Raw genomic sequence first — 115,343 nt, 5'->3', positions numbered from 1 at the left:
GTGAAGACGGCTACGCGCCGAATACCTCATCCCTGTACGTGAATGCCGTGCGCGGGGTGATGAATGAAGCCTGGCGCATGAGCCTGATCAGCCAGGAACATCTCCTGAAAATGCGTACGGTCAAGGCCACGCCCGGCACGCGCCTGGGCCAGGGCCGCAATCTGCGGCGCACGTTGATACGGGAAATGATGGAAGTCTGCGCCGCCGACCCTCGCCCCCAAGGCCTGCGTGATGCAGCGGTCATCGGCATCCTGTATGGCTCGGGCATGCGCAAGTCCGAGTCGGTCAACCTCGACCTGGCGCAGATCAACTTCGATGAACGCAGCTTGCGGGTAATCGGCAAGGGCAACAAGGAGCTGGTCAAGTATGCACCGGACTGGGCTTTCGCCAAGTTGCAGGCCTGGTTGGCGTTCAGGCGCGAACAGCTCAAGGAAGGCGAGCAGGACGACAGCTTCCTGTTCAACCGCATACGAAGGGGCAGCCATATCACCCGCGAACGTATCACCAAGCACGCGATTTACTACATCGCGCGCCAACGGGGTGAGCAGGTCGGGGTGAAGATCATGCCCCACGATTTTCGCCGCTCGTTCATCACGCGGGTGATCGAGGAGCATGACCTGTCGATTGCACAAAAGCTGGCGCATCACACCAATATCCAGACCACCGCCAGTTATGACGTGCGTGACGACAACGAGCGGCGGCGGGCGGTGGACCGGTTCGATTTATAGGCGATCAGCGCGATATTACTAGGCCCTGTAGGAGCGAGCTTGCTCGCGAAGAGCTCACAGGCACCGCATTTATCCAGAATGCACGCGTTACCGTTGACGTTTTTCGCGAGCAAGCTCGCTCCTACAAAAGGCAAGTACGCTTAATTGATCGGTGGGTTTAGAGAATGGGTTTGCCACCGGTGACCGCATAACGCGAACCCGAGATGTAGCTGGCCTCGTCCGATGCCAGCAGCACATAAATCGGCGACACTTCCACCGGTTGGCCGGGGCGGCCCAGTGGGGTTTCGCTGCCGAAGTTCTGCACGTCTTCATCAGTCATGGTCGCCACGATCAACGGCGTCCAGATCGGGCCGGGCGCGACGCTGTTGACGCGGATGCCCTTGCTGCCGAGTAATTGCGCCAAGCCGCCGGTGAAGTTGGCGATTGCGCCCTTGGTGGCGGCATAAGCCAGCAGGGTCGGCTTAGGCATGTCGGAGTTGACCGAGCTGGTGTTGATGATCGAACTGCCGGCTTTCATATGGGGCAGGGCAGCCTTGCAGATGCGAAACATCGCAGTGATGTTGATATCGAAGGTCTTGACCCATTCCTCATCCTCGATCTCTTCGAGCGTCTCGTGGGTCATCTGGAACGCAGCGTTATTCACCAGCACGTCGATGCGCCCAAACTGTTCTACGGTCTTGTCGACCAGCGCCTGGCAGGTGGCTTTTTGCGCGATATCGCCGGGCAGCAAAAGGCACTGGCGGCCTGCTTCCTCAACCCAGCGCGCGGTTTCCTTGGCGTCTTCGTGTTCGTCCAGGTAGGCGATGGCGACGTCAGCGCCTTCACGGGCAAAGGCGATGGCCACCGCACGGCCGATGCCGCTGTCGGCACCGGTGATCAAGGCGATTTTGTTGGCCAACCGGCCGGAGCCCTTGTAACTCTGTTCCCCGCAGTCCGGGTACGGGTCCATTTTGCGCTGGGTACCGGGCACGTTTTGCGCTTGAGGGGCGAAGGGCGGGCGAGGGTAGTCAGTCATTTCCAATCTCCATAGGTTTCGAGCGGTGCTATGGGATTAGTAGTTTCATGGCCGGCGATAGTTGTAATGGATGCCGGCCAGGCCCGACGAGCGGTATCGCTCAGCCGTGGGGTGGGGCGCTCGCCAGGTGCACCGGCAGGCGGCGCAAGGTCCACAGCGTGGTGAGCATCGCCGCGAGCGCACACAGCGCGATACCGATGAGCATCGGCGCCGGTGTGTGGTCGGCAAACACTCCGACCAGGGTCATGGACACGGCAGCGGTGATCATCTGGATCGCGCCCAACAGGGCGGAGGCAGATCCCGCCACAGCACCATGATCTTCCAGGGATAACACGCCCGCCGCCGGCAACAACAGGCCGAGGAAACCGAAGCCGATAAACAGCAACGCCATCATCAAGGCCAGGCTGTCGACCCACAGCGTGGTCGCGGCCAGCAGCACCATCACGGCGGCTACGGCGACCACCGACCAACGAATCAGTGGCGCCAGGCCGAAGCGCGCGCTCAAGCGTGCAGTGAGTTGGCTCATGGCAAAAAACGACGCGGCGTTCAGGGCGAAACACAGGCTGAACTGGGTAGGCGTGAGGCCGAAGTATTCGATATACACGAAGGGCGCACTGCCGATAAACACGAAGAACGTCGCCAGCCCGAACCCGCACACCACCGACAAACCGATGAAGACCGGGTCACGCAGCAGTGCGCCGTAGCTGCTGAACGCCGTGCCCAAGGTCTTGCCCAGCCGGCGCTCGGCGGGATGGGTTTCGGGCAGCTGCACAATTGTCATCACCAGGCACAGCACGGCCACCACCGCGAGCACGGCGAACACTTCGCGCCAACTCCACAACGAAATCACCAGGCTGCCGGCCAGCGGCGCGAGAATCGGCGACACACTCATCACCAGCATCAGCAAGGCCATCAACCGCGCGGCTTCATGGCCGGTGTACAGGTCACGCACGATCGCCCGGGGAATGACCATCCCGGCACAGGCGCCGAAGGCCTGCACGGCACGAAAGCCGATCAGCACTTCAATGGTGGGCGCCAGCGCGCAGCCGACGCTGCCCACCGCAAAGATCAGCAGACCGGCGTAAATCGGCGGCTTGCGCCCGAACACATCGCTGATCGGGCCGTAGAACAGCTGGCACACCCCAATGACCATGAAGAACACCGTGAGGCTCATCTGTACCGCCGCCGGCGAGGCGTGCAGGCTGGCGCCCAGGGTAGGCAGGGCGGGCAGGTAGATGTCGATGGCGAACGGGCCGACGGCGGTGATCAACCCCAGCAGTAACGCAAGGTGGGCAATACTTCGGGACATGGGCGGTTTCCGGCAGCGCAAAAGCCGATCAGCTTAAGGGATCCGCGCAGATCCGCAAACTTAGGCTTCACTAACAGGGATTGATGCCGATAACGGTAAGAACGTTGCTTCGACGGTTGGGTATGGGGATGTCAGCATGACGATCAAATTACGCTTGATGCTGTTGATTGCGACCGGGTTGCTCACGGCTCTGGTCATGAGCCTGGCCGGCTACCTGGGGAATGTTCGGATGAGCGAAGCCGTACAGGATAGCGAGGTGAGCATGACGGTCCTGCGCAACCATATGGAAGCCGACATGATGCACGACGCACTGCGTGCCGACGTGCTGTCTGCCATGCTCGTGGGGTTGGGCAAAAGCACCAGCAGCAAGGACGAGGTCAACACCTCGTTGAAGGAACACGCCGAGCATTTCCGTCAGGTACTGGGGGACAACCTCAAGTTGCCGCTGGATGCCACGATCAAGACCGGCCTGGAAAAAATCAGACCCAGCCTGGACACCTATATCAGTGCCGGCGAGCGCATCGTCGCGCTGGCACTGGAGAATCCTGAGGCCGCTCGCGGGGAACTGGACACCTTCAACAAGGCGTTTTCCCAGCTGGAAGATCAAATGGCCGCATTGAGCGAGCTGATCGAAAGTCATACCCAGCAGACCAGCGCCAGTACGCGGCAGACCATCAGCCACGCCAATTTGACCTTGGGCGCGGTACTGATCGCGAGCCTGCTGTTGCTCCTGGCTCAGGGCCGCTGGGTCATCTTGAGCATCATGGGGCCACTGCAGACCGCCAGCCGCATTGCTGCGAGTATCGCTCGTGGCAACTTGAGCGAGCCGATCGTCGAACCCAAGCGCAAGGACGAAGCCAGCTCATTGATCCGCAACCTCGCCATCATGCAGCGAGATCTACGCGGCATGATCGAGGTGGTGCGCAGCAATGCCCACGGCGTCAATGGCATGAGCGAACGCTTGAGCCAGGGCTGCCATGACGTCGCCGGCAGCAGCCAGCAGCAAAGTGCGGCCGCCAGCACCATGGCGGCCGCGGCCAGTGAAATGACCGCCAGTATCGAGGAAATCACCCGGCATGCCGGACGCGCCCTGGACATGGCCAACCAGGCCGAAGCCCTGGCCAAGGACGGCGGCCGGGTGATCCATCAGGTGGTGAAGGATATGGATGGCATTGCCCGCTCAGCGCAGCAATCGGCCCAGGTCATTCGTACGCTGGACAAGGAGTCCGAGGCGATCTTCAGCATTATCCAAGTGATCAAGGGCATCGCGGACCAAACCAACCTGTTGGCCCTTAACGCCGCGATTGAAGCCGCCCGCGCCGGCGAACAGGGACGCGGCTTTGCGGTGGTCGCCGATGAAGTGCGCAGCCTGGCGGGCCGCACCAGCGCCTCGACCCAGGAAATTGCCAGCATGGTCGGGCGTATCCAGCAGAACACCCGGGAAGCGGTGACCAGCATGGAGGAGGGCGTCACCCAAGTGGATAAAGGCATGGCGGTGACTGCCGAGGTGGAGCGAGCGATCCGCGATATTCTGCAAGCCACCCTGAATACCACCGAGTTGGTGAACGACATCTCGCGCACCATCGGTGAACAGAGTTTGGCCAGCAACGAAATCTCCCACCAGGTGGAGATGATTGCGGGGATGTCGGAAAACAACAGCCGCATCATCGGCGAAACCGCCTCGACCACCGATGAACTGGCCGGGTTGGCCGGCAAGTTGTCGCAATCCGTGGATCGCTTCAGCCTGTAACACCGCACAGACCTGATACACGCTTTATGGACCGGCCCCCTGTGGGTCGGTTTTTTTTGCCCGGTCCACCGGCCCACCCGCAGGGCTCGTTGACCGGGTACCGCAAAAAAAGATTGAATATTCACACCTAATGTTATTTAAATAACAAAACAAGAGCGCCACGACCTGCCTGGTCGTGGTGCAACAAGGTGGAATAGCAATGAGCAAGATCGCAGTCATCGGCAGCAATATGGTGGATTTGATCACCTACATCGACCGCATGCCGGCCCAGGGCGAAACCCTGGAAGCGCCTGGTTTTGCCCTCGGGTGTGACGGCAAGGGGGCGAACCAGGCGGTGGCGGCCGCCAAGCTTGGGGCGCAGGTGCTGATGTTGAGCAAGGTCGGCGACGACATGTTTGCCGACAACACCCTGGCCAACTTCCAACGTTTTGGTATCGACACCCGTCATGTGCAGCGGGTGCCTGGGGTTTCCAGCGGTGTCGCGCCGATTTTTGTGCGGGCCGACTCCCACAACAGCATTCTGATCGTCAAAGGCGCCAATGCGCATTTGTTGCCGGCGGACATCGACGCGGCGGCCGCCGACCTGCGCGAGTGCACCCTGATCGTGCTGCAGTTGGAGATCAATCTGGAGACGGTCTACTACGCCATCGAATTTGCGCACCGGCACGGCATCGCGGTGCTGCTCAACCCGGCACCGGCCCTGGCCGGCCTGAGCGGGGAGCACCTGGCACAGCTGGATTTCCTGATCCCCAACGAATCGGAACTGGCGTTGATCAGCGGCCAGGTCGTGGACTCGCCGGACGCCGCCCAGCGCGCCGCGCGCACGCTGGTGGCCAGCGGCATTCGCCACGTGATCGTCACCCTCGGTGAACACGGTGCGTTGTACGTGGGAGAGGAGGGCGAATTCCGGGTGCCGGGCCGAAAGGTCGTGGCACGGGACACCACGGGCGCCGGCGATGCCTTTATCGGTTGCTTCATCCAGCACTGGAGCCGCGACGGCGGTATCCGGCAGGCCATGGAACAGGCCGTGGCGTATTCCGCCTGCTCGGTCATGGCCCTGGGCACCCAGACGTCATACCCCGACAGCGAGGCGTTCGCTCGTTTCCAGCAACAGCCGTAACCCCCAAACCAGCCCGGAGAACAATAATGAACAAACCTGCGCTGCAACAGACACCCGATGGTTTCTACCTGAACCGCACGCCCTGGTTCGCCTTTATCCTGCTGTGCAGCATCTTTGCGCTGTGGGCGGCGGCGGCAAGCATGAATGACGTGCTGATCGCACACTTCAAGAAAGCGTTTTTGCTCAGTGATTTCCAGACCGCCTTTGTGCAGTCGGCGTTTTACCTGGGCTATTTTTTCGTGGCGATTCCGGCGGCAATGGTGGTGCGCCGCTTCAGCTACAAGAGCACGATCCTGATCGGGTTGCTGCTGTACATGTTCGGCTGCCTGCTGTTTTTCCCGGCGGCGTCGACGGCCAAGTACGGCATGTTCCTGCTGGCGCTGTTTGTGATTGCGGCCGGCCTGTCGTTCCTGGAAACCGCCTGCAACACCTACTCGACCCTGATGGGGCCACGGGAAACCGGGACGCGGCGCTTGAACATCTCGCAGACGTTCCACCCCTTCGGTGCGATGGCCGGGGTGTACGTCGGCAGCTTCGTGATGTTCAAGGACACCGACGCGACCACGGAACAACTGGCCCGGATGAGCGCCTCCGAGGCTGCCGTGCAGCAGTTGCAGATGATCCAGTCCACGCTGTTGCCCTACAAGTGGATGATCGCCGTGCTGGTGCTGATGTTTATCCTGGTCGCGATCACTCGGTTCCCTGCCTGCAAGGGCAATAAGCCGGCTGACAGCAGGCCTGGCAGCCTGCGCCACAGCCTGGGCCGGCTGTGGCGTAACCCGCGCTTTACCTTTGGCGTATTGGCGCAGTTTCTCTACGTGGGCGCCCAGGTCGGCGTGTGGAGTTTTACCATTCGCCTGGCGATGCAAATGGGCGGAATGAATGAACGCAGCGCCTCATGGTTTTTGCTGACCACCTTTGCCGCCTACTTTGTCGGCAAGATGATCGCCAACCTGTTGATGCGCCGCCTGCATCCGGCCAAGGTCCTGGCGATCTACGGTGTGCTGTGCATTGTGCTGCTGGCCTACACCATTCTGGTGCCGAATATTTCGGCGGTGTACGCAGCGGTCGGCGTGAGTATTTTCCTCGGCCCGTGCTGGCCGACCATTTACGGCCTGACCATCGATGGCCTGGGTGAAGACACCGGCGTCGGCGGTTCATTGCTGGTGATGAGCATCGTCGGCGGCGGGGTGATTCCGATCTTCCAGGGCCTGTTGTCCGATGCCAGCGGCGGCAATATGCAGCTGGCCTACAGCGTGCCGTTGCTGTGCTTTATCGTGATCGTGATGTACGCGGTCAAGTGCATGCGCCAACCCGGCACGTTACCGTCGAGCGCTGTTGCGGCGGTGGCCTCATGAATACGCGGATTGCGCTGTATCCAGCGGTGTTTGCCGAGCAGGAGAGAATCCTGTTGCAGTCCGAGGATTTCAAGGTCAGTGCCTGGATCTATCCGTCCGGCGTGCTGGCCGTGAGCCTGGAGAACAGTCGTGGACGCCTGGTGCTGCTGCCTTATCAAGGGCAGATGATCTGGTCGGCGGTGTTCGACGGCTGTGACCTGACCATGAGCAACCTGTTCGAGCAACCCCGGCCCAGCCCGACGGTCATCGATACCTACGGCTGCTTCATGTTTCACAGTGGCCTGCTGCGCAACGGTTGCCCGGCGCCGGATGACACCCACGCCTTGCACGGCGAAATGCCTTGCGCCCCGATGGACTCGGCCTGGCTGGAAATCGGCGAGGGCTTTGTGCGCCTGGGCGGTTGCTATCAATACGCCAAGGGCTTCGGCGATCGCTACCGGGCGTGCCCCAGCGTGACCCTGCGCGCCGATTCGGCGGTGTTCGATATTGACATGGACGTGACCAACCTGGCCGGCAAGCCTATGGAACTGATGTACATGGCCCATATGAACTATGCGTATGTGGCCGGCGCGCGGTTTGTCGAGCCGTTGGGCATGCAGCACCTGCGCCTGCGCACCAGCATTCCGGACCACGTCAAGCCGACGCCGGATTGGAGCGCCTACATGGCGCAACTGGCCGAGCAACCTACGCAATTGGTGTGTCTGGATAAGCCGGCGTTGTACGACCCTGAAATCGTGTTTTTCTTCGACGGCGTCGGCACAGACGCCACCGGCCTGGCCCACTTCCTGCTGGATCATCCCGATGGCGCGGCGTTCTACACCCGCTATCGCCCCGAACAATTCGCCCACGCCGCACGCTGGATCCTGCACGCGCCGGATCAGCAAGTGGCGGCGTTCGTGCTGCCATCGACGTGCGAACCCGAGGGCTATAACGCCGAGAAAGCCAAAGGCCACGTGCGTCTGCTGGCGGCGGGAGCCAGCGCTTCGTTCAGTGTCACCACCGGCTACCTGAGCGCGCAGGAACGCCAGCGCTTGCTGGGTTAAACCAGCAATTGCGCGCCGTGGGCCTGGATGGCGTCCTTGTAGCTGCGGGGGATTTTCTTGTCGCTGACCACGTACTGAAAGTCTTGCAGGGCAGCGAAGTGAGCGGTGCGCACCGTGTCGAACTTGCTGAAGTCGGCGAGCAACACACGTTGCTGGGCCTGGCGCATGACCTTTTGCTTGACCTCGACTTCATTGAAGTTGAAGCACGTCACGCCGAATGCCTGGCTGACGCCGGCGGCCGTCACGAAGGCCCAGGTCAGGCGCACGCTGTCGAGGATGCTGCTTTCGGCACTGTTTTCAAACACCTGGTTCTTGCGATGGAAGGTGCCGCCGCACAACACGATGTGGCAGTTGGGCTTGTTATGCAGCTTGAGCAGCACGTTCAACGAGCTGCACACCGCCGTGAACTCCAAGTCGTCGGGGATGAAGTCGATCACAAACGGCGAGGTGGTACCGCAGTCGAAAAACACCGTGTCACCGGGCTGGATCAGGCGCGCGGCGAGTTTGCCGATGCGGCGCTTTTCCTCGACGTGGCGGGTGTCCTGCTCGGCAACCCGGTAATCGCTGACCTCGCTGCCGACCCGGGTGATGTAGCCACCCAGCAGGCGCAGGTGATCACTGAAGTGGTTGAGATCGCGGCGCAGGGTCATCTCCGAAACCTCCAGCAGCGCCGCCATTTCCCTCAGGTGAATGGCGTTCTGGTCCTGCAAGGCTTGTTGGATAAGCTTGAGTCGCTCGGCTTTTCTACTGTCCACGAGTATTCCAAGGCTTGATTGTTTGTGTTAGATAAGTAACATTTAATGTTATTATTATAACGCATTAGTGTGGGTGCTGTGACAAGCGGCACACGACCATTCGAAACATACAGGCAAGGGCACGTTAAATGAACACTCTTCAACCCGCAGCATTGGCCAAGTACATCGATCACACCTTGCTGGCGCCCGACGCCTCCCGCGAGCAGATTCGCACTTTGTGCGAGGAAGCCCGGGAGCACGGTTTTTATTCGGTGTGCCTGAACTCAGGGCAGGTGCCTTACGCCGCTTCCTGCCTGGCCGACGACAGCGTGGTGATTTGTGCCGTGGTGGGCTTTCCCCTGGGCGCCGGCCTGAGTGACACCAAGGCCTTCGAAGCCGAACGGGCGATTGCCGCCGGGGCAGGGGAGATCGACATGGTGCTCAATATCGGCTGGTTGAAGGACGGTTTGCTGGACGCAGTGCGCGAAGACATTGCCTTGGTCCACAAGGCCTGCGGCGCCGTGCCGTTGAAGGTCATCCTGGAAACCTGCCTGCTGGACGACGAAGAGAAAGTCCAGGCCTGCGAAATCTGCCGGGACCTGGGTGTGGCGTTCGTCAAGACCTCCACGGGGTTCAGCCGAAGCGGTGCCACCGCCGAAGACGTGGCCCTGATGCGTAAAACCGTGGGCGCCGCGGTTGGGGTCAAGGCGTCCGGTGGTGTGCGCGATTATCCGACGGCACTGAAAATGATTGAAGCCGGGGCGACGCGCTTGGGCAGCAGTTCGGGGATTGCGATTGTCGGCGGGGCGATGACGGCGGCCAGTGGTTACTGAGTTTCGGGCCGGCGCCTGGCAGCCTGTAGGGAAATCCCTACAGGCTGCGCAAATCATTAGAGCACTATCCGGATTTCTTCATGGCTCTTTGCTATATGTCACGCTAGAGTGATTGGAAGATTCAATGAAGTCTTGATTTCTCCGGCCTCGGCCGAGGCCGCAGGACACTTCATACCTGTGGAGTGCACCATGAAAGTTCTAATCGCCGATGATTCATCCATGTCCCGCAAGATGGTCTTGCGTTCCCTGCCGGAATCACTGACCGAAGATGTTCGCCAGGCCTGTAATGGCGCCGAGGTGATGGAGGCCTACCACGCCGGGCAGGTCGATCTGCTTTTTCTCGACCTCACCATGCCTGTCATGGACGGCTTCCAGACCCTGGAGGCACTCAAGCGCGAAGACGCCAACGTGGTCGTCGTGGTGATCAGTGCAGACATCCAACCCCTGGCCAGGCAACGGGTATTCGACCTGGGCGCTGCTGCCTTTGTAGCCAAGCCGGTTACGGCTGAAGCTGTAGTCAATGCCTTGCACGTCATAGGAGTGCTTTGATGGAAACCTTGGCCGCACTCACCGAAGACCAACGTGATGCCCTGCAGGAACTGATGAACATCGCCATGGGACAGGCGGCCGAGCGACTGGCGCTGCTGACCGATACCATGGTGACGCTTTCGGTTCCCTTTATTCACCCGCTGATCCGGGAACAGAATCACCTGTTGATTCCGGAGCATCTGCGTCGGAGCTTCATGATCGTCACCCGCCAGTCTTTTCTGGGTGAGCTACGCGGCGAAGTGTTCGTGTGCTTTGGCTCCAAGGGGGCCGATGAACTGGCCGAACTGCTGGGCTACAAGGGCAGCGGCCTGGAGCAGCAGCACGAGTTGATGCTTGATGTCACCAACATCCTGACCGGCGCCTGCATCAGTGGCCTGGCACGGCAGGTGGCGACACAGGTGAGTTATGACGCACCGTCCATTCTCGTCCACACCGAACATGGGGCGAATGCACTGGATGAATTGAACCTGAATGAACACCTGGCGATGGTGCTGGAAATCCGTTTCGAGGTTCAGGCTCATCAGTTCTCCTGCGACTTGTTGATCTGCATCACTGAACGTACGGCAGGCGTTGTCGTTCGGGCCATCGATCGTTTGCTGGACGAACTTTGAAGGGATCTCTTCATGACAGACATCAAGGCAATTTCCCGGGAAACCCTTGAGTCGATGCTCAAGGCCATCAACATGGGCGTATTGCTGGTCGACCAGGACTGCAAGGTGCTGTTCTCTAACCATTTCATGTCCATCAACAGTGGCCGCAGCGCGGAAGAACTGGTCGGCCGTACGTTGTTCGAAGCCTTTCCGGAGCTGCCGGAGGCCTGGACCCGGCAGAAGATCAACAGCGTCATCACCCTGCAAAACTTTGCGTTCACGTCATGGCAGCAGCGGCCGCACCTGTTCAATTTCGAGAGTACTCGGCCCATCAGTGGCATGGTCCGGCACATGTATCAGAACTGCACCTTCTTCCCGGTGCAAGACGCCGATGGCAGCAATCTTGGCGTGGGCCTGGCCATCAGTGACACGACCGATACCGCTGCCCGTCAACTTGAGCTGACGCACCTTAACAAGTTGCTGGAAGAAGAGAAGGGCGCCCAGGCGCTGCTGATCGCGCGGCTCGAAGACGCACAGGCGCAGTTGCTGCAGTCCGAGAAAATGGCGGCGATAGGGCAACTTGCTGCAGGCGTGGCCCACGAGATCAATAACCCGATCGGGTTTGTCGGCTCCAACGTCAACAGCCTGCGTCGTTACCTGGTGGACATCTTCGCGCTGCTCGAAGCCCATGAGCAGGCGACCGACGACAGGCATGCCAGCGCTCATCCCGAGCTTGCGGTGATGCGGGACAAGATGGATTACACCTTCATGCGCCAGGACATCGACGACCTGCTGGCCGAGTCGGTCGACGGCCTTGACCGGGTCACACGCATCGTCAAGGACCTGCGCGAGTTCTCCCACGTCGACAGTTACGAATGGCAGTTGGCCGACCTGCACAAGGGGCTCGACAGTACCCTCAACGTTATCTGGAACGAGATCAAGTTCAAGGCTCAGGTGATCAAGTGCTACGGCGATGTCGAGCCCATCGAATGCATGGGTTCACAGATCAACCAGGTCTTCCTGAACTTGCTCATCAATGCAAGCCATGCCGTGGGCGCCGACGGCGAAATCACCATCAGCAGCGGCAGGGAGGACGGTGGAGTCTTCGTCGAAATCGCCGACAACGGCCATGGCATTCCCCTTGAAATCCAGAACCGGATATTCGAACCGTTCTTCACAACCAAGCCGGTGGGCATGGGGTCGGGCCTTGGCCTGTCGTTGTCGTACAGCATCATGGTCAAGCACCATGGACGCCTCACCGTCGACAGTGAGCCGGGCAGGGGGAGTCGCTTCCGCGTCTGGTTACCCTTACGCCAGCCGGTAATTGAGGCTGTCTCTACCTGCGCCGTTGAAGGACGCTGATCATGGATACGTTGCCTTCCTGCGAAAAACGACACACCGTCATGCTGGTGGATGATGAGGAAAGTATCCTCAACAGCCTTCGGCGCCTGCTGCGCGCAAAGCCTTACGACTTGCTGCTGGCCACGAGCGGGGCCCAGGCGCTGAGCCTTTTCGAACAACACGCGGTCGACCTGATCGTCTGCGACGCGCGCATGCCGTTCATGGACGGGCCGACCTTGCTGCGCGAGGTGCATAGGCGCGATCCGCACTGCGTGAATATCCTGCTGACCGGCTACGCCGATATGAGCATGATCACGCAGGCAATCAACGATGGGTATGTGTTCCGTTACATCAGCAAGCCCTGGAATGATGAAGAGCTCAAGCTCAGTCTCGATCAGGCTCTGGAAATGAAGAGTGCTCGTTGAGCGTAACCCGGCGAATTCGTCGCCAAGCCTATAACTCAACTAAATAGTCATTTAGTTGAGTTGGCTATCGGGGCAGGGCTCAGGCCTGGGCGAGGGCGCTGATACGCCGTTCGCTGATGCGTTCGACGGTGTCCATATGTTCGGTGCCCCACACGCACAACGCGCCCAGCGCAGTGGCCAGTGACTGCCCGAAGGGTGTCAGGGAATACTCGACCTTGGGCGGGATCTCCTGGAAGTCGATCCGCGCGATGATTTCGTCGCGTTCCAATTCCTTGAGTTGCTGGATCAACACCTTGTCGGTCACGCCGCCAATCGCACGCCTTAACTCGCCATACCGATGAACATGTCGCGCCAGGTTATACAGGACCAGCGGTTTCCATTTGCCGCCAATCACCGCCAGGGCAGCCTCGAGCCCGCAATTGAAGGTGTTGTTCGCCATGTGATGGGTGCTCCAAAGGGGTACTTACTAAAAGGTGCATACTATTCAAAAGAATAGTCTGGATCTAGAGTTGGGCCTCAACATTCTTCGGAGTTAACCATGAGCAGGCTCGACGGGAAAATTGCAGTGATCACCGGTGGCAACAGTGGTATTGGCCTGGCAACCGCCATTCGCTTTGCAGCGGAAGGTGCACAGGTGGTGATTGTGGGACGCAGGCAGGAAGAACTGGACAAGGCGCTGGGCCTGATCGGGCCTACAGCGATAGCCATTCAAGGGGATATCTCGAGGCTGGACGACCTGGAGCGCATTTTCACCCACATCAAAAGCGTCAAAGGTCGCGTTGACGTGCTGTTCGCCAATGCAGGCCTGGGGGATTTCCAGCCGCTCGGGTCGATCACCGAAGAGTCGTTCGATCGCACGTTCGGCATCAACGTCAAAGGCACACTGTTCACCGTGCAAACAGCGCTGCCACTGATGCACGCCGGCGGTTCGGTGATCCTCACAGGTTCGACCACCGGCACCATGGGCACACCGGCATTCAGCGTGTACAGCGCCACGAAAGCCGCATTGCGTAATTTCGCCAGGAGCTGGGCACTGGATTTGAAAGGCAGCGGTATTCGCGTCAACGTACTTTCACCGGGACCAATCTCGACACCGGGCCTGGACCTGGCGCTTTCAAGTACCGGCCAGAAGGATGCAATCATTGACGACATGACGGCGCAGTTGCCACTGGGCCGTATCGGCCAACCGGAAGAAATTGCGGCGGCGGCATTGTTCCTGGCGTCGGACGACAGCAGTTTCATGACCGGCAGCGAAATGTTTGTGGATGGAGGGTTCGCTCAGGTTTGAACCAGAGAGGGGCTTTGCCTGTTGGAATCTGACGGGCACTGCCCTCATTACGTAACATCGTATTACGCATAATGTATATTATGTTAAATCATATGTCAGGCTCAGCCACTTTCAGCTCTCGTCGCCTACTTATGAACATACTTCTCAGTGAATCAAGATTCATGGGGTGTGTTCCCGGAACGCTTACGTACTCGGCACCGTGAATCCGGCTTCACGTCGCGGACTTCACCCTTAATTTCATGCAGCCACTGGATGTAACTCAGGTATCGCCATGATAGCGCTCGAAGCGTTTAAGGGAGAAAGACGAGAGATCCAAGTCGGTCGAACCGCGTATGCACCACTGTGCAAACGCCTCGCCCAACGCGGCGGAATGTTTGAAGCCGTGACCGGAACAGGCGGACACCACCAAGGTGTGCTGCCACGACGGATGCTCATCGATAATGAAATGGCGATCCGGCGTCACGGTGTAGGCGCAGACAGCAGACTTGACCACGTTCGAGGTAACACCGACGATGCGGCCGCGCACCTGGTGCTCATACATGTCCCGCTCTTCCGCCGACGAGACCGTACGATCCATTGTGTGCGGCAATGAAGTAGTGTGGTATTGCGCGGTGGCGATTTTCAGGCTGCCCTCGCCGTGTAATGCGGGAAAGCCGTAGTTGATTTTGTCGTCGCCACGGCCGTGAGTGAGGATAAACGTCGGTGAGTGATCCACCCACTCGGCGCCCTCCTCCAGCCCGAACCAGAACAGCTTCTGCCGGTAGACGCTGAGCAGGCTGTCAAACGGCTCGCCCAGCAAACTGCCGCTCCAGTTGCCGGCGCTAATCACAAGCTTGTTTGCAAAGAGCGTGCGCAGATTCGTAGTGACATGGACTCCCTGCTCATTCGAGCTAATCCCTGTGACGGTTTCGCCTTTGTAGAGGATTGCTCCGTGTTGCTCGGCCAACTTGAGCTGCACATCAATGCAACGTTCAGGACGTACAAAACCTCCACCTGGCTCGAAATAGCCGATGGCAGTGTCGTGGACGTTGGCAAATTGTGGAAAGCGCTGGCGAATCTGTTCGGCGGATAAAACGTCGTGCTCGATGCCATAGGCCTGTGCTAGGCCGATGGTGCGCAATGTGAAGTCGGTTTTATCGTTGGGGTCAAACTCGGGACTCGAAGTCAGAACCAATAGACCCGACTGTTCGAACAGCGGCTCCCCTGACAATTGCTCAAGCTCACGCCAGATGCGGTGGGAATTGCGCACAATGGGAACGTACTGCGCGCCCTCACCCACCGAAAGCCGGGTAATACGCGTATCGCCATGGCTGGAGCCCAGGTTGTGAGGTGGGTGATGGCGGTCGATACCCACAACATTCGCACCCGCCTTCGCCAACTGATACACCGTAGCGGCCCCCATGGCCCCCAACCCCAATACCACTACATCACACCGCTCGGACATCAACGCTCACCTGTCAAAAAGAAGCCAGTTGAAAGTGAAACCGGTTAAGAATCAACGACTAAAAGAGCATATGCATATTATCAACCGAGCATCACCGGCCGCTCTGTTGCTGCAATACTAGGCAGTGCTGAGTCCAAACACGCGCCTCTCCCGGCAACACAGGAGAGGCCGCCTGCCTGCATACCGCTGAGCTATCAGAGGAATAGAAAAAACAACATCATAATGATGGCACTGTCTGATACCGTGCACATAAACACAGCCACTCCGAGGATTGTCATGGGCGCAGGCGCTCCTATTCCGCCGAATGAAATTGAACGGCTTAAAGAGGTCGCGAAATTTTGTCCAGCTGACAGCGAGTACGATACTGTCTTCGATAAAATCGTCGAGATGGCTTCTGCTTACTTCAACGCACCCATAGCGCTGATCTCGATCGTCGATGAGCATCAGCAATGGTTCAAGGCGCGCGTAGGGCTTAAAGAGACGCAGACACCACGAGAAGTGTCCTTCTGCGCTTACTCGACGCTGGATAACGCCCCGCTGGAGGTATTGGACGCGACGCTTGATCCCCGTTTTAAAGACAATTCCCTGGTAACGGGGCCTCCGTATATTCGTTATTACACGGGCACCCCACTGATTACCGAAGAGGGTTTTACGCTGGGAAGCCTGTGCATCATTGATACAGTCTCACGCGCCGCTATGAGTGAGCGTGATAGTGCGATGCTCAGCGGTTTTGCTGAACTGGTGATGATGCGCATCCACAGCATGCGCGCTCGAAACTTCGTCGACCAACCCACAGGGTTATTTAATCGACTCCGGTTTGAGGAGGATATACGCCAAGCGCTCAAGACCCACAGCGCGTGCCAAGCGTATGCGGTTGACATCATCTCGCCAAAGTTCCTCAACGATATCGTGAAGGCGCTGGGTTACAGCTTTGCCACGGACTTGGTCCTGGCAATCAAAGCGCGCCTACAAAAGCTATTACCGCCACAGTGTCTACTTTATAAAATTAGCCCGACGCGGTTTGGTTTTCTCCTTGAGGAGGATCAAACGGCCGAGCACATTTGTGAAAACATCCTCAAGGACTTCAAAAAGCCTGTCGAATGCCACGCCATCCCCATACTCATGCAAGTCGGGATTGGCGTCCTGCCTATTCATAGCTCAGGTCTCCAGCAAGACTGGCTTCGCCTGGTGGTCAGCGCTGCGGATGAGGCGCGTGACCGCAGGCTGGGATGGTCGCGCTATGAACCCCATTTTGATGCGGCTCAACAACGCGCGTTCATGTTGTTGAGTTCGTTGCCGGAGGCGGTCAGCGCCGACAAACAGTTCAGCCTGGTGTACCAGCCAAAAATCAAACTGCCCTCAGGATGGTGTCATTCAGTAGAAGCACTATTGCGTTGGACACATCCTTTACTGGGGCCCATCAGCCCTGCTGAATTCATACCCTTGGCTGAAAAAACCGCACTCATACCCTCTGTTGGATTGTGGGTGCTCAACGCAATCATCCGGCAAGCGGTTATTTGGAAAGCGCAAGGTGTGCGCCTGCGGATAGCGATGAACATTACCGTCAGCGATCTTGAAAGCGCCGAATTCGTCGACGCGATGATCCATGAGATTCAACAGCACGGCCTGGACCCCGCTGGCTTTGAACTTGAGTTTACCGAAAGCATGCTCATGACCAACCCTGAAGAAGTCATCCGGCAACTGGAGCGTGTCCGTAAGTTTGGCGTAGAGGTTGCTGTTGATGACTTTGGCACCGGCTACAGCAACTGGGCTTATTTGAAGGAGCTCCCGGCTAATACCGTCAAGCTTGACCAATCTCTGATCAGCGGGCTGGGCAGCAATCAAAATGACAAGCAACTGGTTAAAACCCTGATCGGACTGGCTAAGGGGCTCGGCTACCAGGTGGTTGCAGAAGGCGTAGAAAATCAAGAAATCCTGGACCTGTTAATACAGTGGGGATGTTCCGAAGCACAGGGTTATTTGATAGCCAAGCCTATGAGCGCCGAGGCATTAGAAGCCTGGATAGCACAAGGAGTCGATGGAGGTCGGGGCCCGTAGAATGACTGCCGGGGACGCGCAAGCAAGGACTCTATAGATCGCGGAGATCACCTGCATCGTTGCGTCTTCGATCGTTCCTTCATTACGACATACAACCCAACCCTGATCTGCAATCGCTCGCTCGAATGCCTGGGTACACGCGCTATGTTCTTCCAGCTTATGGATCACCGTGCTGCTCAGCCCACGCCGTCGCGCAGCTGCCCTCGCCCATGAAATCTCAGGGGCGGTGACAATCCCGACATGCAGGTCTGGCACTCGCACGTTTCGATCAATGTTCAATTGCAGGATCTCTGCAAACGGAATTATCCGGCGAAACGCGGCATCCGACGGGTACCAGCGATCGATCAGGATGATGCTGCCTGGTGGCTGTTTAGCCAGCACCTGCCGGGAAATCCAGGCACGGCTGTCAGCAAAGCGTTCACACACCCGCAGCTCCAGCTCCCGGGAGGGACTTCTGACGAGCTGGTTAACAAGCGCCATTGTTCCCTCCCGGTAGGGATCGCTTTTTCTCTCGCAAAGCCGGATTACTTTTTTGTTGTCTGCCCTCAGTGCTTTCGTAACGGCCTCCAACAGCGTGGTTTTGCCGGTGCCCTTGGGCCCATCCAGAGAAACAAACAGCGGACGATTCATTCTTCACTTAACAATTGATATACCGTTTTTTTGCCCTGTCCGGACGCTGGAACCGCTCAGTGCGACTACGCGAAGGCCCTTATGAACAGAAAGTGATGAACACTCTACCCTTGTTTCGGCTCACGGGTCCCAAATCCACGCTGACAACCGCTGATGAGCATCGGTTATCGCCCATCAGTCATGCGTGAGTGAGGTACCAGCGCCAGTCCTGCTCCCCGACCTCAGCGTTGAAGTGACGGAACTCGCGCCATTTGATCGCCAGATACACCTTTAGGAATTCGGCGCCCAGCGCCTCGCGTGCCCACGTTGAATCCTGCAAGGCCTGCAACGCGGTCAGCCAGTCGGTGGGCAGGAAATCCGCTGCCTGTTCATACCCATTTCCCTCGATCGCGGCACCAGGATCGCTTTGATGGGTGATACCGAGGTGAATCCCCGCCAGTAATGCGGCGGCGGCAAGATACGGGTTGGCGTCGGCCCCGCAAATGCGGTGTTCGATATGTCGACTTAGTGCAGGGCCGCCGGGCACGCGGAACGACACCGTACGATTGTTGACGCCCCAACTTTTGGCCAACGGCGCGTAACTGCCGGTCTGGAACCGGCGATATGAATTGGCATGGGGGCAAAATATCGCCAGTGAGTCAAACAAGGTCGCCATCATCCCGCCAATTGAGTGACGCAACAGTGGCGTACCCTGTGGGTCTTCGCTCGCATACAGGTTGTTACCCTCCTCGTCGGCCAGGCTGACGTGCAAATGCATGCCACTCCCGGCCTGGTCACTGAACGGCTTGGCCATGAAGCACGCTTGTAGCCCATGTTTGTTGGCGACACCTTTGACCAGGCGTTTGTAGCGTACGCCTTCATCAATAGCCTGGAGTGCGTCGAAACGATGTTCCAGGGTCAACTCGACTTGGCCTGGAGCGTACTCGGAGATGGCTGTGCGTACGGGCAGCCCTTGTAGCGCGCACGCAGCGTAGAGGTCATCAAGAAAAGGTTGCAGCTGTTCTAACTCGTATAGGCCATAAACCTGCGGTGCCTGGGGACGGACGCCGTTGGTCTGCAGCGCTGGCTGCGGCCGACCGTTGGCATCGCGTTGCTGGTCCAGCAAGTAAAACTCCAGTTCAACGGCCATTACCGGATGGAAACCATCGGCTTTGAGTCGGTCAATGGCATGCACCAGTACGTGTCGCGGGTCGGCCGGTGCGGCAGGAATACCTTGGGTCGGGTGCATGCTCACCTGCACCTGACCGGTGGGGTTGGTGCGCCAGGGTTGCAGGGTCAGGCTTCCCGCCAAGGGGTATGTCCAACAATCGGCATCGGCGACATCCCAGACCAGGCCTGTGTCTTCGACGTCTTCACCCTGCACGGTCAAGGCGAGAATGGAGCTTGGCAGCGGCCGACCGTTTGCGTAGATCGCAAGCAGTTCGTCGCGATGCAGCAGCTTTCCTCGCGGAACACCATTCGCGTCAATAAGGAACAACTCGATGCTCAGCACTTCAGGGTGGGCGGCCAGATAATCTTCGGCCTCTTTTTTATCAGCAAATTGCATATCAAACCTCTCGGCGCTTATTCAAGCGACTGGACAGTATTCAAGAACAATGGAACTTATGAAGAGATAACCCGCGCTCCAGGTAGGGCAAGCAGCGTGGTCAGCGCGTTATCCAACTCACCGATCAGCCTGTCGACATCCCCTTCACTTGTTTGCGGACAGCACAGGGTCATGTTGTGAAAAGGCGTGATCAGGATCCCGCGATTGATCAGATAGAGGTGCAGCGCCATTTGAAGGCTGTCATGAAAAGCCGCCTCGGCTTGCGCACCTGTTCTTGGCGGTGTGGCACAGAATTGAAATTCACAACGAGCCCCCAACTCGGTTACCGACCAGTTCAATTGGTGCCGCTTGAACAACGCTCGAAATCCCTGGGCCAGTCTTGAGGCCAGGGGCAACATGTGCTGGTACGCAGACTCGGTCATGACCTCTTCGAGACTGACGCGCATGCAGCGCATCGCCAGTGCGTTGGCGGACAAGGTGGTGCCCATGCCACTGTGGCCATGCCCGCCGCTCTCTTCGCTGATGCTTTTCTGCGCATCGTGCATGGCCAACGCAACGTGCTCGGTCATGCCAAAGACTGCGCAAGGCACGCCACCGGCGATGGGTTTCCCCACTACGAAAAAGTCGGGCTTCAAATCCCATTGGCGCGTGCATCCACCGATGCCGGTAGAAATAGTGTGGGTCTCATCAATGACCAACAGGCTGCCGTATTTTCGCGTCAGCTCGCGGCACTGTTGCATGAACCCCGGATCGGGCAGGACCATGCCTATATTGGTCATCGCCGGCTCGCACATCAGCGCGCACACGTCGCCCTGAGCTAAAGCAGCCTCCAGTGCAGCAACATCGTTGAAGGGAATGGATCGACTGTATTGGGTCAAGTCGTAGGCTTGCCCCACCAGGCCCGAACGGTGCACGGTCTTGCCCTCTCGGTACCGGACCATCACGTCATCCACGGTGCCGTGATAAGAGCCGTCGAACACCAGTAGAACATTGCGCTGGGTGATAGCGCGCGCCCAGCGCAGCACATAACGATTGGCGTCGGTAGCGTTGGCGGTAACTTGCCAATAAGGCAGCTCAAACCGCTGGGCCAGCAACTCTGCGCAGACCACCGCATCTTCGCCGGGCAGCATCGTGGTCAAGCCATTGTTCGCCTGCTCGGCTATGGCGCGGGCGATAGGATCAGGTGAATGGCCAAACATCGTGCCGGTGTCGCCGAGGCAAAAGTCTATGTAGTCATGACCGTCGACGTCGGTGAAGCGGGCACCTTTGGCACGCTGGACAAAGAGCGGCGAAGGCATCGACCAATCGCTCATCCAGTGCATGGGCACACCGTTGAACAGCGCCGCCTTGGCACGCTTGGCCAGCGCCATCGACGTTGGGTTGTTTTCTATAAACCGGGCACGCTCGGCTGCGGTAAAGGCAGCAATCGCTGATTCACAAACTCCACTGTTCGACATGATTAGAACCCTTTATTAAGTATCACATTAGTTAAACTTCATCGCCGTATAGATAAGCCACACTCCATCATTCTCCAGGTGCAGCATCAGCTCCCGAATATTGGGTGAAGATCGCTCCGCAAACTTATAACGTGGGCGTTGGCTTTAACTATTTACAGTGCCGGCTGACATATAGCCTTGATATACCGCGCAGATATTCATTCAAACGTCATTAACCGGAGTGAGGGGCTTTATTCTCGACCAGGCAATTACCGCCATCGACCACGATAACTTCACCGGTGATGTAACTGGATTCTGGAGACGCCAGAAATGCAACCGCCGCCGCCACCTCGTGGGGACTGCCCGCCCGCCCGATCGGGGTAAAGCGCCCCGCCTCTGCTTCAACCGGCGTGGTTGAGCCCGTGGTGATCCATCCGGGCGCCACGCTGTTGACGGTAATCCCGTGCTTGGCGACTTCAAGTGCCAGTCCCATGTTCATGCCCACCATCGCGGCTTTGGCAGCGCTATAAGCGGCTTCGCCCGGATTGCTCCCGCGGGTGCCCGTGGTGGAACTGATATTGACAATGCGCCCGTAATTTCGCGCCCTCATACCGGGCAAAACAGCCCGCGTCAGAAGAAAAGCGGTGGTTAAGTTTCTGGCCAGTGAAAGATTCCACTCATGCAGTTCCATGCTCGCCAATTCCGAGAAAACCTCAGGGCTGCCTTGCATGGCCATGCCGGCATTATTCACCAGAATATCGACCCGTCCCCAGACCGACACCGCCCAGAGGCCGAATTCACGCACCTGACGTTCATCGGTGAGGTCAACTGCCCTGCCCTCAACTTCAAACCCTTCTGCGAGCAGCTCTTTAACGCGTTCCTCGATGCGGCGGCTACTGGCGGTGATGATCAATCTCGCACCCGCTGCACCTAGCCTGCGAGCGATCGCCATGCCAATACCCGCTTCACTGCCGGCACCACTGACAAGTGCCACGTGCCCCCTCAAATCAGTATTTAACATGGTGTTCCCCACGTACTTAATTTGGAATAGAAGTGGAAATTAGGCTAATAAATCTGATAAATAAAGACGATCATCATCAGAAAATCTGACAACTGCCATGGCGTTCACCAGTGAGTCACTGAAAGTTTTCCTTGCGGTTGTCGACAGCGGCTCCTTCTCTGCCGCCGCACGCAAATTGGGGCGGGTACCCTCGGCCATCAACATGGCGGTGTCGCAGCTTGAAGCCGAGCTGGATTTATTGCTTTTTGACCGATCAACCCGCAAAGCCATTCCTACGGCAGCCGCCAAAGCACTTGAGCCCCAGGCACGACAGGTCGCCAGCCAGTTAAACCTGCTGGACGCCCATGCGCTCCAGCTTCATCAGGGGTTGGAGGAGCGCTTGGTCCTTGCGATGGCGCCGGAGTTGCAGACAGGCGTATGGAATCGTCCGCTGTCCATTATCGCCAGGGAGTTTCCCACGCTTGAAATCGAGATTCGCTCCGCGTCCCATCCGGAGGCGATGCGCATGCTCCATGAAGGGCGTGTGCAATTGACCCTTGGATTTGAACGACCAGGGCTTGACGAGCGGGAGACGTTTCTTGAAGCGGGGAGCCAATTGTTGGTAGCCGTTGCCTCTCCGGATCATCCTGCGGCAGCCGGCAAGAAAAGCCCCTTGAGTGAAGAGCAACTGGTCAACGTCCGGCAGATCATCGTGGCTACTGGAGGGCCTACAGACTCTGATCCACGTGTTGTGCTGTCACGGCGGATTTGGCACAGCGACAATTACCTGGCAACGCTGGATCTGGTCCAGCAAGGATTGGGCTGGGCTTATCTTCCACAGCCGTTGGTACAACCTCTGATCAGTTCGGGCGCATTGACGGAGGTGGTGTTTGACAACATGCCGAGTCAGATGCGGCTATGGGTCGATATCATCTGGGTAAAGAACCGTCCCCTGGGGCTGGCAGCGAGTCGCTACCTGAGCCTGATGCGCAAGATTGTCGAGGACGAGCCGCGGCGTGTTTGAGAAAAAAACCAGCCGTATGGCTCATTGAGGCCACTGTTCAAGCAGTATCGAGACGAATTTTTCCGCCGCCGGCGAAAGCGATGCTCCCCGGCGGTAAACCAGGCCCAAGGAGCGGTTCACAACCGGCTCGATCAACGGGACGCTGACCAAGGTTGGATGATCTTCAGCCGGCATGGCCAGGCTCGGCATCGCCGAAACCCCCAGGCCGGCCTCCACCAGGCCCAGCGAAGTCGAGAGGTGCTGGACCTCGTAGAACCATTGCGGCCGCCAACTCAGGCCAGACAGCGCGTGATCGAGCAACATGCGGTTGCCGCTCAGGCGCCCTACCCCGATCAGGCGGTAATCGCTCAATTCGGACCAGGTGACCGAACTGCGTCCAGCCAACTCATGATCACGCCTGCACGCCAATACGAAAGGCTCGCTGACCAGGGGCACGAACTCAATGTCTGGATGCTGCCCACTCATCATGTTGATCCCGAAGTCGGCCTCCCCCCGCAGCACCGCTTCAAGCCCCTCATTGGCGCTCAAGTCCAGCAGGCGGATGCGGATTTTTGGGTAGCGCTCGTTGTACAGGCGAATAACTGATGGCAGGAAATAGAAAGCCGCAGTAGGGATACACGCCAGGGTTACCCGGCCAATCTGGCGTTCGGCCAGCTCACGGATATTGAGAATCGACTCATCGAAGTCATCCAGCAACCGACGTGCCTTTGGAAGAAAGTCACGACCGACACTCGTGAGGCTGACCTTACGCGTGGTGCGATCCAGCAACGAGGTGCCCAACCCCTCTTCCAGTTTTTTAATTCGGCGACTGAGTGCCGGTTGAGACAGGTGCAAGGCATCGGCTGCTTCGTGAAAACTGCCAAGTTCAGCGATTTTCACGAAGGATCGAATGTCATTCAGCTCATATTCCATGTCTTATCTCACCCGCACAAGGCGTCAAAAGGAAACTCAGCGTAAATTTATCATTCGCAAAACGCAATAATCTCTTCAATCTTTGCATTTGAAACATTTTTTAAAGCTTGAGACTCTTGCTCCAAGAACATCAATTACACCGATTGATCAACAAGAGTCAGTATCATGCAAAGAATTCCCTGTGTGCTGATGCGCGGCGGCACCTCGAAAGGTCCGGTTTTTCTCGACTGGGATTTGCCCGCCGCCGTTGAGGCCCGTGACGAACTGCTGCTCAACCTGATGGGCTCCGGTCATGAACTGGAGATCGACGGCATCGGCGGTGGCAGCCCGCAAACCAGCAAGGTTGCGATTGTCAGCCCTTCGCTGCACCCGGATGCGGACGTTGATTACCTGTTCGTTCAAGTGATGGTTTCACAACGCAGGGTCGACAGCGCACCCAACTGCGGCAACATGCTGTGCGCGGTGGGCCCGTTCGCCGTCGAGCAGGGTCTGGTCAAAGGCACCCCGGAGCGCACCCGTGTGCGCATTCGCAACCTAAATACCGGCACCTTTATTCACTCCGACGTGTACACGCCGGATGGCAAAGTCAGTTACGAGGGCGATACCGCCATTGATGGCGTGCCCGGTACGGCGGCACCGGTGCAACTGACGTTCCTCGACGCAGCCGGCAGCAAGACAGGCAAGCTCTTTCCCACCGGTAACACGCAGGACGTGATCGATGGCATTGCGGTGACCTGTATCGACATGGCAATGCCCATGGTGCTTGTCGAAGCCAGCCAACTGGGCAAGCGTGGCGATGAGAGCCCGGCGGAACTGGACGCCGATAAGGAATTCCTGCGACGCCTTGAGACGCTGCGGCTTCAGGCCGGGCTGGCCATGGGCCTGGGCGATGTCAGCGACAAAGTGATTCCCAAGCCGGTACTGGTTTCGCCCGCGAAAGCGGGGGGCACGCTCCAGGTTCGTTACTTCATGCCGCACAACTGCCACCGCGCGCTCGCCATTACGGGCTCGATTGGTTTGGCCACTGCGTGTGTGATCGAAGGCAGCATCGTCGCGCAGATGCTCGGCGGGATCAGTACGCCGCGCCTAGAAGCGGTGCGTATCGAACACCCGAGCGGCGGGATTGATGTCGTATTGTCCTACACCGGCGTCAACGGTGAGACAATTCAGGCTTCAGTCGTACGCACCGCCCGCAGGCTTTTCTCCGGCTACGTCTACGCCACTGACTCGCAGCGCCTTGCCGGATAAATTCCGATAGTCGTTGGCATTTTTGCATCCGCACAATTCTAAAAATGGGTGATGCCATGAAAGTTGTTAAATCGCTCTACTTCCAGATCCTCTGCGCCGTGGCGCTCGGCATCGTGGTCGGGCATTTCTGGGCCCAGCAGGCCATTGCACTCAAGCCCCTGGGTGACGCGTTCATCAAACTGATCAAGATGATGATTGCGCCCGTGGTGTTCTGCACCATCGTCACCGGCATCGCAGGGATGAGCGACAAGCGCTCCCTCGGGCGCCTGCTGGGCAAAACCATGCTGTTGTTCTTCGTCCTCACGGTGATCAGCCTGGTGATTGGCCTGGTCGCGGTGTACGTGTTCCAGCCGGGCGCCGGCATGAACATCGATCCCAGCCAGCTGAGCACCAAAGGATTGGCCCAGTACACGGAGTCGGCCGCAAAGCTTGGGGTGGTGGAGTTTTTCATGCACATCATTCCCGAGACGTTTATCGGCGCCTTCAGTAAAGGTGAAGTGTTGCCGGTGCTGTTTATCGCGGTGTTGTCCGGCTTTGCCTTGTCGTCGCTGGGCGAGCGTGGCAAACCGGTACTCGACGTGCTCGAATCCGCCTCGCAAATGGTCTTCAAGATCTTTTCCTACCTGATGCGTTTTGCACCGGTCGGCGCTTTCGGGGCCTTGGCGTTCACTGTCGGCCAGTACGGCATCACCTCGCTGGGTTCGCTGGCGAAGTTGATCATGACCTTGTACATCGCCTGCGGCTTTTTCGTCTTCGTGGTACTGGGCAGCATTTGCCGCGCCAACGGTTTCAGCCTGTGGAAGCTGCTGCGCTACTTTCGGGAAGAGTTCCTGGTGGTACTCGGCACCTCCTCCACGGAACCGGTGATGCCGCGCATGCTGGAGAAACTCGAGGCACTGGGCTGCAAAAAAGGCGTCGTCGGCCTGGTGCTGCCCACCGGCTACTCGTTCAACCTGGACGGCACGGCCATCTACCTGTCGTTGGCGGCGATTTTCATTGCCCAGGCCTGCAACATTGATCTGAGCCTGACGCAGATCATCACCATGCTGGCGATCATGCTGCTGTCCTCCAAAGGCGCCGCCGGGGTTACCGGCAGCGGGTTCGTGGCACTGGCCTCGACCCTGACGGTCATTCACGACATCCCATTGGCCGGCCTGGCATTGCTGATCGGTGTTGACCGCTTCATGTCTGAAGCCCGCGCCCTGACCAGCCTGGCCAGTAACGCGGTAGCGACGGTGGTGATTTCGATGTCTGAAAATGCCTGCCACCGCGAAACGCTGAACCGGATGCTCGACGCAAAATCTTCTGCCGCACCGGGAAAAGCCTGGGACGACCTGAAGGACGCCAAACGCGTCTAGAGACAACCGGATAACGCTTCCCCCCTGACTTGACTGCCCCCTCCTCCCCGCCAGGCGCGTTGTGCCGCCCGGCGGGTCAGGGCGCGTGCGCCTCGGCGTCAGCCATTTTTACGATAACAACAAGAGAATCGTCCTATGCTCGCTTTCCTTGGCTTGGCCATGGTGGTCGTATTCACCTATCTCATCATGACAAAGCGTTTGTCGCCCATCGTCGCGCTCACCGTGGTTCCCATCGTCTTCGCGGTGATCGGCGGCTTTGGCGGCACCACCGGCAAGATGATGCTCGACGGCCTGAAAATGGTCGCCCCGTCTGCCGCGTTGCTGCTGTTTGCGATCCTGTTCTTCGGCCTGATGATCGACGCAGGCCTGTTCGACCCGCTGATCCGCAAAATCCTGAAGAGGGTCAATGGCGACCCGATGAAGATCGCCGTAGGCACGGCCCTGCTGTCGTTGCTGGTAGCGCTCGACGGCGACGGCACAACGACCTACATGATCACCTGCGCCGCAATGCTGCCGCTGTATAAACGCATCGGCATGAACCCGATGATCCTGGCGACCCTCTCCATGCTGTCGCTGAGCATCATGAGTGGCATGACGCCCTGGGGCGGCCCCGCGACACGGGCTATTGCCGCGCTGGGCCTGGATGCCGGCGAGTACTTCGTGCCGTTGCTGCCGACCATGATCGGCGGTGCCCTGTGGGTGATCTTCACGGCCTTCATACTGGGTCGCGCAGAGCGCAAGCGTATCGGCAACGTGCAACTGCAAAGCGGCGGCGGCGATTGCTACATCGATGCGATTCTCGAGGACACGCCCCACAAACGTCCGAAGCTGGCCTATGTCAATCTGGTGCTGGTGATCGCGGTGATGGTGGCACTGGTGATGGGGCTGATGCATTCCGCGATCCTGTTCCTGATCGGCTTCGTGCTCGCGCTGATGATCAACTACCCGCAATTGGACATTCAGAAAGAACGCATCCTGGCGCACTCGGGCAACGCCATGACCGTGGTGTTGCTGGTATTTGCCGCCGGGATCTTTGCCGGGATCTTTTCCGGTACAAAGATGGTGGATGCCCTGGCACAGACCCTTGTCGACTGGATCCCGCCATCCTGGGGCCACCTGTTTCCGTTGGTGGTTGCGATCACAAGCATGCCGCTGACCTTTGTACTGTCCAATGACGCCTACTATTTTGGCGTGGTGCCGATCCTGGCCAATGCCGCCGCCGCTTATGGCATCGACCCGGTCGAAATCGCCCGCGCCTCGATCCTGGGCCAGCCTGTTCACCTCATGAGTCCGCTGGTGGCCTCGACCCTGTTGCTGGTGGGCATGGTCGATCGCGATATCGGCGACTTCCAGAAGGCCACCGTCAAATGGGCCGTGCTGACTTCCCTGGTCGTTACCGCCCTGGCCTTGTTGACCGGGGCCATCAGCCTGTTCACCTGATCCACCCATAACCCCTGCTGCCTTCCAGCGCGCGTCACTCACGAGGCGCGTGCCGACCTGTACCCCAAATAACAACAACGAGTCATTTGCCATGAACCCTATGTATACCCGTCGAGCTTTGTTTTGCGCGTTAGGCCTGGTACCCGTCGCGGCGGCCAACGCCGAAGGTTTTATTGATGACAGCAAGCTCAAGCTGCAACTGCGCAATGTGTATTTCAACGAGAACTTTCGCGACGAGCACGGCTTGAGTGCGCGGGCCGCCAGAACGGCAAAAAGCGAACGCACCGAGTGGGCCCAGGGATTTCTGCTGGACTATCAGTCCGGATTTACTGCGGGCCCCCTCGGCTTCGGCGTGGACGCCCTGGGGCTCTATGGGGTAAAGCTCGATTCAGGGCGCGGGCGCAGTGGCACCGGGCTCATGCCGGTGCATGATGACGGGCGGGCGGCCGGCGAGTTTGCCAGCGCCGGCGCTACGGCAAAAGCCAGGTTCGCCAAAACCACTGTCAAGTACGGCACCTTGCTGCCCAAGACGCCGGTGTTGATTTACAACGATGCGCGCTTGTTGCCCCAGACCTACCAGGGCACCCAGGTCAGCAGCAGCGACATCGAGAACCTGACCGTGACCGGCGGGCATCTGGACCGTTTCAAACTGCGCGACTCCACCAACAGCGTGCCGATCGTGCCTGATGGCTACAGCGGGGAAAAATCCGGAGATTTCAACTACGCCGGGGCTGAGTACAAATGGGGCAAAAACCTGCGCTTGAGTTATTTCTACGGGGAACTCGAGCACTTCTACCGACAGAACTTCGCTGGCATCCAGCATGACCTGCCGCTGGCCGGTGGCGTGCTGACCAGCGACCTGCGCTACTTCAACAGCGTTGATAGCGGCTCGGCCTACGCAGGCAAAATCGACAATGACATGTTCAGCGGCCAGTTGTCCTACGTGATCTCAGGCCATACCCTCGGTGGCGGCTACCAGGCCCTTCGCGGTGATGCCGGATTACCCTACATCAGCGGCGCGACCGTCTACTCGTTCAGTAATGCCGGCATCGGCAAATTCATTGAGGAGGGCGAGAAGACCTGGATGCTCAACTATGGCTACAACTTCGCCGCCGTCGGCGTGCCCGGCCTGACCTTCTCAACGCGCTACCTGAGCGGCAATGACGGCAAGTCCACCACCACAGTCAAGGAATGGGAGCGGGATACCGAGCTGGCTTACGTTGTGCAAGCCGGCACGTTCAAGGGCCTGGGCGTACGCATGCGCAACTATGTCTACCGCTCTGAGTTCTCCCGCGGCCGCGACAGTAATCGCCTCTACCTCACCTATGACATTGCCCTTTGGTAAGTCGACGATCGCGGCCCTTGCGGCCGCTTTCCTACAGATTCAGGTGAGGAACCCCACGCATGCTGTTTAAAAACAAAGTACTGATGCTGGTGCTGACTCCGGTGGTGCTGTTGTCCACGGTGCTGGCGCTGACAACGAGCACCACCTTGCTGTCGAGCGCCGAGCAGGAAGTCACGGCGACCCGGAAACGCCTGCTGGATGAAAGCCGGGAACGCTTGAAAGACTACGCCAACCTTGCCCGAACCTCGGTAGCGGAGCTGTATGCGCAGGCCGAGACGGGGGACACCGCAACGCGTGCGCTGGCGATCGCGCGACTGTCGAAAATGAAGTATGGGGACGACGGCTATTTTATCGGTTACGACAGTCAGGTCGTGCGCCTGTTTCGTGGTGACAGCAGTGAAGGCGTCGGCACCAACATGAGTGACCGCAAAGACAAGAACGGGATTTACCTGAATCGGGAAATGGTTGCCGCAGCGAAGAACGACAGCCACTTCGTCAACTATTCGGGGGCCCTGATCAATACGGATAAAGTCGCTCCCAAGCTGGCTTACAGCTTTTACCTGCCAGCTTGGGACATGGTCGTGGTCACCGCGATCAATCTCGACCGAATCGAAAGCCAGGTTGCCCAAGTACGAGGGGAAATCCATCAGCGTGTGCGCAGCCTGGTCTACGGGATAACCGTCATTGCCTTGATTGCGCTCGGGATCACCGGTGTGCTCGCAGTGTTAATGGTTAAAAGCAGCCTGCGTCCCCTCTCGCGGATTCGCGAGCACCTTGATGAAATCGCAGCGGGCGAAGGCGATCTGACACGGCGCTTACCCATCGGCCGCGACGAGTTCGGCCAGGTGGCCGTGTCGTTCAATGCCTTCGCCGATAAGATTCATGGGCTGGTCGGCCAGATCGTCGGCATGGCCAGAGAATTGAATACATCCGTGACCCAGGTGGCCGAACAGAGCAAATGCATCGATCAGGTCATGGAACAGCAACGCCAGGAAACCGATCAAGTCGCTGCAGCAATCAATCAGATGTCATCTGCGGCGCAAGAGGTCGCCAACAGTGCCCAGAGCGCTTCAGAGGCAGCGGGCGAAACCGATGTGCAGGCCCAGCACGCCAGGCAGGTCGTCAATGAAAGCATCACCCGGTTGGGAAGCCTGACCGAGGACCTGTCCGCGGGAGGCGCCTCGCTGAAAAGCCTGCAAGGCGATGTAGCAGGCATTGTCACGGTGCTGGATGTAATCCGCTCGATCGCCGAGCAAACCAACCTTCTCGCACTCAACGCCGCGATCGAAGCCGCCCGGGCCGGGGATGCAGGTCGCGGATTTGCCGTGGTTGCCGACGAAGTACGCGCGCTGGCAAGCCGGACGCAACTCAGCACCCAGGAAATTCAAGCGATGATCGAGCGCCTTGACCAGGCCACCACCAAGGTCGTCACTGCAATGAGTCACTCCGGCGCAGCAGGTCATGGCGCCAGCCTGCACGCTGGACAAGCCGGGCAGTCGCTGGGCAAGGCGGTCGAGTTGATCGTTACCATCAACACCATGAACGCGCACATCGCCAGCGCCGCGCAAGAGCAGACGTCGGTTGCAGAGGCCATCAATCGCAGCGTCCACCAGATAGCCCGCGCGATTGAAAACGTCGCAGACCAGACCCAAAGCGGCGTACACACGGTCGATGAGCTGTACGCCATCGGTCATCGCCTGGAAGGCCTGTTGAGGCAATTCAAGATTTAACCACTGTGTTTTCTGTGCGCCGGGCGTTGAGGCACTAACTGCGGCGCTCAAAGCGCGGAATCGGCAACCCCAGGCTTTCGCGCAGGGTCGTCCCTTCATACGCTTTGCGATACACGCCACGGGCCTGTAATAACGGTATGACGTCTTGGGTAAAACGCTTGAATTGCTCGGGGTGCCCGATGTAGATGTTGAAGCCATCCACGGCGCGGGCCTCGAACCAGTCGGCCATTTTCTGCGCGACCGTGTCAGCAGTGCCCACGAATGCGCCGGGACGCAGTTGGCGACCAAACTCTACGGCCTGGCGCAACGTGAAACCTTTCTCGCGAGCCTGATCGGCAATCCGTTTGGCTGCGGTAAAAAAGCTGCTGCGCGCAGACTCGAGGCTTGCCTGGGGAAACGGCGCATCGAGGTCGTACTGGCTGAAATCATGCCAGCCAAAGTTACGTCCAAATTCCTTCAGTGCGAGTTCAAAGCTGTGGTCGACCTGATGGTAGTGCTGCTCGATTTCACGGGCGTGCTCATCCGTGTCGCCGACGTAAATTTCAGCGCCAGGCATGACCAGTATCTGCTCCGGGTCGCGCCCCCTTTGTGCTGCCCTGCCCTTTATATCGCGGTAGAAAGCCTGGCCCTGCTCGATACTGGCGGCATGGGTAAAGATCACATCGGCGGTGGCGGCACCCAGCTCGCGCCCCTGCGGCGAATCACCGGCCTGGAATATCACCGGCTGGCCTTGGGGTGAGCGTTGGATGTTCAGCGGGCCGACCACCGAAAAGTGCTCGCCCTGGTGATTCAGGCGATGCAGTTTGCTCGGGTCGAGAAACTGCCCGGTCGCCCGGTCGCGCACGAAGGCATCTTCCTCGTAGGAGTTCCACAAGCCCTGCACAACCTGGACGTGTTCAGCCGCTCGGCCGTAGCGCGTGTCGTAATCGTAGTGTTCGTCCCGGCTGTAGTTGCCTGCCGTGCCGGCATCGCCGCTGGTCACCACGTTCCATCCCGCACGACCTTTGCTGATCAGGTCCAGTGAAGCCAGGCGCCGCGCAACGTTGTAGGGCGAGTTGTAAGAGGTGGTCAGCGTACCGACCAAGCCTATTTGGCGTGTGCTCACAGCCAGTGCCGAGAGCAGCGTCAGCGGTTCCAGCCGATTCAGATAATGGGAGGGCGACCCCGGTGTGATGAACTGGCTGTCGACGATAAACATCAAGTCGAACAACGCCGCCTCGGCCTGACGCGCAATATCGATGTACCAATCGACGTTGACGCTGGCGTCGGCCGGTAATTGAGGATCGAGCCACAGGTTATGGCGACCCGGCCCGCCACTGCCCATCGTCAAGGCACCCAGTTTGAGCTGTCTGTTGGTCATGTCCAGAGTATTCCTTGACGCCTCACGGCTGGTTATCAGCGACGGCTGGCTGCAAGGACGCCGCGAATGACTGATCGAACAGATTGGCTGCCGGGTACGGTTTGACCAGCCCTTGGCCGGCAAAAAAGTCCACGGTTTTTTGCGCCTCTGCTGGCGACTGGGCAGTCACCGGCTCGACGGTGGTGCGCGCGCGGGCAAACCAGGCGCGCGCTATACCGGCGTCCGCACGCGTACGCCTGGCCCACGCATCGGCATAGGCGTCGGTGTTGGCCGGGGTTTGGCGAGCCCAGTCACGCGCCTTTTTCAGGCGCAGGAGAAAATCGCTGATCTGCACACGCTTGGCTTCGACGGCACGGGCGTTGGCTGCAATGAAGCTCTGGGCCGGAATCAATCCGTCAGCCGTCGCGAGCACCCGCGCACCTTGGCGTTCCTGCTGCGTAACGTAAGGTTCCCAGGTGGCGATAACGTCCACCGAACCACCTTCCAACGCATGGGAGGCGTCCAGCGCGCTGAGGTAGCGCAACTCCAGTGAGTCTCGTGGCACGCCGGCTTTATCCAGCGCAGTCAACAGCAGTTGCTGGCTCCAGGAGCCTTTCCAGATGGCCGCACGTTTGCCCGCGAGATCCGCAAGGCTCCTGATCGGCGAATCCTTTTTCACCAGAATGGCCACGCCGTCGAGATTTTGCCGACTGACCGCAATCACTTTGATGGGCGCGCCTAATGCGCCCAGGAACAGCACGGGCGCATCACCCAGCAAGCCAATGTCCAGGCTGCCGACGTTGAGTGCTTCGGCAACCGGCGACCCGGCAGTGAACTGCTTCCATTCAAGGGTATAGGGCAGGTTTTCAAGCACCCCCGCCGCTTCCATCGCGGCCTGGGCGTTGTAGCTTTGGTCGCCCACCACCAGTGTTTGCGCATTCGCGGTCAGGCACAGCAATACGGCCGCCAACCCGGCCGCCAGTCTCGTCAGGTAACGCACGTTCGTCTCCAGATGCCTTGTCAGGCCGTTCAAGTCGATCCGCGCGTACGGTCTCGATAGTGTTCACAGGAATAATCTGCCCACACCATAAGGACCGGATCGGCCGCTGTAAACTTCTTATAATGCATAACGTAATTCTATAATAATGCGAAATAAGCATTTTAAGGCCAGCATGCACCATCTGTTTCCAGCATACCCCATGCTCAAACGTCATAATCCCCGACCCGCCTGCATGGTAATCTCGCGCGACCACGAATAGACATAGATCGTCACGTGACGATGACCAGAGCCAGGAAAGAACATGCCCAAAAAATCTCATTCGACGCTGCGCCGCAACTTCCGCGAATTGCTGGCCAAGCCGAGCTGCGTTGAAACCGCTTCCGTATTCGACCCCATGTCCGCCCGTATCGCGGCAGACCTGGGGTTTGAGGTGGGTATCCTGGGAGGGTCAGTCGCGTCGTTGCAGGTATTGGCGGCGCCCGATTTTGCCTTGATCACGCTGAGTGAGTTCGTCGAGCAGGCCACCCGTATCGGCCGCGTCGCCCAGTTGCCTTTTATTGCCGATGCCGACCACGGTTACGGCAATGCACTCAACGTGATGCGCACCGTCGAAGAGCTTGAGCGCGCCGGCGTCGCGGCATTGACGATTGAAGACACGCTGCTGCCTGCACAATTCGGGCGTAAATCCACCGACCTGATTTCCATCCAGGAAGGCATCGGCAAGGTCCGCGCCGCCCTGGAAGCCCGTGTCGATCCTGAACTGTCGATCATCGCCCGGACCAACGCCGGCGTGTTGTCCACCGAAGCGGTGATCGAGCGCACCCGGGCTTATCAGAAAGCCGGTGCCGACGGCATCTGCATGGTGGGTGTCAGCGACTTCGAGCACCTGGAGAAGATCGCGGAAAACCTCACCGTGCCGCTGATGCTGGTGACCTACGGCAATCCCAAGCTCAACGACGCCCAGCGCTTGGCGGATTTGGGCGTGCGCGTGGTGGTTGCCGGCCATGGCGCGTACTTTGCGGCGATCAAGGCTACTTACGACAGCCTCCGTGCCCAGCGCCAGCTGACCCACAGCACCTCGAACCTCAGTGCGACGGAACTGACCCATACCTACACGCTGCCTGAAAGTTACGTGGCGTGGGCCAAGGAGTTCATGGACGTGGAAGAGTAATAACTGCGTGGAGTAAGGGGCCAATTACTCCAGCGCCCTCGCCCTTGTTAGTTCAACTTAAAAACTCCCCATGGAAAAAAATCCGCCGTAGCAACTACGGCGGCAACCAAAGGGTATTGTCGAAGCAGAGCGGCTAAGACAGTCCCCACGCTACACCTCCCGCCGATTAAAAATAGTGAAGTTTAATTAATCGAGTTTCATCCCCGGCACACCTGCAGGCCGCGCAAAATCTGCCTGGAGTCAGCTTCGGCAAACCCGTCGAAGACAATAAGAAACCGTAACGCCTCACTTTAAAATTCTGCCCATACAAGCGTGTACGCCTGCCAGACAGTGCGGCGTTTCTGTGCGCGTTCATTATTCCGGGGAAGTTAATAACATGATTAAACAGTGGAGCCTGTTGGCGCTGGCGGTGTGCGCCAGTATCAGCCCCGTGGCGTTTGCCGAGTCCGTCACGGACCAGGCCGATGCCAAGGGTTTTATCGACGGCAGCAGCGTCACCGGCTTGTTGCGCAACTATTACTTCGACCGCGACCGTGCGAGCGGCAAGGCCGACAACCGCGACTGGGCCCAGGGCGCCATGCTCAACTACGCCTCGGGCTTCACCCAGGGCACCCTCGGCTTTGGCGTGGATGCCTACGCCTACGGCGCGCTGAAACTCGACGCTACCCACGCGGACGCCGGCACCGGCGACCTGCCGACCGATCGGCACGGCGATCCCGAGAATGCCTACGGTTCCGTCGGTGCTGCGGTGAAACTCAAAATTTCCAAGACCCAGTTGAAGTTCGGTGACATGCAGCCCACCGCGCCGGTCTTCGCCACCGGCGGCACCCGCCTGCTGCCGCAAACCGCCACCGGCTTTGATCTCACCAGCAGCGAAATCAGCGGACTGGACCTGGAAGCCGGGCACTTCACCAGCACCAACAGCGGCATGACCAGCAACCATGACCACGATATTTACGCCACCTACGCCAACGTGGCGGCCAACAGCGCGAGCTTTGTCGGCGGCAAATACACCTTCACCCCGTCACTGAGCGCGACACTGTATGTCGGCGAACTGGAAGACATCTGGCGCCAGTACTACACCAACCTCAACTACGTCATCGCCCTTCCCCATGACCAATCCCTGGCCCTGGACGGCAACCTGTACCGCACCCTCGACACCGGCGCCGCCAAGGCCGGCGCGATCAACAACACCACCTACTCGGTGGCGGCGGCCTATTCGTTCCTGCAGGCGCACACGCTGACGCTGTCGTTCCAGAAGGTGCACGGCGACACGCCCTTTGACTACATCGGCACCGGTAACAACGGCGCGGGTGAAGGTGGCGATTCGGTGTTCCTGGCCAACTCGGTGCAGTGGGGCGACTTCAACGGGCCGGGCGAGCAGTCGTGGGGGATTCGTTATGACTTGAACATGGCCAGTTATGGCGTGCCGGGGTTGAGTTTCATGAGCCGTTATATCAACGGTTCGGACATCAACGGCACCCACACCCCGGTCAACAGCGCCTATGCCGGCGATTACGGTGCCGACGGCGCCCATCACGAGACGGACGTGGAGGCCAAATATGTGATCCAGAGTGGCCCGGCAAAAAACCTGTCGTTGCGCGTGCGTGATGCCATCGTGGCGTCCAACGCCGACCAGCGCGATGGTGACTTGAATGAGCTACGGGTGATCGTCGACTACCCGTTCACCTTGCTGTAAAGGGAGCCTTGTCAGGAGAGGGAATGGCTCCCTCTCCACGCCTAAAACGCGATCAGCCTACCCAGCCGACGGCAGTTTTCGGAATCACTTCCGACTCATCCAGTTTCGACGCAAACATACTCACAGCCTGCACCGCATCACTGGTGCTGGTGCGAATCTGCAAAATCACCGAACCCGCCTGGTCCGCCAGGTTCACACCGCGTTGCGCGCCCTCTTGGGTGGAGCTCATGCTGGCCACCGCGTCGCGGGTTTCCGACAGGATCATGCCAATCATCTCGGCGATTTCCGCGGTAGAGCGGCTGGTACGCCCCGCCAACTGCCTGACCTCATCGGCCACCACGGCAAAACCACGCCCTTGGTCGCCCGCACGGGCAGCCTCGATGGCCGCGTTGAGGGCCAACAGGTTGGTTTGGTCGGCGATGCCTCGAATGGTATTGACGATGGCGGTAATTTGCTCGGAGCGCTCGCCCAATTGCCCGACCAGACGCGCCGATGCGCCGATGTTCTCGGCGATCCGGCGCATCTCTGTCGCCGTATCCTGGATCACCTGGGTACCGTGCTCGGCAAACCGCTCGGTCTCGGAGGAAATATGGTAGGCCCGGGAGGCGCCGCGTGAGTCTTCCTCGAACTTTTCCACGCGTTCAGTGATGTCACTGGCAAACTTGACGATCTTGATCAGCGTGCCGTCGCCGTCGTAGACCGGGTTGTAACTGGCCTCCAGCCACGCGACACGGCCATGCTTGCCTAGACGTTTGAATTGCCCGGTGAAAAATTCACCGTTGTTCAAGCGTCGCCAGAAGTCGGTGTACTCGCTGCTGTTGATCAGGCTGGGTTCGCAAAACAGGCGGTGGTGCTTGCCTTTGATTTCGGCCAGCGTATAGCCCATGACGTGCAGAAAGTTCTCGTTGGCGTCCAGCACCTGACCGTTCAAGTCGAACTCGATCACTGCCATGGCCCGATCCACTGCGGCCAGTTTGCTGCGGGTCGCCGCCTCCTGTTCGACTTTGGCGGTGACATCCAGGGCGTACTTGACCACTTTCAGCACTTGGCCACGCTCATCCAGCACCGGGTTGTAGCTGGCTTCCAACCAGACCGTCTTGCCGTGGGCATCCACGCGCTTGAAGGTGCCCGACACGAACTTACCGGCCTTGAGTTCCCCCCAGAACTGGCTGTAGGCCGGGCTGTTGGTCAGCGCCGGCAAGCAAAAGTCCCGGTGGGATTTGCTCGCCAACTGGTCGCGGCTGTAGCCCAGGGTTTTCAGGAAATTATCATTGGCACGCAGGACCTTGCCGTTGAGGTCGAATTCGACTACCGCCATGGAGCGTTCCAGGGCGCTGATCAGTCCTTTGTACTCGGTGACTTCGGCCGTCCTGGCCGCCAGTTCGGTTTTGAGTGTTGTATTGAACATGACGAGCCCTCAGCCGTGCGGAAAAACCTGTGTCTTGACTCGCTATCGGCTGGGAAATACGCGACTTTAAGGGGCGCAGCAGGATTATTTTCTGGCGTCAAATTATTGCTTGAGCCCGCAGGATTCAAGGCTTTGCGGCAAGCGAAGCCAAGCGCTCCCGCATACCGGTACTGGCCGCCGGGCCGGCCTGCAACACACAGTCCTCCAACGGCACGATGTGTCCCTCTGCACTCGCCAACATCGGCTGCACCGGCCGCCCCGTGTCCCGCTCGACCAACTCGACACTGGTGCCTTCTTCGGCGTAATGCCGGTTGCCCCACGCCACCAGCGACATCAGCACCATGCGGAAATCCTCGCCCTTGGCGGTCGGCACATATTCATAGCGCGGCGGCCGCTCACTGTAGGCCCTGCGCTCCAGCATCCCCGCCTCCACCAACGCTGTCAGGCGGCGCGTGAGCATGTTCGGCGCAATGCCCAGGCTGCGCGAAAACTCATCGAAGCGGCGCAACCCCTGCAACGCGTCGCGCATGATCAGGATGCTCCACCACTCCCCTACCCGTTCGAGGCTGCGGGCGATGGGGCATTCGTCGCGGGTCAGGGACTTGCGTTGCATAAAGGTTCCTAGGGGCCGGTGCAAAGTTGTGTGACGCCATGTTACTTTCATCATGATAGTGACGTCCATAGAGTCTGAACCCTCAATGCAACCGGAGTCGATTGATCATGAGTAAACGTATCGTTGTGACAGGCATGGGTGCGCTGACACCGTTGGGCGCTGACGTGGAGTCAACCTGGAAACGCCTGTTGAACGGGCAGTCGGGCATTCGTCGCCTGCCTGAAGAACTGATCGGCGACCTGGCTATCAGCATCGGCGGCCAAGTGCAGAGCGTGCTGCAGGACCCCGAAGCCGGGTTCGATCCTGATCGCCTGCTGGCCGCAAAAGAGCAGCGCAAGATGGACCGTTTCATCCTGTTCGCCCTGGCGGCGGCCGACGAAGCCCTGAAGCAGGCCGGCTGGGCCCCGAACACCGTGCAGCAGCAGGAACGCACCGCCACCATCATCGCCTCGGGCGTCGGCGGTTTTCCGGCCATCGCCGAGGCGGTACGTACCACCGACAGCAAGGGGCCGCGACGCTTGTCGCCGTTCACCATTCCATCGTTCCTGAGCAACATGGCCGCCGGGCATGTGTCGATCAACTATGGCTTGAAAGGCCCGCTGGGAGCGCCGGTCACGGCCTGTGCGGCGGGGGTGCAGGCGATTGGCGACGCTGCGCGGATGATCCGTGCCGGTGAAGTGGACGTGGCGGTGTGCGGTGGCGCCGAAGCGGCGATCCACCGCGTCAGCCTGGGCGGCTTTGCGGCGGCGCGGGCGTTGTCCAGCGACTTCAACGACGCCCCCGAGCGCGCCTCGCGCCCGTTCGATCAGGCGCGTGACGGCTTTGTCATGGGCGAAGGCGCCGGCATCCTGGTCATCGAGGAACTGCAACACGCCCTTGCACGCGGTGCCCAGCCGATTGCCGAGCTGGTGGGCTATGGCACCAGTGCCGATGCCTACCACATGACCGCCGGCCCGGAAGACGGCGACGGTGCGCGCCGGGCGATGACGCAGGCGTTGCGTCAGGCGGGGATCGAGGCGTCCGCGGTGCAGTACCTGAATGCCCACGCCACCTCGACGCCGGTGGGCGACAAAGGCGAATTGGCAGCCATCAGGACCGTATTCGGTGTCGGTGGCCACCTGGCGATCAGCTCGACCAAGTCCGCCACCGGCCATTTGCTGGGCGCCGCGGGCGGCATTGAGGCGATCTTCACCGTACTTGCCCTGCGCGATCAGGTCGCACCGGTGACCCTCAACCTGGAACACCCGGATGACCTGGCCGAGGGCCTGGACATGGTGCGCGGTGACGCGCGGCCGATGGCGATTGAATACGCGCTGTCCAACGGCTTCGGGTTTGGTGGCGTGAATGCCAGCGTGTTGTTCCGCCGCTGGGTATAAGCCAGCGGTTTGCCCCTGGGATTGTTTTCGGGGACCATGGCGCCTTTCCGTTACTGCCAACCAGAGGCGCCCATGGCCAACCACGACCTGTCCTACACCCCCGATCCGGATGCCGACTCGATTTCTTCCGACGTTGTCGGTTTCAACGGCATCCTGGTCTCCACCCAGATCCCTACGCGCGCCGACGGCAGCCTGGAACTGGGCGATATCACCCTGCAAAGCGAATGTACCCTGCAAGCGCTGAAAGTCGCACTGGAAAAGGCCGGCAGCTCCATGGACCGGGTCATGCACCTGACCATTTATCTGACCGATATGGCCGACCGCGCCGCCTTCAATGAGGTCTACAAACGCTTTTTTGCCAAGCCCTGGCCCGTGCGTGCGGCGGTTGGCGTGGCTGCGCTGGCGGTAGACGGCATGCGTGTGGAAGTCACCGCGATGGCCGCTCAAGCCTGAAGTAATGCCGGTCAGGCATTTCACAGCTACAATGCGCGCCTCAACCGTGACAAGCCTGACTAAAAAAACTATGTCCTTGCCCAAGCATCACCTGGAATTGCTCAGCCCTGCCCGCGATGTCGCCATCGCGCGCGAGGCCATCCTGCATGGCGCCGACGCCATCTACATTGGCGGCCCGAGCTTCGGCGCGCGCCATAACGCGTGCAACGAGGTGAGCGATATCGCCCAACTGGTGGAATTCGCCCGTCGTTACCACGCCCGCGTGTTCACGACTATCAACACCATCCTGCATGACAACGAACTCGAAGCCGCGCGCAAGCTGATCCATCAGCTCTACGACGCCGGTGTCGACGCGCTGATCGTGCAGGACCTGGGCGTGATGGAACTGGATATCCCGCCCATCGAACTGCACGCCAGTACCCAGACCGATATTCGTACCCTGGGCCGCGCCAAGTTCCTCGACCAGGCCGGGTTCTCGCAGTTGGTGTTGGCCCGCGAGCTGAACCTGCAGGAAATCCGCGCCATCGCCGACGAGACCGATGCCGCCATCGAGTTCTTTATCCACGGCGCCCTGTGCGTGGCGTTCTCCGGGCAGTGCAATATCTCCCACGCGCAAAATGGCCGCAGCGCCAACCGTGGCGACTGCTCCCAGGCGTGCCGCCTGCCGTATACCTTGAAAGACGACCAGGGCCGCGTCGTGGCCTTTGAAAAGCACCTGCTGTCGATGAAAGACAACAACCAGAGCGCCAACCTGCGCGCGCTGGTGGAAGCCGGCGTGCGTTCGTTCAAGATCGAAGGCCGCTACAAGGACATGGGCTATGTGAAGAACATCACCGCCTATTACCGCCAGCGCCTCGACGAAATCCTCGAAGACCGTCCGGACCTCGCCCGCGCGTCCAGCGGCCGTACCGCGCACTTCTTCCTGCCCGACCCGGAGAAAACCTTCCACCGCGGCAGCACCGACTACTTTGTCAGCGACCGCAAGATCGACATCGGCGCCTTCGACACCCCGACCTTCACCGGTTTGCCGGTGGGTATGGTGGAAAAAGCCGGCAAGCGTGACCTGCAAGTGATCACCCATGAGCCGCTGTCCAACGGCGACGGCCTCAATGTGCTGGTCAAGCGCGAAGTGGTGGGTTTCCGCGCCAACATCGCCGAGCCCAAAGGCGAGTTCGAGGAGGACGGCGAGAAGCGCTACCGCTACCGCGTCGAGCCGAATGAAATGCCGGCCGGCCTGCATCAGTTGCGCCCGAACCACCCGCTGAACCGCAACCTCGACCACAACTGGCAGCAGGCGTTGCTCAAGACTTCGGCCGAACGCCGTATCGGCCTGTCATGGGTCGCGCGTTTGCGTGAAGAGCAGTTGGACGTCACCGCGACCAGCGAAGAAGGCATCTGCGCCAGCGTCACCCTGCCCGGCCCGTTCGGCGTGGCCAACAAGCCGGAACAGGCGCTGGACACCCTGCGCGACCTGCTTGGCCAACTCGGTACCACCGAGTATCACGCCACCCGTATCGAACTGGATGCACCGCAGGCGTTCTTCATTCCCAACTCGCAGCTCAAGGCATTGCGCCGCGAAGTGATCGAAGCGTTGACCGCCGCCCGTGTTGCCGCCCACCCCCGTGGCGGGCGCAAGGCCGAGACCACGCCGCCGCCGGTGTACCCGGAAGCGCACCTGTCGTTCCTGGCCAACGTCTACAACCAGAAAGCCCGCGACTTCTACCACCGTCACGGGGTGAAGCTGATCGACGCAGCCTTTGAAGCCCATGAAGAGAAAGGCGAAGTGCCGGTGATGATCACCAAGCACTGCCTGCGTTTCTCCTTCAACCTGTGCCCTAAACAGGCCAAGGGGGTGACAGGGGTGAAGACCAAGGTCGCACCGATGCAGTTGATTCACGGCGATGAAGTGCTGACGTTGAAGTTCGACTGCAAACCCTGCGAGATGCACGTGGTTGGCAAGATCAAGGGGCATATCCTTGGGTTGCCACAGCCGGGCAGTGTGGTGGAGCATTTCAACCCGGAAAATATCATCTTTCAGGGCACGCACTGACCCTGTGGGAGCGGGGCCACCACCAGCCCCGCTGCGACCCCGCCGCCGCCAGCAGGATCGCCGCCACCCCCAGCCATTGCAGCCAACCCAGGCGATGCCCGAAGGCAATCCAATCGACGAAGATCGCCGCAATCGGGTAGATAAACGACAGTGCGCCGGTGATGGCGGTGGGCAGTTTCTGGATCGCGCCATACAGCAACACGTACATCAAGCCGGTGTGCACCACGCCGAGCGTGACCAATGCCGCCCAGGCGTTGGTGGTGGCAGGCAAGCTGTTCCAAGGCACCAAGGGCGCCAGTAACACTGCGCCGGTGGTCACCTGGATCAACGCCATCAAATGCGGTGGTACGTCCTTCAAACGCTTGATGATCAGTGCGGCAATCGCGTACAGCAATGCCGCGCCCAGTGCCAGGGCAATGCCTGCAAGGTAATCGTCGCCGGTTGGCTGATTACCATGGGCCGTGACAATCGCCAGCATTCCCAGGAACGCCAGGCTCAGCCACGCCAGTTTCTGCACGGTGATCTTTTCCCCGAGGAACAGCGCCGCCAGCATCACCAACATGAACGGCTGCACGTTGTACACCGCGGTGCTGATGGCGATGGACGCCCGGGAATAGGACTCGAACAGCAGCAACCAGTTGCCGACAATTGCCACGCCACTGAGCATCGCCAGGCCGGACGTGGCCCAACTGAGCAGGTCCAGGCGAAGGTAGCCGAGCAACGCGCACACCAGCAACAGGGTCAGGCCGCCGATCACGCAGCGCCAGAACACCACTTCGAGCACCGACACGCCGGACACCAGCACAAACCAGCCGATGGTGCCCGAGATCAGCATGGCGGCGATCATTTCCCACGAACCGCGACGGATGGATGAACCCATGATTGATGCTCCTCAAGTGAGGCTCAATTATGGCAATCTGCTTGTGCGCGGCTCCAGTGACTAAAAAAGGCAAAATCCCGCAATCACCTTTTCTTATTAGGCGAACACCATGATTGACACGATCGACCAGCAACTGATCGCCGCTTTGATGGATGACTCGCGGTTATCCCTCAAGGCCCTGGCGGGCATCACCGGGCTGTCCTCGCCCAGTGTGGGCGAACGCCTGCGCCGCCTGGAAGAACGCGGCGTGCTGACCCACTACACCGTCGACATCGACCCCAGGCACTTCGGCTACCTGCTGCAAGCCATCGTGCGCATCCGCCCCCTGCCCGGCAAATTGCAGGAGGTGGAGCGGCAGATCCAGGCGATCCCGGAGTTCACCGAATGCGACAAGGTCACCGGCGAAGACTGCTTTATCGCACGCCTGCATGTGCGCACCATGGACCATCTCGACAGCCTGCTGGATCGGATCAATGCCTATGCCGAAACCAACACCGCCATCGTCAAGAAAACCCCGGTGAAGCGACGTTTGCCGCCGCTGACCAACGACTGAACCGTAACACACCGATTCCTGTGGAGAGTGGGCCTGGTGTGGCGAGCAGGCTTCCTGTAGCAGGCGGGCTTGTTGTGGTGAGGTGGCAAGCAGGCTTGTTGTGGTGAGCGGGCTTGCTGTGGTGAGCGGGCTTGCCCCGCGCTGGGGCGCGAAGCGGCCCCTAAACCTGACTACTCACTATGCCTGGATAAACGCGGTGCCTTTATTGGGGCTGCTTCGCAGCCCAGCGCGGGGCAAGCCCGCTCACCACAACAAGCTCACTCACCACAACAAGCCCGCTCACCACAACAAGCTCACTCACCACAGCAAGCCCGTTCCCCACACAACAGGCCCGCTCACCATAACGGGCCCGCTCGCCACAGGAGCCTAGTCGTGAAGGGCCTTGGCGGCGGGCAGCAAACTTTGAAACTTGCGATAACGCGCCGCCAACACCGGCTGCTGCTTCAGGTCAGGTGTGTACCGGGCTTTGACCGGCATCCCCGCCGCGAGCAGCTCCGCCCCCTGCCCCATCGCCACAAACCCGAGCTTTGCCGCGCCAATACACGCGCTCAATTCACTGCCCTGCAAGGTGAAGATTTCCCGCTGCAGGATATTCGCCAGCAGCTGCGCCCAGTACTCACTGCGCGCACCGCCACCCACCAGGGCGCAGGCTCCCACGTCGGCGCCGGTCGATTGCACCGCGCGCAACGCATCGAGCAAACCGAAACCCACCCCTTCCATCACCGCATAGCCCAGCATCGCCGGTGTGCAGTCGTGGCCCAGGTTCATGAAGCCGCCGCGCAGCAAAGGATCGTTGTGGGGTGTGCGTTCGCCGGCCAGGTACGGCAGGAACAACGGTGTCCCCAAAGGCACGTGCTGCTCAATCGGCAATTGCGCCTGCACCTGCTCCAGCAACGTTTGCTCATCGGCCATACCCGTCAGCCGTGTGACCCAGCGCAGGCAACTGGCGCCGGCGAGCATGGCGCCCATGGTGTACCAGCGGTTGGGCAGCGCGTGGCAGAAGCTGTGCACTGCACTGGCCGGGTTGCCTGCAGCGTGATCGGTGATCGCAACAATGGCCGCGCTGGTGCCAAGGGTAATAAAGCCATCACCGGCGTTGACCGCGCCGATGCCGACCGCCGCCACAGGGTTGTCACCGCCACCGCCGGCAATCACCACCTCAGCTGACAGGCCCAGTCCCGTGGCCGTCAACAACGCGCTCGCCGCACCACCCTCAACCAGCCTGGGCAATTGCCCGGGCGTAAGGCCTGTAGCGCGAACCATCGGGGTAAACCATGCCCGCCGCGCCACATCCAGCCACAACGTACCCGCCGCGTCGGACATCTCGCTGATGCGCTCGCCACTCAAACGCAAGCGCAGGTAATCCTTAGGCGACAGCACGCAATCAATCGCCTGGAACACCTCGGGCTCATGCCGTTGCAGCCACAGCAGTTTCGGCGCGGTCAGCCCGGCCATCGGCAGGCTGCCGGTGACGTCGGCGAAGCCGGGCCCCAGCTGTTCGGCTTCGGCCATTGCACGGGAGTCGTCCCACAGGATCGCCGGGTACAACACGCGGTTGTCCGCCCCCAGCAACACCGCGCCGTGCATCTGCCCCGACAGGCCGATACAGGCCACGCGGGTAAACGCCTCGTGTCCGCGAAGTTGCGCCAACGCCTGCAAGCAGGCTTGCCACCAGTCTTCCGGCGCCTGTTCAGACCAGCCGCTGTGCCGGCGCGACACGCTCAAGCGCACGCCGGCATGGGCCAGCACCGCGCCCGTGGCGTCCATGAGGATGGCTTTGAGTTCCGACGTGCCCAGGTCAATGCCCAGGGAAACAGGACTGTTCATGCGTGTGTTATTCCCATCAATGACAGCCACAGGAGTTACGTAACTGCAGGGTCGGTGCCAGGCGCACGCTCTGGGGCGCTGCGTCAGGCGACGCCATGCGTTGCAGCAACAGGTCGACCGCGCGGGCGCCAAGGGCCTTGACCGGCTGTGCGATCAGGCTCAAGCGCGGCACGAAAAAATCCGCCCAGTCAAAATCATCAAACCCCACCAGGGCCATTTGTCTCGGCACTTCAAGCTGCGCGTCACGCAAGGCGTGCATCGCGCCGAGGGTCATCAGGTTATTGCCGGCCATGATCGCCGTGGGTGGCGAAGCCAGGCCCAGCAACTGCGCCGTAGCCTGGCGCGCCGGTTCGGTGTTGGAGCCACCGTTGACCAGCAACTGCGGATCGAAGGCCAGCCCCGCCGCGTGCAACGCCGCGCAGTAACCCGCCACCCGCTCATCTGTGGTGCTGAACCCCGTGCGCCCGGCGATAAAACCGATGCGGCGGTGCCCGTGCCCGATCAGGTGCTCAATCAGGGCCTGGGTGGCCTGGGCATTCTCGACCCCGACCTGGTCAAACTGCTCGCTCATCATGCGGTCCACCAACACCGCCGGAATCTCGTTGGCGCGCATGTACTCCAGGGCCATCGAACCGTTCGAAGGCGCCAGCACAATACCGTCGACCCGCCGGTGATGCAGCGCCGTGACGACCCGCAGCTCCTGCTCCGGGTCGTCGTGGGTGTCGACAAACAGCATCATGTAGCCGTGCTTGGCGCACTCGGTTTCAATCGCGTGCACCGTCTCGCTGAAGTAATGGTTGGACAGCGCCGAAATCGCTACGCCAATCGTGTTGGTACTCGACCGCGCCAGCGAGCGTGCCAGGGTGTTGGGGATATACCCCAGCGCCTGGATCGCCCGCTGCACCGCCAGCACCGTGGCCGGGCTGACCTTGCGGGTGCCGTTCAACACGTGTGACACGGTCGACGTCGACACCCCCGCCCTGCTTGCCACGTCATCCATGGTCACCACGACGCTGTTCCTCTCAGGCTATCAGTGTTTACTCGACCAGCCGCTGTACGTACCGACGTTGTCGCGGGTGATCAGTTTTGGCGTGAGCAGGGTCACCGCTTCGGCCGGAGCTTTGTCATTGAGCAGGTCATTGCCGACATTCACCGCCGTCTGCGCCATGGCCCATGGGTCCTGGCTGGCTGACGCCTGGATCTGGGTGTCGGTCTTCAACGCGTTCTCGATATCCGGCGCGCCGTCCACCGAGGTGATGATGATGCCGCTGCGCTTGAGCTGCTTGGCCGCCAGGTCGCTGCCGATGGCCTGGGGGTCGTTGATCGCAAACAGGCCGTCGATTTTCGGGAAGCGCGTGAGGTAGCCTTGCATCACGTTCAGGCCGCCTTCGCGGGAGCCTTTGCCGTCCTGGTCGTCGGACAGCACCTTGATGTCCGGCGCGCCGGCCAATGCGGCTTTACAGCCTTTGACGCGGTCGGTCACGGCGGTGACTTGCGGGCCGTTCTGGATAATCACGTTGCCCTTGCCGGCAAGCTTGTCCACCAGGTATTGGCAGGCCAGTTTGCCGGCTTCGACGTTGTCGGTCTGCACGGTGGCATTCACACCCTTGGCGTCCACATCCACCGCCACCACGACGATGCCGGCATCCCGGGCTTTCTTGATCGCCGAGGCCATGGCCGAAGGGTCGACGGCGTTGATCAGAATCAGGTCGACCTTGGACGAGATAAAGTTATCGATCTGCGAGAACTGCTTGCTCAAGTCGTAGTCGGCGGACACCGAGGTGACCTTGACGTTGGGGTTCAGCTCCTTGGCCCGGGCCGTGGCGCCATCGGCCAGGGTCACGAAATACGGGTTGCCGAGCGAGCCCATGCTGATGCCCAGGGCCTTGAGTTCGCGGGCCTCTGCGGCTTGGGACATCAGGGCAGCCAAGGCAATGACGGGAAACATGCGTTGAAGGTTCATGCGGGTCTCTCTTGTGATTGTTATGGGAGTGAAATCAGGTCCGTGCACCGGACTGGCGGTAGCGATCCAGCGCGACCGCGCCGATGATCACAATGCCCTTGATGATGTATTGCCAGATGTCCGACACCCCCAGCAGCACCAGGCCGTTGGTGAGCACCGCGATAATCAGCGCGCCGATCAGCGTGCCGCCGATGGTGCCGACGCCGCCGGTAAAGCTGGTGCCGCCGAGGATCACCGCGGCAATCGCATCCAGCTCGTAGGATTGCCCCAGTTGCAGGCCGTTGGCGGCGAACAGGCGCGAGGCGCTCATCACCGCACCCAGACCGGCCAAGGCGCCGGACATGGCGTAGACGAACAGCAGCACCTTCCACACCTTGATCCCGGAGAGTCGCGCCGCTTCGGGGTTGCCGCCCACCGAATAGATCTGTACGCCCATCACCGTGCGGCGCAGGATGAACCACGACAGCGCCACCACCGCCACGGCGATCACCACCAGCCAGGGCACGCCGAGGATCGAGTCGTTGCCGATAAAGGCAAACGGCAGGTCGGGGTTGAACACGGTCTTGTCATCCGCCAGCAGACGCGCCAGGCCGCGCATGGCGGTGAGTGCGCCAAGGGTGACGATAAACGGCGGCAGGCGCATGAAGGCAATCAACCCACCGTTGACCAGGCCCAGCAGCAGGCCGAAGCCGATACCGGCCGCAATCCCGAACATGCCGAACTGCGGCGACATCGACGCCTGCAGCGCCACCACGGCCGACGCCGCCAGGATCGCGCCCACCGACAGGTCGATCCCCGCCGTGAGGATCACAAAGGTCATGCCCGCCGCCAGCACCACGTTGACCGAGGCCTGCTGGGTGATGATCGACAGGTTTTGCATGGTCAGGAAGTTCTCGCTGGCCAGGGCGAAGCCCACCAGCAACAAAATCAGCACCGGCAACATACCGACCGTGCGCATCAGTTCGCGGGCACGTTCGGCCTTGCCTGTTGTTGCAATCATCGAATCAGCCATGGGCAACCACCTGATCGCCACCAGTGGCGAGGTCAATAATACGTTCCTGGGAGATGACGTGACCGGAGGCCCCGCCGACTTCGGCCACCAACTGGCCTTCGCGCATGATCAGCACCCGGTCGCAGGTGCCGATGATTTCCGGCAGCTCGCTGGAGATCACCACGATGCCCACGCCGGCCTGCGCCAGTTGATTGATGATGCGGTAGATCTCGGATTTGGAGCCGATGTCCACGCCGCGTGTGGGTTCGTCGAGGATCAGCACGTGGGGCTTGACCTCCAGCAGCCGCGCCAGCAAGACCTTCTGCTGGTTGCCGCCGGACAGCGTGCCGACATTGACCTTGCCCGACGCCACGCGAATCGACAGTGACTTGATCGCGTCATTCGAGCGTTGCGCGGCGTGAGCCCGGTCAAGCACGCCACCGGCACGGGCATCCGGCACGCAGGCGCAGACGTTGATGTTGTCGGCCACGCTCATGTCCAGGAACAGGCCCTGGGCCTTGCGGTCTTCGGTGAGGTACACCACGCCGGCACGAATCGCATCCGCCGGGTTGCGCAGTTGGGTCACGGTCTTGCCCACCACTTCCAGGGTGCCGCTGGTGCGCGGATCGGCGGCGAAGATCAGCCGCGCCAACTCGGTGCGCCCTGCCCCGACCAGCCCCGCGATACCCAGCACTTCACCGGCATGCAGGTCGAAACTGCAATTACGCACGCGCTTGCCATCGGCCATGTCACGCACGCGCATCACCACCGCACCGGGGTCGTAGGCGGCGTGTTCCTTCTTGTAGAAACCGGACAGATCGCGGCCCACCATCATCTTCACGAGGACTTCGGCCGACAGCGCGTCGCGGCTCAGTTCGCCGATGTATTGGCCGTCGCGCAGCACCGAGACACGGTCCGACAGTTCATAGATCTCGGCCATGCGATGACTGATGTAGATGATCGCCAGGCCCTGGCTGCGCAATTGCTTGATCAGCGCAAACAGGCGGTCGGTCTCGCGCGACGACAGCGGCGTGGTCGGTTCGTCCATCACCAGGATCCTGGCATGGGCGTGCAAGGCCCGGGCGATTTCCACCAGCTGACGCTCGGCAATCGACAGGCTGCTGACCTGGGTGGCCGGGGTGAATTCGGCGCCCAGACGCTGCAGCACTTCGACGCAACCGGCTTGCATGCCCTTGCGGTCGATGGTCCAGCCACGGCGCAGTTCGCGGCCCAGGTAGATGTTCTCGGCCACGCTCAGGTTCGGGCACAGGCTCAATTCCTGGTAGATCACGGCGATGCCGAGGGCTTTGGCGGTGGCGGGGGTAAAGGTGGCGACGGCCTGGCCGGCCATGCGGATTTCACCGCCGGGATCGGCCTGGTAAGCGCCGGAGAGGATTTTCATCAGGGTCGATTTGCCGGCGCCGTTCTCCCCCATCAAGGCGTGGATTTCGCCGGGGTAGACCTTCAGGCCGACATTCTTGAGCACGCGCAAACCGTTGAAGGTTTTGCTGATGCCCTGCATCTCAAGCAAGGGTTCAAGGCTCATCAATGAGCTCCTGGTTTTATTATTTTTATCGTTCAGCCCTCTTTGATCAGAGCCGATTGCCACCGACTCTAATCAGATACATTTACTTACGCAAGCGCTTGCGCAGCCCGTTTGTCGCTAGAAGAAACGTTTCACCAAGCGCATAAAGTGCAATTTTGGCATTTCTAACGTTTTGGCAGCCTGCGCACCAGGGTGTTCTGCGCGCAGGCTTTCAAGGCGTAATCGCGACTTTCATCACCCCATCGCGCTGATGGGCAAACAGTTCGTAGGCCGCCTCGATGTCGTCGAGCTTGAAGCGGTGGGTCACCAGCGGCGACAGGTCCACCCCGCCGCTGGCGACCACCGCCATCAAGCGACGCATGCGTTCCTTGCCGCCGGGGCACAGGGTCGAGACGATGCTGTAATCCCCCAGGCCTGCGCCAAACGCGTCATAGGGGATGCGCAGGTCGCTGGAGTACACCCCAAGGCTGGACAAGCGGCCACCGGGACGCAGCACGCGCAAGGCCGATTCGAAGGTGCCTTGGGTGCCCAACGCCTCGATCGCCACATCCACGCCACGCCCGTGGGTCAGGGCCATGATCTGCTCGACCACGTTGCCTTGCTTGAAGTCGACGATATGGGTCGCGCCCAGGCCACGGGCGACGCCCATGCGTTCGCTGACGCCGTCGACCCCAATGATCATCGACGCGCCTTTGAGCCGTGCCCCCGCCACCGCGCACAAGCCGATCGGCCCGAGGGCAAACACCGCCACGGTGTCGCCAATATTGACCTCACCACGCTCGGCACCGGAAAAGCCGGTGGACATGATGTCCGGGCACATCAGCACCTGCTCGTCACTCAGGCCATCGGGGATCGGGCACAGGTTGGCCAGCGCATCGGGTACCAGCACGTATTCGGCCTGGCAGCCGTCGAGGGTGTTGCCGAATTTCCAGCCGCCGGCGGCACGGAAACCATGGCGGGTGTCGGGGCCGTCCTGGGCGCCGCAGCCGCACAGGCACGCATAGCTCTGCCCGCTGGGCGTGATCGCGCCGGCGATCACCCGTTGCCCTTCGACGAAGCCGCGCACCTGGGAGCCCAGCCGCTCGATGACGCCCACCGGCTCATGGCCCACCGTCAGCCCTTTGGCCACCGGGTACTCACCGCGCAGGATATGCACGTCGGTGCCGCAGATGGTCGTGGTGGTGATCCGCACCAGGGCGTCCAGCGGGCCGACTTCGGGGATCGGTTTGTCCTCGAGGACGATGCGGTTTTTCTCAACGAAGACAGCGGCTCTCATGGTTGCCATGGTGTGACCTCCTGCTGGGCATGTGGGGTGGGACCAGACTGCGCCGCGACGGCGGGCCGAACGTTGATCATGGTCAACCCTTTGCCGATGCACATGACCGAACGTCGCCTGCCCTGCCCGGCGGCCAGGCGTCTTGATGCAGATCAATGGCGCCCCTGCCCCCAGGGGCATGATCGAAAGGCACTGTTGCCCGATGCTGACCGCCAGGAGCCCACCATGCCTACCCTCGAAGCACGCAACCAGCAGGCCGCCCTCGCCTACGCAGCGCAACCGAGACCCCACTGGATCGATCAGCTCGACGATGGCCGTCATGTGCTGGTGCGCCCCCTCGGCGCCGACGACCGTGAACGGGAATACACGTTCATCAAGGGCCTGTCCCGTGAATCTCGGCACGCGCGCTTCCTGGGCGAAATCAACGAGCCCGGCAAGACCCTGATGGACCAATTGATGGATGTCGATAACCAGCAACGCCTGGCCTTTATCGCCCTGGTGCACGACAACGGCCAGTTGATCGAAATCGGCGTGGCCCGCTATGCAGAGGCCAGGACGGATGAATGCGAATGCGCGGTCACCGTGGCCGATGCCTGGCAGCACCTGGGCCTGGGGCGCCTTTTGATGCAGCACCTGATGACGGCGGCCCGCGCCAATGGCTTCAAACGCATGTACACGGTCGACGCGGCAACCAATGCGCCGTTGCGCGAGTTGAACCAGGCCTTGGGATTCCACAGCGTCATCGACCCGGATGACCATGGGTATCTACACAACTTCCAGTGAATACGGAATCTATGGCAATTAGGCTTCTGTGGTGAGCGGGCTTGCCCCGCGCTGGGCTGCGAAGCAGCCCCAAAACCTTCACCTCGATTGATTCTGGCACTCTGCGGTGACCTTATTGGGGCCGCTTCGCAGCCCAGCGCGGGCGGTGCGACGATTCGACAAGCCCGCTCACCACAGAGTTATGTGTCAGCCTTTAAGAGTTGTGTAGATACCTATGCCCGGATGACAGCACCCAGGTCATCAGCAGCGTGATGCTCTAAGCCGCGCCGCCCGGTAACAGGGCGGCCCGCCGCCCTGTGTCGGCGTACACTCGTTTGAGTGTATCCATACCGTAGTGCGGGCGGTATCTGCTATTGTCCGGGGACCTCATCTCCTCCTCATCGCGTCCACGCGATTTTCTGTGAGCATGCTCTGCGGCCCTGTCATCGACACGGCCGGGCCTGACCTGCCTGGAAAACACCGCCATGGACAAACCCGTCACTGGACCACCGCTTGAAGCCCAATCACGGGCTGAAAAAATCGTCGAATTCAAACGCCAGAAAAACCTGCTGAAAACCGGTGCCCTGCAAGACGCAATCTTCAACAGCGCCTACTTCTCCAGCATCGCCACCGATGAAAAGGGCGTGATCCAGATCTTCAATGTCGGCGCCGAACGCATGCTCGGCTATGCCGCCGACGATGTCCTCAACCGCATTACCCCCGCCGACATCTCCGACCCCGCCGAACTGATCACCCGCGCCGCCGCCCTCAGCCTGGAGCTGGACACGCCGATCACGCCGGGCTTCGAAGCGCTGGTGTTCAAGGCGTCCCGCGGCATCGAGGATATTTACGAGCTGACCTATATTCGCAAGGACGGCAGCCGCCTGTCGGCCATGGTCTCGGTGACGGCGCTGCGCAACCGGCATGACACCATCATCGGCTATCTGCTGATCGGCACCGACAACACCGCACGCAAACACGAAGAAGCCGAACGCAAGGGCTTTGAGCGCGCGCTGGAGGAAAAGAACCTGGAGCTGGAACATGCCAGCCATATGAAGTCCGAGTTCCTCGCCACCATGTCCCACGAATTGCGCACACCATTGAATGCGGTGATCGGTTTTTCCGAGGCGTTGAAGGACGGGCTGGTGGGCGACATGAGTGAGACCCAGCGCGAATACATCGGCGACATCTTCACCAGCGGCCAGCACCTGTTGTCGCTGATCAACGACATTCTCGACCTGTCCAAGGTCGAAGCCGGGATGATGGACCTGGAGCTGGAAGCCGTGGAGCTGGAGGGCCTGCTGTCCAACAGCCTGTTGATCGTGCGCGAAAAAGCCGCCCTGCAACGCATCCAGTTGAAGCTCGAAAGCCAGGGCGACTTCGGCACACTGGCCCTGGACCTGCGCAAGACCAAGCAGATCATCTACAACTTGCTGGCCAATGCGGTGAAATTCAGCGCCCACGGCAGTACCGTGACCCTGGCGGTGCGCCAAGTGGCCCGCGCACAGGTCGGGCGAGTGCCCGGCGATTGGCCGATGCACGGGTTTGCCCTGCAACCCAGCGCCCACCAGCAGTTCCTCGAATTGAGCGTCAGCGACACCGGTATCGGTATTGCCGAGGACGACATGGGCAAGCTGTTCAAGGCCTTCAGCCAGATCGACAGCAGCCTGGCGCGCAAATTCGAAGGCACTGGCCTGGGCTTGGCGATGGTCAAGCAACTGGTCGACCTGCACGGTGGCAGTGTTGCGGTGGCCAGCCGTGAAGGCCAGGGCGCCCGGTTTGTGGTGTGGCTGCCACTCCACCGCGGCACGGAGGCGCAATGGCCCATATCCTGATCGTCGAAGACAACCAGGCCAATATGCGCCTGGCCCGACTGCTGTTGGTCAACGCCGGCCACACGGTGGTGTGGGCCGCCGACGCCGAGAGCGGGCTGACCCTGGCCCGTGAAGCCCAACCGGCGCTGATCCTGATGGATATCCAATTGCCGGGCATGGACGGCCTGGCCGCTACCGCGCTGCTCAAGCAGGACCCGTACACTGCCCATATCCCGGTGATTGCCCTCACCGCCATGGCCATGAAGGAAGACCGTGAAAAGACCCGGTTGGCCGGTTGCGATGCCTACATCAGCAAGCCGCTGCGCTACAAAGAGCTGTACCAGGTGATCGACACGCTGTTGCAACACCCCCCCCTCTCACCCCTCAGATGAGTCCTCTCCATGGCCAGCCAACCCGCAACGCTGTTGATCGTTGATGACGAACCCCAGGTTCGCAAGCTGCTGGAAACCCTGTTGCAACACGAGGGCTACCAGACCCTCACGGCGGCCAGCGGCGAAGAAGCCTTGCAACTGGTGGCCAAACAGCCGCCCGATCTGATCCTGCTGGACATCATGATGCCGGGCATGGACGGCTACGAAGTCGCCAGCCAGCTCAAGGGCGACGCAGCCACGGCGAGTATTCCGATCATCATGCTGTCGGCCCTCAGCGAGTCAAGTGCACGGGTCAGTGGCCTGGAAACCGGTGCCGAAGAGTTCATCAGCAAGCCGGTGGAACGGGTCGAGTTGTGGCTGCGGGTGCGCAACCTGCTGCGGCTCAAGAGCCATGGCGATCAACTCAAGCGCCATAGTCAGTTGCTTGAGCAGCAACTGCGCCAACATGCCGGTGACAGCACGCGCATGAACGTGCACGACCTGGCCCGCCAGGACCTGGAAAACGCCCTGCGCCAGGCCGTGGAGCACGATGAGTTCACCCTGCACTACCAGCCAAAAGTCGCTTTGGCCGACGGGCAGATCTGCGCCCTGGAGGCACTGCTGCGTTGGGAGCGCCCAGGCTACGGTGCGGTATCGCCGGCGGTGTTCGTGCCCGTCCTGGAAAGCCTGGGTTTGATCGTGGAGGTAGGGCGCTGGGTGATCCGCAGCGTGTGCCAGCAGATTGCGACGTGGCAGCGCAGCGCGATTGGCGCCGTCGAGGTGTCGGTGAACGTCTCCGGCCATCAGTTGATCGAGGGCGACCTGATTGCCGATATCGCGCGTATTCTCACTGAGACCGGCGTCGAACCCCATTGGCTGGAAGTGGAACTGACCGAAGGCTCGCTGATGGAGAATACCCAGCACACCATCGCCAGCCTGCAACGCCTGCACGCCATGGGCGTGAAGATCTCCATTGACGACTTCGGCACCGGCTATTCGAGCCTGGCCTACCTGCGACGCTTCCCCATCGACACGCTGAAGATCGACATTGCGTTTATCCGCGAGGTCACCAGCAACCCCCAGGATGCCGCGATCACCCGTACCATTATCGAGTTGGCCCATAGCCTGAACCTGCGGGTGGTGGCCGAAGGTGTGGAAACCCAGGCGCAATTGGCGTTCCTCAAGGAGGCCGGCTGCGATCAGATCCAGGGCTACCTGTTCAGCCGGCCGCTGCCTACTGAAGACCTGGAGCGCCTGCTGATCAATCGCCAATGAATTCAAGGCGACGCAATCACATTGAACCTGCAGTCAGCGACACGCCTCGAACGTGAATAGACCACGGCCCTGGACACCCTCCCGATGACTTTTATTCTATGGATGGCCGTCCTCGGTGCAGTGCTGCTGACCCTTGCCCTCACCTCCTCTTACCTGCGCTGGATGCCGGTGACCACCTCGGCGGTGTGCCTGTTGCTGGGCGTGGGCATCGGCCCCCTCGGCGTGGACCTGCTGCACCTGGACATCAAGCAATCTGCGCGCTGGATGGAGCACCTCACGGAAGTCGCGGTGCTGTTTTCACTGTTCGTCAGCGGGCTCAAACTGCGCCTGCCCCTGGGCCATCGCACCTGGCGCATCGCGTTCGGCATGGCCGGGCCGGTCATGCTGTTGACCATCCTCGGCAGCTGCCTGGCGCTGCATTACGTGTTTGAACTGTCGTGGGGGGTGTCGCTGCTGGTGGGTGCCATTCTCGCGCCGACCGACCCGGTGCTGGCGGGGCTGGTGCAGGTCAATAATGCACAGGATTACGATGCGCTGCGCTTCGGTTTGTCCGGAGAAGCCGGGTTGAACGATGGCACGGCCTTTCCCTTTGTGATTTTTGCCTTGGTCTTCATGCAGCACGGCGGCTTTGACGGTGACTGGCTAGGCGGTTGGGCGTTGAAGAACCTGTTATGGGCGGTGCCGGCAGGGCTGTTGATCGGCTACTGGATGGGCCGGGGCATTGGCCGCACGACCCTGTGGCTACGCGTCAACAACAGTGATAGTACGCTCTCCCCCAATGACTACCTGACCCTCGCCCTGATCGCCCTGGCCTACGTGGTGGCCGAAGCGGTGGGGGGTTACGGCTTTCTGTCCGTATTCGCCGCCGGGCTCGGGCTGCGTCAGGCAGAGTTCAGGTCAACCGGCAACTCCCACACGCCCTCGGAGCATTTGGCGCTGCCGGTGGTGGGTCATCTTGAGGTGGAACCGGAGCACGCTCTGCAAGGGGATGTGAGCGAGTTGGCCGAGACCCAGATCGCCGCCGGCGTAATGATGGGCGACATGCTCTCGTTCGGCAGCCTGGTGGAGCGCTCGATGGAAGTGTTCCTGGTCACGGTGCTCGGCATCGTGCTGGCCAGTCATTGGGATTGGCGGGCATTGCCGTTGGCGGCGTTTCTGTTCTGCGTGATTCGACCGGTCAGTGTGTTTGCAATGCCCTGGGGTCGCCTGGTCGATCGCCAGCAGCGCGGGCTGATGGGCTGGTTCGGGATTCGCGGAATCGGCAGCATCTACTACCTGTTCTACGCGCTCAACCATGGCCTTGTCGGCACCAGCAGCGCGGTGGCGGTGAACCTGACGTTGTCAGTGATCGCCTTGAGCATCGTCGTTCATGGCTTGAGTACCCAGCCGATGCTCGCGTGGTATGAACGACGTGCCCAGGCGAAAGCTCAGTCCTGACGCTCGGTATTGCCCACATCCGCCGCGTCATCCAGATCATTGAGCGGTACTTCTGCATCATCCATCAGGGAACCCGGGTCTTCATTGCCCGGATCGTTGAGCTCTTCTTCCAGTTCTTTGGACATGACCGTCTCCTCTAACCGCCTTGGGTGTCGATATCGGCATCGGTTTCAGGCTTGGGCTCGCGCTCAGGCTTGAAGTCTGGACTGTAGTCGTTTTCCCTGGCCTTGGGGTCGGCGGCGGGTTTCGGGTCTTTCGGGGCATCGGCCGCCGTGCCTGGGGCCGGTTCGCCGCCGTCGATTGCCGGGTCGTTACGGTTGCTGGTCTGGGGGTCTTTGTCTGTGCTCATGGGTCACCTCTTTGGAAAAAACGCAGACTGCGTCAAGGTAAGGTCCCGTGCCGGCCGCTGAAGTTCCAACTGCTTAAGAGCCCGGGTTATCCACCTGGATATAAAACGCGTACGCCCCCAGCAACACCCAGAACACCATGAACAGCCACGGCGCACGCATGGAGAACAGCAGCGACTTGCGATAGCCCTTATGGGACGACTCCACTTCGGAAAACAGCGGCGACTCATCGTAGGCCATGCCCATCACCGGCTCGCTGCGCAGCAGTTCGCTCTGCTTGTAGTGCCAGTGATCGATGATTTCGTACGCGGCGCGGATCCCCGGCCAGGCATTCAGGGAACTGAGTATGCCGAGCAGCGTCAGGAACACCGGCACCACCAGGGTGAACAACTTGCCCCACTCGGGGTTGAGGTTGCCCATGCCGGAGACAAAGGCAATCACCAGAAACGACTGCGCCGTCAGGTAAGCATCGGTGCGGTTGGCGAGGATGGTGGTTTCGTATTGGATTTCGCGACGGTAGAAGTCCAGGCGGTCCTTGGGCGAGCCAAAGATCTTGGCGTTGTGCTCGCTGTGGTCGGCCAGGTTCGCTTCCGGGGTGTCGGGTGAAATGATTCTGGGCACATCCGTGCTCCCTGCTGGGCTCAAACCCCTTAGAAGAATCGGGCTATGGCGAAGTTCAAGTTTGTTGTTGCACCATCGCGGTGCGCAAACCGCTCCCTTATGGTGAGCAGCCTTGTCATGGCCTGCCTTTTTTGTGGTGAGCGGGCTTGTTGTAGTGAGTGGGCTTACTGTGGTGAGCGGGCTTGCCCCGCGTTGGAGTGCGAAGCGCTCCCAAGTTTTTTGGGGCCGCTGCGCAGCCCAACGCGGGGCAAGCCCGCTCACCACAGCGGTCCGGCTCCCCCCAGCAGTCCAGCTCACCACAACAGTCCCACTCACCCCAGAAGCCTGGTAACCACAGAAGGCCCGCTCACCACAATGGGAAATCATTGCGGGATGCCCATTCCGGCACACGCATTGCTTTATCCATTCATCTGCCCGAATACAGGAACATTCGTTACCCCCCGACCCAGAGCCGACCCCATAAGAAAGTAAGGACCAGGCCCGGTGGCACCATCAGCCACGGGCTCATAAAAAAATGCGTTTTTTAAAGCGGCAGTGCCACCCCATGCGTCCCTCGGCACTGACAAGGTACTGGAATGGCTCGATCTTTCTTCGATGAAATGAATGACGCAAACGGCGTGTGCCGTGCGCACTATCAGGACTTCTCCCGCTGGCTGGCCAACACGCCGCCGGAATTGCTGGCCCAGCGTCGCCGCGAAGCCGATTTGCTGTTCCATCGCGCGGGAATCACCTTCACCCTTTATGGCGACGAGCAGGACACCGAGCGCCTGATCCCCTTCGACATCATCCCCCGCAGCATCCCCGCCAGCGAATGGAGCGTGATCGAACGCGGCTGTATCCAGCGGGTCAATGCGCTGAACATGTTCCTCGCCGACATCTACCACGACCAGCGCATCATCAAGGCCGGGATCATTCCGGCCGACCAGGTGCTGGGCAATGAGGGTTACCAGAAGGCAATGGTCGGCCTGGACCTGCACCGCGATATTTATTCCCACATCTCGGGGGTGGACCTTGTACGCGACGGTGACGGCACCTACTACGTGCTCGAAGACAACCTGCGCACCCCCAGCGGCGTGAGCTACATGCTCGAAGACCGCAAGATGATGATGCGCCTGTTCCCCGAAGTGTTCGCCAAGCAGCGTATCGCGCCGGTGGACCACTACCCCAACCTGCTGCTCAAGACCCTCAAAAGTTCCAGCCGCCTGGACAACCCCAATGTGGTGGTGCTGACGCCCGGGCGCTTCAACAGCGCGTTCTTTGAACATGCGTTCCTGGCGCGGGAAATGGGCGTGGAACTGGTGGAAGGTGCCGACCTGTTCGTGCACGACCTCAAGGTGTTCATGCGCACCACCGACGGGCCCAAGGCCGTGGACGTGATCTACCGGCGCATCGACGATGCATTCCTCGACCCGCAGGCGTTCAACCCCGAATCCATGCTCGGCGTGCCAGGCCTGGTCGCGGCCTACTGCGCCGGCAATGTGGTGCTGGCCAATGCCATCGGCACCGGCGTGGCGGACGATAAATCGATCTATCCCTATGTGCCGGCGATGATCAAGTTTTACCTGGATGAAGAGCCGATCCTGCAAAACGTGCCGACCTTCCAATGCCGCAAGCCCGATGAACTGTCCCACGTACTGGCCAACCTGGCCGAACTGGTGGTCAAGGAAACCCAAGGCTCCGGCGGCTACGGCATGCTGGTCGGTCCGGCGGCCACGGCGGCCGAGATCGAAGATTTCCGCCAACGCATCAAAGCCCGCCCCCATGCGTATATCGCCCAACCGACCCTGAGCCTGTCCACCTGCCCGACCTTTGTCGAAAACGGCATCGCGCCCCGGCATATCGACCTGCGGCCCTTTGTGCTCTCGGGCAAGGAAACCCGCCTGGTGCCGGGAGGCCTGACGCGGGTGGCATTGCGTGAGGGCTCGTTGATCGTGAACTCGTCGCAAGGCGGCGGAACCAAGGACACCTGGGTGGTGGAGGGCTGAATCATGTTGAGTAGAACCGCCGCAGATCTGTACTGGATGTCCCGCTACCTGGAGCGCGCCGAGAACCTGGCGCGCATGCTGGAAGTCAGTTATTCGCTGTCGTTAATGCCCCAGGCCGGGCGCAGCGATGGCCTGGACGAACTGGCCATGTCGCTGCTCAGCAGCGGCACCCTGGACAGCTACCTGGAACGCCATGAAACCCTGGATGCCGAGCGCATGCTGCACTTCTTCGCCCTCGACGAAGAAAACCCCGCCAGCATCTACAACTGCCTGCGCGCCGCCCGTGGCAACGCCCACGCCGTGCGCGGGCGCATCACCGCCGACATGTGGGAAAACCTCAACGCCACCTGGCTGGAAATGCGCAGCATCGCCGCCGGCGGCCTGGCACGCCATGGCATCAGCCACTTCTGTGACTGGGTCAAGCAGCGTTCGCACCTGTTTCGCGGGGCCACATCCGGCACCATCATGCGTAACGACGCCTATCGGTTTATCCGCCTGGGCACCTTCGTCGAGCGCGCCGACAACACCTTGCGCCTGCTGGACGCACGCTACGAGATGTTCGGCGAAGAGTCGGAAGAAGTCAGCGACTTGTCGGCACGCGGCTATTACCAGTGGAGCGCCCTGCTCCGCGCGCTGTCGTCGTTCGAGGCGTATACGGAGCTGTATCCGAATGCGCTGAATGCGCGGTCGGTGTCGGAGTTGCTGTTATTACGCAGTGACGTGCCGCGTTCGTTGCACGCGTGCATCGAGGAACTGAGCCATATCCTCGCGGACCTGCCTGGCAGTTATGGGCGCACGGCGCAGCGTCTGGCGGCGGAGTTTGAGGCGCGGCTAAGGTATACGGGGATTGATGAGATATTGGAGGATGGGTTGCACAGTCGGTTGACGGAGTTTATTGAGACCGTGCGGGAGTTGGCGGGGGCGGTTCATAGTTCTTATTTGGAGGTGGTTTGATTATTGTGTCCACTCACATGGGAATGTATCCGACCGCTCAAGAGCGGGAGCAGAGGGTGTAGTCGGCATTCCCACGCGGAGCGTGGGAATGATCAAAGGACCGGATTCAATAGTGCGTTAATGTAAAGTCATCCACCACTAGACGGGGGGTACGCAATGTAAACTCGATAAACTTGATTCCCGCAACTGAATAACTGTGCTTGATAGGAGTAGCCGGCCAGCCAGGAGTGGGTGTAGAGCCAGTTAAAATAACTTTACGATTTGCGTCAAGCAAATTAACCGTAGATTCTCGCATGGCCCAAAATTCCACCTTTACGCATGTAAAATTCAATTCAAAAGAAAGTATTGTCCCGTTACTCTCAGCAGTAACGGCAATAGAGTTGTGAAACTCCGTTGTAGGCCAAATCGAGAAATTGTTCCCAGCACGGACTTGGACTTTCATCGTGGGCGCCACTGCAACATATCCAGGTTTCGCATATAGAAATGGTGGTACTGTTTCAAAGCCCTCAGACTCAACTCTCGGAGTTGTAGATGCCGTATATATGGTGTGGGGAAAACTCACAGCTCCGGCCTCATTCGCATTCGGGTCAAACGCCACTTTGAACTCAACCCGAATCTCTTTGCCATCCGGGCAGCTTCTCAACCAACTCAACAGCACGTAATGATCAATACCTGAGGCCGAAGGGTTTGCGTATCCGTCCCATACCTTATAAGGATTTGTCTGTGCACCTTCGCAATAAAAGATCAGCCAGACCTTATTGCCTGCCACCTGCAAGGGCCACGGTGCAATATTGAGCGGAGGATTTGCTGACATCGCACGGATATCCAACGTACGGTTATGCGCAACGCCATTGATCAATGGCCTCGGCAAATTAGCCTGGGGTATCGGCGTCACCGTTACCGTCACAATTTTCGACGAGTGAACCACGCCTGCACGGGTCACCTCGTATTGGAGCGTGAAGGTCTTGTTGACAGTTCCAACGTTCGCCGCAATCGCCGTCTTGGGAATATCAAACGTGACCACGCCACTGGTCACCCCTGGCTTGGGTGCGATGTCCGGCGAGCCTGCATCGGGGCTCCCCACCATCGTGACCTTGATACTGTCGGTGGTGTACATCGGTGTGTATTCCACCGATACCGTGGCGCCGTTTTGTGCGTTCAACGGGTCCAGGGTCACCGCAGTGCCGGTGCCGGTTGCCTGGGTCAGCTTGGGTACTGGGAACTCAGCCGGCAAGGTGTTGGCGGTATAGCTCGTCACCGGAAAACTCACAGCACCCGCCTCATAGGCATTCGGGTCAAACCCCACTTTGAACTCAACCCGGATCTCATTGCCATCCGGGCAGCTTCTCAACCAATTCAACACCACGTAATGATTAATACCTGAGGCCGAAGGGTTTGCGTATCCGTTCCATGGCTTATAAGGATTTGTCTGTGCACCTTCGCAATGAAAGATCAGCCAGACCCTCTTGCCTGCCACCTGCAAGGGCCACGGTGCAATAGTGAGCGGAGGATTTGCTGACATCGCACCGATATCCAACGTACCGTTATGCGCAACGCCATTGATCAATGGCCTCGGTAAATCAGCCTGGGGGATTGGTGTCACCGTCACCGTCACAATTTTCGACGAGCTAACCACGCCTGCACGGATTACCTGGTACTGGAGCGTGAAGGTCTTGTTGACAGCTCCAACGTTCGCCGCAATCGCCGCGTTGGGAATATCAAACGTGACCACGCCACTGGTCAAACCTGGTTTGGCGGCAATGACTGGCGTACCGGCCCCCCTACTCCCTACCATCGTGACCTCGATGCTGTCGGTGGTGTACATCGGTGTGTATTCCACCGATACAGTTGCGCCGTTTCGTGCGTTCAGAGGGGCCAGGGTCACCGCAGTGCCGGAGCCGGTTGCCTGGGTCAGCCTGGGCACTGGGAACTCGGCAGGTAACGTGTTGACGATGTATGCAACCACCGGAAAAGTAACCGCCTGAGTCTCAACTTTGCTGCGACTGACCGCAGCCTTGAACTCCATTTTCAATTCAGTGCCATGGCCCAACCCATCCAGATAGTCGCGTGGCAGCAGCCTTTCGATGCTCCCAGCAGCAAGCCAAGAGGCATTGACCGCTGACGACCCTGCCCCGTTAAACACCGTACGATCATGGGTGACATTGGCGGCTGTTTTTCCCAGAATCCGCAACCAAATGGGGTAACCCAACGTGATGAACGGCCAGACACCGACGTGGGCCGTGGCGTCCTCGGTAAACGTGCTCAGGTCCAACACCTTGGTGATCGCATTGGCTTCATTGATTTTCAGCGCTGTCTTGGCCAGCTCAGCCAAAGGAATCGGTTTCACCGTGACTGTCAGCGTGCCCGATGTCTTGGGTACACCATTACGTGTCACCACATAGTTGAATTTGACGGTGGTGTCTTGGTTGCGAATGTTCGCGTGAATCGCCGCCTTGGTGATATCGAACTCCACTTGCTCCAAGGCTTGATTACCAGGCTTGGCCGGGATAGCCGGCGACCCGCCGTCGCCAGCACCGTCCATGGTCATCTGGATGGAGTCGATGTTGCGCATGCCCACGTAACTCACCACCAGTTTCGTGCCCTGCTGTACCCGTAGCGGTTCCAGATCCGCAGTACCCGGGCCGGTCACCTGCGCCTCCAGCAATGTCGGTGGAGGTAATTCACCCACTTCACGACTTACCAGCACCTCAGTAATTTTTGAATACCGCGGCATCTCGTCGCCACGTTTCAAGGTATAGAACGCAGTCACCGTGCTGTTCAGGTTGTTTGTGACATAGAAGCTTTCGATGTCGTGCTCTGTGGTGGCGCCGTCTACGGGTACTTGCACCGGAACTTCGACACGGGCATGCGGGCCGATCCAGTACATCCTGATCCAGTCCCCACGTTTTGTTTCAGTGAACGGTGCAAACACCTTCACGTAAGCGCCGATATCATCGGGGTTCAACTGGCCGCTGATCACCTTATCAACAATTGGTGGGGGCATCGTGCGCTGAAGCTGCCCGACGATAACTTGCATCCGCAGGGATTCCTGAGGCCGACCGCCAGGACGTGTGTGGGCATAGAACACCTCCACAAGGTGGCCGTCGAAACGCAGCAGTTCATTGGAATGCACGGTAAACAGCATATCTCCGCTGGGCGTAGGTTCAATATCGTCGACTTCACGGCCCACCCGATGTTCGATGGTGTTGTCGGGGCTGCTCACCCGAAAGATCACTTCGAGATAACCGTTACCCGGCCAGCTTGCTTGCAGTGGAAAACGTACCGTCGCCGCGATATCGGGATCAATGTGGCCACCAAAGTCCTCGTCAATCGTCGGCGCCGGCCACCTGAACACTTCCCCGGTGATGTTCAGGTAGAGCTTTTTGGACGGCTGTTCCACCGCTCCCTTCAGAAACAGCAGATGCACACTGGCCGTACCCTCTGCAATTGCGACCACCGACGCGTTGGGGATGTCGAACCTATAGAGGCCTTGCGCACTCAATACCTGTGTGGGTGTATGGGGGATCGAATTGCCTTCGCTGTCCGTACCGGCCCAGATCAGCGTCACATGCGAATACGCACTGATTTCTGCGCTGGTAATCCAGGCCTGAATTTCCACATCCCAACTGCCCAACTCACCCAGATCAATCTCGGTTTCGCTCTCTGGGAAGGCCAGCCAAGGGGCCTCCGGGCGTATTTGATTAAGGTGCACATCAATCAGCGACACCGCCGACCAACGCGCCCACTCATCCGGCAGGTTGCCCCCGGCATCCCTGACTTGGAAGGCCACTCGGGTGAGTGGGTTATTGCCGGCGGCACTGATCGTGGCGTAGTCAACGGTCAGCGTAATGTCGCGCCCCTCCTCGCCGGGTTGCACCCGATGCAGCACCTGCTGTGAACCCCAGACCAGAATGATCAGGTCATAAGGGCGCATGTGCAGCCAGTGGCGAATAACAATCTTGATACCTATCAACGCGTCCGCTTCGCTGACGCCATTCAACAGAATCAGCGCCGGGATCACACAGACCAAACCCTGATGGCCGGGCAGTTGGTCATTCGGGTCACGTCCCCCTGGCCGGCTCAGGCTTACCCGTAACTTAAGCTCTTCAGTAAAACTTTCATTGTCGCTGGCGCGCCTTAGCTTGCCGAACACCGGGTTGGCCCAATATTCGACAATACGGCTTGCAGGCACCGTCAGCGGAATAAGGTCCAGGTTTTCATCGCCCTCGCGAATCGGGGTAGAGGCAACCGGAACATTGCGGTTGCCCCAGTAGAGTAAGGCAACGCTTCCCGCAGTCACAGCGACTTTTGGATTGACCAGGTACACGACCAACGGGCTCTCTGAATGCCGAAGGCCTACACCGCCATCGGCACCGTCAATATCACCCTCGACCGGCGGCTCAAGCAGCGGTACGACGATGGGAGGGAGACGTGGGGTCGGCGTCTTTTTCTTGGTCATGGCGAGAGTCCTTGCGACGGGTTTCGTCTGGTTTACCCGTATCAAACGCCTGAGAGCCGTGCTTGCCTACTGTCAGAATTAACAGGTGGCGACGAATGGTTGCACTCTTCTTTGTTGGCAGCAGTTTCCATTGGAAGAAGTCTACCTTCCTGCGTCATGTTTACGCAGCGTACCTTTTTTAGGTTTGCCTGAGATGTAATGCATTTCTGCTATAGGAAGAAAATGCTGGGCCTATCAGGTATTTTTTATATTTGAACACAAATAACAGTCGGTCCCATCAAACACTGATGCTCACCGGATTAAATAGCCGGACTTAAGCAAAAAAAACAAATCCGGCAACCTTAAACGATAAAGATGGGCAGGGAGTTATCCCGCCCACTCCCCGACACGCAAAAAATTCACCATATAAAAACCATTTATTATCTTTTCAATCATGCGTCCATCAAACCAACTTGCTTTAAGTTGGAACAAAGGTAAAAGCTGGCCCTTCGAACCCCGCCATGTCGCTAGCTAAATAAGCGACCGCCGATAGAACTCCATTCTCTCGTATGTAGTGCCCTGCCACAATACCGTCTCTTGTCGGAGCCTGCCATCGAACTCTATAGCGCGGATCCATACCTGCACTTATTTGCCGCAAGAATTGATGATAGTTGGAAAAATTCTCGTCAAATGCTTTGCTTATTGGTGCAGAATTATCGGCACCTGGCAATTGAATACCGCCCTGCGCATTGGCCCACTGGCTCAGTTGAGCAAACGATAACCTATCAGTGATAGGCGTCAAAATCATAACAAATACATTAGATACCCTCACCGGATAAAAAACTGTTGAGCCTGCTCCGTCCTCAACAGTGATTGTCACTAATCCGTTGCGAAGGCCGACAACTTTTCCTGAAGCATCTACACTGGCAATCAAGGGATTTGAAGAGATGTAATACCTGCCTGGGGCACCACCATCTGCTGTACGAACATCTGTATTCTGCGGGACTTCTCGAGTAGATAACCCATATGTTTGAAGTAACTTCACACCATTCAGCTCCATCGTTGATTGATCAATCGATAATGGACATGAATTACGGCTCACCAGCACCTCAGTAATTTTTGAATACCGCGGCATCTCGTCGCCACGTTTCAAGGTATAGAACGCAGTCACCGTACTGTTCAGGTTGTTTGTGACATAGAAGCTTTCGATGTCGTGCTCCGTGGTGTCACCGTCGACGGCCACCTGCACCGGAACTTCGACACGGGCATGCGGGCCGATCCAGTACATCCTGATCCAGTCCCCACGTTTTGTTTCAGTGAACGGTGCAAACACCTTCACGTAAGCGCCGATATCATCGGGGTTCAACTGGCCGCTGATCACCTTATCAACAATTGGTGGGGGCATCGTGCGCTGAAGCTGCCCGACGATAACTTGCATCCGCAGGGATTCCTGAGGCCGACCGCCAGGACGTGTGTGGGCATAGAACACCTCCACAAGCTGGCCAACGAAACGCAGGAGCTCATTGGGGTGCACGGTAAACAGCATGTCTCCGCTGGGCGTAGGTTCAATATCGTCGACTTCACGGCCCACCCGATGTTCGATGGTGTTGTCAGGGCTGCTCACCCGAAAGATCACTTCGAGATAACCGTTACCCGGCCAGCTTGCTTGCAGTGGAAAACGTACCGTCGCCGCGATATCGGGATTAATGTGGCCACCAAAGTCCTCGTCAATCGTCGGCGCCGGCCACCTGAACACTTCCCCGGTGATGTTCAGGTAGAGTTTTTTGGACGGCTGTTCCACCGTCCCCTTCTGAAACAGCAGATGCACACTGGCCGTACCCTCTGCAATGGCGACCACTGACGCGTTGGGGATGTCGAACCTATAGAGGCCTTGCGCACTCAATACCTGTGTGGGTGTATGGGGGATCGAATTGCCTTCGCTGTCCGTACCGGCCCAGATCAGCGTCACATGCGAATACGCACTGATTTCTGCGCTGGTAATCCAGGCCTCAATTTCCACATCCCAACTGCCCAACTCACCCAGGTCAATCTCGGTTTCGCTCTTTGGGAAGGCCAGCCAAGGGGCCTCCGGGCGTATTTGATTAAGGTGCACATCAATCAGCGACACCGCCGACCAACGCGCCCACTCATCCGGCAGGTTGCCCCCGGCATCCCTGACTTGGAAGGCCACTCGGGTGAGTGGGTTATTGCCGGCGGCACTGATCGTGGCGTAGTCAACGGTCAGCGTAATGTCGCGCCCCTCCTCGCCGGGTTGCACCCGATGCAGCACCTGCTGTGAACCCCAGACCAGAATGATCAGGTCATAAGGGCGCATGTGCAGCCAGTGGCGAATAACAATCTTGATACCTATCAACGCGTCCGCTTCGCTGACGCCATTCAACAGAATCAGCGCCGGGATCACACAGACCAAACCCTGATGGCCGGGCAGTTGGTCATTCGGGTCACGTCCCCCTGGCCGGCTCAGGCTTACCCGTAACTTAAGCTCTTCAGTAAAACTTTCATTGTCGCTGGCGCGCCTTAGCTTGCCGAACACCGGGTTGGCCCAATATTCGACAATACGGCTTGCAGGCACCGTCAGCGGAATAAGGTCCAGGTTTTCATCGCCCTCGCGAATCGGGGTAGAGGCAACCGGAACATTGCGGTTGCCCCAGTAGAGTAAGGCAATGCTTCCCGCAGTCACAGCGACTTTTGGATTGACCAGGTACACGACCAACGGATTCTCTGAATGCCGAAGGCCTACACCGCCATCGGCACCGTCAATATCACCCTCGACCGGCGGCTCAAGCAGCGGTACGACGATGGGAGGAAGAAGTGAGCTCGGCGTCTTTTTCTTGGTCATGGCGAGAGTCCTGCGACGGGTTTCGTCTGGCTTACCCGTATCAAACGCCTGAGAGCCGTGCTTGCCTACTGTCAGAACTAACAGGTGACGACGAATGGCCATCAGGCGAATCCATGTCACAAGGGCCGTCGGTCGGTACCTGTTAATTCTGACAGTATCCGAGGCGCGCGTTCAGGTGTTTGATGGCGTAAACGGCACGCTTGCCCTGGGGCCACGTGCGACGTCCTCTGTCAGGAGAGAGCTCATGTCAGCCAAAAAGAACCAGCCAGCAGTGCCGGTCAAACAGCCTACGGCCACAAAGGCTGCCGCCAAGCAGACGAGCGCCGTAACGCCCAAGGCACCCGCAAAACCCAAGGCCGTGACCTCAGCAAAAGGTAGTTTGAAGGCTGATAAAAAACGCACCCCCAAAAACCTCGACCGCCTCTACATTCCAGGCATGAGCGAAAACGTACCAGGCTTTGATGCAGGCATCCCGAAGTGGCTGTTTGAGTCAGGGGTGACGATACAGGTGGATAAAAACTGGGTCGCAGCGCCTGGCGATATCATTTCGGTGGGTAAGCTGGATAGTGCGGGAACGGTGGTGGTTTTCGCGACCAAAGAACTTACAGCCGACGACATCAAGCTCAACAACTACTTCTTTTCAGCCTCGTCACAAGACCTTCCCGATGGAAAGAATGCCCTGGTGTATGTTGTTCACTATGCCGGTGGTGCGCAGTACGACCAGTCATATCCATTGGAGGTTCTGGTAAAAACCGACATCCCTGCCGGTGATGATCAGGATCAAATAGAACCGGGGCATTCCGCGCTGAAATTCAGCCTGTCCGAAACGGTGATTGTCCCCGGCAACGCCAGCAGGGGCGTTACCGTAACCCTCCAGCTATACCCCAACCTGAATCCCACCGACCGAATCATCCTCCACTGGGGATCAGTCATCATCACTCAACAGGTCGGGGGAGCCGTGAAACCGACGGTTATCACGGTGACCTACCAGGACATCGTCGAAGCGGGCGACAGTGACCGCCTGTTGGTGTGGCTGGAAGTCATCGACCTGGTGGGGAATATTTCGACACCAGGGTCGGCAAGCATGCCGGTGTCGGTCAATCTGGACGTCACCAAGTACGACGGCCCCGTGATTGTAAATGCGGGACCGCTTGGTTATGTCGACTTGGAAGTACTCAACGAACAACCGCTTGAGGTGCAGATGTACACCCCGCCAACGGTTGGGCTGAAAGACGACTTGTACGATGTGATGTTCCGCTCATACCCGCCGAAGGGCGGTGTGAAGGTGGTTCACCAATTTGTGCCTATTAGGATTGCCGGGAGACCGGTATCGGCGTTCTTCGACTTCCTCGACGTACGGGCTGCCGCTGAAGGCCGCCTGGAGATCAGCTTCGTGCTGAGAAAGGCTGCCCCGCCCTTTGAGATCTATTCCAAGAAAACAACGGCCGAGGTCAAAGGCTCCATTTTCCGCCTGGAAGCACCTACGGTTGAAGGCTACCCAGACGATCATATCCACGACAATCCAGAGCACGTGATCGTCAACATTCCTTACTACGCGTGGCGCCAACCGACCGACCGCATTTCGTTGATCCTGCGCTACGTAAAATCGTTGAACGACATCATTCTGCACATCGAAGAAAAAGAGGTCGGCCCATCCTGGCCGGAACGCTCACCGGTGCAGCGCTTGCTCGAGCGTGTGCAATTGCAGCAGTTCAAAGGCTACCGTCCTGAACTGTATTACGTGATCTCCACCGGTTTCACCCAGGCACGTGCAGTGGACTTGAACGAATCCTGGCGTCGGGCACTGACCATCAGTTGAGCACGCCGCAGGCCCTCAACCGGTGCGGTCTAAAAAGTCGAGTAGCAACGTATTGACCTGCCGCGTTTGCTCGCTCTGGATCCAATGGCCACAGTTGTCCAGGACATGCTGTTCAAGGTCAGGCACCCACTCGGGCATTCGCTTGAGTGGGTGAGCTTCAAACACACCTACAGGATCGCGACTGCCAATCAGGAATAGCGCTGGCTTCGGCTCATTGGCGAGGCCTGTCTGAGGTTTTTTTCCAGCCTGCGGGATCCGTTGGCTAAGGACCAGCATCATTGATGGCAGGAATCACTCAATCAACTGCCCACCACCTCGGCAACAACTGCCGCACCCTGCCCTCCCCAAACCGATCATCCATCAACATCACCACGCCCCGGTCGTGCTGGCTGCGGATCACCCTCCCCGCCGCCTGCACGACCTTTTGGATGCCGGGGTACAGGTAGGTGTAGTCGTACCCTGCGCCAAAAATCGCCGCCATGCGCAGTTTTATCTGCTCGTTGACCGGGTTGAGTTGCGGCAATCCCAGGGTGGCGATAAATGCGCCGATCAGGCGTGTGCCCGGCAAGTCGATGCCTTCACCGAACGCGCCGCCCAGCACGGCAAAACCGACGCCTTGGCTGTGCTCGGTGAATTGATCGAGAAAGCCTTGGCGTTCAGCCTCGGCCATGCCCCGCGACTGTTGCCACAGCGGGATCCGCGGGTGTGTTTCGGCGAGCAGTTGCGCCACCTGTTGCAGGTAATCAAAGCTTGAGAAAAACGCCAGGTAGTTACCCGGTTGCAGGGCGAACTGGCGGGCGATCAGCTCGACAATCGGCGCCAGCGAGGCTTGGCGATGCACGAAACGGGTGGAGATTGCGTCGACAATGCGTACCTGCAGTTGCTCGGCCTTGAACGGCGATTCCACATCGACCCAAGCCGTGTCCGTCGGCAGCCCAAGCAGGTCGGCGTAGTAGTGGCGTGGGCTCAATGTGGCGGAGAACAACACGCTGCTGCGGGCTGCCGTCAAGCGCGGCCGGATGAATTCGGCGGGTACCACGTTACGCAGGCACAGGGTCGAGCTGCTGCGTTTGCCGCCGAGCTGGCGCTTGCTGATGTCGAAGATGAAGTGCTCGTTGAACAGCTCGGCGACCTTGGTAAATTGTAGCGCTTCGAAGTAGAAGGCTTGCAGGTCACCGCTGAGGGCTTCGGGGTGGTCGTTGAAGTAATCACCCAGGGCGCTGGTGCACAGGTTCAGGGCCTGGAGCAGTTTGTCCGGCCTGGAGGCATAGGCTTGGTACGGCGCGACCTGGTCTTTGTGCAGGGCGTTCCATTCGCGGTTGAGGCGCTGCAGGGGTTTCTTCAGCGGCTCGGGCGCGGTGTCGCGCAGGATCTTCAGGCTGTACTGGTCGAGGCTCGCGCTGTACATCGAGCGCGCACGTTCCACCAGGTTGTGGGCTTCGTCCACCAGCACGGCAGCGCGCCATTGGTTGAGTTGGGCCAGGCCGAAGAGCATGGCGCCGAAGTCGAAATAGTAGTTGTAGTCGGCAACCACCAGGTCGGCCCAGCGTGCCATTTCCTGGCTCAGGTAATAGGGGCACACCCTGTGATCGAGGGCGACATTGCGCAGGTTGTGTTGGTCGAGCAGGCGGACCTTGGACGCGGCAAGGCGGGCGGCGGGCAAACGGTCGTAGAAGCCCTTGGCCAAGGGGCAGGCGTCGCCGTGACAGGCCTTGTCCAAGTGCTCGCAGGCCTTGTCCCGCGCCACCAGCTCGAGAACACGCAGGGGCAGGTCGCTGCTGGCATGCAGCACCTTGGCTGCATCGAGGGCGAGTTGGCGACCGGGGGTCTTGGCGGTGAGGAAAAACACCTTGTCCAGTTGCTGGGGCGCCAGGGCCTTGAGCAGCGGGAAGATCGTGCCGATGGTCTTGCCGATGCCCGTGGGGGCCTGGGCCATCAGGCAACGGCCGGTGCTGACGGCCTTGTACACCGACTCGGCCAGAGTGCGTTGGCCGGGGCGAAAATCGGCATGGGGGAAACCCAAGGTCTGCGCCGCAACGTCGCGCGCTTCACGGTGCTGCATTTCCTGGCGGGCCCAGCCGAGAAACAGTGCACATTGCTGATTGAAGAACGCTTGCAGCTCGTCCGCCTGGAAACGTTGATTGAGCAGGGTTTCGCCTTCGCCGACGATATCGAAATACACCAGCGCCACGTCGATATCCGTGAGGCCAAGCTTCTGGCACATCAACCAGCCGTACACCTTGGCCTGGGCCCAATGCAGTTGCCGGTGGTTGGCGGGCTGGGCAGCCAGGTCGCCTCGATAGGTCTTCACTTCTTCCAGGCGGTTGGCGTCCGGGTCATAGCCGTCTGCCCTGCCCCGCACCTTCAGTTGCTGGTAGTCGCCCTCGAGGGCCACTTCGTTCTGGTAGTGCGCGCTGCGTCGCGAAGCAACGGTGCGATGGCCCGCTATACCTTCCTGGGCGCTGGGCGACGGGGTAAAGCGCAGGTCCAGGTCGCCGACCTTGGCGGTGAACTCGCACAGCGCCCGCACGGCTACGCTGTAGCTCAAGCGGGTTGCTCCGCCCAGCGTACGTAGCAGACGGTGACGGGCATCTGGTATTCACCGCAGAACTCCAGCCAACGCAGCTGGTTGTCCTGCAGGCGGTCGCCAGGGCCCTTGACCTCGATCATGCGATAGGTCTTCTGCGCCGGCCAGAACTGGATCAGGTCCGGCATGCCGGCGCGGTTGGCGCGGATATCCAGCAGCAACCGTTCGAACCAGTAGCGCAGGTGTTCGGCGGGCAGGCAGGCCAAGGCTTGTTCCAGCAGGTCTTCACTGAGCAGGTTCCAGAACACAAAGGGCGACTGGATCCCCCACTTATCGAGGTAGCGTTGGCGGATGGTGGTTGTGTAGCGCCCGTCCTGCAGTTGCGCAAAACACGCGTCAAACAGGGGGACGCGGCGCGCGTGGAAGTCTTCGCTGTGCAGGTCCGCCGGCCCACGCTGGAACGGGTGGAAAAACGCCCCCGGCAGCGGCGCGAAGATCGCATCCCAGCACAGCAGGCCGAACAGCGAATTGATCAGGCCGTTCTCGACGTAGTGCACCGGTGCATCAGGTGCGCTCAGGTGGGCCTGGACACAGGACTCCACCGACATCAACGGTTCCGGTAGCGCAAGTTCCAGGTCCAGGCGCGTGACTTCGCGGGATTTGAGCGTCGGCAGCCGGGGTTCGCCCAGCTTGCGGCGCAGGCGGGGCATCACGCGCAACAGCTGTTGCTGTTCGGCGGCACTTTCCGGTGCCTGTTGCGCGATGCTTGCCAGGGCCATGGCCTGGGCGTAATCCTCCTGGCGCTCCAGCACGCGAATCAGCCGCGCGCGGGCGCCGGGGTAGGCGCAGGTGCGGTAGACCTGCTGCGCCAGGTCCAACTCGGCACTGCGCTCGCAATACTGGCCGAGCTGGAACAACAGCTTGGCCCGGCGCTTTTCCAGCCAGGGGTTGTCGGTGTTCAGCGTGGCCACTTCAGCCAGCACCTGCGCCAGCGCCTCACCGCGTTCAAACGCCTGCTGGCATTGGTGCAGGAACAGAAAACCGTGCACGTCGGCGCGGCTGCGCAACCCCCGCGATTCGGCGCAGAACTCGACTTTTTCATAGGTGTAGATGCCCAGGTCCGCGAGGACAAACTCGGACCAGTCCTGGTGCAGGTTGCCGAAGAACATCAGCCGCAGGCGGTCGCATAACTCCATCACGGTGAGGCTGTACAGCGTGTCGGCCAGGTCCGGGCACCAGTCGGCGAAACGGCGCGTGTCGGTGAACTGCGCCGCCAACCCTTCCAGCCAATCGGCCTTCTTGCCCTTGGGCTGGTCGATCCAGGGTGCGAAGGTGCTGAGAATCTCGCCTTTTTGCAGCAAGGCGAATAATGCTTCAAATGCCAGAAGGTGGTTGTCGTCCACCCATCCCAATTCCCGCAGGGGCGCGGCAGCGGCATGGGGGCAACCGATCTCCACGTAGTGCAGCTTGCCCGCACGAAAATGCACGCCCTTGCGCATCACCATGCGCACCAAAAGCGCCTGGGAGGCTTGCGGCAACCTGTCGAATTGCTGAATGAAATGCTCTTCGTCAGGGTCGAGCAGATCGGCATAGCGTTGCCCCAGCCAATGCAGGACCTGGCGGAAGTTATGCAGGTAATAGAGCGGGTTTTCGAGGGGATTGGCCATGGTACGCATTGGTCGAATACTGGTTATGCATACAGAGTGCCGTCGTAAATGCGGTGTTGCAATCGGTAATAGATAAATGGCACACGCAACTTTTTGCATAAAAATGATCAGATGGGGAGTCGATGGCGTAACATTTGTCGCCCGCGTCCCTGGCGTGGGATTTTTCAGGGTTAAAGGTAAGGGTTATGAACATGAAGAATTTGGGGCTGCCACTGGTTGCACTCACTTTTCTGGTATTGGCCGGTTGCGCGACGCAAACCGTAGTGACACTGCAAAATGGCACGCAGTATTTGACCAAGGACTCTCCAAAAACCAAGACGGCCGACGGGTTTTATGAGTTCACCGATATCGCCGGCAAGCGCATCCGCGTCAAAGCCGACGATGTGGCCACGGTGCGCAAGGAAGACTGATTTCCAGCGGCCCGCACTGATCAAATGTGGGAGAGGGCTTGCCCCCTCCCACCGTTTTAACCGATCACAATCCCCTCCCCCGACAAGCCAACCACCCCCACCAACGTCACCGAATCCGCGCCAAAACTGATCACCGTATCCCCGCCCACGACCTTGGCGTGATCACGGTAATCCGCACTCCCCTCAACGTCCCTGAACACCAGCTTGTCCGTCGCTTGATAGCCGATAATCCGGTCCTGGCCAAACTGCCCGCTGAACAAAAAGGTGTTATGCCCGCTGCTGTCGCGGATCGTGTCATTGCCCTTGCCGCCCTCGATAAAGTCCGCGCCCTTGCCGCCCTGAATCAGGTCATTGCCGTCACTGCCAATGATGTAGGTATCGCCCTTGTGCGGTTCGGCATTGCGGTTGAGGTCCTGCACCCAGGTGGTGGCGCGTGCCGGGTCGGACAGGTTGGCGACGATAATCGTCGAGTCGCGGCTCATCTGCCCATAGAACCCGGACTCGAGGATGCGCGTCATCCCATCGCCATAACCCGTAGGCAAATGGGAGATCCAGGTCGGCAGGTTGGTGATGGAAAACGGCAGCACATTCCACAGCGTCGAAGCGTAGTGGTCGTTAAAGCTGACGATATTGTCGGTGGTCGATTCATGGGGTTTGTCATGCACGCCCAACGATGACCAATTGAAGGATGATCCGTCCAGCGCACGGAATACCGGGTCGTTTTCGTAGCCGATATTAAGCACCTTGTCGCCAGCGCTCTGGGTCGGCGAGGCGTAGGCCAGGTAGTTGGCGTCCTGGTAGAACCCCGCCCATTTGCTGCTGCTCAAGTCGGCCATGCTGTTGACCGCCAGGCCGCCCAGGCTATGGCCGCTGACCACTACGTCGTGGCCGCTGAGGCCGTGGGCACTGGCGTAGTCGGCGACGTTCTTGAGCAGGCCGCCAAAGGCTTCACCGGCATAGTTCTTCGCGTAATCCTTGGGGCCCAACGCTGCGAGCAGATCGCTGACCAGATCGCCAATGGAGTCGCTGACCAGCGTTTCCCGAGGGCCCGACGTACCGCGAAAACCGATACCGATTTCCAGCAGCTTGCCGGCTTCATCGTACTTGCCCAGCACCTCGACCTGGGCTGTGGTGTAGCCGGCTTTTTCGCCGAAGAACGTGCCTCGGGCGTCGACCTTGCCGGTATAGCCCAGGGTGCTTGCGCTGATGGGCGTCCAACCGGCTTGTTGCACGGCCTCCAAGGCGGCTTTCTCCGAATCCGGGTTCCAGGGAATGCCGGGAATCACGCCCTGGGAATCCGTACTGCCCAGCAGTGCAGCGACCAGCGTGGCCGGCAAACCGAGCCCCAGGCCGTTGTGCTGGTAGCCTACGGCAAAGCCGTTATCCAGGTTGTGATAGGCGTACAGCGTGATCGCCATGGCATCGGCGAACAACGCTTTGGAGCCCTCGGCTCCGAGGTTTTTATAGTCGAACACACCCATGGTATTGCCTCTCTGTTGTTGGAATTGTCGAGAAAGCCAATTAATGCGGTGCCGGTCCGAACGCCTCATCCACCTTGGCCAGGTCGGTGTCGCGCAGGTTGCCGGCGTAGTAGTGCAATTTGGTCCAGGCCATCAGGTAGTCGTAACGCGCCTGGGCCAGGTCGCGCCGCGTGCTGTAGAGCTGTTGTTCGGCGTTCAGCGCATCGAGGTTGACCCGCTCGCCACCGAGGATGCTCTGCTGGGTCGACAGCACCAGTGCTTCTGCGGAGGTCAGGGCCTTTTGGTAAGCGCGCAGTTTGCTCACGCCAGACAGGCACGCGCTGAACTGCCGACGCAGTTCGATCAGGGTCTCGCGGGTCTTGCCTTCCAGCTCGTACTCGGCCTGTTCCATGGCGCGACTGGCCTGGCGGGTGGACGCGGAGATGCCGCCACCGGCATACAACGGCAGGCTCACTTCGACGCCGATGGTGTTGGTGTCGTAGCGCTGGTTGTAGGTGTTGCCGCTGTCGGACTCCTGCTGGCGCGAACTGGCGTACGCAGTGACCTTGGGCAGGTGTCCGGCGCGGTTACGCTCCACTTCATAACGCGCGACTTCCAGGGCCTGGCGCTGGGACGCCAGCGTGGGGTTGTTGCTGATCGCCAGTTCATGCCAGGTGTCGTAGTTGGCCGGGGTCAGGGTGAACGCGGCGAAACCTTCGTTCAACGGGGCGAGGTCGTCGATGTTGACGCTTTGCACACCGATCAGCGCACCCAGTTCTCTAAGCGAGGCGTCCTGCTCGTCCAGCGCCTGGATCTCTTCGGCGGTGGCCAGCTCATAGCGCGACTCGGCTTCGAGGATATCGGTGCGGGTGCCCTCGCCCTGCTGGAACAGGTGCCGGTTCTGCTGGAACTGCTGCTCGAAGGCCTTCTTCTTGGCCCGTGCGATGTCGATCTGGTCCTGGGCAAACAGCGCCTGGGTGTAATAGCTCAGCACCCGCACCAGCAGCGCCTGGCTCTTGTCGCGAAAGCTTTCATCGGCGAACAGCGCCTGGGCCACGCCCTTGCGGTAGTTGGCGTAGGCCTCATAGTCGAACAGCGGCTGTTGCAGGCTGAAGGTCGAGCCGTAGCTGTTGTAGTTGCGGTCGTCGTGGTAATTGCCGCCGCGGCCGTCGGGCAAGGTGGCCTGGGAGTTGTTGCGGCCCTTGTTGTAGTTATACGACAGCTTGGGCAGCAAGCCTGCGCGGCCGATGGTGCGGTTTTCCAGGCCGGCGTCGCGCTCCTTGATCGCACCGAGAAACACCGGATCGTTACGCAAGGCCTGTTCGTATACATCGAACGGGCCCATGGCGGCCTGGGCGTTAATGCAGGTAAACAGCAAGGCGATGAACACAGCTTTCATGCTCATTCCTCGGTCAACGCGGAGCCGGCGCGGTCGAGCAGCGGCTTGAACAGGTAATTGAGCAACGAACGCTCGCCGGTGCGCACAAACATCTCGGCGGGCATGCCCGGCTTGATGACCAGGCCGTGGAGTGTCTCCAGTGCTGCCTCGCTGACGGTGGTGCGCAATACGTAATACGGCGCGCCGGTTTTTTCGTCGAGCATCTGGTCGGCGGAAATCAGGCTGACCTCCCCCGGCACACGCGGGGTGCGGCTCTGGTTGAAGGCGGTGAACAGGATATCCACCGGCAGGTGCGTGCCGACCTTGTCCACCAGGTGCACCGGCAAATGCCCTTCCACTTCCAGGCGCGTGCCCTGGGGCACGATTTCCAACAGGGTTTCACCGGCACGCACCACGGCGCCTTCGGTGTGCACGCTGAGGTTGACCGCAATGCCGTCAGCCGGTGCGTTGATCTCGCTGTGTTGCAGATCGAAGCCGGCCGAGGTGAGTTGCTGCTCGAGGGTCAGGCTGCGCAATTGCGCGTCGGCCAATTGGCTGCGCACGTCCTTCTGGTATTCCTCGCTGTGCTGCTGCAATTTCAGGCGCGATTCAAGGATGCCCTGCTCCACCCGGCCGCTCTCTCCGGTGTTCTGCGCCAGGTCCTGTTGCACCTGGGACAGCTGGCGTTGGTACTCCATCAGCCGGTTGCGCGGGATATAGCCGTTGTCGGCCAGGGGTTGCAGGTTGCTCAGTTGGTCGCGCAGGGACTGGGCCTGGGCGGTCAGGTCGCTGCGGGCGCGGCGCATGCCGTTGAGCTGTGCGGTGGCGCCCTCGATATTCGCGCGGATGCCCGCCTGTTCACGGGCAAAGGCTTCGCGACGGCTGCTGAACAATTGGCGCTGGCCTTCCAGGACCAACGCCAGTGCGGGATCGGGGTTGCTGCTCAGCTCGGCGGGAAAGGTGATAGCGGATTGATTGTCGCGCTCGCTCTGCCACCGCGCGACGCTGGCCCAGGCCATGCGGTACTGGGCCTGCAGGGACTGCACGTCGGCCTGATTCTGGGTCTGGTCGAGACGGAACAGCGGCTGGCCTTGCTTCACCAGCTCACCCTCCTTGACCAGGATCCGACTGACCACGCCGGGGCTGAAGGTTTGCACCGCCTTGCGTTTGCCCGACACCACCACCGTGCCCTGCACCGGGATACCCTGGTCCAGGGGCGCCAGGCTGGCCCAGAGGAAAAAGCCACCGGCACCGACCACGGTCAGCAGCCAGCCCATGCGTACGAAAAATCGGGCGTCGTGTTGTTCATGAATCATGCTGACATCCTTACTGCTTGACGCAAAACCTGTAGGAGCGAGCTTGCTCGCGAAAAACTCAGCGTCACCGCGTGTATCCAATCAGGGCGCATCATCGTTAACGCCCTTCGCGAGCAAGCTCGCTCCTACCTTGGGGCGCTTGGTCACGGTGGCCGGACAACGCCCGCAGCACGTCCTGGCTCGGCCCGAATGCCTGCAAACGCCCTTCGTTGAGCACCAGCAATTTATCGGCCTGGGCCAAGGCCGAAGAACGATGGGTCACCAGCACCACACTGCTGCCCTGGGCCTTCATCTGGACAATGGCGCTGGCCAGCGCGGCTTCGCCGACGGTGTCGAGGTTGGAGTTGGGCTCGTCCAGGACGATCAAGCGCGGCCCGCCGTACAGCGCACGCGCCAGAGCTACGCGTTGTTTCTGGCCGCCGGACAGACCACCGCCGTTATCGCCGAGGACCGTGTCATAACCGTGGGGCAGGCGCAGGATCAATTCATGCACGCCGGCTTGCTGCGCAGCCCGCACCACCCGCTCGGGGTCGGCCTCGCGAAAACGTGCGATGTTGTCGGCGATGCTGCCACTGAACAGTTCAATGTCCTGGGGCAGATAGCCGATGTACGGGCCGAGGTCGTCGCGGTCCCAGCGGTGAATGTCCGCACCGTCCAGGCGCACGGTGCCGGCCAGGGTCGGCCACACGCCCACCAACACACGGGCCAGGGTGGATTTGCCGGAGCCCGAGGCGCCAAGCACGCCGAGCACTTCGCCGGCGCCGAGGCTGAAGCTGACCTGATGCAGGGTGGGCATGCGCCGCCCGGGCGGCCCCGCGCTGACCTGTTCGAAGCTGACCTGGCCCTTGGGTGCGGGCAATTTCATCTGCTCCACTTCCGGCGGAAACTCGCGCAGCAATTCGTCCAGCCGCTGGTAGGCCAGCTTGGCCGAACTCCATTGCTTCCAGACCGCAATCAACTGGTCGATGGGGCTGAGTACACGGCCCATCAGGATCGAGCCCGCGATCATCATCCCGGCGGTCATGTCGCCCTTGATCACCAGCAGCGCGCCCAGACCCAGCACCAGGGATTGCAGGCACAGGCGCAGGGATTTGCTCAACGAGGTGATCACCGACCCGGTATCACTGGCTCTGTTCTGCAAACCCAGGAACTGCGAATGCACAGCAAACCAGCGGTGGCGCAACGCGCCGAGCATGCCCATGGCCTGGATGGTTTCGGCGTTGTGTAAATGGCTGGTGGCCAGCTGCGTCGACTGCTGGGAGAAGCCACTGGCCTCGCCCAAGGGTTTCTTGGTCAGGTATTCGTTGAGGCACGCAAGGCCGATCAACAGCACTGCGCCGGCGGTGGCCAACACCCCGAGCCAGACGTTGAAGAGGAAAATCACCAACAGATAGATGGGAAACCACGGCGCATCGAAGAACGCAAACAGCGCCGGCCCGGTGATGAATTGGCGGATATGGGTCAAGTCACCCAGGGATTGCCCGGCATGCCCCTGGCCGCGTTGCAGGTTGCGTTCGAACGCAGCCTTGTACACGCGCAAGTTGAAACGCCGCTCCAACTGGCTGCCGATGCGGATCACGATAAAACTGCGGATGACCTCGAGCAGGCCAATAAACGCAAAGAAGCCCACCACCATCAGGGTCAACATCACCAGGGTGGTTTCATTCTGCGAGGAGAGCACACGGTCATACACTTGCAGCATGTAGATCGACGGCACCAGCATCAACAGGTTAATCAGCGCGGTAAAACAACCGACGCTGATCAAGATGCTCTTGTATTCACCCAGCGCCTTGAATAAAGGCGCAACCGCATGGGGCCTGGCCATAGGTTCTGATCTTCCTTGAATCAAATTACGCGCATAAGTTTGCCGTCCTCCGCGATAGAGGCCGCTCAACTAATGAAATCGAGTTATAGGCTTATAACAACAACTAAGGCACTCGTTTTAATTCAACCACGGTGCCGGACTTCGTCCGCGCCTGATACTCGCCGTCTTTCTGACGATTCAAATGGGTGATCCCGCTGCCTTCGGCATTGAACAGCCAGATACCGTCGGGTGTGGGCGACCAGGTCAGGGGCTTGTCCCCCAGCCACTGCGCCACGCAGGCCACATCGCCGCCCAAAGCATTGGCCTGCTCGAGCAGGTCCAGTGCACACACCTGATCCTGCTGGTGCAACTGCCAATGCCCGGCCAGCTGGGCGCTGGTGGGTAAAACAAGACTGCTCGCCATTGCGTGGGCTCCTGCCGACACGAACATCACCTGCAATACGCAGGCGATCACATTGTAAAAACGCTGCATCTGTACGCTCCAGCCTGGAGACGCGGCGCTTGCGCGCCGCGCCCGTGCATCATGCCACGATGTCGCTGACCGCTGCCTGGCCGACGGTGGTGACGAGGAAATCCGCCACGCCGTGCCCGGAGAAGTCGACGGCCAGGGTGCCCAGGTTGGTGCCTGCCGCGTAGGTCAATACCGCATCGCCGGCATGCCCGGTAAAGGCATTGACGAAGGTCAGGCCGGCCCCTTTGGTGATGCCGCTGAGGTCGATCTTGTCGGAGCCCGAGGTGAAGTCAAAGATCTTGTCCGCCGCCCCTGGCTTGGAATCGGAACTGGCGCCGAACACAAACGTGTCGTTGCCCGCGCCGCCCCACAGTTGATCCGCGCCGCCGCCACCGTAGATGAGGTCGTTGCCGGCCCCACCCTTGATCACGTTGGCCGCGTTGTTGCCGATGATCAGGTCATTGCCCGCACCGCCGAACGCGTTCTCGACGGTCACGCCCTTGGCGATGGAGACGTTGCCGACCAGGCCGCCAACGTCGGAGAACGAGGCCTCATTGAGGTTGATCTTCTGGTTCTGGGTGAAGCCGGAGAAGTCCAGGGTGTCATTGCCGCCACCGTCCCAGACCGAGAACACCAGCTTGTCGGCGTTGGACGTGGCGCTGAGGAAATCACGCCCGGTGTTGGAGTTGAACCCGTAGGTGGTGTCGCCGGCGCGGGTGTTGTAGTTGGCACCGTAGAGCTTCTGGATCGCGGCGATGTCGTCGATCAGCGGGCCAGAGGCATAGGCTTCTACCCCGCCTTTACTGAAGTTCTGGTTGGTGTTGCTCTCGCTCCAGTAACTCATGAGGCTGTAGCCGCGCGTGTCCTGTCCATAGGTCGCGTCGTTGTAGGTCGGGGCGCCTTCGCCGGCGTTGTAGTCGCCAGGGTGAGCCAGGCCCAGGGTGTGCCCGATTTCGTGGGTCAGGGTCTGCCGGCCGTAGTTGTTCAGGTCCGGGGTCTTGTTCGGCGTGTAGCTGTTGTTGGTCAGGTACCACGAGGTGCCGTCGTAGCCTGCACCGGTGCCGGGCAGGTAGGCGAAGGCTGCCGCGCCGTCCTGGCCGCTGCTGTAGTTGGCGAATGTCATGTGGCCGTCACCGCCGGTGGCTTTCTCGGTGAAGGTGACGTTGGCCACGTCCGACCAGGATTGCATGGCCAGGGCGGCCTGTGCTTTCTGCTGGGCGTTGAACTGGCTGAAGCCCGAGATACCATGTTTGTTCATGGTGCTTGAGGACGCCGAGGTCAGGAAGGTGTAGGTCAGGTCGATCTTGCCGTTGCCGTCAAAGTCCCGGTACGCGGCGCCGTCGCGCAGCAGCTGGGTGGCCGCCTGGTCAACGGTGTAGGAGGGTTTGCCATTGATCGTGAGATTGCCGCCACGGTCATACAGATGGCTGAAGCTATCGATTTGCGAGTAAGCGGTGCTGGCTTGCGCCGCCGACACGATAGCCTTGTCTTTTGCTTTTGACATAAACGTACTTCCTTGTTTGCAAATGCATCAGTCTTGGGTCGATAGGAATCCCGTGGGCGAGATCGTCCTATCACTCGCCTCTTTTGAAGGCGTCACGAAACTGACACAACTTGAAATCTTTCGTCTACATCTTTTCCAGCATGAAAATCGGGCAACAAACATGCATTCCAAGTTAGGCGCCGTATCTGTTGGGCAACGTTGCTGTTGTCCGACAAAAGACAGCGGAGGGTTATTTAAATATTAAATAGCGCTAAAGCCGCTCAAGTTGAACGGCGCACTTGATAATTGGATCCATTGTATTGTCACGGTGTCATTGACGACATTAAACAGCCGCTGTTTATATTTATATATCGGCGCTGGCCCTCCATTATCGGGACGCGCGCCAGCCCGTGTCGTGCAATGCCCGTATCAACGTTTCGCCTTTCAAGCCCGGCACCTGTACGCCGTCGTCGGTCACCATGTCTTCGCCCGCCAGGATTGCGTTGATGATCGCCTCCTCCACCGCCTCCGCCGCAGCGCTGAACAGCGGGGATATATGATCGTTATTCACCATCTGCAAGGTGCTGCTCAACGGCAGGCCCTTGCGCGCGTAGTCCGCTGGCGGCAGTTCCTGGTTGCCAGTGGCGAAGGCCAGGAACAGGTCGCCGCTGGAATCCTCGGTGCCGCCGCCGGTGCGCGCGATGCCGATAGACGCGCGTTGTGCCAGGCGCTGGCATTGGTGCGGCAGCAGGGGCGCATCCGTGGCGATGATCACCACGATCGAGCCCATGCCCGGCGTGCCTCGTTCGGCAAAGGGTGACGGCAGGTCCATCAAGCGGCGGCCTACCGGATAGCCGTCGACCCGCAGTTCCTGGCGCTTGCCATGGTTGGCCTGGACCAGCACGCCGACAGTCCAACCGCCCTGCTCTGCCGGCAAACGGCGCGAGGCGCTGCCGATACCGCCCTTGAATTCATGGCAGATCATCCCCGTCCCACCGCCCACCGCGCCTTCTTGCACGGGGCCGCGTTCGGCGCTGTCCAGCGCCTGGCGCACATGCTCGGGGGTGACGTGCTGGCCCCAGATATCGTTGAGCAGGCCGTCGTAGGTTTCCATCACCACCGGCATGCACCAGTACACCGCCGGGTCCGCCAGGCGCTTGTGCTCCAGGGCAATCAAGGTGTCGCGCACGATGCCGATGCTGTGGGTGTTGGTGATGGCCAGCGGCGTGGTCAACAGGCCCGCCTCGCTGATCCATTCCAGGCCAGTGGCGTCGCCATTGCCGTTCAGCACGTGATACCCGGCAAAGCATGGCTGCAACCGCGCTTCCCCGGCGCGGGGCTGGACCACGCTGACGCCAGTGCGCACCTGTTTACCGTCGACGCGGGTCTTGAGCGTACAGTGACCGACCCGAACCCCGGGAACGTCGGTGATGGCATTCAACTCGCCGGGTGTGCCCAGCCCCAGCGTGATGCCCAATTGACGTGCACGCATAACCACTCCTTACAATTTTTGAAAGGCCGGACTCGACCGGCCACTGATGCAATACAGAATCACCGACAGGGCCAGCAAGCCGATGATGATCATGATGTCGCGTACTGACGCCGCGTAGATCAAGGTCACCAGCAAGTAACCCGCGCCCAGTGCAGCCAGCAACGCCGGCAGCGGCCACAGCGGCATGCGATAGGGATGCTCGCGGTCGCGCAGCAGCACGCGGCTCATCAGCGCGCTCAACGCCACCACCAGGTACACCAATATGATCAGCAATACGCTGAACGAGGTGAGGTCGGTCAGGTTGGAGCTGAAGCTCAGCAACGCCGACGGGATCGCCAGGAACAGCGTGGCCAGCCAGGGTGAATCCCAGCGCGGATGAATGCGGGTAAACAGCTTGTTGATGGTAGGCGTCCACAATGCATCGCGCCCGCTGCTGAACACCACGCGGCCAATCTGGATAACGATGGCGACGATGGCGTTGAACACCGACAGGAAGATGCCCGCGCTGACCAGGCGCGACAGGGTTTCATTGCCATGACTGGTGAGCAGGTAGCCGATGGGGTCCGGACTGCTGATCATCGCACTCAGTGACGGCGCGCCGATCAGCAGCGCCGTGATCGGCACCAGCTCGATCACCACCACCAGGCCCAGGGACCACAGCACCGCCTTGTGTACGCCCTTGCCCCCGCATTTCATGTCTTCGGCCAGCAACACGGCGGGGCCGTAACCGTTGTAGGAAAACAGGCCAATGCCTACCGCGCCGATCACCAGGGCCCAGGGCGCCAGGTGCAACACACCGTTTTCGACGATCTGGGGTTGAAACAGCACGCTGGCCGGCTGCACCGGGTTACCGAAGCCGATGCACACGATCACCAGCAACGCCGCGACTTCCAGCAGCAGGCAGGCCCCGGTGATCCAGGCGTTGAGCTTGATATTGAGGATACCCAGGGCGTAGCTGCACACCACGATCACCAGGGCCACGGTTTGCGCGTCGAATCTGGTACCCAAAGCATTGTTGAGGTAGGTTGCGGCACCGGTGGCCAATACCGGCGGGATAAACAGCAGCATCACCAATACGGTCAGGAACGTCGCGTAGCCGGCCATGCCGCCGAACACGCGCTTGGCATACACATACTCGCCACCGGCGCTGTTATGGGCGCGGCCCAGTTCGGCGTAGCAAAACGCGAACATCAGCGCGAGCAGCCCTGCCATCACGAACGCCAGGAACACGCCGCTGCCAGCCTGCTGGATGGCAAAGGGCGCGATCACGAAAACGGAACTGGCGGGGGTCACAGCCGAAACGGTAATGGCCACCACATCGAAGACGCTCAGGGTGGGTTTCAGCACGCCGTCGGGCGTGGGGGAAGTGCTCATATCGTTATCCTCTGTCGTTGTTCTTGGTGTGAGGCAGAAACGAAAGGTCTGAAAGTGGCGGGATATGTTTCCCGCTGAATGATGCCAAAGGTAACCGTGGGGTTTATGCCAGCCAATTCCCCTATTGGCGTACTCCCCTTGACGGCACCCGGCAAAAGCCGAACCCTTGGGGCGATCTTTTGTTGGCGGGAGCTTGCTACATGAGCCTGTTTCGTGAAGTCGGCATGCACGCCGGCCTGGGCCGCACTGTTGCGCACATCGGCACCGAGCGTTTCTGGAAACAGCTGGTGCTGTTGTTGCACCAATGCGTACCCTTCGATAACGCGCTGGCGATCTTCTATCCCGTGGATGGTGCGCCCCAGGCACTGGAAGAGTACGACGCCCAGCCGAGCAGCAAGCCGGCGTCGATGCTGGTGTACCTCAATGGCCTGTATTTGCTCGATCCGTTTTTCCAGGCGTGTCGCGAGGGGTATGCCAGCGGCGTGTACCGGCTTGAGGAAGTGGCGCCGGACCATTTTCGCCAGAGCGAGTATTTCCTCAGCTACTTCCACGACAACGTGCTGGAAGACGAGGTGCAATTGATCCTGCAGTTGCCGGGCGCGGGGACGTTGTCGCTGTCACTGGGCATGCAGCGGCGATTCAGCGTTGAGGAGACCGGGTTGCTGACGACGCTGGCCGCCTGGGTGCTGCCGTTGATGCAGCAGCACTGGCAACAAAGCACCCGGCGCGCGCCGGCCATGGACAGCCAGATCCGGGATGCACTGAGCCAATTCGGTTGCGGTGTGCTCTCGGACCGCGAACTGGAAATCGCCCGCCTGGTACTGCGCGGATTCTCGTCCAAGGCCATGGCCGAGCGCCTGCATATCTCGCCGGACACGGTAAAGGTGCACCGCCGGCATCTGTACGCGAAGCTGGACATCTCGTCACAGCCGGAACTGTTTTCGTTGTTTATCCAGTCGTTGGGGCATGACCTGGAAAACCCGTGAAGCCCAGGGTGTACTCAAACCAAGTGTGGGAGGTCCCACAATCTCTTCGACCTAGCGCTGTCACGCAGAAAACTGGGACCCCTGTGGTGAGCGGGCTTGTCCCGCGTCGGGCTGCGCAGCAGCCCCAAAACCAGGCGCAGAGGAATACCTGATACACCGCATTCGTCTTCATCAGGGGCGCTTCGCACCCCAGCGCGGGACAAGCCCGCTCACCACAAGAATGCGGTCGCCTGAAATTGTTTATGCAAGACTCAGATTAATGGGGGGCTCGCCCTCCCCCCACATCAGACTTCTTCAGCGGCCCATTCGAATGGTGTTCCACACCCGCGTGCGAATCCGGTCGATGTTCAGCGGCATCGCCTCCAGCGCGAATAACTTGCCCATCATTTCGTCGCTGGGGTAGATCTTGGTGTCCGCCTTGATCTCAGGGTCTACCAGGCTATCCGCTGCACGGTTGCCGTTGGCGTAGTGCACGGAGTTGGTGATGTCCGCCATCACCTGGGGCTCCAGCAGGTAGTTCATGAACGCGTAGCCGGCCTTTTCATCGGGGGCATCGGCGGGCATGGCCACCATGTCGAACCAGATGGCGGCGCCTTCCTTGGGAATCTGATAGCCGATCTTCACCCCATTCTTGGCCTCCTTGGCGCGGCTTTCGGCTTGCAGTACGTCGCCGGAGAAACCGACCGCCACGCAGATGTCGCCATTGGCCAGGTCGCCGGTGTATTTCGAGGAGTGGAAGTACGCCACATAGGGGCGCACTTTCATCAGCAGCGCCTCGGCCTTTTTGTAGTCTTCGGGTTTTTTACTGTGGGGCGGCAGCCCCAGGTAGTTGAGGGCGATGGGCAGCAATTCCGGGCCATTGTCGAGGATCGCTACCCCGCACTTGCTGAGCTTTTCCATGTATTCGGGCTTGAAGATCAGGTCCCAGGAATCAACCGGGGCGTCATCCCCCAACACGGCCTTGACCTTGTCGATGTTGTAACCGATGCCGGTACTGCCCCACAGGTACGGGAAGCCATGGGCATTACCCGGGTCGTTGTTTTCCAGGGCCTTGAGCAGTACGGGGTTGAGGTTTTTCCAGTTGGGCAACTGACTCTTGTCGAGCTTCTTCAGGGCGCCGCCCTGGATCTGCCGTGCCATGAAGTGGTTGGACGGAAACACCACGTCGTAGCCGGAGTTACCCGTCATCAGCTTGCCGTCGAGGGTTTCGTTACTGTCATACACGTCGTAGCTGAAACCGATGCCGGTTTGTTTCTGGAAATTCTTCGTTGTGTCCGGCGCGATATAGCTGGACCAGTTGTAGATCTTCACCGTCTCAGCGGCTTGGCTGATAGCGGCCACCCACATCAAGGGCAACAGGGCAATGGCTTTCATGGTTCGATTTCCTGGCGATTTTAGGGCTGTTTTTATGGCAGGCGATCAAGGATCAAAGCGTTACAAAATCAGTACGTAGGTTTTGCGCACGGTTGCCTGGATGTCCCAGATACCGGTGCTGTTGGCCGGCAACATCAGTGCGTCACCGGCTTGTATGTGAACGATTTCACCGTTGTCAGGGGTGAAGGTGCAGCGACCCTGGATAAAGTGGCAGAACTCCTGGGATGTGATCTGCCGACGCCAGCGGCCCGGGGTGCATTCCCAGATACCGGTCTCGACGCCGTCGCTGCGTTCAACGCTCAAGGTCGAGGCCACGGCGATCGGCTCGCCCAGGGGCACGGCCACCGGTGATGAGTCCGGCAGTTGGGCATGCAGCGCGTCTTTGAATTGAGTGATGCTCATGGGGTTTTCTCGTGTAGGTGAAACGGCTCAATGCATGAAACCTTCCATGAACCCGGCTATGCCGATCGCCAGCTTGCGGCGCCAAGGTGCTGTGTTGGGGTTGGCCAGCACCTGGTCTTCATGGACAAAACTGCGAATGATCGCGTTGTAGCCAAGCCAGCGGCATGGCTCCGGCTCCCAGGCCTTGAGCGCGTGCAGGCCACGCTCACGGATCACCCAGGGTTGGTGGATAAGCGGTGTGTCGCGACTGAGGATCAGGTCGGCCAGGGTGCGGCCGCCCAGGTTGGTGGCACCGACGCCCTCCCCGCCGTAACCACCGGCCAGGGCGATGCCGGTCTTGTGATCGCAGAGCATGTGCGGGCGGAAACGGCGCGACATGCCGAGGTTGCCACCCCAGGAATGGGTAATCCGCACCTTTTTCAGCTGTGGGAAGAGTTCGCCGAACAGGTAGCGGCGCAGTGCCACTTCGCTGTCAGTCAAATCAAAGTTGTGGCGCAATTTGCCGGCGAACTGGTAACCACCGCGGGCGCCGAACACCAGGCGGTTATCCACCGTACGCTGGCCATAGGTGACCTGGCGGCTGCTTTCGCCAAAGGCCTGGCCATGGCTCAGGCCGATTTCATCCCAGGTGCCGGCGGGCAGCGGTTCAGTGGCAACGATCAGGCTTTGCACCGGCAACTGGTATCGGCCGAGGGGCGGCAAGGTATTCGCATAACCCTCGACAGCCGGCACCACCCAGGCAGCGCGCACACGGGCCTTGGCGGTGCGCACAGTACCGGACTGCCAGTGGGTCACCGGCGTGTTTTCATAGATCGTCACGCCCATGCTCTCCACCACCCGCGCAAGACCGCGCACTAGCTTGGCCGGGTTGATCGTGGCGACATGGGGGGCATGGATACCGCCATAGGGCTTGGCGATGCGGATCTGTTCAGCCAACTGTCGAGGGCTCAGCCAGCGATAGTCGGCTTCGGTCAGGCCTTGGGCGTAGAGCTTGTCCAGGTAAGCGCGCAGGCTGCCTTCCTGCTCGGGGTAGCGTGCGGCGCAGTACAGCGCGCCGCCCTTGCGGTAGTCGCAGTCGATGCCTTCCCGGGCCAGCACTTGGGCCACTTCGTCGGGAATGCCATGCAGCAGGTCGAAGGAGGCGCGGCGCTGTTCAGGCGCAAGGCCGGCCAGCAGGCGGTCTTCGCCCAGCAGATTGCCCATCAGCCAGCCGCCGTTACGGCCCGAGGCGCCGAAGCCAGCGGTTTGCGCCTCGATAATCGCGATCTTCAACTCAGGCGCCTGGCGTTTCAGGTAGTAGGCGGTCCACATTCCCGTGTAACCGGCGCCGATAATGGCCACGTTGACGTCCAGGTCATGCTCAAGGGCCGGCCGCGCCAACAGCGGGTCGTCCAGTTGGTCCATCCATAAACTGATAGTGCGCCATGCCGGCATGCCAAGTTCCCCAACCACATTTCGATGGAGGGATCCTAGAACTCCGGGTTATTCGCTGTCTTGCGCGCGTGCACGCAGGGAAATTTGTTTGACGTAGGCCTTGGGCGACTGGCCGGTGTGCTGGCGGAAGGCGCTGTAGAACGCCGACAACGAATTGAAACCGGCGGCGAAGGCAAGGTCGTCGACCTTGATCGGTGGTTGCGCGGTATCCAGTGCGGCCAGCAGGTGCTGGAGCCGAGCCTGGTTGACGTAGCGGTAGAAGCTTTGCCCCAGCACCTGGTTGAGCAGGTAGGAAATCTGATTGCGGCTGTAGCCACACTCCTTGGCGACACGCTGCAGGTCCAGTTCCGGGTCCAGATAAGGCTGCCTGCACTCGAAGTACTGCTGCAAGTCATTGGCCATATGCCCCAATTGCTGGGGTGACAGGCCCAGGCGGCTGACGCTGGGGCGCTGGGCCTGGGAGGGTTGTTCATGCACCAATGACGCGTACTCGTTGACGCGCCAGATCAACCCATCGCGGACGGTGATGGCCTCGCTGGTACGGAATGACACCAGCCCCTGACCGCCGCGCAAGGTGATGCGGTACTGGATGAATGCCGTGTCGCCATCGGCACGGATGCGGTCGGTATGTTCAATGGCTTCGTCGGCTTCGCGGGGCATGCTGGCTTGCAGGTACTCACGCAGTTCGGCGTAACCGACCACACGGTTCTGGAAAAAGTCGTGGTACTGGATGTCCGGGTGGTAGTAGGACATCACGCCGTCAAGGTCGCGATGACGCCAGCACAGGTGGTGGCGCAACACCAGCTCACGCGTGGCGTGGGTGTTATGGCAATCATCGTCTGGCGCGATGTCGGGCATGGAAGGCTCTGAGGCGGGTAAACCTCGGAGATTGCCGAATTTTGCCACTGCCGACAATGGCCAATTGGAACTTCGCATTAGTGGCATTGTGCCCAATCGTGAGTAAGAGATGACCCACATCAAGTGAATGGCTGACAACCGCCGAACGGGGCAGAAAAAGTCACCTTGTACTTGCGAACGAATGCTATTTTTAGCTTCTACGACGCCACGACCAGTGACGGTCCTGGCCCCCTGCCGCGAGCTAAAGGAAGCGCTCAATGAACAAGGTGGGCAACATGAACAAAGTGACATTCCCCAACGCCTGCCAGCTGATGCGCTGGCATTTTCATCCGATGGGCTTCGAGGGCAGCATGGATGCGCCCGGCAGTATGGTCGCCCGCCTGTTCGACCGGGCCAGCGGCGAGACGCTGATTGCCATCGCCGGCATCCCCTGCGCCACCGTGATGAATGCTGCCGATGTGGAGCGGATTATCGAGGCGGTGGAGGATGAGTTGGAGTCGTTTGTGCCGCCGTTGTCGCTGAGGGCCTGATTCCGGTCCAGCCAGCAGAAAGAAGCTCAACTGTGGGAGGGGGCAAGCCTCCTCCCACGTTGGAATCGCATTTGTCCCCTACTAATGGCGCTGATCGTCGAAAAACGCTTTCCTGCCGTCGACCCGCTCCGAGGCTTTGGGCACATTCACCGCCTGGCCCTCGGTTTTTTCCACATACCAGTAGCAATGGCTCACGGCCCGGGTAATCCCGACGTAGGCCAGGCGCAGCACTTCGTCCTTTTGCGCAGTGTCGTAGGGTTCGCTGTTCCCGTCCTTGCCCAGGCCCGCCATGCGGTAGACCTGGTTCTTGTAGGGCGAGCTGGTCACATGCTGGCAATCACCGAGCAGGAACACCGCATCCGCCTGCAGGCCCTTGGCGCTGTGGTACGTCAGCTGCTTCAACCTGCGCGTCGCTACGGGCAAGCTAGAATCAACATTAACAATCGACTGAATATGCTCTTGAATCAGTAACTTATCGCTACTTTTTCGATACAGCATTAATATCGAATCGCCCCGTTGATAATGCTCCAGCAGTTGCCGCCCCAACGCCGCATCGTCCCGCTCCAATACCGTGACCGGCACCAAGGCTTTTGGCGTGCCGCTGGCCTTGGCCTTTTTCCCCGGGATGGCCGGTGCGGCGCGCACGATATGTTCGGCGGCGTCGATGATGTGCTGATGGCTGCGGTAGTTCTCGCCGAGCATGACGCGGGTAGTGCTCGGCGCCGGGAATTGCTGGTTGAATTCCATGAAGTACTTGGGCGAACTGCCGCGCCAGCCGTAGATCGACTGCCAGTCATCGCCCACGCACAGCAAGGACGAACGTTGCGCACCACGGCCCACATGCATCGCCGGCCCACGACTGCGGATTTCCCGCAGGCTCGCGCGTATCCACGAAACGATCTGGGGCGATACGTCCTGGAATTCGTCGATCATCAGGTGCGACATTGGCCGCAGCAGCGGATCGCTGAGGAGCTTGAGATTTTCCGGGGTGTTCTCGCCGAACAGCGAGAACATGCGGTTATAGGTCATGATCGGCGGTGATTGGTCGAGAAGGTGGTCTTCCAGGGCCTTCCAGAAAATGCTCAGGGCTTCGAAGAAGAACCGGTCCGGGTCGTCCTTGGCGAAGCTCATCTGGCCGACGGCGGTCGGCACGTCCAGCCCCAGGTTCTCGATAAAGCCGGCGGCCATCACGAAACTGTCCAGCAGCGGCGCCGACGCCAGCTCACCCTTGACCTTGTAATCAAAGCCGGGACCCGCGCTGGCATCCCCGGCGAGGCTGCTCAAAAGACGCTTTGATGCATCATAACTATCCATCCATATCAATGGCTTACGACAGAAAGCTTGAAACAAGGTGCGCTTTACCGCCCACTCTGCACGGACCGACAGCTTCGAATTCGGCCGGCTGACCTGGGGGTTTTCCCTGGCGTCAAAGCCCAGCACTACCCACGCATCCAGCGCCGGGATATAGCCGTGGCAATGGAACTGCGCGCCATTGATTTCGAAGCGCTGGCGACTGGGCTCAATCCCCTTGATCGGCCAGGCGCCGGCACGAAACCACAGGTCCTCGATCACATCGCAGAGTTCTTCATCGCGCTTGGCCGCCAGTTCGGTCACCGCTATGCGCTTTTGTACATCCGGATGATCGCGCTCCAGTTCGCGCAGTTGCAGGCCGTGGCGTGCCAGCGGTGCAATCAGTTCACGAAACCGTGCATGTCGCCCCTGCAACTGGTGGTAGCAGGCATTCATCTGCTGGCGCTGGGCGTCGCTGATGCGCAGGTCGAACGGGTTGCTGTCAGCGTCTTCGAAACCGGCACTGAGGTTTTCAAACGCCTGCAGGCGCTCAAAACCCGGCAGGCTGCGGACCATCGGCAGGATGCGCGAGTGAAAGGTGCGTACCACCGCCTGGGCTTCTTTCATATCAATGGGTTGGCCCCACAGGGTGAGAATGTCCATGAGCTTGTTGATGAAGTCTTTGCGCGACTCGCGGGTGAAGGTCACCACGGTCATCGAGCTCAATTCGAACCCCAGGTAATGGGTGAGCAGCAAAATACGCAGCACCAGCGAGGTGGATTTACCCGCGCCGGCACCGGCGATCACCGAGGTTGACGGCGTATCGCTGAAGATCATCTTCCATTGCGCCGCGCTCGGCTGGGCATGGGCCGGCAGCAACCGGGCCACATCAGCCTTGATGCGTTTCTTCACGTCGGCGGTCAAGGGTAGCCGCCAATCGTCGAACAGGCTGTCATCGACGCCGGGCGCGCGGTGCTCATCGGGACGGAAGTCGCGGATCAACAGGACTTGTCGGCCTTCCTCGAGGCCATCGGCCTTGCCCTCGCGATAGCCATACTCCACGCCGGCCTCGTGACCACTGCGAAAACCATCGGCCTGCCCGTGCAACCAGGAAAACCGATGCTGTGCGCGCAAACGCGTCAGGCCATGGCCAAACAGGCGTGCGGCAAGGCGTTTGAGCAGCGGCATTTCCGCCAATGGGCGCAGTTCGGGGGGCAGATCAGGCTTGTGTTGCGGCACGCGGACTCCTGCGATGAGCTGGGTTTTGACAAGGGCACCATGGTCGCCGGAATCGGCGCTCAGTTCCAGCCAATTGCTTTACCGTCATGCAGTTAGGCGATGAAGTGAAAGTCAAAACGCCAGCAATCAATCTAATTAACCGATAGGAATCAGGCATTTTTTACGCTTTTTTTCGATCATGGGCTCACGGATCATAGGCGCCATCAACAGGAGACGATCATGCTTGAACTTCGACCTTTCAACGCCCTGGGCGGCGCCCACCATGGCTGGCTTGACGCCCATCACCACTTTTCATTTGCCGAATACCACGACCCCGAGCGTATGCATTGGGGCAACCTGCGGGTCTGGAACGACGACATCATCGCCCCCGGCACCGGCTTCCCGCAGCACGCCCATCGCGACATGGAGATCATTACCTATGTGCGTGAAGGCGCCATCAGCCACGCCGACAACCTGGGCAACAAGGGCCGCACCGAGGCCGGTGATGTGCAGGTGATGAGCGCAGGCACGGGGATCGCCCACAGCGAGTACAACCTGGAAGCCACGCCGACCAAGATCTTCCAGATCTGGATCATCCCGAACGAGGCCGGCCTGCCACCCTCCTGGGGCGCCAAGCCGTTTCCGAAAGGTGATCGCGAAGGGTTTGTGACCCTGGCCAGTGGCAAGGCCGGTGACAGCGAGAGCCTGCGCATCCGCGCGGATGCACGCCTGGTAGCGGCGAACCTGAAAGCCGGGGAAAGCGCGGAATACCGCTTGGACATTGGGCGTCGGGCTTATCTGGTACCGGCGACCGGCGTGATTGAGGTCAACGGCTTGCGTGCGCACGCTCGAGACGGTGTGGCGGTTGAGGATGAGCAAGTGTTGCGGGTAACGGCGGTTGAAGACAGCGAGATCGTGCTGGTCGATCTGGCCTGATCCAACGCTTTGGCCCAATAAACTATGGGAGAGGCTTGCCCTAATGCCAGTCAGTTAAGCGTACATCGCCTCCTGTAGGAGCGAGCTTGCTCGCGAAAAACGTCAACGATAACGCGTGCTTCCTGAATGAAAGCGGCGCCTGTGAGTTTTTCGCGAGCAAGCTCGCTCCTACAAAAAGCCTTAACTGACTGGCATTAAGGCTTGCCCCCTCCCATATTGGGGTTATTCCGAGATAGCGCCGTCTACCAGCACCTGCGCCTCTTCCACCAGCTGCTTGAGGTGGTCCTCGCCAATGAAGCTCTCGGCGTAGATCTTGTAGATGTCCTCGGTACCCGACGGCCGCGCGGCAAACCAGCCGTTTTCGGTCATCACCTTCAACCCGCCGATCGCCTGGTTATTGCCTGGCGCATGGCTGAGGATCTGCTGGATGCTTTCGCCTGCAAGCTCGGTGGAAGTCACCTGTTGCGGCGACAGCTTGCCCAGCAAGGCTTTTTGCGCCGGGGTGGCCTTGGCGTCGACACGAATGGCGAACGGCTCCCCCAAGGCATCGGTGAGACCACGGTAGATCTGGCTCGGGTCCTGGCCTTTGCGCGAGGTCATTTCCGCCGCCAGCAAGGCCGGGATCAGGCCGTCCTTGTCGGTGCTCCACACCGTGCCATCCTTGCGCAGGAACGACGCCCCGGCGCTTTCTTCGCCGCCAAAGCCCAATGAACCCTCGAACAGGCCATCGGCAAACCACTTGAAGCCCACAGGCACTTCATAGAGACGACGACCGATGCGCGCGGCCACGCGATCGATCAGGCCGCTGCTGACCACGGTCTTGCCCACGGCCGCATCGGCGCGCCAGTCTGGACGGTTCTGGAACAGGTAGTCGATGGACACCGCCAGGTAGTTGTTCGGCGCCAACAGGCCGCCGGACGGGGTCACGATGCCATGACGGTCGTGGTCCGGGTCGCAGGCGAAGGCCACGTCGAAGCGTTCCTTGAGACCGATCAGGCCTTGCATGGCGTAGCTGGAGGACGGGTCCATGCGGATCTGGCCGTCCCAGTCGACGCTCATGAAGCGGAACGTGGCGTCGACTTCAGTGTTCACCACCTCCAGGTTCAGTCGATAGTGCTCGGCAATCGCCGACCAGTAGCGCACCCCTGCTCCGCCCAGCGGGTCCACGCCCAGGCGCAGGCCGGCGCTGCGGATGGCGTCCATGTCGATCACGTTGATCAGGTCGGCCACGTAGCTGTTGAGGTAGTCATGGCGATGGGTGGTGTCGGCCTTGAGCGCCTGCGCATGGGTGATGCGCTTGACCCCCGCCAGTTTATTGGCCAGCAGCTCGTTGGCCTTGGCTTCGATCCACTTGGTGACGTGGGTATCGGCCGGGCCGCCGTTGGGCGGGTTGTACTTGTAGCCACCACTTTGCGGCGGGTTGTGGGACGGCGTGATAACGATGCCGTCGGCCAGGCCGCTGGTACGGCCACGGTTGTAGCAGATGATGGCGTGGGAAATTGCCGGGGTTGGCGTGTATTCATCGCCTTCGGCGAGCATCACGTGCACACCATTGGCGGCCAACACTTCCAGCGCGCTTGCACCGGCCGGGGTCGACAGTGCATGGGTATCCAGGCCAACGAACAGCGGGCCGTTGATGCCTTGGGCTTCGCGATACAGGCAGATGGCCTGGCTGATGGCAAGCACATGCCATTCGTTGAAGCTCAGTTCGAACGAGCTGCCACGGTGCCCGGAGGTACCAAAGGCTACGCGCTGGGTAGAGATCGCTGCATCAGGCTGGCCGGTGTAATAGGCCGTGACCAGTCGCGGGATATCCACCAGCAACTGGGCCGGCGCCGGCTTGCCCGCAAAAGGACTGATTGTCATGCATAAACCTCGGATAGAAGGATTCGGAAAAAATGCCAGTTTACTGAGAGTTGGACTGCTGCGCGATGGTATCGATCCTACATCGTTAAGAGAAATTTCACCCAGTCTGCGCCTGGCGCAACGCGTCGCTCAATGCTTCCAGGGCAATATCCAGATTGGGCTGCCCGTGGAAGGTGTGACTCACGCGCAGGTGCTGCTGGTGCAAGCCACTGACACTGAACAGCTCCCCGGGGGCGATCACCACTTGCCGTGCCAGCAGGCGCTGAAATGCCTGGCGCATGTCTACGGCACGGGTGGAGGCCAGCCAGAACGCGGCACCGGCGGCCGGCATCCGATAAGTCACCTGGTCGCCCAAGTGCTGTTCCAGACGCTGGCTCATGTGCGCCGCCTGCTCGCTCAAGCGTTGGCGCAGCGTGTGCAGGTGCTGGTCAATCCGCCCGCTTTGGTACAAACGGGCAATCGCGCGCTGACGGATCGACGATAAACGGAATGAGCGCAGCAGGAACTGACGCTGCAACTCATTGCTCATGCGCCGGCACAGCAGGTAGCCGTAGGGGGCTTCCGAGCCGAGCACTTTCTCGAACGAAGAAAACACGATCAGCCGCTCAGGGTTTACCCGTTCACGCAATGCGGTGTGGGGGGCTTCAAAACCCAGCTCGCCAAAGGTGTCGTTTTCAAGCAACCAACAACCGGACTGCTCCAGCAGGTGTGCCACGTCGAGACGCTCGTCGATTGACATGGCCACCCCGCTGGGCAGGCTGACGGAAGACGAGAGCAACACCAGATGCACAGGCTCATCACGCAACAGCTTCCCCAGCACAGTTCGATCCAGGCGGCCCTCCAGCGTCCAGGGCAACTCGATGATGCGCACCCCGGCGTCCTGCAACAGGCGCAGGATCAACCAGTCGCAGGGCGACTCGACAATCACGGTGGTGCCCCGCAGGCCCAGCACTTCGATCAGGATGTCCAACACGCCGCGCAGGTCGGCGCCGATGTACACGTCGTCGGCATGCCAGCAGCGCGTGGGCGACGAGGTATAGCGCGCGGCCAGGGCTGCGCGTAATTCCCATACACCGCAGGGCTGGGACCAGGGCTGCAAATGCGACGGGTACTGGCGCACCAGTTCCCGCTCGAGCCGCAGCAGTGTTTCATCCAGGGAGCCCAGCAATGCCGGCTCGTCACCACTGAGTACCAGCATGCCGGGGCGCCGGGCCGCCGCGTAGAGGCGATCAAGCAGGCCCCCGCCGGCCCACGCCAGCGGGTTTGCCGACATCGGCCAGGCGTAATAGCCGGATTTGGCCACCGAATACACCCTGCCCTCCTTCTCCAGCAGCGCATAGGCGTACTGGATCGTCGAAATGGACACGTTCAGGCGTCCGGCCAACTGCCGTAACGACGGCAGTTTTACCCGGGTGTCGGTACTGACCTCGTTGATCAGGCTGATCATGTAGCGATAGACCGCCTGATACGCGAAATCCGCCTGACGCTCGCCGCGCAGCGTCATCGCCCGAACAATGGCACGGCCTGCGCGGCGCCCTGGGCCGCAGCGGCGCGACACATGCCGTTTTCTCTGGCCAGCGGCCGTTTGCGGTACAGGTGCTGCAACAAGGGCATCGGCAAACCGCTGGTGTCCGTTACCCACTGCTGCAGCATTTCGGCGGAACCGTTGCCCTGGAGGACTTTGTGCAACTCAGGCAACGCCACCAGCATGCCCGGGTGACATTGGCGCAGATAACCTTCCAGTCGCTCTCCGTGATGAACAAAGGGTGAAAACAGCAGGCAGGTCAGTTGGGTCTCATCCAAGCCGAAGAACTCCTGGGCGTAGGTACTCCAGAGCATGCGCCCTTCGCGGGTCCCGGCCTGAACGAGCAAGTCGTCGGGCATGCGCAGACGGCGCATGTACGCGGCGGCCTGCTGGACAAAACCTTCGACGCCTTCCTCATAATCCAGCGCACGCAGGCATTCGGCCTGCAACCCACGTAGATGAGCCATCAGCAACGGATTGGAATAGGCCGGATGGCTGAAGTGAAAGCCCAGTGGATCGGGAGCGTAGGCCATGAACTCGGTCAGCAGGGAGGTCGACGCGATGTCGACATCTTCCAGCAGGTCGGCGATGCCGATGTAGGCCAAGTGACGATGCCCCGCCGTGCTGGGGTTATCACTGGCCACGTAATGCTCACCGAACACATCCTGGAAATAACCGGTGCTCCACTCGTCCATGTGGGCGAACAACGCGTTGAGCGACAGCGGATGGCCCTTGGGAACATGGACGCCTGCGCCCTGGGCGGTTTTCTTGAGCCAGGCGAGAAACTGACTCTGCCTACGCGGGGAGTCACCACTGACCAGCGCATGGACGCCGCCATTGCACGTGGTGACACGCTGGTAAAAATCACCGACGGCCAGGTAAGTGTCGTTGCACAGGGTGGCGCGGCAGTCCCCGGCACTCACATGGCCCACCATCAACATATTGCGCTGGCTGATCTTTCGCCCGATCGCTGAGACCGGACGCTGGTGATTGAAGGGTTGTACCTCCTGGTTTTCCACCATCAACAACTCGACACGCGGGTCATCGTGGAGAAACAGCCGGCCGTAGCCGCGATTCAGGGTATCGAGCTGCCCGTCGGTCATGCCCGCGTGCCGTAGCGTCGCGACCCTCAGTTGAAAGGTACGTGGCGCGCGACCGGCAATGGTCAGTTGAGCCGCTCGGAGCAGCGCCAGGGTATAGCTGCTGACTTCACCGCCACCGTGGGCCACCAGTACCTTGAAATCCCCCACCTGCTCCATCCCGCCTGCCGCGACAATGATTCGCTGGACCAGTAACTGGAGAGCGGTACGTCCCGCGCGAGTGAAGTGCCCGATCAGACGTTGCAGAACTTGCTGGTAAACATGATTCATAGCCTGTTCGTGAATAGTGCTCATAGTTCTACTACCCGAGTTGAAATATCAGTTTCAAGCAACTGCTGACAGTGTTTGCTTGACCTATTTTGCGTGTAGGAAAATCGCGCCTCGCATTGTGCGCCGATGATTAGACACTAGCACCACGCAACAAAACGACAGGGATTGCCGGGAAGCATTTTTCACCCGTAAAAGCGCATAACCTAATGAAAATATTGGTAAAAATTTCTAAAAGGTTAGCCTTAGGAGGCTTCCGACAAGGTCCTACGCGTTTTTAACCAGCCTTTTAAAGAAGTGTCCGACAATAGGCTCAAACAACTTTTCCATTTGCATGGCCGGTACGCTTTATGAAAGTACCTGTCTTGCTGAGTACACCTGTGGGCCGCGTCGATAGTTCGAGCAACTATCAGCAGCCGAGTCATGGATTCAATCATTGCTCAGTCCTTGAGATGAAAGTGAAGGCGCAATTATCAGTGTTGGAATAATGATTAATAGATACAGAAGCGGGCCGAAAACCAGTTCAGATGAACAACCGATGTCGCGTAAAAGGTGCACATGCAACGACGCCGCACTGGGATTCAGGGCGGCGTCAGGGAGAGAGGGCCGGATTTGTGGGCTGAAAGTACCAGGTCGGCAGCTTCTGGAGCGGGCGGGTTAAGCCCTGTCAAATGGCGCATTTGCCCCATTCACTCAGGCGTCGGAGTACTCATTTACGAATACTCCTACAGCTCAAACAGCCGCAACCTGCAACGCAACCCGCTCGCGGCACGGGCATTCATCCATGTAACGGTGGGCTTCGACAAACTGATTGAACGGAAACACCGTGGTTTTCAGGGGCACGAGCACACGATCGGCGGTCAGTTGGTTGATGTCACGCAACGCACGCTGCAACGCCACCTGATCCTGGATGATGCCCAGCTCCGGCTTGCCGGTGAAGTTGCCGATACAGTGCACGAAGAACTGAATGTTCTTCTGGAACGCCGCGCACGCCGGGAACGGTGTCTGGTTACCGCCCTGCAAGCCATACAGCACCAGGCTGCCACGGGGCGCCAGCACATCACCGAGCAACGACATCTGCGGGCCACCCAAGCCATCGAACACCACGTCGACACCGCGGTTGTCGGTGAACTTGTTGATTTGCATCAGCAGGTCCTGTTCCTCGGTGACAATGACTTTTTCTGCGCCCAGAGAAAGCAGGTACTCGCGCTCAGCGCTGTCCTTGGTGGCGGCAATCACCCGCACACCCAGGGCCTTGCCCAGTTGCACAAACGAAGGGCCGGCACAGTGGCTGGCGTCAGTCACCAGGGCAAACTGCCCGGGCTTGACCCGTGCCAGGTCCACATACGCAAAGTAGGCGATCAGCAGCGGCGTGTAGTGCACGCTGGCTTCGATGGGGCTCAGGACGTCCGGATAGCGGGTCAGGGCCGAACGGGGCAGGACGATCTGCTCGCCATACACCGGGTAATCATTGGGGCTCTCGGCCGGAAAACTGGCCACCTTATCGCCCACTGCCAAGTCATCCACGCCCTCGCCCAAGGCTACGACCACCCCGGCCATCTCATGGCCAAGGCCGGATGGAAGGCGTGCGTGGGAAGACGCCAGGTTCTGGCGCCACAAAATGTCATACCAGCTGATGCCAATCGCCTCGACACGGACCTGCACTTCGCCCGGTGCGGGCTGCGCGGCTGCATGCTCTTCGCACTTGAGCACCTCGGCCGGACCAAACTTGTGAAAACGGATCGTGCGGGACATCGCAAACCTCGTCAAAGTAACCTCTATTGCCATGAACTCTATCTGGGCTTTCCGGCTAAGACCACCGGTCGCCGTTAATAGTCGACATGTCTGTCATTGATTCCGCATCTGAGGAATAGACCTCAAGTATCGTAGGAAAACTCAATTAGCCGGTGCAGAGTACCAGCCTTTCCCCGTAAGATTCATACCGGTCACGCGTCTGAATGGACCTTCAGGGCTCTTATATGGCCGCTCTCGTCAAGTAAAGCTGACTCTTCCAGGACACAAGATGAACCGTAACGACCTGCGTCGTGTCGACCTTAACCTCTTGATCGTATTCGAAACCTTGATGCATGAGCGCAGTGTGACCCGCGCTGCCGAGAAATTGTTCCTTGGCCAGCCGGCCATCAGCGCAGCGTTATCGCGCTTGCGCGGGCTGTTCGATGACCCGTTGTTCGTACGCACCGGGCGCACCATGGAACCCTCGGCCCGCGCCGTGGAAATCTTCGCCCTGCTCTCCCCGGCCCTGGACTCGATTTCCACCGCCGTCAGCCGCGCCGCCGAGTTCGACCCGGCCACCAGCACCGCGGTGTTCCGCATCGGCCTGTCCGACGACGTCGAATTCGCCCTGCTGCCCCAACTGCTCAAACGTCTGCGCGCCGAAGCCCCCGGCATCGTACTGGTGGTGCGCCGCGTCAACTACATCCTGATGCCCGGCCTGCTCGCCTCCGGCGAAATTTCCATCGGCGTCAGCTACACCGCCGACCTGCCGGCCAACGCCAAGCGCAAAGTACTGCGCCGCAGCCTGCCGAAACTGCTGCGCGCCGACAGCGTGCCGGGCGCCCTGAGCCTCGACGACTTCTGCGCCCGCCCCCACGCCCTGGTGTCGTTCGCCGGCGACTTGAGCGGGTTTATCGATGAAGAGTTGGAAAAGCTCGACCGCAAGCGCCATGTGGTGCTCGCAGTACCGCAGTTCAACGGCCTGGGGACGTTGCTGGCAGGCACCGACATTGTTGCCATCGTGCCGGACTACGCGGCCGAAGCACTGACGGCCGCGGGAGGCTTGCGTGCAGAAGAACCGCCATTGCCGGTGCGCACGTTCGAATTGCACATGGCGTGGCGTGGGTCGCAGGACAATGATCCGGGGGAGCGGTGGTTGAGGTCGCGGATTCAGATGTTTTTTGGCGACCCTGAGAGTCTCTAGGTTTTGTCGGACAGGCTGTTTAGCTGATCATTTTAGCCTTTTCATAGACTATGGAGATCCATCCACTTCCAGTGGATCGCTACATTGGGGGCACATCTGAGAGCATGCTTTGGAGGGTTTCAAAAGGATGCCCTCAGCCTGAGGCCAAGCAGCCTATCGATGAGGATGAGTGGACTGAGGGACACATGAACCCTCGGCCCTACCCCATATCAATGACCGGGCCGTAGTGAGCACGCCACCCACCACGCTGGATAAATGCGTGCAAATGTAAAAAATTATGATGGCATAATGCCTCGGCAACCTGCAAAATCCACACGTTTCCAACGGATTTGAAGGACCGGTTCCGATGACATGGCCAGTCACGCTGAAACTCGACAGCGCAGCCTACCCGCTCAGCGTGGTGCAACGCGCCGCTTATTCCTTGGCCGACACTGTCGCGATCCAGGTCGGTATTGAAACCAATCAGATAAGTCTCACTGCCCACCCCGCTGAAGCAAGGCTAACGCTTTCCCCGGAGAAGGCTCACTCGCTGATCCTTCAGCATCTGAACGACTTCGCCCTACGCGACCATATCAACCGCGAAACAATAGGGTTGCGCGAAGTCCTGGCCCGAGCCGCTCTCGCTGGATGTGGGATTTCCCAGTGACACTGATTGCGACAGACGCCAAGCACTACCGCTTGCTGCCTTTTCGATTCATGCGCATGAACACGGGACATGACCGTGACATCCTGCTCACCTCCGATACCGGTGAGTACATGCACGTGAACGACGCGCAATTACGAGCCCTCAGTTACTTCGACGTTCAAGCAAGTACGCCTTTTTACAAGGACCTGCTGGCCCGCCACTTCATCTATGAACCAGGCCGCCACGACCCGTTCCCGGAAATGGCCGCGCAGTATCGCAGCCGCAAGGACTTCCTCTTCCAGGGCCCTGCACTGCACTTGTTCGTGGTGACATTGCGCTGCAACCATACCTGCCAGTACTGCCAGGTGTCGCGGGCCCCTCTGGGAGGATCCGGCCACGACCTGTCGGAAACGGATGCGCAGGCGGCGGTCGATCGCCTGTTCGAATCGAACGCTCCCGCCCTGACTGTGGAGTTTCAGGGTGGCGAGCCGCTTCTGGCCTTCGAGCGCGTCCGACAGATTGTCGAATGGATCGTCGAACGGAACGTGGTCGAACAACGGGATATCCAGTTCGTCATCACCACCACGCTGCACCACCTGACGGAGGAAATACTCGACTTCGCAGAGCAAAATCGTATCCAGTTTTCGACCTCGCTCGATGGGCCGGCGCCCTTGCACAACGCCAACCGCCCTACCCCGTCACGAGACTCCTACGAACGCACTGTGAAAGGCATCCAGTGGGTCCGTGAGCGCCTTGGCCATGATGCAGTTTCCGCGCTGACCACGCTGACTTCAAGAAGCCTCGAACAGCCTGAAGCGATCATCGATGAGTATGTAAGCCAGGGCTTCTCCAGCATCTCACTTCGGCCTCTGAGCCCTTATGGGTTTGCCACCAAGAGTGCCCATCGACTTGATTACCCTATTGAGCGATACCTGGCCTTCTACAAGAAAGCACTGGCCTATTTGCTGCATATCAACCAACAGGGCGTATACCTCTCAGAGAGTTATACGAGCTTGTTGCTGAAGAATATCCTGACACCCTTCTCCTCCGGCTATGTAGACCTGCGCTCCCCCACTGGCGCAGGCACTGCGGCGCTGGTCTACAACTATGACGGTTTCGTCTATCCCTCGGACGAAGCCCGAATGTTGCTGGAGATGGGTGAAGACGGCTTGAGGCTCGGCACCGTGCAGCAACCCTTGTCCGAATTACTCGCATCGCCCGTTATGAATGCGTTGCTCGCCAGTGGTGTAGCAGAGGCGCTGCCGGGCTGCTCCGATTGCGCACTTGTCCCGTTCTGTGGTGCTGACCCCGTCGAACACTATGCCCGCCAAGCTGACCCGATTGGACACCGAGCGTTCAGCAGCTTCTGCAAGAAGAACATGGGGCTGCTGAAGCATCTTTTCGGCCTGCTTTGCGATGGCGACGACAACGTGCAGAGGGGGCTGCTGTCTTGGTTGAACAGGCGCTCTTACAACGATGTCCGGTTTCCGGGTTACAGGGGCTGATGGCGATGCTGCGCAAAGATACCCACTTCGCAATCCATCACCTGAATGAGCCGAAACTGCTCAAGGTCATCACTGTGGATGAGTTCATCGAACAAGGCCTGGCTGTTTGTGCCGGAAGCGCTGAGTTCGGTGACCTGCTGCTTTGGCTGCCAAACGAAGAACGGCTAAGGAGCCCGCATCTGCTCTCATTACCAGTGGGTGGATTCCTGATCCCGGAGCCATTGATCGGCGACTTCGACAGCGTGCGGCCACACCTGCACACCCCTAAAGATGCGGATGTCGTGCAGCCCGGCGATGTCATTGCCGTCACACCAGGCAACGCGATGGTGCGAGTGCTCTATCGACGAGGCTCAGACAGCAACCTGCTGTTCATGACCGATCGTTGCAACAGCCTCTGTCTGATGTGCTCGCAGCCGCCCAAAGATATCGATGACCGTTGGCACATCGAGGAGAACCTACGGCTGATCGACCTGATGGACCCGGGCGAGGAAGATCTGGGAATCAGCGGCGGAGAACCAACGCTTTATCGCGACGGCCTGCTCGAAATCCTGGCCAAGTGCAAAGCCGTTTTGCCGCAGAAATCCATTCATGTGCTCAGCAACGGGCGTCTGTTCCAAGACCCGAGTTGGATCGCAGCTCTTTCTGCCATCGGCCACCCCCAGGTGAGTTGGGGCATCCCGCTGTATGCCGACAATGCTGAAGACCATGACCATGTGGTGCAGGCTCCAGGCGCATTCAATGAAACCCTGCAAGGTCTTTACAACCTGGCCCGCGCCAACCAGATCATCGAGATACGCGTGGTGCTCAATCGCCTGACTACGCCACGCTTGCCGGAGCTCGCCCACTACGTGTTCAGGAACCTGCCCTTCGTGCGGCATGTTGCTCTGATGGGTATCGAAAGTACCGGCCTCGCCAGGAAGAACTATGAAGAACTGTGGATTGACCCGCTGGACTATCAGGAGTCGTTGAGCCAGGCAGTGTATTTCCTGTTCAACCGCGGAGTGCCGATTTCGATCTACAACTTGCCGCTGTGCCTGATCCCGGCCCATCTCTCGCGTTTCGCCCGCCAGAGCATCTCGGACTGGAAGAATTTATTCATCGATACCTGCCAGCAATGCGCAGCCATCAATCATTGCTCTGGCTTCTTCAAATCCCACACTGACCGCTGGCAGAGCCGCGGCGTACAACGACTATCGAACGAGGCCTTTAGCGCCTACGCAAGGAGTGCACAGTGAAATTGCTCGACCGCTGGAAAGTACTGATCAGTGGGATCAGCTTATTGCCAATGGCAGGTACCACCCTGGCACAGGCGGGCCATCTGTCGCTCGCCGACGCGAACTGGCAACCCAACGACAAGCTCCAGCCCCCGGTATTTGCCGATACGCTCAATGCGCCGGACACCGTCAACATCTATGCGGCACATCGCTCGCACAGTTCGCACCGATCCCACAGTTCGCACAGTTCTCATTACAGCGGATCGGGTGGCTATAGCGCACCTCGCTATTACAGCCCACCCGCTACCAGTACCCGAAGCTACAGCACGCCGAGTGCTTCGAGCGGCACCTCCAACAGCAATAGCTTTTATCAGTCGTCTGGCACTACCAGCGGGATAAGTTCGAGCACTTCAAAGAGCCGCGCGACCAATGAGCAGAAAAGCAACCTGGTCACCCGTGTGCAGACCGCACTGATGGTGCGCCAGTATTACCAAGGCACCATTGATGGTGTGATGGGCAAGGCGACACGTGGTGCGTTGATGGCTTTTCAGATGGACAGTGGACTTACCGTAAATGGCCGGATGGATACGGCATCGCTGAACGCATTGGGAATTAAGATTCCATAAGTCGTTTCAGGTTAAAGCTAGCGTCCATTTAGCAACTCAGGAGTTATCCCATGAAGCACATCTTTCAAGTCGACAACACTCTCTGGGCATTGATCAGCCGCTTGGAAGGCAAGGAACTGCAAACACCGTCGCGTAGCGCCCGTTTCCGTATCACGACCGTTGATGCAAATCGCGTTGTGATTGAGACCGGATCGGAAGACTCGCAGTTGGCGCTGACTCGAGCAGCTTTCCAGCAAACGTTGGACTACCTCGCTGGTAACAATCATTTCGGCCAAGCACAAGCTGTGGAAATCAGCTCCAACCATACGTACGAAAAAGCCGGCCCACTTTGCCAGGCGGCTCGTTACAGAGCAGAAGGCAAGCCGGGCCGTACCAACATCACCTACATTCTGCCGATTCTGGAGCAGTGCCAGGCAGTCGGCATCCGGTCAACCACCCCAAACAGCACTTGGCTGCTGCCCTGAACCGCTCCTGATATCTTTACAAGGACGCCAACATGTACGCCAAAATGGACACCTTCCGCCCCAGCAGTGCCGCGTCGTTCGATCAACCCTGCAAGGTTACGATCGACATCGAGTTTATCACCGTCTCCTATGACGACGCGGGGCAGACCTGGCAATATCGAGGCCAGGCAAAAGGCCCGGGGCATTACGAACTGCAAGCAGAAGGCTTCGACGGCAGAGCAACGCTGCACCGCTTCGAAGGCTCGAATGTGCTGGAAGGCACTTGGGTCGAAGGCGGCGTACGCGGGATGTGGCGAATTGTCTGCCAGCCGATTGATTCGCCATTCGTGCCCACATAAATAAGCTGAACTCGTGGTGGTTTGATGGGCCGCCACGGGGTCATCCACCTCAACTGGCAGAACGAGACGTACATCAAGGCGGCCAAGCATTGCTATCCGCATGGATTTTAGAAGCACTGAAAAGAAGTTCAAGGATGAAAATGATAGCTCTGAAAGCAAAACTGCTCGCCAAATTCCAGCAATATTCCGTATCCCAACGGTTCTATCTCGCCTCGGTAGTTACGTACCTCATCACGATTGCAGCTTCCCTATACACGGGCATATCCGCGCTTACCATCGGGACAACGGTCGCGGCTGCATTGATAATCTGCGGATTCATTGCCTGGTGCATCCCTTTCGCCCGCTGGCTCCATACAGCATGGGATAAGCCATTCGCCAAAACGCCCATCATCATTATGCATCTGCTTGCACTGCTGATGTCGACAGCATGCGCGCGTTTCGCGGTTGCCGAGACGTTAGGGCTGCCCCCTCAAAGTTTTGATCTGACAGTCGGCTTTCTCGCGTTGCTGTTCTACATTCCATCGTGGCTGCTTGTGGTGGCAATACTCCTTGGTCTGACAGCAGTGCTGATCATGGTCATCGCGATGATCAGCCTGTCATTCGAAGCAGCCTGGCAACATATGACCCGCTTGGCCGCGCTCCTCGGCTTTCAGGCTAAATTCAAGCAATCGCGCAGTATGATCATGTTCCATGGTGCAGGGGCTCTTATCATTAGCGTGCTATTTGCCATAAGCTACGACTACCTTACCGACAACTTCAGCCCGGCCTTCAAGGCCGTGACCAAAGTCATTGCACTACGAAGTGATTTCCACAAGGCCCCAAACTATCCCGACGTGCGGACTGGAGAATATGTGCATCCGTTGGAGAATGGCTTTATTGCTTACGCCCGCGAACAAGAAGACAAAAGTGTCATCATTGGCGTTCGTTTACAGCCTGCCGAGAATTACGATGTCGTGGTGTCGACTATTCCGCCTCTCAAGGTTGCAATGACAACCATGGCAGAACACGTCAAGCAATCCCCTGCGCTGATTTGGCTGCTCAGCAGCGCTGCTTCAGAGACTAAGTCTGACTCGATACTGCGTTAAACCTGGTTGCGGAGCCAGCAGGACAGAAGTTCGAGACATCAGTGGATGAGTCAAGGTCGCACAGTCGTCTCTGAAAAAATACGGCATAGCTGTCTGACCCGCGACACTGAAACAATCATGGAGGAAAACATGCAGATCACATTACAAGGTGAGGACGACCTGGAACAGGCACTTCGCGAGATACATCGACGAGCTTGCACGTATGAGGGACCATTGGTGCACCAGTTCATGGAGCTGGCCAAGCTCAGCGCGCCAGTCGAGCCTGATGAGCCCCTTGGAGAGGAGCCACAGCGTAATAGGTCAAGCAGCGGCTACGCGGAAGCCGCGAGGCGCAGCGAGACCAAAGAGCGATTTGAAGAGGCCCTGTCGTTACTGATGGTGCTCGCTTTTCCGGTGAACAGCGGAACCGAACAAGCAGTTCGCCGCGAACTCAACGAGTTGCTCGCACGCGATCAGCAGGTCGAGTCAATGCATATGCGCGTCGGCAACCGAAAAACCAACCTACGACATAACCTTGGACGGCGCCCGACGAAGCAGCAAATTGCGTTACGGGAAGCGTTGCTCAAATTTCTCCCACGAGAGACCAACGAGGATTTATGAGTACGACTCCATCACCCCTGGCTGCAAGCACCAAGAAAAATAAGAAGAACCAACCGGCAGCACATGACTTGGTCAAAGCTGTGGGCGCGCTCTTCGATATTGCCGCGAAAGCGCCTCCCCCTCTGCAACTACAAGCGATGACCCGCGATAAGCTGTACGAAATGCTGGTTCTAGCTCGTTTGCTGAGGGTATTTCGGCGTGCACACCCTAAAGGGTCAATCATTCATCGGCCACCCTCCAAAGGAGGTAAAGCGTCTGAGGTGATTGTGGCGAGTAAACCAGCTCTAGCTGATCGCCAGAGGTTCTCACACTTTGATCTGCTCGATGCCGCTGGCCGACCAGTAGGGGAAGCTTGGACGTCGGTCGAGTTTGAGTCGCTGAGCTGGGCGCATAACGGCGGATATCCGGGAAACGCCCCCCGCCAGGCCCGACACGAGCTTGACGTCTGTGTACTTGAACCTGGCGCGGGAGAGCGTCCGTCTCACTTGCAGGTCTTTGCGGGCATCAGTTGCAAAGACGTGCGCAGTTCCTCGAAGGAGAACGTACGTGAGGCACTGGGGCTACGGCGCGAAACAGCATTCCTACACAGGCCTGTGCAAAGCCTCGCCCCTTGGTTGGTCACTGAGGTCCCCGCGAAACCGAGTGCACCGATCCTTCTAATCAGCTCCGACGTCGGGGTAAGGAAATACTCATCACCAGTTGACGCCTTGGGCGTCTATGTCCGATTCGTGCGTCGCCCTTGGGAAGCAGAGGCTTAAGTCTTTTTGATCAAGCATCCAAGCCTGTAAATCTAAGCGGCATGCCGTTACCTTGGCCGCCACCGATTTTTGGCGTCGAGCCGCTGCCCTGTTTGTAGTCTAACGAAACCGGGCCCCCATTTAGGCGAGAATGCTCGCCAGATAGAGGTGCCTGATGACCAAACAACGTCGTTCCTTTTCCACTGAATTCAAACACGCGGCAGCAGGCCTCTTACTCGATCAGGCTATAGCCATATCGAAGCCTGCCGTTTGCTTGGAGTTGTCGAGTTCGCGCTGCGTCGCTGGATCAATCCGCTCCAGCAAGAGCACAATGGCGTCACTCCGCAGAGCAAAGCGCAGAGCAACCAAGCGCTCACCTACTCCTCATCAAAATCGTCCCTATCTTGTTTTTCATGAGCGTCCTTATTCAAGTATTGTCAGAGGAGATTCTGCTCAGCTACAAGAACATTACGCTTCACCGACAACTGTAAAAAACACTCAAAGTCTAAACGCGGCAATAAAGACAGCGAACGCCGACATACCAATCAGTGAAGCAAATTCCAAAAAAGACCGCTGATATCACTTTTTACCATCTCCGCCACCTCGCTCAGGGTGGGTGACTCGAAATTGTATTGCCTTCCTTGATAAAACTTATTGGGCGCGGGAAAAGCACCTCCTCCCCCCGAGGTATAGATCCCACCCACTGAACGATTAAGTCGCAACAACTCAGTGCTTATGTGCTTGCTTTTTGTGGAATTCATAAACAGTCCATCAGGAAGCTCATGCTCGAACCAGCAGATAGTGCGAGAATCATCAACTTTTTGCACCGGGACCCAGTACCAATTTATGGCCCGTTCACCCGCCCCTCCCGACACTAGTGCCTCCCTTCGGAAAGGCATTGCGTTCAGGTAAGAAAATTCGTTGGCCACACTCCCAAAGCTGGCATTCACGACTTCGATATACAGATCAGCAGCTCGTGAAAAATGAAAATCTAGATAAGCTTTCACAAGCTCCGGCTTTTCAAACATTTGATCCTCATTATCCCAGTGCGGTAGCCACCACCACTCAATAATTTCACGACCTGCATCCTGAAGACACCTTAAATCATCTATCAATGAATTAATCGGAAAGGCAATATCACTATGCTGACGAGCCGGCACAACCTCGTTCGCAAAGGGTCGGAGTTGGTCCAGCAAATAAGCTAGCGAGTCATCCGGAGTGAATTCTCTAAAACCGAGCGATGTCAGATAACGTATCCGGGAAAGTGAACGCTCATTGGCCAGTAAAACTCCGCCTCGAAAATTTCGTTGCCGGACAATCTCGTTAAGCGCACCTTTTATGTTTAGTGCCGCAGCATATCTACCCCCATTTATATTCAAACGTGAGCGCGTCAGATCAACATCATGAACCATGCGATTATCAATTGGAGAGGTCTGCTTTACGCGCAAACACAAGCCATCTGACGGCGTGATTTTATATGAAAGCTTCGAAGAGCTCGTTGAATCTATATCACCATGTATCGCAACGTCATCGACCGGAACATGCACATACGCAAGGCTAGACCGGAGCTCGTGACTGATATCCGGAAAGTAGCGAGCTTGCATGATATCGACACCACTTAACACTTCATTCAAAAACTCTTGAATATTATCCTGATCCGGATCACCCGCGGCCTTACAGCTTCGCGCCACGTTTATATATTGGCGTAAGGGAAAAGCATCAATTTTTCCCCATAGACGCTTGCGGGAAGCCGACTCAAGCACCAGCGAGATGAGCATGACTGGCAATAATGAGTCAGGTTGAATATCCAACGCATCAATACTTTCAAGAAATTCTGCTTGAGGTTTCTTCGCTAATGCTCGGGCATGAAGGTAGTCTCCTAGGGCGTCATGTAAAAAGCCTACGCCAGTACCGGTACTCACGATTATTCCAGCGTTGTGGAGGTTGTCAAAGCACTCGCTACCCAGTCCGGCATCGGTGATAAGTTTCTATAGCAGTTAATCGGCGCTTCACACTCGAATCTGCGATCAAAAGCATGGCTTCATTTAAATAAATCTTAGTCGTAGGCGTACTCGTAAAGCCTTCACTCAACTGAGTCAGCCAGTGCTCAAACAGCTCTTCCAAACGACTTGGAAAAGCGCTATTGACCATAAAGAAATTTATTATACGACTCAGTAACAAAGGCACTTCACTTAATACAGTTAGGAATTTTGGCATCCCAAATACTGGAAACTCTTTCCCCATGGCTTCCACGACCATATTTTTTTGCTCCTGACTGTCCAGCTTTTCCAGCAAAAGGCAGGGAAGTTCTAGCCGGACTGGCATCGAAGAACGAGAGAAGATGAAAATCTGGGAATCGGGATAGTCGCGCTTGAACAGGCGAAGTTTAGAATCTACAGACGAACGCAAGGAATAAGGCACATACTCGTAACCATCGCAAACTAATGTTACACCAAATCGCAGCACGGAAGATCTAACGCTGGCTAGCGATATTTGCGCTTGCTTCGCCTTGATGCGCTGACAGATAAAGTCCATCACATCGCAATTCGATTGCGCAAACTCGAACAACGGAAAGTCAATAGCGCCGACATGTTCAAAATTATAAAAACTTTTCTCTATTGCCTGTTCCATAAGTTGCTTACAGAGTACAGTTTTTCCGTACCCAGAAGGTGCAATGATAAGCGCCCCCGTACTATACGACTCCATCATCGATGTTGACAGCACCACGTCTCCAAGCTCCGTTACCAGTCTTCGGGCAATGGCACGCTGCTCATTCCTGGACAGCTCTGCAAGTTTGTAATCTTTAAAACTCAGCTCGGCGGAAACTTTTTTGATTTCCAACACCTCGATCTGTCTTATCAGCGATTGCCTAGATAACAGGAGTTCAAGCCGAGGACGTTGCTCAGCTAGACGCATGACATTGTATTCAAATATTAGAGCGCTCTCATGGGTACGCTGAAGTTGCCAAACTTGCAGATCCACTCCGTTTGTTAAAAGTAACACAGGAGTACGTAACGCAACCGCGTATGATTCGGCTTGATCTTTGGCATCCTCCAGAGTTTTTTTTGGCGATTTAGCTTCGATGACCAACAGAGAAGTATCACGATTTTTCGGCAAGCCCGCATAGACAACCATATCTGCTTCAAACGACCGCCCCTTCTTAGTCCCCTTAATTAAAGACACCGGAACTTTCGGCTGAATATCATCTGTCTTGTAACCCAATGCGGCGAGCAAAGGAGCAACCAACCGATGTTCGACATCCGCCTCATTGGCAAAAGGGCCTAGACTTGAGAGGGACTCCCAAAATCTTTCGTAGCCACTCACAGTAAAATCAGCACGCATAAAAAAAACCTTACAGATAGTGATGCTTCCGAAAGAAATACATGGTGGGTTGCGCAAATTCTTCATACATAGCCAAGAGAACCAAGATGAGAACAAAAAAATATAAGGGAAGAAAGCTTCGACACATTGCTCTGGCCAGAGCCTAGGCCCGTATGCCTATAGCATATAAGGCGAACGGCAAATTTAACGCTTCTCCCGCCTAGATACGACAATCGGGATTATGAGTTCGCCCTCGCGTTATACACTGGTTATAACCCTGACATCTGAACCAGACACATTTTTAATGTAGGAATAACTTGTACCGAGGACAGCGAGCTGATCAGCGGAGATCTTCGCTGCTGAAATGGCAGGCTGTACGATCACAAATCTGAAAATCATCTCGTGGTCGTGGCACTTGTTGCGAAGCAGCTCCAAATCTATTGGGTCACCCTTGAGGATTCTGTCGAACCCTTTCGGCAACGATTGCTGGTACCGCCCCATCAATCGATTGAAGAATTTTTCCTCGGTGTGCAGCCATTTCACCGATCGTGATGCCTGACCGCAGACCTCGTAAACATCGGAGACACGAGCACCAGGCCGATCTTTTTGGGGGCAATACTTGCAGTGGTAAAGGTCGACAAAGATTGCGTCCTTGCTCTCTTTGATTGCCACAAGATCCGCAATCTCACCAGCGCCATCATCGTTGAAAATGAATGCATAGTCGTCCTCAATACGGCTGTAGGTGAACCCTTGGACGGTGTCCATGTTACGGGTAGCCCTCATCGACTCGCTGTGGATCTGGGTGGTTCCCCAGTCCCAAGCCTCAATCAGCGCTATGGGAAGCTTCAAGTCCAAGCTATTGGGTGTGTAGAACCGGTAATTGCCCTCGATCATCGAACCGTCCACGGCTAGCAGGACCAAAGGATTCATATCCAGGTACTGCTCGAACGAGCTCTCTTCGGCGAAAATGATCTTGACCCCAGGGCAGGAGACTTTGTAGCTGTCGTTCAGTAACCGTATCGTGATGTCAGGCAACAGACGCTCCGTGCCATCTACTGCAATGGCGATGAGGGGCACTTCTAGTGTCAGGTCATCGCTTCGCCGAGGTTTGCCAAGCTCGACATCAAGCAGGTTGAAAATCTCACCGTTGAACGCTAGCGAAATTTTCTGCTCGTTTTCGATCGCAATGGACTCCGGCCAATCAGCATAGAAAAGTCCCGTTGGCCAAGCCCCTTCGATCTTCTCCGAGCGAATCACATCCTTGAGCACTTCAGAAGGGTTGATCGAGGCATCGTTGAGTTTTTGCGAGGCACGTTTGCACCACTCAATCCAGTAAATGATGCTGGAAGAGTTCATCTCCCAGATCTTCCCTTTGTGAGAGCAGCCAACGGTGGTGCGATGTCCATCTTCATAGCCCGTTGCGAAGATGTTGGACTTTTTCGCCGTGCCGTTCTCGATTTCACTGATGACGGTATTGATGTCCCGCCCGACGTGCATCGTGAATCTCAGATCCTTGCGTGTCCTGGACAGCCCTACGTTCTGCAGCTTCATGAGCTTGATGTCGTGCAGGGTTCGGAAGGTAGGCTCGCCGTTGATTCGCCTGGCATCCTTTGCAATCAAATTCAAAAAACGCGTCGCTTGCGACTCATCACCAGAGGAGTGAATGAAGAGCGTCTTGTCGGGCGCGTGGTAGTACGCCAGGTACAGAATCCAGTTCGTGTCCACAATCGCCGAGGTTTGAGCCCATCCGACGGGTGTTTCTCGTCGCGTCACCATGATGATGGTGTCTGAATCGTCGTTGATAGAAAGGAACTGCAGCGGTTCTTTCTTCTGGGAGAAGTGATTCGCTTTCTCTGGCCGCCACTGGTCGCGCTCCACATGGTAGGCGATCGCACTGATCTTGGGGTTTGGGTTCAACCCGAAGATCTCCTCGGAGTCGGCATCATCCGGGAACTGTTCAGTGAACGTCTCTTTTTCGATTTCGCGGGCGATCTTGTCTTGGCTCACATCTCGAATCACGGCGCTCCAGTCGGCACTTTCCTTGTAAAGCACTGCCATCTGGTAGTCGACTTTCTGGTTGGCTATGTTTGAGACGAATTTGGCGTCGCCTAGCGTGTCATCAACCCGGGTTAGCCGACCGATGAACTGTAGTGTGACGGCCGGACTGCGATGCTGGTCGTGAATAGCCGCGATTTTCAACTCTGGCAGGTCGAAGCCTTCGCCCAGCATGTCCACGCATACGATGATCTTGTATTTCTTCTCGACAATTTCACCCAGCAGCTTGACCCGATTCGGCACCTTGCTGTGGATGAGAATGGGTGAGAGGTCCTCATGCTTTTTGTAGAGCTCAAACAGGGCTTCAGCACGTTTTTGCGATCGTGCGCGTACCATCAGTAGGTGGTTAAAGCCTTGCTCTCGATCGCCTCGCAACAACTCTACCGCCTTATCAGCAACCACTTGGTCAGCCAACTCGAGGTTGTATTCGCGCACTGGGTGAAATTCGATCGACTTGAAGTAGCCATCGATCTGCGCATCCTTCAACGGGTAGTTGTAGATAATCTTGCCTTCAAGGGGCTGATTGTCCTCCCTGAAAGGCGTAGCAGTGAACTGCAGGCATGGCTTCTCTTTAAACGCGGTTT

At 59.2% G+C, this 115,343-nt stretch carries 91 protein-coding genes and 7 pseudogenes (2 of these 98 cut by a window edge); 48 read left to right on the top strand and 50 right to left on the bottom strand.

The genetic code is table 11. The annotated features are described in order from the left end of the window. Positions 1-728, top strand: partial view of a site-specific integrase gene (locus tag BLW22_RS13820; protein WP_027605855.1) — the 3' portion only. The gene continues 187 nt to the left of window position 1, outside the view; the window shows 728 of its 915 coding nt (coding positions 188-915); the start codon falls outside the window, past its left edge; it ends in the stop codon at positions 726-728. 157 nt (positions 729-885) lie between these two features. Here BLW22_RS13820 and BLW22_RS13815 read toward each other — a convergent pair whose 3' ends face one another. Together BLW22_RS13815 and BLW22_RS13810 are read right to left on the bottom strand one after the other, a co-directional pair. Next, positions 886-1,743, bottom strand: coding sequence for a glucose 1-dehydrogenase (locus BLW22_RS13815; protein WP_074846805.1), 858 nt, complete (start codon positions 1,741-1,743; stop codon positions 886-888). A 100-nt stretch (positions 1,744-1,843) separates the two neighbouring features. Next, positions 1,844-3,052 (bottom strand): multidrug effflux MFS transporter, encoded by a 1,209-nt coding sequence (locus BLW22_RS13810; protein WP_074846804.1) that lies wholly within the window; start codon positions 3,050-3,052, stop codon positions 1,844-1,846. Positions 3,053-3,188: 136 nt separating this feature from the next. Here BLW22_RS13810 and BLW22_RS35990 point away from each other — a divergent pair. From BLW22_RS35990 to BLW22_RS13790, 5 genes and pseudogenes are all read left to right on the top strand, one after another. Then, positions 3,189-3,944: pseudogene (locus BLW22_RS35990) on the top strand (MCP four helix bundle domain-containing protein); the annotation flags it as partial. Further along, entirely contained in the window at positions 3,939-4,802 is an 864-nt protein-coding gene (locus BLW22_RS35985; RefSeq protein WP_371263379.1) for a methyl-accepting chemotaxis protein, read from the top strand. The pseudogene BLW22_RS35990 and the gene BLW22_RS35985, both read left to right, overlap by 6 nt. 199 nt (positions 4,803-5,001) lie before the next feature. Further along, the gene (rbsK, locus tag BLW22_RS13800; RefSeq protein ID WP_074846802.1) at positions 5,002-5,922 is read left to right on the top strand and encodes a ribokinase; all 921 of its coding nucleotides are present in this window, start codon (positions 5,002-5,004) and stop codon (positions 5,920-5,922) included. A 26-nt stretch (positions 5,923-5,948) separates the two neighbouring features. Next, complete coding sequence (gene fucP, locus BLW22_RS13795; protein WP_074846801.1) at positions 5,949-7,280, top strand: L-fucose:H+ symporter permease; 1,332 nt, start codon at positions 5,949-5,951, stop codon at positions 7,278-7,280. Beyond that, positions 7,277-8,323, top strand: coding sequence for an aldose 1-epimerase family protein (locus BLW22_RS13790; protein WP_074846800.1), 1,047 nt, complete (start codon positions 7,277-7,279; stop codon positions 8,321-8,323). Before fucP ends, BLW22_RS13790 begins: the two co-directional genes overlap by 4 nt. On the opposite strand, the gene deoR is transcribed toward BLW22_RS13790, so the two are convergent. After that, on the bottom strand, positions 8,320-9,078 hold the full coding sequence (gene deoR, locus BLW22_RS13785) for a DNA-binding transcriptional repressor DeoR (protein ID WP_065927542.1): 759 nt from the start codon (positions 9,076-9,078) through the stop codon (positions 8,320-8,322). The two genes, BLW22_RS13790 and deoR, sit on opposite strands and share 4 nt — an antisense overlap. A 128-nt stretch (positions 9,079-9,206) precedes the next feature. Here deoR and deoC point away from each other — a divergent pair, with 128 nt between their 5' ends. The 5 genes and pseudogenes from deoC to BLW22_RS13760 all read left to right on the top strand — a co-directional run. Further along, positions 9,207-9,890, top strand: a complete 684-nt coding sequence (deoC, locus tag BLW22_RS13780) for a deoxyribose-phosphate aldolase (protein WP_074846799.1) — start codon at positions 9,207-9,209, stop codon at positions 9,888-9,890. A gap of 189 nt (positions 9,891-10,079) precedes the next feature. After that, the gene (locus BLW22_RS13775; RefSeq protein ID WP_074846798.1) at positions 10,080-10,439 is read left to right on the top strand and encodes a response regulator; all 360 of its coding nucleotides are present in this window, start codon (positions 10,080-10,082) and stop codon (positions 10,437-10,439) included. Beyond that, positions 10,439-11,050 carry a chemotaxis protein CheC gene (locus BLW22_RS13770; protein WP_074846797.1) on the top strand — a complete coding sequence of 204 codons (612 nt, stop codon included), beginning with the start codon at positions 10,439-10,441 and terminating at the stop codon, positions 11,048-11,050. Before BLW22_RS13775 ends, BLW22_RS13770 begins: the two co-directional genes overlap by 1 nt. Before the next feature lie 12 nt (positions 11,051-11,062). Then, on the top strand, positions 11,063-12,391 hold the full coding sequence (locus BLW22_RS13765; RefSeq protein ID WP_065927545.1) for an ATP-binding protein: 1,329 nt from the start codon (positions 11,063-11,065) through the stop codon (positions 12,389-12,391). A 2-nt stretch (positions 12,392-12,393) separates the two neighbouring features. After that, positions 12,394-12,777, top strand: a pseudogene (locus BLW22_RS13760) (response regulator); the annotation flags it as partial. Between the two features lie 97 nt (positions 12,778-12,874). Here BLW22_RS13760 and BLW22_RS13755 read toward each other — a convergent pair. Then, the gene (locus BLW22_RS13755; protein ID WP_027605843.1) at positions 12,875-13,234 is read right to left on the bottom strand and encodes a winged helix-turn-helix transcriptional regulator; all 360 of its coding nucleotides are present in this window, start codon (positions 13,232-13,234) and stop codon (positions 12,875-12,877) included. A gap of 99 nt (positions 13,235-13,333) precedes the next feature. Between BLW22_RS13755 and BLW22_RS13750 the strand changes: the two genes are divergently transcribed. After that, positions 13,334-14,083 carry an SDR family NAD(P)-dependent oxidoreductase gene (locus tag BLW22_RS13750; protein ID WP_074846795.1) on the top strand — a complete coding sequence of 250 codons (750 nt, stop codon included), beginning with the start codon at positions 13,334-13,336 and terminating at the stop codon, positions 14,081-14,083. Between the two features lie 259 nt (positions 14,084-14,342). Here BLW22_RS13750 and solA read toward each other — a convergent pair whose 3' ends face one another. Then, the gene (gene solA / locus BLW22_RS13745) at positions 14,343-15,527 is read right to left on the bottom strand and encodes an N-methyl-L-tryptophan oxidase (protein ID WP_074846794.1); all 1,185 of its coding nucleotides are present in this window, start codon (positions 15,525-15,527) and stop codon (positions 14,343-14,345) included. A gap of 276 nt (positions 15,528-15,803) precedes the next feature. Between solA and BLW22_RS13740 the strand changes: the two genes are divergently transcribed. Beyond that, positions 15,804-17,585: a sensor domain-containing phosphodiesterase gene (locus tag BLW22_RS13740; RefSeq protein WP_065927549.1), complete on the top strand. Its 1,782-nt coding sequence runs from the start codon at positions 15,804-15,806 to the stop codon at positions 17,583-17,585. Here the strand turns inward: BLW22_RS13740 and BLW22_RS13735 are convergent. The 4 genes from BLW22_RS13735 to BLW22_RS13720 form a co-directional block, all read right to left on the bottom strand. Continuing rightward, positions 17,538-18,215, bottom strand: coding sequence for a dTMP kinase (locus BLW22_RS13735; RefSeq protein ID WP_074846793.1), 678 nt, complete (start codon positions 18,213-18,215; stop codon positions 17,538-17,540). The two genes, BLW22_RS13740 and BLW22_RS13735, sit on opposite strands and share 48 nt — an antisense overlap. 178 nt (positions 18,216-18,393) lie before the next feature. Further along, complete coding sequence (locus BLW22_RS13730) at positions 18,394-19,761, bottom strand: glutamine synthetase family protein (RefSeq protein WP_074846792.1); 1,368 nt, start codon at positions 19,759-19,761, stop codon at positions 18,394-18,396. A 56-nt stretch (positions 19,762-19,817) separates the two neighbouring features. Next, positions 19,818-21,218 (bottom strand): aspartate aminotransferase family protein, encoded by a 1,401-nt coding sequence (locus BLW22_RS13725; RefSeq protein WP_074846791.1) that lies wholly within the window; start codon positions 21,216-21,218, stop codon positions 19,818-19,820. Positions 21,219-21,429: 211 nt separating this feature from the next. Then, positions 21,430-22,218, bottom strand: a complete 789-nt coding sequence (locus BLW22_RS13720; RefSeq protein ID WP_065947009.1) for an SDR family NAD(P)-dependent oxidoreductase — start codon at positions 22,216-22,218, stop codon at positions 21,430-21,432. Between the two features lie 97 nt (positions 22,219-22,315). Between BLW22_RS13720 and BLW22_RS13715 the strand changes: the two genes are divergently transcribed. Then, positions 22,316-23,221, top strand: a complete 906-nt coding sequence (locus tag BLW22_RS13715) for a LysR family transcriptional regulator (protein WP_074846790.1) — start codon at positions 22,316-22,318, stop codon at positions 23,219-23,221. Positions 23,222-23,242: 21 nt separating this feature from the next. Here the strand turns inward: BLW22_RS13715 and BLW22_RS13710 are convergent, their stop codons facing one another. Next, positions 23,243-24,133, bottom strand: a complete 891-nt coding sequence (locus tag BLW22_RS13710; protein ID WP_027605835.1) for a LysR family transcriptional regulator — start codon at positions 24,131-24,133, stop codon at positions 23,243-23,245. A 165-nt stretch (positions 24,134-24,298) separates the two neighbouring features. Here BLW22_RS13710 and BLW22_RS13705 point away from each other — a divergent pair, with 165 nt between their 5' ends. From BLW22_RS13705 to BLW22_RS35975, 6 genes and pseudogenes are all read left to right on the top strand, one after another. Further along, on the top strand, positions 24,299-25,381 hold the full coding sequence (locus BLW22_RS13705; protein WP_065927553.1) for a 4-oxalomesaconate tautomerase: 1,083 nt from the start codon (positions 24,299-24,301) through the stop codon (positions 25,379-25,381). A 44-nt stretch (positions 25,382-25,425) separates the two neighbouring features. Then, positions 25,426-26,739, top strand: coding sequence for a dicarboxylate/amino acid:cation symporter (locus tag BLW22_RS13700; RefSeq protein WP_065927554.1), 1,314 nt, complete (start codon positions 25,426-25,428; stop codon positions 26,737-26,739). Positions 26,740-26,874: 135 nt separating this feature from the next. Next, a complete protein-coding gene (locus tag BLW22_RS13695; RefSeq protein ID WP_065927555.1) occupies positions 26,875-28,179 on the top strand; it encodes a CitMHS family transporter in 1,305 nt (434 codons plus the stop codon). Between the two features lie 100 nt (positions 28,180-28,279). Next, the gene (locus BLW22_RS13690) at positions 28,280-29,524 is read left to right on the top strand and encodes an OprD family porin (protein ID WP_413038077.1); all 1,245 of its coding nucleotides are present in this window, start codon (positions 28,280-28,282) and stop codon (positions 29,522-29,524) included. 59 nt (positions 29,525-29,583) lie between these two features. Further along, positions 29,584-30,396: pseudogene (locus tag BLW22_RS35980) on the top strand (cache domain-containing protein); the annotation flags it as partial. Between the two features lie 36 nt (positions 30,397-30,432). Further along, positions 30,433-31,254 (top strand): methyl-accepting chemotaxis protein, encoded by an 822-nt coding sequence (locus tag BLW22_RS35975; protein WP_408013063.1) that lies wholly within the window; start codon positions 30,433-30,435, stop codon positions 31,252-31,254. A gap of 34 nt (positions 31,255-31,288) precedes the next feature. Here the strand turns inward: BLW22_RS35975 and BLW22_RS13680 are convergent, their stop codons facing one another. Next, positions 31,289-32,614, bottom strand: a complete 1,326-nt coding sequence (locus BLW22_RS13680; RefSeq protein WP_074846787.1) for an LLM class flavin-dependent oxidoreductase — start codon at positions 32,612-32,614, stop codon at positions 31,289-31,291. 22 nt (positions 32,615-32,636) lie between these two features. Next, complete coding sequence (locus tag BLW22_RS13675) at positions 32,637-33,593, bottom strand: ABC transporter substrate-binding protein (RefSeq protein ID WP_065927559.1); 957 nt, start codon at positions 33,591-33,593, stop codon at positions 32,637-32,639. Positions 33,594-33,894: 301 nt separating this feature from the next. On the opposite strand from BLW22_RS13675, the gene BLW22_RS13670 reads away from it, so the two are divergent. Beyond that, entirely contained in the window at positions 33,895-34,764 is an 870-nt protein-coding gene (locus BLW22_RS13670; protein WP_065927560.1) for an isocitrate lyase/PEP mutase family protein, read from the top strand. Between the two features lie 376 nt (positions 34,765-35,140). Beyond that, complete coding sequence (locus tag BLW22_RS13665) at positions 35,141-36,463, top strand: OprD family porin (RefSeq protein ID WP_074846786.1); 1,323 nt, start codon at positions 35,141-35,143, stop codon at positions 36,461-36,463. Between the two features lie 52 nt (positions 36,464-36,515). Here BLW22_RS13665 and BLW22_RS35970 read toward each other — a convergent pair. From BLW22_RS35970 to BLW22_RS13655, 3 genes and pseudogenes are all read right to left on the bottom strand, one after another. Next, positions 36,516-36,992, bottom strand: a pseudogene (locus tag BLW22_RS35970) (methyl-accepting chemotaxis protein); the annotation flags it as partial. 111 nt (positions 36,993-37,103) lie between these two features. Beyond that, positions 37,104-37,871 (bottom strand): annotated as a pseudogene (locus BLW22_RS35965) (PAS domain-containing protein); the annotation flags it as partial. A 124-nt stretch (positions 37,872-37,995) separates the two neighbouring features. After that, positions 37,996-38,484, bottom strand: coding sequence for a winged helix-turn-helix transcriptional regulator (locus tag BLW22_RS13655; RefSeq protein ID WP_065927563.1), 489 nt, complete (start codon positions 38,482-38,484; stop codon positions 37,996-37,998). A gap of 107 nt (positions 38,485-38,591) precedes the next feature. On the opposite strand from BLW22_RS13655, the gene fabF reads away from it, so the two are divergent. From fabF to BLW22_RS13640, 3 genes are all read left to right on the top strand, one after another. Further along, the gene (gene fabF / locus BLW22_RS13650) at positions 38,592-39,860 is read left to right on the top strand and encodes a beta-ketoacyl-ACP synthase II (RefSeq protein WP_065927564.1); all 1,269 of its coding nucleotides are present in this window, start codon (positions 38,592-38,594) and stop codon (positions 39,858-39,860) included. A 72-nt stretch (positions 39,861-39,932) separates the two neighbouring features. After that, positions 39,933-40,313: a RidA family protein gene (locus BLW22_RS13645; RefSeq protein ID WP_027605818.1), complete on the top strand. Its 381-nt coding sequence runs from the start codon at positions 39,933-39,935 to the stop codon at positions 40,311-40,313. Between the two features lie 70 nt (positions 40,314-40,383). Then, entirely contained in the window at positions 40,384-42,363 is a 1,980-nt protein-coding gene (locus BLW22_RS13640; RefSeq protein ID WP_074846785.1) for a peptidase U32 family protein, read from the top strand. Here the strand turns inward: BLW22_RS13640 and BLW22_RS13635 are convergent. Further along, entirely contained in the window at positions 42,341-43,243 is a 903-nt protein-coding gene (locus BLW22_RS13635; RefSeq protein ID WP_074846784.1) for a DMT family transporter, read from the bottom strand. The genes BLW22_RS13640 and BLW22_RS13635 overlap by 23 nt on opposite strands. A 109-nt stretch (positions 43,244-43,352) precedes the next feature. Between BLW22_RS13635 and BLW22_RS13630 the strand changes: the two genes are divergently transcribed. Continuing rightward, on the top strand, positions 43,353-43,796 hold the full coding sequence (locus BLW22_RS13630) for an Lrp/AsnC family transcriptional regulator (RefSeq protein WP_027605815.1): 444 nt from the start codon (positions 43,353-43,355) through the stop codon (positions 43,794-43,796). Between the two features lie 366 nt (positions 43,797-44,162). Here BLW22_RS13630 and xylB read toward each other — a convergent pair whose 3' ends face one another. The 6 genes from xylB to BLW22_RS13600 all read right to left on the bottom strand — a co-directional run bounded on the left by xylB (position 44,163) and on the right by BLW22_RS13600 (position 51,408). Next, complete coding sequence (gene xylB, locus BLW22_RS13625) at positions 44,163-45,623, bottom strand: xylulokinase (RefSeq protein ID WP_074846783.1); 1,461 nt, start codon at positions 45,621-45,623, stop codon at positions 44,163-44,165. Positions 45,624-45,639: 16 nt separating this feature from the next. After that, on the bottom strand, positions 45,640-46,632 hold the full coding sequence (locus tag BLW22_RS13620; protein ID WP_065947019.1) for a LacI family DNA-binding transcriptional regulator: 993 nt from the start codon (positions 46,630-46,632) through the stop codon (positions 45,640-45,642). Positions 46,633-46,653: 21 nt separating this feature from the next. Next, positions 46,654-47,586 (bottom strand): ABC transporter substrate-binding protein, encoded by a 933-nt coding sequence (locus tag BLW22_RS13615; protein WP_065927569.1) that lies wholly within the window; start codon positions 47,584-47,586, stop codon positions 46,654-46,656. 34 nt (positions 47,587-47,620) lie between these two features. After that, positions 47,621-48,598 (bottom strand): ABC transporter permease subunit, encoded by a 978-nt coding sequence (locus BLW22_RS13610; RefSeq protein WP_027605811.1) that lies wholly within the window; start codon positions 48,596-48,598, stop codon positions 47,621-47,623. Continuing rightward, on the bottom strand, positions 48,591-50,123 hold the full coding sequence (locus BLW22_RS13605; RefSeq protein WP_065927571.1) for a sugar ABC transporter ATP-binding protein: 1,533 nt from the start codon (positions 50,121-50,123) through the stop codon (positions 48,591-48,593). The genes BLW22_RS13610 and BLW22_RS13605 overlap by 8 nt, the downstream gene beginning before the upstream one ends. 211 nt (positions 50,124-50,334) lie before the next feature. Beyond that, positions 50,335-51,408 carry an NAD(P)-dependent alcohol dehydrogenase gene (locus BLW22_RS13600; RefSeq protein ID WP_074846782.1) on the bottom strand — a complete coding sequence of 358 codons (1,074 nt, stop codon included), beginning with the start codon at positions 51,406-51,408 and terminating at the stop codon, positions 50,335-50,337. A gap of 216 nt (positions 51,409-51,624) precedes the next feature. Between BLW22_RS13600 and BLW22_RS13595 the strand changes: the two genes are divergently transcribed. The 5 genes from BLW22_RS13595 (at position 51,625) to BLW22_RS13575 (ending at position 57,058) form a co-directional block, all read left to right on the top strand. Beyond that, positions 51,625-52,182 carry a GNAT family N-acetyltransferase gene (locus tag BLW22_RS13595; RefSeq protein ID WP_074846781.1) on the top strand — a complete coding sequence of 186 codons (558 nt, stop codon included), beginning with the start codon at positions 51,625-51,627 and terminating at the stop codon, positions 52,180-52,182. Between the two features lie 464 nt (positions 52,183-52,646). After that, the gene (locus tag BLW22_RS13590; RefSeq protein ID WP_074846780.1) at positions 52,647-53,996 is read left to right on the top strand and encodes a sensor histidine kinase; all 1,350 of its coding nucleotides are present in this window, start codon (positions 52,647-52,649) and stop codon (positions 53,994-53,996) included. Beyond that, positions 53,981-54,367, top strand: a complete 387-nt coding sequence (locus BLW22_RS13585; protein WP_074846779.1) for a response regulator — start codon at positions 53,981-53,983, stop codon at positions 54,365-54,367. The genes BLW22_RS13590 and BLW22_RS13585 overlap by 16 nt, the downstream gene beginning before the upstream one ends. A gap of 9 nt (positions 54,368-54,376) precedes the next feature. Continuing rightward, a complete protein-coding gene (locus tag BLW22_RS13580; RefSeq protein ID WP_065927574.1) occupies positions 54,377-55,621 on the top strand; it encodes an EAL domain-containing response regulator in 1,245 nt (414 codons plus the stop codon). An 84-nt stretch (positions 55,622-55,705) separates the two neighbouring features. Then, on the top strand, positions 55,706-57,058 hold the full coding sequence (locus BLW22_RS13575) for a cation:proton antiporter (protein WP_074846778.1): 1,353 nt from the start codon (positions 55,706-55,708) through the stop codon (positions 57,056-57,058). On the opposite strand, the gene BLW22_RS35590 is transcribed toward BLW22_RS13575, so the two are convergent. From BLW22_RS35590 to BLW22_RS13565, 3 genes are all read right to left on the bottom strand, one after another. Continuing rightward, positions 57,049-57,183 (bottom strand): hypothetical protein, encoded by a 135-nt coding sequence (locus BLW22_RS35590; protein ID WP_256097785.1) that lies wholly within the window; start codon positions 57,181-57,183, stop codon positions 57,049-57,051. The two genes, BLW22_RS13575 and BLW22_RS35590, sit on opposite strands and share 10 nt — an antisense overlap. An 11-nt stretch (positions 57,184-57,194) precedes the next feature. Beyond that, on the bottom strand, positions 57,195-57,407 hold the full coding sequence (locus BLW22_RS13570; RefSeq protein WP_065927576.1) for a hypothetical protein: 213 nt from the start codon (positions 57,405-57,407) through the stop codon (positions 57,195-57,197). Between the two features lie 73 nt (positions 57,408-57,480). Further along, positions 57,481-58,026: a hypothetical protein gene (locus BLW22_RS13565; protein ID WP_074846777.1), complete on the bottom strand. Its 546-nt coding sequence runs from the start codon at positions 58,024-58,026 to the stop codon at positions 57,481-57,483. Positions 58,027-58,601: 575 nt separating this feature from the next. Here BLW22_RS13565 and BLW22_RS13560 point away from each other — a divergent pair. Both BLW22_RS13560 and BLW22_RS13555 read left to right on the top strand, forming a co-directional pair. Beyond that, positions 58,602-60,011, top strand: coding sequence for a circularly permuted type 2 ATP-grasp protein (locus BLW22_RS13560; protein ID WP_074846776.1), 1,410 nt, complete (start codon positions 58,602-58,604; stop codon positions 60,009-60,011). Positions 60,012-60,014: 3 nt separating this feature from the next. Further along, positions 60,015-60,965 (top strand): alpha-E domain-containing protein, encoded by a 951-nt coding sequence (locus BLW22_RS13555; RefSeq protein ID WP_074846775.1) that lies wholly within the window; start codon positions 60,015-60,017, stop codon positions 60,963-60,965. A gap of 106 nt (positions 60,966-61,071) precedes the next feature. Here BLW22_RS13555 and BLW22_RS13550 read toward each other — a convergent pair whose 3' ends face one another. Then, the gene (locus BLW22_RS13550; RefSeq protein WP_074846774.1) at positions 61,072-65,424 is read right to left on the bottom strand and encodes a hypothetical protein; all 4,353 of its coding nucleotides are present in this window, start codon (positions 65,422-65,424) and stop codon (positions 61,072-61,074) included. A gap of 457 nt (positions 65,425-65,881) precedes the next feature. Next, positions 65,882-68,365: an Ig-like domain-containing protein gene (locus BLW22_RS13545; RefSeq protein ID WP_074846773.1), complete on the bottom strand. Its 2,484-nt coding sequence runs from the start codon at positions 68,363-68,365 to the stop codon at positions 65,882-65,884. 142 nt (positions 68,366-68,507) lie between these two features. Between BLW22_RS13545 and BLW22_RS13540 the strand changes: the two genes are divergently transcribed. Next, positions 68,508-70,082: a hypothetical protein gene (locus tag BLW22_RS13540; RefSeq protein WP_065927580.1), complete on the top strand. Its 1,575-nt coding sequence runs from the start codon at positions 68,508-68,510 to the stop codon at positions 70,080-70,082. A 15-nt stretch (positions 70,083-70,097) separates the two neighbouring features. Here the strand turns inward: BLW22_RS13540 and BLW22_RS35350 are convergent. The 3 genes and pseudogenes from BLW22_RS35350 to BLW22_RS13525 all read right to left on the bottom strand — a co-directional run. Continuing rightward, positions 70,098-70,289: pseudogene (locus tag BLW22_RS35350) on the bottom strand (alpha/beta fold hydrolase); the annotation flags it as partial. 88 nt (positions 70,290-70,377) lie between these two features. Then, on the bottom strand, positions 70,378-72,630 hold the full coding sequence (locus tag BLW22_RS13530) for an ATP-dependent DNA helicase (protein WP_074846772.1): 2,253 nt from the start codon (positions 72,628-72,630) through the stop codon (positions 70,378-70,380). Then, the gene (locus BLW22_RS13525) at positions 72,627-74,276 is read right to left on the bottom strand and encodes a VRR-NUC domain-containing protein (protein ID WP_074846771.1); all 1,650 of its coding nucleotides are present in this window, start codon (positions 74,274-74,276) and stop codon (positions 72,627-72,629) included. Before BLW22_RS13525 ends, BLW22_RS13530 begins: the two co-directional genes overlap by 4 nt. Positions 74,277-74,461: 185 nt before the next feature. Between BLW22_RS13525 and BLW22_RS13520 the strand changes: the two genes are divergently transcribed. Further along, positions 74,462-74,686: a YgdI/YgdR family lipoprotein gene (locus BLW22_RS13520; RefSeq protein ID WP_027605784.1), complete on the top strand. Its 225-nt coding sequence runs from the start codon at positions 74,462-74,464 to the stop codon at positions 74,684-74,686. Positions 74,687-74,742: 56 nt separating this feature from the next. Here the strand turns inward: BLW22_RS13520 and BLW22_RS13515 are convergent, their stop codons facing one another. The 8 genes from BLW22_RS13515 to BLW22_RS13480 all read right to left on the bottom strand — a co-directional run bounded on the left by BLW22_RS13515 (position 74,743) and on the right by BLW22_RS13480 (position 85,465). Next, a complete protein-coding gene (locus tag BLW22_RS13515; protein WP_074846770.1) occupies positions 74,743-76,167 on the bottom strand; it encodes a polyurethane esterase in 1,425 nt (474 codons plus the stop codon). A gap of 40 nt (positions 76,168-76,207) precedes the next feature. Beyond that, a complete protein-coding gene (locus BLW22_RS13510; RefSeq protein WP_065927585.1) occupies positions 76,208-77,545 on the bottom strand; it encodes a TolC family outer membrane protein in 1,338 nt (445 codons plus the stop codon). A 2-nt stretch (positions 77,546-77,547) separates the two neighbouring features. Beyond that, positions 77,548-78,840, bottom strand: coding sequence for an HlyD family type I secretion periplasmic adaptor subunit (locus BLW22_RS13505; RefSeq protein WP_065927586.1), 1,293 nt, complete (start codon positions 78,838-78,840; stop codon positions 77,548-77,550). A gap of 97 nt (positions 78,841-78,937) precedes the next feature. After that, positions 78,938-80,665, bottom strand: a complete 1,728-nt coding sequence (locus BLW22_RS13500) for a type I secretion system permease/ATPase (protein ID WP_065946723.1) — start codon at positions 80,663-80,665, stop codon at positions 78,938-78,940. Between the two features lie 103 nt (positions 80,666-80,768). After that, positions 80,769-81,137 (bottom strand): AprI/Inh family metalloprotease inhibitor, encoded by a 369-nt coding sequence (locus BLW22_RS13495; protein ID WP_027605779.1) that lies wholly within the window; start codon positions 81,135-81,137, stop codon positions 80,769-80,771. A 49-nt stretch (positions 81,138-81,186) separates the two neighbouring features. After that, positions 81,187-82,620 carry a serralysin family metalloprotease gene (locus tag BLW22_RS13490; protein WP_074846769.1) on the bottom strand — a complete coding sequence of 478 codons (1,434 nt, stop codon included), beginning with the start codon at positions 82,618-82,620 and terminating at the stop codon, positions 81,187-81,189. A gap of 367 nt (positions 82,621-82,987) precedes the next feature. Then, on the bottom strand, positions 82,988-84,091 hold the full coding sequence (locus BLW22_RS13485) for a DmpA family aminopeptidase (RefSeq protein WP_065927589.1): 1,104 nt from the start codon (positions 84,089-84,091) through the stop codon (positions 82,988-82,990). Between the two features lie 9 nt (positions 84,092-84,100). Continuing rightward, complete coding sequence (locus BLW22_RS13480) at positions 84,101-85,465, bottom strand: APC family permease (RefSeq protein ID WP_065927590.1); 1,365 nt, start codon at positions 85,463-85,465, stop codon at positions 84,101-84,103. A 200-nt stretch (positions 85,466-85,665) separates the two neighbouring features. On the opposite strand from BLW22_RS13480, the gene BLW22_RS13475 reads away from it, so the two are divergent. Continuing rightward, on the top strand, positions 85,666-86,451 hold the full coding sequence (locus tag BLW22_RS13475; RefSeq protein ID WP_065927591.1) for a helix-turn-helix transcriptional regulator: 786 nt from the start codon (positions 85,666-85,668) through the stop codon (positions 86,449-86,451). A gap of 294 nt (positions 86,452-86,745) precedes the next feature. On the opposite strand, the gene BLW22_RS13470 is transcribed toward BLW22_RS13475, so the two are convergent. From BLW22_RS13470 to BLW22_RS13455, 4 genes are read right to left on the bottom strand one after another with little or no spacing between them, the layout of a single operon-like run. Further along, positions 86,746-87,825 (bottom strand): polyamine ABC transporter substrate-binding protein, encoded by a 1,080-nt coding sequence (locus BLW22_RS13470; RefSeq protein WP_074846768.1) that lies wholly within the window; start codon positions 87,823-87,825, stop codon positions 86,746-86,748. Positions 87,826-87,885: 60 nt separating this feature from the next. Next, complete coding sequence (locus tag BLW22_RS13465) at positions 87,886-88,227, bottom strand: cupin domain-containing protein (RefSeq protein WP_065927593.1); 342 nt, start codon at positions 88,225-88,227, stop codon at positions 87,886-87,888. 27 nt (positions 88,228-88,254) lie between these two features. Next, on the bottom strand, positions 88,255-89,661 hold the full coding sequence (locus BLW22_RS13460; RefSeq protein ID WP_074846767.1) for an NAD(P)/FAD-dependent oxidoreductase: 1,407 nt from the start codon (positions 89,659-89,661) through the stop codon (positions 88,255-88,257). Positions 89,662-89,709: 48 nt separating this feature from the next. Next, on the bottom strand, positions 89,710-90,519 hold the full coding sequence (locus BLW22_RS13455) for a helix-turn-helix transcriptional regulator (RefSeq protein WP_065927595.1): 810 nt from the start codon (positions 90,517-90,519) through the stop codon (positions 89,710-89,712). 257 nt (positions 90,520-90,776) lie between these two features. Between BLW22_RS13455 and BLW22_RS13450 the strand changes: the two genes are divergently transcribed. After that, entirely contained in the window at positions 90,777-91,049 is a 273-nt protein-coding gene (locus BLW22_RS13450; RefSeq protein ID WP_027605770.1) for a DUF1652 domain-containing protein, read from the top strand. 81 nt (positions 91,050-91,130) lie between these two features. Here BLW22_RS13450 and BLW22_RS13445 read toward each other — a convergent pair whose 3' ends face one another. Beyond that, positions 91,131-93,578 (bottom strand): UvrD-helicase domain-containing protein, encoded by a 2,448-nt coding sequence (locus BLW22_RS13445; RefSeq protein ID WP_074846766.1) that lies wholly within the window; start codon positions 93,576-93,578, stop codon positions 91,131-91,133. Positions 93,579-93,797: 219 nt separating this feature from the next. On the opposite strand from BLW22_RS13445, the gene BLW22_RS13440 reads away from it, so the two are divergent. Continuing rightward, positions 93,798-94,493, top strand: coding sequence for a pirin family protein (locus tag BLW22_RS13440; protein WP_065946728.1), 696 nt, complete (start codon positions 93,798-93,800; stop codon positions 94,491-94,493). 222 nt (positions 94,494-94,715) lie between these two features. Here the strand turns inward: BLW22_RS13440 and pgm are convergent, their stop codons facing one another. The 4 genes from pgm to BLW22_RS13420 form a co-directional block, all read right to left on the bottom strand. Further along, positions 94,716-96,359, bottom strand: coding sequence for a phosphoglucomutase (alpha-D-glucose-1,6-bisphosphate-dependent) (gene pgm, locus BLW22_RS13435; RefSeq protein ID WP_065927598.1), 1,644 nt, complete (start codon positions 96,357-96,359; stop codon positions 94,716-94,718). A gap of 97 nt (positions 96,360-96,456) precedes the next feature. Continuing rightward, a complete protein-coding gene (locus tag BLW22_RS13430; protein ID WP_065927599.1) occupies positions 96,457-97,863 on the bottom strand; it encodes an aminotransferase-like domain-containing protein in 1,407 nt (468 codons plus the stop codon). Further along, on the bottom strand, positions 97,860-99,278 hold the full coding sequence (locus BLW22_RS13425) for a hypothetical protein (RefSeq protein WP_074846765.1): 1,419 nt from the start codon (positions 99,276-99,278) through the stop codon (positions 97,860-97,862). The genes BLW22_RS13430 and BLW22_RS13425 overlap by 4 nt, the downstream gene beginning before the upstream one ends. Before the next feature lie 705 nt (positions 99,279-99,983). Further along, positions 99,984-101,006 carry a zinc-dependent alcohol dehydrogenase family protein gene (locus BLW22_RS13420; protein ID WP_027605764.1) on the bottom strand — a complete coding sequence of 341 codons (1,023 nt, stop codon included), beginning with the start codon at positions 101,004-101,006 and terminating at the stop codon, positions 99,984-99,986. Between the two features lie 268 nt (positions 101,007-101,274). On the opposite strand from BLW22_RS13420, the gene BLW22_RS13415 reads away from it, so the two are divergent. The 10 genes and pseudogenes from BLW22_RS13415 to BLW22_RS34455 form a co-directional block, all read left to right on the top strand. Then, positions 101,275-102,189, top strand: a complete 915-nt coding sequence (locus BLW22_RS13415) for a LysR family transcriptional regulator (RefSeq protein ID WP_074846764.1) — start codon at positions 101,275-101,277, stop codon at positions 102,187-102,189. 346 nt (positions 102,190-102,535) lie between these two features. Next, positions 102,536-102,835: a His-Xaa-Ser system protein HxsD gene (gene hxsD, locus BLW22_RS13410; RefSeq protein WP_074846763.1), complete on the top strand. Its 300-nt coding sequence runs from the start codon at positions 102,536-102,538 to the stop codon at positions 102,833-102,835. Next, positions 102,832-104,319, top strand: coding sequence for a His-Xaa-Ser system radical SAM maturase HxsB (hxsB, locus tag BLW22_RS13405; protein WP_074846762.1), 1,488 nt, complete (start codon positions 102,832-102,834; stop codon positions 104,317-104,319). The genes hxsD and hxsB overlap by 4 nt, the downstream gene beginning before the upstream one ends. Continuing rightward, positions 104,319-105,554 (top strand): His-Xaa-Ser system radical SAM maturase HxsC, encoded by a 1,236-nt coding sequence (hxsC, locus tag BLW22_RS13400; RefSeq protein WP_074846761.1) that lies wholly within the window; start codon positions 104,319-104,321, stop codon positions 105,552-105,554. The genes hxsB and hxsC overlap by 1 nt, the downstream gene beginning before the upstream one ends. Continuing rightward, on the top strand, positions 105,551-106,159 hold the full coding sequence (gene hxsA, locus BLW22_RS13395) for a His-Xaa-Ser repeat protein HxsA (RefSeq protein WP_074846759.1): 609 nt from the start codon (positions 105,551-105,553) through the stop codon (positions 106,157-106,159). The genes hxsC and hxsA overlap by 4 nt, the downstream gene beginning before the upstream one ends. Positions 106,160-106,209: 50 nt before the next feature. After that, positions 106,210-106,623 carry a hypothetical protein gene (locus tag BLW22_RS13390; RefSeq protein WP_074846757.1) on the top strand — a complete coding sequence of 138 codons (414 nt, stop codon included), beginning with the start codon at positions 106,210-106,212 and terminating at the stop codon, positions 106,621-106,623. Between the two features lie 32 nt (positions 106,624-106,655). Then, the gene (locus tag BLW22_RS13385; RefSeq protein ID WP_038856402.1) at positions 106,656-106,961 is read left to right on the top strand and encodes a hypothetical protein; all 306 of its coding nucleotides are present in this window, start codon (positions 106,656-106,658) and stop codon (positions 106,959-106,961) included. A gap of 134 nt (positions 106,962-107,095) precedes the next feature. Beyond that, positions 107,096-108,046: a hypothetical protein gene (locus tag BLW22_RS13380; protein WP_235865587.1), complete on the top strand. Its 951-nt coding sequence runs from the start codon at positions 107,096-107,098 to the stop codon at positions 108,044-108,046. A 129-nt stretch (positions 108,047-108,175) separates the two neighbouring features. Next, positions 108,176-108,646 carry a hypothetical protein gene (locus tag BLW22_RS13375; RefSeq protein ID WP_038856403.1) on the top strand — a complete coding sequence of 157 codons (471 nt, stop codon included), beginning with the start codon at positions 108,176-108,178 and terminating at the stop codon, positions 108,644-108,646. 912 nt (positions 108,647-109,558) lie between these two features. Then, positions 109,559-109,740: pseudogene (locus BLW22_RS34455) on the top strand (transposase); the annotation flags it as partial. 188 nt (positions 109,741-109,928) lie between these two features. Here the strand turns inward: BLW22_RS34455 and BLW22_RS34450 are convergent. The 3 genes from BLW22_RS34450 to BLW22_RS13350 all read right to left on the bottom strand — a co-directional run. After that, complete coding sequence (locus tag BLW22_RS34450; RefSeq protein ID WP_143045130.1) at positions 109,929-111,305, bottom strand: hypothetical protein; 1,377 nt, start codon at positions 111,303-111,305, stop codon at positions 109,929-109,931. Positions 111,306-111,342: 37 nt separating this feature from the next. Then, positions 111,343-112,725, bottom strand: coding sequence for a type I restriction enzyme HsdR N-terminal domain-containing protein (locus BLW22_RS13355; RefSeq protein ID WP_074846751.1), 1,383 nt, complete (start codon positions 112,723-112,725; stop codon positions 111,343-111,345). Positions 112,726-112,962: 237 nt separating this feature from the next. After that, positions 112,963-115,343, bottom strand: partial view of a DEAD/DEAH box helicase gene (locus BLW22_RS13350; protein ID WP_074846749.1) — the 3' portion only. 550 nt of this gene lie beyond the right edge of the window; 2,381 of the gene's 2,931 nt are visible here — the last part of the coding sequence; its start codon lies beyond the right edge, outside the window; the stop codon is at positions 112,963-112,965.

Origin of the sequence: Pseudomonas marginalis, assembly GCF_900105325.1 — a bacterium.
In the GTDB taxonomy this organism is placed as follows: Bacteria; Pseudomonadota; Gammaproteobacteria; order Pseudomonadales; family Pseudomonadaceae; genus Aquipseudomonas; species Aquipseudomonas marginalis.
This window is presented reverse-complemented; position numbering and strand designations above follow the sequence as displayed.

Bases quoted from the DNA above. Each gene is read 5' to 3' on its own strand.
- BLW22_RS13540 (WP_065927580.1), top strand. From the start codon at position 68,508: ATGTCAGCCAAAAAGAACCAGCCAGCAGTGCCGGTCAAACAGCCTACG.
- BLW22_RS13560 (WP_074846776.1), top strand. From the start codon at position 58,602: ATGGCTCGATCTTTCTTCGATGAAATGAATGACGCAAACGGCGTGTGC.
- BLW22_RS13465 (WP_065927593.1), bottom strand. From the start codon at position 88,227: ATGAGCATCACTCAATTCAAAGACGCGCTGCATGCCCAACTGCCGGAC.
- BLW22_RS13430 (WP_065927599.1), bottom strand. From the start codon at position 97,863: ATGACGCTGCGCGGCGAGCGTCAGGCGGATTTCGCGTATCAGGCGGTC.
- BLW22_RS13725 (WP_074846791.1), bottom strand. From the start codon at position 21,218: ATGTCGAACAGTGGAGTTTGTGAATCAGCGATTGCTGCCTTTACCGCA.
- deoC (WP_074846799.1), top strand. From the start codon at position 9,207: ATGAACACTCTTCAACCCGCAGCATTGGCCAAGTACATCGATCACACC.
- BLW22_RS13680 (WP_074846787.1), bottom strand. From the start codon at position 32,614: ATGACCAACAGACAGCTCAAACTGGGTGCCTTGACGATGGGCAGTGGC.
- BLW22_RS13385 (WP_038856402.1), top strand. From the start codon at position 106,656: ATGTACGCCAAAATGGACACCTTCCGCCCCAGCAGTGCCGCGTCGTTC.
- BLW22_RS13420 (WP_027605764.1), bottom strand. From the start codon at position 101,006: ATGTCCCGCACGATCCGTTTTCACAAGTTTGGTCCGGCCGAGGTGCTC.
- BLW22_RS13520 (WP_027605784.1), top strand. From the start codon at position 74,462: ATGAACATGAAGAATTTGGGGCTGCCACTGGTTGCACTCACTTTTCTG.
- BLW22_RS13775 (WP_074846798.1), top strand. From the start codon at position 10,080: ATGAAAGTTCTAATCGCCGATGATTCATCCATGTCCCGCAAGATGGTC.
- BLW22_RS13515 (WP_074846770.1), bottom strand. From the start codon at position 76,167: ATGGGTGTGTTCGACTATAAAAACCTCGGAGCCGAGGGCTCCAAAGCG.
- BLW22_RS13645 (WP_027605818.1), top strand. From the start codon at position 39,933: ATGGCCAACCACGACCTGTCCTACACCCCCGATCCGGATGCCGACTCG.
- BLW22_RS13355 (WP_074846751.1), bottom strand. From the start codon at position 112,725: ATGCGTGCTGATTTTACTGTGAGTGGCTACGAAAGATTTTGGGAGTCC.
- BLW22_RS13375 (WP_038856403.1), top strand. From the start codon at position 108,176: ATGCAGATCACATTACAAGGTGAGGACGACCTGGAACAGGCACTTCGC.
- BLW22_RS13700 (WP_065927554.1), top strand. From the start codon at position 25,426: ATGGGTGATGCCATGAAAGTTGTTAAATCGCTCTACTTCCAGATCCTC.
- BLW22_RS13810 (WP_074846804.1), bottom strand. From the start codon at position 3,052: ATGTCCCGAAGTATTGCCCACCTTGCGTTACTGCTGGGGTTGATCACC.
- BLW22_RS13695 (WP_065927555.1), top strand. From the start codon at position 26,875: ATGCTCGCTTTCCTTGGCTTGGCCATGGTGGTCGTATTCACCTATCTC.
- BLW22_RS35590 (WP_256097785.1), bottom strand. From the start codon at position 57,183: ATGTCCAAAGAACTGGAAGAAGAGCTCAACGATCCGGGCAATGAAGAC.
- BLW22_RS13640 (WP_074846785.1), top strand. From the start codon at position 40,384: ATGTCCTTGCCCAAGCATCACCTGGAATTGCTCAGCCCTGCCCGCGAT.
- rbsK (WP_074846802.1), top strand. From the start codon at position 5,002: ATGAGCAAGATCGCAGTCATCGGCAGCAATATGGTGGATTTGATCACC.
- pgm (WP_065927598.1), bottom strand. From the start codon at position 96,359: ATGACAATCAGTCCTTTTGCGGGCAAGCCGGCGCCGGCCCAGTTGCTG.
- hxsD (WP_074846763.1), top strand. From the start codon at position 102,536: ATGACATGGCCAGTCACGCTGAAACTCGACAGCGCAGCCTACCCGCTC.
- BLW22_RS13585 (WP_074846779.1), top strand. From the start codon at position 53,981: ATGGCCCATATCCTGATCGTCGAAGACAACCAGGCCAATATGCGCCTG.
- BLW22_RS13590 (WP_074846780.1), top strand. From the start codon at position 52,647: ATGGACAAACCCGTCACTGGACCACCGCTTGAAGCCCAATCACGGGCT.
- BLW22_RS13690 (WP_413038077.1), top strand. From the start codon at position 28,280: ATGTATACCCGTCGAGCTTTGTTTTGCGCGTTAGGCCTGGTACCCGTC.
- BLW22_RS13575 (WP_074846778.1), top strand. From the start codon at position 55,706: ATGACTTTTATTCTATGGATGGCCGTCCTCGGTGCAGTGCTGCTGACC.
- BLW22_RS13545 (WP_074846773.1), bottom strand. From the start codon at position 68,365: ATGGCCATTCGTCGTCACCTGTTAGTTCTGACAGTAGGCAAGCACGGC.
- BLW22_RS13715 (WP_074846790.1), top strand. From the start codon at position 22,316: ATGGCGTTCACCAGTGAGTCACTGAAAGTTTTCCTTGCGGTTGTCGAC.
- BLW22_RS13500 (WP_065946723.1), bottom strand. From the start codon at position 80,665: ATGGCCAGGCCCCATGCGGTTGCGCCTTTATTCAAGGCGCTGGGTGAA.
- BLW22_RS13450 (WP_027605770.1), top strand. From the start codon at position 90,777: ATGAACAAGGTGGGCAACATGAACAAAGTGACATTCCCCAACGCCTGC.
- BLW22_RS13455 (WP_065927595.1), bottom strand. From the start codon at position 90,519: ATGCCCGACATCGCGCCAGACGATGATTGCCATAACACCCACGCCACG.
- BLW22_RS35975 (WP_408013063.1), top strand. From the start codon at position 30,433: ATGGCCAGAGAATTGAATACATCCGTGACCCAGGTGGCCGAACAGAGC.
- BLW22_RS13495 (WP_027605779.1), bottom strand. From the start codon at position 81,137: ATGCAGCGTTTTTACAATGTGATCGCCTGCGTATTGCAGGTGATGTTC.
- BLW22_RS13755 (WP_027605843.1), bottom strand. From the start codon at position 13,234: ATGGCGAACAACACCTTCAATTGCGGGCTCGAGGCTGCCCTGGCGGTG.
- BLW22_RS13460 (WP_074846767.1), bottom strand. From the start codon at position 89,661: ATGCCGGCATGGCGCACTATCAGTTTATGGATGGACCAACTGGACGAC.
- BLW22_RS13770 (WP_074846797.1), top strand. From the start codon at position 10,439: ATGGAAACCTTGGCCGCACTCACCGAAGACCAACGTGATGCCCTGCAG.
- BLW22_RS13510 (WP_065927585.1), bottom strand. From the start codon at position 77,545: ATGAAAGCTGTGTTCATCGCCTTGCTGTTTACCTGCATTAACGCCCAG.
- BLW22_RS13635 (WP_074846784.1), bottom strand. From the start codon at position 43,243: ATGGGTTCATCCATCCGTCGCGGTTCGTGGGAAATGATCGCCGCCATG.
- BLW22_RS13705 (WP_065927553.1), top strand. From the start codon at position 24,299: ATGCAAAGAATTCCCTGTGTGCTGATGCGCGGCGGCACCTCGAAAGGT.
- BLW22_RS13765 (WP_065927545.1), top strand. From the start codon at position 11,063: ATGACAGACATCAAGGCAATTTCCCGGGAAACCCTTGAGTCGATGCTC.
- BLW22_RS13390 (WP_074846757.1), top strand. From the start codon at position 106,210: ATGAAGCACATCTTTCAAGTCGACAACACTCTCTGGGCATTGATCAGC.
- BLW22_RS13485 (WP_065927589.1), bottom strand. From the start codon at position 84,091: ATGCGTGCACGTCAATTGGGCATCACGCTGGGGCTGGGCACACCCGGC.
- BLW22_RS13525 (WP_074846771.1), bottom strand. From the start codon at position 74,276: ATGGCCAATCCCCTCGAAAACCCGCTCTATTACCTGCATAACTTCCGC.
- BLW22_RS13740 (WP_065927549.1), top strand. From the start codon at position 15,804: ATGGGCGCAGGCGCTCCTATTCCGCCGAATGAAATTGAACGGCTTAAA.
- BLW22_RS13610 (WP_027605811.1), bottom strand. From the start codon at position 48,598: ATGGCTGATTCGATGATTGCAACAACAGGCAAGGCCGAACGTGCCCGC.
- solA (WP_074846794.1), bottom strand. From the start codon at position 15,527: ATGTCCGAGCGGTGTGATGTAGTGGTATTGGGGTTGGGGGCCATGGGG.
- BLW22_RS13605 (WP_065927571.1), bottom strand. From the start codon at position 50,123: ATGAGCCTTGAACCCTTGCTTGAGATGCAGGGCATCAGCAAAACCTTC.
- fabF (WP_065927564.1), top strand. From the start codon at position 38,592: ATGAGTAAACGTATCGTTGTGACAGGCATGGGTGCGCTGACACCGTTG.
- BLW22_RS13750 (WP_074846795.1), top strand. From the start codon at position 13,334: ATGAGCAGGCTCGACGGGAAAATTGCAGTGATCACCGGTGGCAACAGT.
- BLW22_RS35985 (WP_371263379.1), top strand. From the start codon at position 3,939: ATGCAGCGAGATCTACGCGGCATGATCGAGGTGGTGCGCAGCAATGCC.
- BLW22_RS13720 (WP_065947009.1), bottom strand. From the start codon at position 22,218: ATGTTAAATACTGATTTGAGGGGGCACGTGGCACTTGTCAGTGGTGCC.
- BLW22_RS13555 (WP_074846775.1), top strand. From the start codon at position 60,015: ATGTTGAGTAGAACCGCCGCAGATCTGTACTGGATGTCCCGCTACCTG.
- BLW22_RS13665 (WP_074846786.1), top strand. From the start codon at position 35,141: ATGATTAAACAGTGGAGCCTGTTGGCGCTGGCGGTGTGCGCCAGTATC.
- BLW22_RS13425 (WP_074846765.1), bottom strand. From the start codon at position 99,278: ATGAGCACTATTCACGAACAGGCTATGAATCATGTTTACCAGCAAGTT.
- BLW22_RS13470 (WP_074846768.1), bottom strand. From the start codon at position 87,825: ATGAAAGCCATTGCCCTGTTGCCCTTGATGTGGGTGGCCGCTATCAGC.
- BLW22_RS13730 (WP_074846792.1), bottom strand. From the start codon at position 19,761: ATGCAATTTGCTGATAAAAAAGAGGCCGAAGATTATCTGGCCGCCCAC.
- BLW22_RS13580 (WP_065927574.1), top strand. From the start codon at position 54,377: ATGGCCAGCCAACCCGCAACGCTGTTGATCGTTGATGACGAACCCCAG.
- BLW22_RS13735 (WP_074846793.1), bottom strand. From the start codon at position 18,215: ATGAATCGTCCGCTGTTTGTTTCTCTGGATGGGCCCAAGGGCACCGGC.
- xylB (WP_074846783.1), bottom strand. From the start codon at position 45,623: ATGAACAGTCCTGTTTCCCTGGGCATTGACCTGGGCACGTCGGAACTC.
- BLW22_RS13440 (WP_065946728.1), top strand. From the start codon at position 93,798: ATGCTTGAACTTCGACCTTTCAACGCCCTGGGCGGCGCCCACCATGGC.
- BLW22_RS13710 (WP_027605835.1), bottom strand. From the start codon at position 24,133: ATGGAATATGAGCTGAATGACATTCGATCCTTCGTGAAAATCGCTGAA.
- BLW22_RS13815 (WP_074846805.1), bottom strand. From the start codon at position 1,743: ATGACTGACTACCCTCGCCCGCCCTTCGCCCCTCAAGCGCAAAACGTG.
- BLW22_RS13380 (WP_235865587.1), top strand. From the start codon at position 107,096: ATGAAAATGATAGCTCTGAAAGCAAAACTGCTCGCCAAATTCCAGCAA.
- BLW22_RS13670 (WP_065927560.1), top strand. From the start codon at position 33,895: ATGCCCAAAAAATCTCATTCGACGCTGCGCCGCAACTTCCGCGAATTG.
- BLW22_RS13475 (WP_065927591.1), top strand. From the start codon at position 85,666: ATGAGCCTGTTTCGTGAAGTCGGCATGCACGCCGGCCTGGGCCGCACT.
- BLW22_RS13615 (WP_065927569.1), bottom strand. From the start codon at position 47,586: ATGAACCTTCAACGCATGTTTCCCGTCATTGCCTTGGCTGCCCTGATG.
- BLW22_RS13550 (WP_074846774.1), bottom strand. From the start codon at position 65,424: ATGACCAAGAAAAAGACGCCGACCCCACGTCTCCCTCCCATCGTCGTA.
- hxsC (WP_074846761.1), top strand. From the start codon at position 104,319: ATGGCGATGCTGCGCAAAGATACCCACTTCGCAATCCATCACCTGAAT.
- BLW22_RS13595 (WP_074846781.1), top strand. From the start codon at position 51,625: ATGCCTACCCTCGAAGCACGCAACCAGCAGGCCGCCCTCGCCTACGCA.
- BLW22_RS13505 (WP_065927586.1), bottom strand. From the start codon at position 78,840: ATGATTCATGAACAACACGACGCCCGATTTTTCGTACGCATGGGCTGG.
- BLW22_RS13630 (WP_027605815.1), top strand. From the start codon at position 43,353: ATGATTGACACGATCGACCAGCAACTGATCGCCGCTTTGATGGATGAC.
- BLW22_RS13570 (WP_065927576.1), bottom strand. From the start codon at position 57,407: ATGAGCACAGACAAAGACCCCCAGACCAGCAACCGTAACGACCCGGCA.
- fucP (WP_074846801.1), top strand. From the start codon at position 5,949: ATGAACAAACCTGCGCTGCAACAGACACCCGATGGTTTCTACCTGAAC.
- BLW22_RS13655 (WP_065927563.1), bottom strand. From the start codon at position 38,484: ATGCAACGCAAGTCCCTGACCCGCGACGAATGCCCCATCGCCCGCAGC.
- BLW22_RS13490 (WP_074846769.1), bottom strand. From the start codon at position 82,620: ATGTCAAAAGCAAAAGACAAGGCTATCGTGTCGGCGGCGCAAGCCAGC.
- BLW22_RS13790 (WP_074846800.1), top strand. From the start codon at position 7,277: ATGAATACGCGGATTGCGCTGTATCCAGCGGTGTTTGCCGAGCAGGAG.
- BLW22_RS13600 (WP_074846782.1), bottom strand. From the start codon at position 51,408: ATGGCAACCATGAGAGCCGCTGTCTTCGTTGAGAAAAACCGCATCGTC.
- BLW22_RS13480 (WP_065927590.1), bottom strand. From the start codon at position 85,465: ATGAGCACTTCCCCCACGCCCGACGGCGTGCTGAAACCCACCCTGAGC.
- BLW22_RS13415 (WP_074846764.1), top strand. From the start codon at position 101,275: ATGAACCGTAACGACCTGCGTCGTGTCGACCTTAACCTCTTGATCGTA.